A 94,829-nucleotide genomic window follows, 5' to 3' on the forward strand; every position below is an offset into this window, starting at 1 on the left:
TTGCGTTACCTGTTTGGTAAGCTACGAAACCTAAAATCACAATAATTAAACCACCGATTGTGAAGTTACGAGTCGTCGTTTTCTTCTCTTTATCAGAAAGTGGGTTTGGTGCTACAGAACCTGCTAAACCAAGGCTCTTTTGTGACATTAAGTAAACAACTAAACCGATGAACATACCTACCGCAGCAACACTGAATCCTGCGTGGAAGCCCCAGTTCTTTTGGAATAAACCAACTAATAACGGTGCCAGGAAGCCACCCATGTTGATACCCATATAGAAAATAGAGAATCCTGAATCACGACGTGCATCATTTTCCGCATACAAGTCACCAACTACCGATGAAACGTTTGGTTTTAATAAACCAGTACCAATAATGATAAAGAACATAGATAAGTATAATGCTGTTACACCAAGCGGCAAGGCCAATAATATATGACCGATCATAATTAATATTCCGCCGTAGAATATCGCTTTACGCATACCAGTAATTCGGTCAGCGATCCACCCGCCAATAATACCTGACATGTAGATTAATGAACCGTAAATCGACATGATGATGTTTGCTTGCGTACGATCTAATCCTAATCCACCATCTTTAACTGCGTAATACATGTAGAATAGTAGAATGGCACGCATACCATAATATGAAAAACGTTCCCAAAACTCTGTAAAGAATAGTGTAAACAACCCTTTAGGTTGACCGACAAAACCAGTTTGAGGAACGGACTTCACGATTTCTTCTTTTGAATACATTTGAAATCCTCCCGATTAATAAATATTCTGACAATAAACTCTGTCGTCTGTTGTCTGACATTTGAAATAATATACTTGAACACTTTAGCCTAATAGTTGATTAAAATCAACAAATAATCAAAATGTTATAATTTTATGTTTTTTCTATATTTTCAGATAAATAAAACAGATCTTCACATCAAGATTTTTGTATTATAAATCAATTAATTCAGTAATGAAATCATTTTGACTTTTCCTTAGAAAAATAAATTTTCATTAATATAGAAAAAGACTAAAGTACAATGTGACTGCAATGTACTTTAGTCTTTTGTTTATATTATTGCTTAACAACATAAATTTCATACTTTTGATAATCCGCTTCTTTAAGTTCAAGCGTCAATAATGTACCCTCTTCTTCATACTCCGTTTCCAGAACGGTTGCCTGCTCATTTAAATAGGAAACAATTCCGCCCTGATTATATGGAATAAGCATTTGACACGTTATATAATTAGCAAAAATTTGCTGACGAATTAACTGAAGTAACTCCTCAAGTCCTACATCTTCCTTCGCAGAAAGCCAAATATTATCTCCGCTAACTAACGGATATTCTACATCAGCCAAATCGGATTTATTGTATACATATACAGTAGGAATATTTTCAACATCAATTGCTTTTAATGTCTCATTCGTTACATCCATCATAAATCGGTATTCCTCATTAGAAACATCGACAACATGCAGCAACAGGTCGGATTCTCGTGCTTCTTCCAATGTCGATCGGAAGGCTTTTACTAAATGATGCGGTAATTTACTAACAAAACCAACCGTATCAGTCAGTAAAAAGGATTTGTTATCTTCCAGGTCAATATTGCGGACCGAAGTTTCAAGTGTTGCGAACAACATATCCTTTTCAAACACTTGCTTTGTATCATCTTGCCCTGCCTTTGCAAGTAACTGGTTCATAATAGTGGACTTCCCTGCATTTGTATAACCTACAATTGATACGACAGGCACCGCATTTTTACGGCGTTGTTTACGCTGTGTTTCACGCTGCTCTTTAACTACTTCTAACTCTTTCTTGATTTTCGAAATCTGATCTTCAATTTTACGGCGGTCAAGTTCAAGTTTCGTTTCCCCTGCACCACGGTTTTTAAAGCCGCCGCCTGTTCCTCCCCCTTGACGGGATAATGATGCATGGAGCCCAACTAGGCGCGGGAGCATATACTGTAATTGAGCGAGCTCTACTTGTAATTGCGCTTCACGCGTTTTTGCACGGCGACTGAAAATATCTAAAATCAGCATTGTGCGATCAATTACTTTACATTGTAAATCACGTTCTAAATTACGGATTTGCGATGGTGAGAGCTCATCATTAAAAATAACAATGTTGGCATCTGTTTCATCAAAGAACGCCTTAATTTCTTCAATCTTCCCTGTGCCTACATAATGTGAAGGTGTGACCCGTTCCAGATTTTGCGTCACCATACCGACAACTTCTACATCTAAGGCTTGTGCTAAATTCGCCAATTCTTCCATTGAATAATCGAAATGCTCATCCTTTTGTAAATTGACGCCAACTAATACACCGCGTTCAATCAATACTTCAACATCTTTCAAATTTTTGCCTCCTTGCTACCATCTATAGTTTTTTCCCATCGTAACATACAATTCAAAAGCCTGTACAATGACAGCATATAAGCGCATTATGATACTATAAGAACAGTTATTTTTCTTCATTCATCACTCACCTTTCGCTGGTGAGTGATGAATGAAGAAAAGCCCCGGCAGATGTCACAGATTTTTTTAAGGAAAATGAAGTCAGCCTAAATACGTCACATCATGTGACAACGGCTGACTGACCCACATCCTGTGGGCCTCAAAAAATCTGGACGCAAATACGCCGAGGCGTAATTGATGAAAAAGAAAAGGCGGTTTTTATGGAATTTGAAAAAATGAAAGTGCAGCTTCATGCACTCATTTCTAATAAAACACTACTTCAGGCAACAATTAGCCAACCACGTCAGAAGTCCAATGACCTAAAACGAGTCAAACTCAAGCCGGTAGAGATTCGCGGAGACTATATGATCCAGCTGGAATTTCAATATGAGCGCATTTTAAAACATGAAAATATTACAATTGAAGATTTATCTGTAAAGCTTGATGCTCTCTTTGAACAGTTTCGTCAAGTACATGCAGAGTTTCAGGAGCAGACAGTGCAAGTGCAACTCTCTAAGAAAAATAAAGTACTTTGGAAATCCGATCAAAATACAACAGTTAAACAGGTGAACTTATCCCATAATCGAAAAAAACAGTATTTATTGGATGATTCCCGTGTTCACCCGTTTTTAGTCCGCTTAGGGGTGCAGACAGAGGACGGAAAAATAAAGAAACAGAAATACGATAAGTTTAAACAAATCAATCGCTTTGTTGAGTTTATCGATGATTCATTAGCCCATTTGCCGAAAGACAGAACGATTCGCATCTTAGATTTCGGTTCAGGTAAATCTTATTTAACATTCGCTTTGTATCATTACTTAAAAATTGAAAAGGGTCTTGATATTCATGTCACAGGCCTGGACCTCAAAAAAGAAGTAATCGAAGAATGTAATCGGATTGCTGCTGATTTACAATATGAAGATTTACAGTTTTTAGTCGGGGATATTAATGACTTCAATGAAGAAACTGCTGTAGATATGGTCGTAACGCTTCATGCTTGTGATGTTGCGACAGATATGGCATTAGCCCGTGCAGTAAGGTGGGGCGCAAAAGTTATTTTAAGTGTTCCTTGTTGTCAGCATGAGCTGAACCGTCAGCTGCAGGTACCAGCACTATCAATTATGACACAGCATGGTTTAGTGAAGGAGCGCTTTGCAGCATTAGCTACCGATTCAATTCGCGCTGAACTTTTATCACTTGTCGGCTATGATACTCAATTACTGGAATTTATCGATATGGAAAATACACCAAAGAATATTTTAATACGTGCTTACCATACCGGAAAGAAGCCAACGAGTGAGCAGCGGTTAAAGTACGACGAATTTGTGCGCTTTTTAAATGCCAAGCCATTTCTAGAAAATGAGCTGCAAGATTTACTTCTATAGCAAAATAGTTTTCTCACTTTGTTTTATTTTTTCTATTTTGTGACTAAAATTGATTACTTATTCAACTTTTCCTTTTGTTACAGAATTGTAAAGATTGATAAGGTTAGAGTAAAATTTGTATAGATTTTTTTAAGTTTTTGTTATGATAATTGAGGTTAATTTTTAAAATTATTTTAATTATATATATTCAGGAGGCAATTCCATGTTTAGTTCAAAGAAGCAAGATCCGTTTTTCTCAGCCTTATTGAAAATTGCTGAAAATATGCGTGAAGGTATCCATTATGCAAATGATTTCCGCATTGAAACGGTTGCAGACTTAAAGGAAATCAGCATTCGTATGAAACAATACGAAACAGCGGGTGATAAATTAATTCATGAATTAATCGTCATGCTTAATAAATCATTTATGACACCAATAGAGCGTGAAGATATTTTATCATTAGCGATTCGTATGGATGATGTGTTGGATGGCGCAGAAGGTACGATTGCACATTTCGAAATGTTTTCATTAACAGAAATCGATGAATCAATGCGTGATTTCCTAGCATATATCGCCAAATCTACTGATGAAATCGTTAAAGCGATGGAACTTTTAAACAAAAAAGATCTTGTTGGAATGCGCCAGCACGCCATTTTAATTAAAGATTATGAGCGTGAATGTGATGAAGTATTACGTTCTTCTATTAAAAAACTATTTTTAAACGAAAAAGATCCTATTCGTCTAATTAAATTCAAAGATATTTATGAGCAGCTAGAAGAAATTGCCGACTACTGTCAAACAGTTGCTAATACAATCGAAACAATCATTATGCGTAATGCGTAATAAATGAGGAGTCCTTTTAATGAATACACTACTTATCATTACCGTCCTAGTAGTCTTTTTTGCACTTGCATTTGACTTCATTAATGGTTTTCATGATACTGCAAATGCGATTGCAACATCCGTTTCAACACGTGCGCTACCTCCTCGAGTAGCGGTAATCATGGCAGCATTTATGAATTTCTTGGGTGCCATTACATTCGTAGGTGTTGCAAAGGCGATTGCGTCAGATATTGTTGACCCGTTTGCATTATCTACACCTGATGCACCATTAATCGGTTCTGTTGTTATTTTGGCCGCTCTATTATCGGCGATTACCTGGAACTTAGTCACTTGGTATTTTGGAATTCCATCAAGTTCTTCTCATACATTGATCGGTTCGATTGCAGGTGCTGCCATTGCAGCATCTGGAGTCGGGGTTTTAAACTATAGCGGATTCACAAAAATTATTATTGCTTTATTAGCATCACCAATCATTGCGATTTGTGCCGGTTATTTAATGATGACAATAATGAAATTTATTTTTAAGAATATGAATCTTTATAAAACAAATAAAGGCTTCCGTATTATGCAAATTTTCACTGCAGCCATTCAATCATTTACCCACGGGACAAACGATGCTCAAAAGGCAATGGGTATTATTACGATGGCACTGATTGCAGCGAATTGGCAAACAACGGATGATGTACAAGGCTGGGTACGTTTTGCCTGTGCTTTAGCAATGGGTCTTGGTACATCGATCGGTGGCTATAAAATCATTAAAACAGTTGGCGGTAAAATCATGAAAATCCGTCCTGTAAACGGTGCCGCTGCGGACATTGCTTCTGCATCCATCATTTTCGGTGCGACATTAATTCACTTGCCTGTATCAACAACACATGTTATTTCATCTGCAATTATGGGTGTTGGTTCAGCACAAAATGTAAAAGGCGTAAACTGGGGTATGGCTCGTAAAATTGTCACAACTTGGATTATTACAATGCCTATTTCTGCTGTGATGGCAGCAATTATCTATACAGTATTAAATCTATTCTTTTAAAAAAGAGGGCAGGTATGTTTCGAAATTTTTTTCGGACAAACCTCCCTCTTTTCTTTTTTTCTATCAATCCATTACACTGTATTTATGGAAAAAGAAAGGCGGTAATTTATGAAACAGTTTGCAGCATTCATTACAAAATTCGCAAAACCGATTGTTCTACTATGGTCTGCACTTTTAATTGTTCTTGCAATTTTTGCGCTTCAACTCCCTTCTAAACTGCAAGGGGATGGTTTTTTCTACGATGGCGACCACTCGTATGTAACGAACGAGCTATCGGATACATTCAACTTACCTGCAAAAACGATTTTTGTACTGTTTGAAAATAAATCGGATGAGGAAATTTCATCAGCACTTGAAAGTTTAGAAACAATCGAAGAAATTCAATCCATTACATCTCCTGTAGGTGTTGAAGATTTAAACAAAGAAGGATATGCCTATGGAATGCTGGAGTTCGATAATACGGTGGATGATTACTTCCCTATTATTGATGAGTTGCGTGAAAAGCTTGGCGATATTAACGGTATTTCCATTACAGGAGAACCGGTTATTTCAAAGGATATTAATGTTGCGAGTCAAAATGATTTAATTAAAGCTGAAACGATTGGCCTTCCGATCGCCTTAATCGTTTTATTGTTAGCATTCGGTACAATCGTAGCTTCTTTACTGCCGATATTAGTCGGCGGTGCTACGGTTGTCATCACACTTGGTCTATTGACTCTATTAGGAGATAGTGTGAACTTATCGATTTTCGTGTTAAATATTGTCCCAATGCTCGGGTTAGCCTTAAGTATTGATTTTGCATTGCTGCTTATTAACCGATACCGTGAAGAACGCAATACACAATCGGTTGAGCAGTCTGTTCAAATTGCTATCCAAACAGCCGGACGCTCAATTATCTTTTCAGCGCTTTGTGTCATGATCGGTCTTGGCGCAATGATTGTCATAGATGTTGAAATATTCATGAACATCGCGCTTGGCGGGTCAATTGTTGTGTTGCTCGCTGTATTAACAGGTATTACACTTTTACCGGCAGCATTGACGATTTTAGGCGACCGTTTAAATAAAGGCCGTGTTTTCCGTATAAAACCAACTGCCTCTCGTTGGCAGAAGTTCGCCGCCTTTGTCATGAAACGCCCTGTCACAATTATCGTTGTGGCTATCATCTTGCTATGTGTTGCAATGGTGCCGATTAAGGATATCGAGTTAACTATTCCTTCTACGGAATCACTGCCGGAATCCTATGAGTCACGCCAAACGTTCGATACACTCGATGAACAATTCGGTCTCGGTGATAATACACCAGTATTCCTTCTGGCAGAAAATGATGAAGCCGGTGCTTGGGATACGACAGAAGGCCGCGAGAAAATGCTCGATATCCAGCAGCAGTTGTTGGATGATCCGCTTGTTGATCGTATAACGTCAATGTTTACTGTGGCCAATATCGATTCTGTTGAAATGTGGGAAATGGCGAACAGCAACCCGCAAGCACCAGGTGCACTGGATGAAGTGGCGAAAAACTTTATTCAGGAAGATAAAATGTATATGGTCGCTTATTTAAATACAGAAGGTTCTTCATTCGAAGCACAGGATTTTGTACGCGACTGGAGTGAAAAGGACTTAGGTGTCGATTTCGCCTTATCCGGTCAAGCAAAGTTCAATCAGGAAATCTTTGATGAGATTTCGAGCAAGGTACTCATTGCCATTGCGATCATCATTGTATCAACCTTCTTTATTTTAATGATTGCGTTCCGTTCGATTTTAATTCCGTTGAAGGCGATCTTAATGAACATCCTTGGCTTAGGAGCGACATTCGGAATTCTCGTCTACATTTTCCAGTATGGCCATTTCGGTTTGGAAGCGACGACGATTGTACTGATTATTCCGGTGTTGACCTTCTGCTTAGTGTTCGGCTTAAGTATGGACTATGAAGTATTTTTAATTTCCCGTATTCAGGAGGAATATTTAAAAGGGGCAACAAATACGAAGGCAACGGTCGATGGACTTGTCTCGACGAGTAAAATTATTACATCAGCAGCGCTCATTATGATTGTTATTACCGGTGCATTCGCATTTACGGATGTCATGCCCGTGAAGCAAATCGGTGTCGGTATTGCGATCGCGATTGCCATTGATGCAACAATCATCCGCCTGATGCTCGTCCCAAGTTTCATGAAGTTGTTTGGTGACTGGAACTGGTGGCTGCCGTTTAGAAAGAATACTAGATAACGTTGAATAAATAGTCGTCCGGCCTTTTGTAAAGGGATCGGGCGGCTTTTTTATTTCGATCAGGATTTTATTAGAACAATTGTCGGAGATATTTGAAGATGCAGTGAGGTTATTAGAACATCTGTAGTTTTTATTTGAAAACCGGGTGAAACGGGTGACTCTCCTTTCAATTAGAGGGGGTGCCGGGTGACCAATCTTGCGTTTATTAGAACTTCTCGTGCCGATATTGGAACAACTTGACGGGATATTAGCACTACCATCCCCTATATTAGAAAATCTCGAACACTTATTAGCACATTGAGGTTAGTATAAAAAATGGACACGTCTTAAGAGACACTTTAAGATTAAGATATCTAAAAAAGGACGTGGAACCGATGAAAGAAAAACAAACTCGTAAGCGATTAGACGCACAAACAAAAGAATACATTTTAAAGTCTGTTTTAGAAGATGGCGCAAAAGTTTCAGATCTGGCATTTAAGTTTGAAATTGGGTCTTCAACGATCCATAAATGGATTAAAGATTATCGTGAATCGAAAAATCAGGATGTCACACGATACTTTACTTCTAGCGAAGTAGATAAGTTGCAGGCAGCGTTTGATAAGAAGTTACGTGATTTGGAAGAAGAGAATGAAATTCTAAAAAAGGCTATGCACATCTTCGCGAAAAACCCCGAGTGATTTATGCATTCATTGAAAAGCATAAAAACGACTTTGGCATTGCGATGATGTGTAAAGTATTGATGGTTTCAAAAAGCGGTTATTATGATTGGCGTAAAAAACAGATACAGCCCTTATCGGAAAAAGAAGTACGTGATACAGAAATTGCCCATCAGATTCATCGATCGTATGCGAGGAGTTTTGGTACATACGGTAGCCCTCGAATTGCGCAAGACTTAGCGAGTTTAGGTTATGTCTGTTCGCAAAAGAAAATTGCGAATATGATGCGAAACCTTGGGTTAAGTGCCATAATCCCGAGAACTGTTCAACGAACAACGGATTCCAATCACCATCAATTTATTTATCCGAATCTAGTCAAACGTCAATTTCAAGTAAAAGAGAAAAATAAAGTATGGGTCGCAGATATAACTTATATCCGAACACTGGAGGGGTGGGTGTATCTTGCGTCAATCATGGATTTATATTCTCGTAAAATCGTCGGCTGGGCCATCGCAGATCATATGGAAGAAACATTAGTAGATCAAGCCTTGAAGCATGCTTTAGCAGTTCGAAAACCCGAGAAGGGATTAGTTCATCATTCAGATCGAGGCGCACAATATTGTGCCACAAGCTATACAAGCACTTTAAAAGAACATGGGATTAAAATTAGCATGAGTCGTAAAGGAGATCCCTATGACAATGCGTGTATTGAATCCTTCCACGCCACAATCAAAAAAGAATGGATCTATCGTCACCGTTTCGAATCCAAAAAAGAAGCACGAAAGAGCGTGGAGTCATATATCGTAAACTTTTACAATGAACGACGACGTCATTCAACAATCGGTTATTTATCACCAAACCAATTTGAGAGAAATCAACAGGAGTCAGTTTGTCAAAATGTCTCATAAAGTTCTCTTACAGGGTTTTCATCCCTCCATGCCCAGGTCTGGGCATGGAGGGATGAAAAGCAGAGCAACCGAAGGGCGGTAGCAAAAAAAGTCTCTTAACGTTTGTCCGAAATATTGACGGAAGACCAACATTGAGCTTGTATATTAGAAAATGAGACTTTTATTAGAACTTTTTAAAATATATTAGACAATTCCACCTGTTTATTAGAAAATCATCCACCCCACACTCCCCAAAATTAAAAAATCCCCTTCGTCACTATAACGATGAAGGGGATTTTAGAAATCAAAGCGACCAACCTAGCCTATATACAGTTGTTCCTCAAACGGCAGCACAACTGCATATGCTTCGCTCGACTCTTCGCTTTTGTTTAACTCGATCTGTTTCGGGTCTTTAGGTTCCCACAACATATAAAATGCTTGAATTACAATGACAATAACAACGGATGCTACTAAAATTGTACCGACGATAATCTTGACCATTTTATTTCCGGACATTTCTTTCGATGAATTCTGTTGTGCCATTCTTCAATTCCCTCACTTATCTATTTTGAAAGTCGGAAACCTTCCTCACGTAAATAAGCGATAGCATCTTCACGCGTACCGAAAGATTCCTCTAAATTTCCTTGATGATAAATATTCCAAGAACGATCATTAAACTCCAGCTCTAGTTTCGTTCCTTCACGCGATGTCCACGTCTCGACAATCGGTAAAATCTCTTCTTCTTCCTCAGATAAATAGTTGATTGAGTCGCGCACTATTTCACGTAACGCTTCCTCGCTGTAGTCACGAATATTGACTAGTCCGTTGTCGCCCGCTTCTTTTTCATATTTCAATAAGTCGCCGACGAAAACAAAGCCATTGCCGTTTGGATGCAACTTTTCTACAACAATCGATTTTTCGTAAAGGCTTCCTTCAAAATGATAATTCACACGTTTTAATGAAATTTCCTTTTTAGTCAACTGAGGAAATGATTCGATAATTTCTTGTTTTTGTTCAAATGTTAGCATTGTCTGCTCCTTTTAAATGTCTTTTCAATTATTAAGTATACCGTGTCCGGCGAGAATTAAAAAGCGAAGCATATGCTTATCACATATGCTCCGCAACTTAGCCATATAAACTAGGTTATACCGTCTTATTGGCAGTCTCCTTAATCTGTTTGCGTTCTTCATAAATATTTTGAACGATTACTTTAATGACGCAGTACGTAGGGATCGCAATCAGAATTCCGATAAACCCGGCAATATTACCTGCTGCCAATACGATTGAAATGACGGTCAACGGGTGTATATCCAAAGATCGTCCCATAACATTTGGTGTGATTAAGTTACTTTCTACTTGCTGTGCAACAAGCGTAATAACACCAACCCAAATAACGGAAATCGGATCATAAATCAATGCTACAATCACTGCCGGTACAAGTGAAATCCACGGACCGATAAATGGAATCATATTCATGAAAAATGCAAATAAAGCAAGTAATAATGAATATTCCAAACCAATGATTAAATAACCAATGTACATCATGATTGCGAGTAAAAAGCTTACCAATACTTGTCCTTGTACATAGCTTCTTAATACTTTATCAATGTCTTCTAATGTTTTTTTCACCCATGTACGGCGTTCCCCGGAAAATATACCATAAATTTGAGGAGCGAATTTTTCATGGTCTTTCAACATAAAAATAAAGAAAAATGGAGCTAATACTAATGTTAATGTGACGGTTACCGCCCCACTTAAGAAAGAAACAAGATATTTACTACTTGTGACAGCAATGTCTTGTATCGAATTGGTTACAGATGCTATAAACTCTTCTACTTGCGGAGGTAACATCGGAATATTTTCCTTATTATCTAAAATAAAATCAGCTGCTTCTTCAATATCCTTCGCGATCGTCGGTGCATTTTCAACAAGTCTGTTTACTTGGTTTGCAATTGGAGTACCAACCAAAATTAAAAAGCTTGCGAATAAACCCGCTATTATAAGAACAATCGTTATTAAACTACCCCATCTCGGCATACCCCGTTTTTCCAATATACGCTGCAATGGCTCTGAAATATAATAGAGCACCCCTCCGAGTAATAACGGTACAAGGATTGTTGTAAAAATAATGATAATCGGATTAAATATCGAATGAATTTCAATAAAGTATTTAATAATTAATAATGTTAATAAAATACCTACGCCAACTTGGAACCACAGTTTTCTTGTCATCGGCTCACTCTCTTTCCCAAACTTTCTTTTACTTTATATTTTTACTATAACTATGTACGTTTTAGCATGCCATAAAGGTTCATAAAATACAAAAAATAAAAAAGGTTTCTTCCGCAAAGGAGTCTTTGCGGAACAAACCTCTTAACTTTTATAGCTTTTTATCGTCAATTGAATTTAAATAGTCTTCGATTGTGCCTACAACCGACTCCACACAGCCTTCGTCAAATGGCGAGATTAAGCCCGCTTCTTCAACAAGTTTTGTGAAAGCAAATGACCCGCCTAGACTGCATAAATGCAGATAGTCTTTCCAAGCACCATCAAAGTCTTCGCGTGAACGTTTCCAAAACTGGAATGCACAAATTTGCGCTAACGTGTAGTCAATATAATAGAATGGGCTTGAATAAATATGACCTTGTCGTTGCCAAAAAGCTCCGGATTCCAAGTAGTCATGTCCATCATAATCGCGATGCGGTAAATATTTCGCCTCGATTTCTTTCCATGCAGCATTGCGCTCTGCTGGTGTCATTTGTGGATTTTCATACACGACATGCTGGAATTCATCTACTGCTACACCGTATGGTAAGAATAGTAACCCGCTGCTTAAATGCGAGAATTTATACTTATCTGTTTGGTGCTTGAAGAATAGCTCCATCCAAGGCCATGTAAAGAATTCCATACTCATAGAATGAATTTCTGCTGATTCATATGTCGGCCATAAGTATTCCGGAATTCCAATATTTCGGCTTGAATACACTTGGAATGCATGTCCTGCCTCATGTGTCAGTACATCAATATCTCCGGATGTGCCGTTAAAGTTCGAGAAGATGTACGGTGATTCGTAGTCTTCGATAAACGTACAGTATCCGCCGCTTTCCTTACCTTTTTTCGCAACTAAATCCATCAGGTCATGCTCGATCATATAGTTGAAGAACTCGCCTGTTTCCTTAGATAGTTCTTCGTACATTTTTTTACCGTTATCGATAATCCATTGCGGGTCACCTTGAGGTACGGCATTTCCTGTTAAGAATGTTAAGCCTTCATCATAGAATTTAAAGTCTTCCACACCGATGCGTTCTGCTTGGCGCTCATACAGTTTTGTTGCAAGCGGTACGATACTTTCACGCACTTGCTCGCGGAATTTGGCAACCATCTCTGCATTGTAGTCAACACGGTTCATATTGACATAGCCCAGTTCTACATAGTTTTTGAAGCCTAATTTTGTCGCAATTTCATGGCGAAGCTTCACTAAATCATCATAAATCTGATCGAACTTTTCTTTGTTTGAAGCATAGAAATCTGCACTCGCTTCACGTGCCGCTTTACGTACTTCACGTTCTGTCGATTCTGCATATGGTCCCAGCTGTGCCAGCGTCAATGTTTTGCCGTCAAACTCAATCTGAGCAGAAGCAACTAGCTTGCTGTATTCAGAAGTTAATCTGTTTTCCTTTTGCATAAGCTCGATTACTGCAGGCGAGAAACCTTTTAATAAGTTTTCAGCTAATGCAAATAGTTGCGTACCCCATTTTTCTTCCAGTTGTGCACGGAATGGCGACTTCACGAGTTCCGTATAGTAATTAAATACAAGCTCATCTGCCATTGGACTTACTTCATCAAAATAGTCACGCTCTTTTTGGTAATATTCATCATTCGTATCGATTGATGCACGTACATAGACGATATTGGCCATTGTAGAAAATGTGTTGCGAATCGCATTTAATTTTTCGATGACCTCGCTTTGTTCATCTACTGTAGTTGCAGCTTTAAACTCTTCTAATAATGCTGCTGTCTGTTCTTTCATTTGTTCTAGATCCGGACGTTTATAATCAAAGTCTTTAAATGTTACCAAACTCATTCACCCCATCTGTTCACTTCATTCGGAATTCGAAATTCCCTCTTTTATTATTTATGATTATGGCAAAAATTGCAATTATTTTCAGAATATTTATCCAGCTTTATTTTAGGTTAATAGACATAAAAATAAGCAGCCGAGAAAAGGTCTCTGCTGCTTATTCCGGTTTTTATATCTTGAACTTATTCATTTCCAATACGACTTGTTGTGAATGGCTATCCAATTCTTCAACCGCTTTTGTTAGATCATCGACTACGAGAGTTTGTTCATCTGAAGCAAGTGCCAAATGTTTAGCGTAGTCTGATGTATCGTTTACTAAGCGACTCATCTCCTCAGTTGAAGCTAGAATTTGCTCTGCACCAGCAGACATTTGCTCGACAACTGCTGAATCATCCTGAATTCGGTTGTTGACATTCAATACGGAATTCAAAATTTGGTTTAAACGCTGACCAATTTCACCTACTGCCATCGTTCCTTCTTTAACATCTGTAGTTGTCAGATCAATCTCAACTAGTAAACGATCCGTTATATGCGAGAAGTTTTGCAGATGATCTGAAATCTCCTCCGCTGATGATCTGGACATTTCCGCCAGTTTCTTTACTTCATCTGCTACAACGGCAAAACCTTTTCCGGCTTCCCCGGCACGCGCCGCTTCAATTGCAGCATTAAGCGCAAGTAAATTTGTCTGATCCGAAATATTCGTAATGACGGTCACCATTTCTTTAATGGAATGGAAGTTTTGCCCCATTTCCTTCACTAGCTTAGCCGTATTTTCTACCGATTTTTCTACCCCTTGAATCTGGTCAACTACCTTTCCGGAACTTTGTGCGCCATCTTCAACAAGGCTCGTCATATCGGAAGAAACTTCAGCAATCTCATTAAATGTATCGGCCAGTTTCTGAATGCCGATTGCCATTTCATTCATCGCAGCATTTACTTCATTATTGCTTACTTGCTGTAATGTCCCGCTGTGTGAAATCGTGGCGATATTTTCTACCATTTTTTCATTTGATGTGTTCACACGTTCTGTAGATGTTTCGATTAAATCGACTACTTCTCCCAGCCCATCTGTACGTTCCTTTAATACTTGGAATGTTGCAGATAACTCGACTAGTGAACTTTGGAAATTTTTAGCGAACGCTGTAACTTCATTATTCGTTTTAAAACTCAGCTTGTCCAACGTAGCCTGTGATTCAACAATATCACCTGAAGCTAGATTTTCTGCTGCCTTATTTAATGTTTGTAGTGGGGATAATGCCCGACGGATATAGGTATAAATCCCGATTAAAGCTACGATAAATATAATAATGAAAATAAGCGCTATAAGTGGGACAATCTCTTTTGCTACATTCTCTGTTAAAGAACTGATATACGAAGCATCGATATCAACACCTAAATAGGCAATCGTTTCTCCTGCATCATTTTTAATCGGAACAATGCCGGTAATATATTCACCGAAATCGCTGCTTAAAAGGTCTGATGCAAATTGGCCGTCTTCGATAACGCGCTCAATATGCTCGTATTTTGTAGAACCTGATGGGTCACCCAGTTTCCCGGCGTTTTCAGTATCATCTGCCGACATGCCATCAACTAAAAAGGAAATCTCCCCATTTTCTTCTGGTACAAAATAGGTGTAGGCATACATGACACCATTGTATTCACGTAATTCATTTAACTGTTCACGTAATTCCCAATATGTTGCATTTTCACTTGGTTTTTCAATAAGCTGCTCATACTTTTGTACATCTATGTATTTTACGATATTGCTAGCTACTTCAATCGTACGTTCTTTTACGGATGATTGAACTGAACGCGCTGAGTTATATTGAAGCATAATGACGGTTAATAGCAAAATAACGGCGAAAATACTGCCGATCATCAGTATTATTCTACTACCTAATTTGTCCATTCTTTTCATAGCCTATTCTATCTCCTAGTATAATATTTAATTGTTTAATTTATTTTGAATTAAAGATTATTTAAATGCAACTTCTTTTCGTGAATCCTTTATATTATTAATGAATAATAAGTAAATAGAACTACCCATTTCCCGTTAGTTTCCAAAAGTAAATGAAGACAGAAAAAAAGCCCAAAGAATCATCTTTGGACTTAGATTTTTATTCGCCTAAATCAGCATTGTGGTAAACGCGTTGCACGTCTTCCAAATCTTCCAATGCATCAATCATTTTTTCAAACTTCACTAAATCATCACCAGTTAAAGCCACATCCGTCATTGGCAGCATCGTTAACTCTGCTACAGTAAAGTCTTCGATGCCCGCTCCTTTAAATGCTTCTTGCGTTGCATGGAACTGTTCCGGCTCAACATATACGATAATTGTGCCTTCTTCATCCATAATGTCACGCATATCTAAATCAGCTTCCATTAAAATTTCAAGAATTTCATCTTCTGATTTACCTTCAATTCCGAATACAGCTGTATTTTGGAACATATGCGCCGCTGAACCAGATACGCCCATATTACCGCCATTTTTACCGAATGCTGCACGTACTTCAGAAGCTGTACGGTTTACGTTGTTTGTTAATGCATCAACGATTACCATTGTACCTGCTACCCCAAAACCTTCGTAGCGTAATTCATCAAATTGCTCATCTCCGCCACCTTTTGCTTTGTCGATTGCTTTTTCAATAATATGTTTTGGTACAGAATACGTTTTTGCACGTTCCAAAACCGTTTTCAGTGCACGGTTTGATTCCGGATTTGGTTCACCTGATTTTGCTGCTACATAAATTTCACGACCGAATTTAGCATAAATACGACTATTTGCTGCGTCTTTCCCAGCCTTTTTATCTTTAATGTTATTCCATTTACGACCCATTTTATTCACTCTCTTTCATACTCTATTAGTAACGTTATTTAAAAACGAAAAAATATATTTAACTTATTTATTATACATAAACTTGAAATAATTTTAAATTACTCTGCATAAAAAAATTAAAAACCTATAGCACCATTTGGCATGCTATAGGTTTCGTTTATAATTTTGATGCCTCTAAGCTAAATGTATCGCCGCCTTGAAGTGTCCCGGCATTATATCCTTTTTTGAACCAGCGCATCCGTTGCTCGCTTGTACCATGTGTAAAGCTTTCCGGTACGACATATCCTTGCGCTTCCATCTGTAGTGTATCATCGCCAATGGCATTTGCTGCCGTTAATGCCTCCTCAAAATCGCCTTCTTCCAAATAGCCCTTGTCTTGGACATGATGTGCCCATACACCCGAGTAATAGTCAGCCTGAAGTTCCAAACGTTTCACTGCTTCATTGTACTTGGCTTGTGATACTTTTCCGTTTAACGCATGTACCTGTTCGGATGTGCCCAATAATGTTTGGACATGGTGCCCGACTTCATGCGCGACTACATAAGCCATCGCAAAATCACCCGGTGCATCAAACCGGTTTTTTAATTCTTTATAAAAACTTAAATCAATATACAGCTTATAATCTGCCGGACAATAAAATGGCCCGACCGCAGCACTTTGCATTCCGCATCCGGAGCTTACACTATCCGTAAACAATACGAGCGTCGGATTTTTGTAAGTTAATCCATTGTCAGCAAACAATTGTTGCCATATATCCTCTGTATCCGCAAGTACTACCGAAACGAACTCCGCCAGTTCCTCTTCTTCAGCGGTCGGTTCATAGTTTTCAGAAGTTGCACCGTTTTGCGTAATGCTCTTTGATACTTCCGAAACAACATCCCCTGCATCTCCGCCATTGAGCAATGTGAAAATAATGGCAATAATTATCCCGACGCCGCCAAGACCTCCACCGATTTTCCCGGCACTCATCCCACGGCGGTCCTCCACATTACTGCTTTTCCGTCTTCCTTTTACATCCATAGTGTTCCCCTCCACCTAAAACAGGCATTCTTTGCCCTATAATTACCCTATTTACGATTTCATATAACTTCTAATTTTAATTTGTAAAACAAAAGAAATCGAAGTAGTTTTCAATTCCACTTCGATTTCTTTCTAAACTTCGCCTAATACAAAAATAACTACCTTATAAATCGGCTTCGATCTTTTTCAGCAATGCCTCGCAGCCTTCTACACATAGATCGTACGTTTCCTGGAAATCCCCTGTATACCATGGATCCGGAACATCTTTTTTATGTGTCGTCAAATCAAGGAAGCGGAACACTTTTGCATCAGCTTCAGCACGCAGCATTTCGATTGTATTTTTCACGTTGCTTTCATCCATACATACAATATAGTCAAAGCTGTCTAAATCGGAAGTGCATAACTGTCTTGCAAGCATACCGGTTGTCATAATTCCGTATTCCTGTAATTTTGCCGTCGTTCCTTTATGTGGCGGTTCTCCAATATGGTAATTGCTCGTGCCGGCTGAGTCGACTGTAATTTTATCCGTCAAACCACGTTTAGCGATTAAATCACGCATAACAGCTTCCGCCATCGGAGAACGGCAAATATTGCCCAAACATACGAATAGTACTTGCTTCATCTCTTTTCCACCCCTAATCAAAGAAGCCGCACGAAAGATTCCGCGCAGCTCCTGTTATTTTACTTCCGGGTGCATTTCCTTCAAATGTGCTGTCAATCGGTTCAGCTCATCTTCCAAAAATTGAACAGATTGTTCACGGCCTTCTTTTCCTGCCCCAACTGTAAATGGCTTCCCGTAAATTAAATAGCCTTTTTGGCGTTTGAATACACCTTTTGCATTTTTCGGACCGATATATGCAGCCGGCAAGATTTCAGTCTTCGCCAACTGGGCAATTGTCACTGCGCCGGCTTTTAGTTCCGAGTTTTCCGAACTTCTCGTTCCACTCGGGAAGATTCCGACTACTTTTCCTTCTTTAATAAGCTGTCGCGGGATTTTAATAACACTTGGTCCCGGATTATCGCGATCTACCGGGAATGCGTTCAATCTCGTAATGAGCCAACCTAATCCTTTGACATCAAATAATTGTTTCTTAGCCATAAAATGTACTTCTTTAGGCAGCATAGATATTCCTAGATTCAAAATATCGATATAGCCATTATGTGTACAGGCAACGACAAAGCCGCCTTCTTTCGGTATATTTTCTTTCCCGTATACCTTAGCCTTTGACCCGTTAACCCCTAAAATTCCATACACAACTCTTGCAATAAATTTATACACGTTTCATTCCTACCTTATCGTTAATCTCACTTTATTTTAATTGAAAGTAATACCATCATTCAATCACTACTGTTTTGCCGTCGTTCCCGCAATTTGCTCGATTAATGGAGACAGCCAATCCTCAAGCTGACTAAACGAAAATCCTAATTGCTCCGCCTTGTCATTTTTCATATACCATGTTGCAGGTATGGCATATGGTGAACGGATTTCCTCTGTCCCAAGTAATGCTATTTTAGCGCGCTCCCCTGTCTTTTCTTCAATAAGAGAAATAAGGTCTTTTAACGAAATAACCCCATTTGCTATCGCATTAATTGGACCTTCCACATCTTCATTACCTGCCCACTGTAAAAATCGAGCGGCTTCTGTTGCCTGAATGAAGGACATTTCCGCATCCATGTTTAAAAATCCAATCGGTTCCTTATTAATAATGCGCTCAATATGGAAATGCAAACGGCGCGTATAATCATCTTCTCCCATGACAATCGGGAAACGGACCGCGACTACAGGGAACTCCGCATATTTATAAAATACCGCCTCTGCCAGACGTTTGCCTTCACCATACGTAAATTCATGTGTGTCTCCCATGATGATGCCATATGAAGTCGGATCAAAATCTTCTTCCGAATGCGGCTTTCCATTTGCCTCATATACAGCTAATGTAGAGGTGAAGACGAGCTTGCCGATTTTACCATTGAACAGATCGCATAGCTGTTTTGCCTCATTTGGCGAATAGCAAATATTATCATATACAATATCAAATGTACGATTTTCCAATGCCTTCCCAAAAGCCTCCGTATCTTTACGATCCACTTTAATATGCTCCACTGCATCGCCAAAGGGATTTTCTGACATACCACGTGTGACAATTGTTACTTCATGCTTTTGCTCCAATAAAAGCTCCACTAATTTACGGCCAAAAAATCGTGTCCCGCCTAATACTAAGATTTTCTTCATATACGATCACTCCATTCCAATTAATAAATCTAAATCAATTGTAATTTCCTGTAATTGAATACTTTCTTTATCGTTAATATGCCAGCCCATCGGTGTCATTTCAAGCAGGTTTTGTACTAAATGTGCTTCAAGTGGTACTGTATAGGTAATTCTTTTTACTTCTGCATTTGCAAAACTTGCTTTAAAACGCTCAACTGTTTCGGCATTTGTATAGCTTTCCTTTTCCGAATTTGCAAACGCCTGTTTACGCAGTTCTTTTAAGTAATTTTCCTGTGGCACAACTTTAATTACTTTACCGCCCCGTTTTAATAGCCGTTTAAATTCATCGTAATTTGCAGGTGACAAAATATTTAAAATCGCATCAAAAGATTGCTCGTTGAATGGACTATTGGCTAAATCACCTACACACCATAGCTGTTCAGGATTATACTTTGCCGCTGCGATTACTCCTTCTTTAGAAATATCAATTCCTACACCAACAGGGCGATCAAGCTGTTCGCAAATACGATGTAAATGAGAACCTTCACCACAACCTGTATCTAAAATTACCGGCTGTTCCACTGTGATTTCCCGGGCAATGGCGGCTTGTAACCGATCATAGATTCCTGCTTGAATGACAGTATGGCGAGACTCGAATAATTCTTTTCCATACATTGATTGGATAGGTCGATTTAACATATAAACATAGCCTTGTTTTGCCACATCAAATGTATGATTCGATAGACAGCTCATTTTTCCTTCATTGCTTATCTCTATTCCCTGTTGGCAAATAGGACAGGCAAAAAGTTGGCTATTGAATTGAAATTGCTGAATACTTAACGCTCGTTTTGATAATAGACCCATTATGGATCCTCCTTCATATGTGTTCGCTAGTATCGTACCATAAACTCATTCAAATAAAAAAAGGAAATAGTGGTCACTACTCCCTTCAAATACTTTTCAATCTATAATAGTTGGCTCGTTGTCACAAATTCATAGCCTTCTTCTTTCAAATACAATATAACTTCCTCTAATGCATCTGCTGATTGCTGATGAATATCGTGCATTAAAATAATCCCATTGTCCTTTGCTTGTGATTTTAAATTTGCCAATGTCTTTTTCGGTGTTTTATGCTGCCAATCAAGTGTATCAATATTCCACAGAACCGGCTTTATATCATCGATCGATTCCCTTACTTTTTCATCTATTGCTCCAAACGGCGGTCGATACATCGTAGGCGTCTTTCCTGTTGCATCACAAATTGCCTCGTTTGCTCGGTCGATTTCTGCTCGCATTTGTTGTGCGTTTAGCTTCGTCAAGTTTTTGTGGCTCCACGTATGATTGGCAATTTCATGACCGAAAGCATCCGCTTTTTTCACGACATCAGGATATTTTACAACGTTTTGACCGAGCACAAAGAATGTTGCCTTCACTTCATACTTTTGCAGTGTCATTAAAATTTGATCGGTCACATTTTTATGTGGACCGTCATCGAACGTAAGTGCAATTTTTTTATGAACGGCCTGTTGTTCTGGAGGTTGTTGTTGTTCATTTTCTTGTACAACATCGGCCTGCGTATTATCCAATATATTTTCAACCTTTATGTATGTTGTACAATTTCTGACCGGTGCCCCTCCGTCATTCATATAAAACGGCATCATTTTATTTAAGCTGTCGGTTGGCTCGTTTATATAACCTTTGGAAGCGGATGGCTCATAATAAGCAGCATTCATCGAAACCGCTTTATTACTTGCGTAAGTTGACGGTGTATCGATCCATAGGCGATATCCGAAAACTATTAATATTCCACATAATATGCTGAGCACTGTTATTTTTTTGCCCATTCTACTACCCTCCTTTCCTCTTCTATTTATTAGACGTATGAAGAGAGCAAAAAGTTAATAAAATATTGGATTTTTTTATAAATTTTTCCCATAAAAATAGCAAAGTAGAAAAAACTACTTCGCTCTGTTTACTTTGTCGGTGTGGCGGTTTTTGAATGTAATGTCGTATTTTTCCCGTGCATAAAGGCTTCTAATGCTGTGTACACACTTTCAATCTCTGTTTCTGATAATCGTTTTCCTTCAAGTGTTTTTGCCCATTTTTTTAATTCCGCCATTTTTAGCACTTCTACATTTGAAGATTGAACTTCAATCTGCTGAAATGAGCAACCATTCGTAAAAACTACGAGCGTTTCAAATATTGTACCGTTTACTTCCGGCAGCTGGTCTTTTAATGCATGAGTTAAACGTTTTGTTTCATGGACCGGGTTGTTAAATACTTGTTTTTTATTTTTATGTAATAGCTCAATCCATTCAATACCCTGCTCCCGTCCATTAATCCAGCCTGATTTATCTTTCACATTTACTACATAGATCCCTGATTCATGAAGTAAAAGTGCATCAATCGTTTGGACTTCATTATGAACAGGAAGTTGGAGATTCACCATTACTTTTTTTATACCTTGAACATGCTCCAATTCCTTTACAAGCTGGTAGGATATCCGAACACTCTTATTCATAAGCACATCAAAATAGGAATAGCCGGTCAATTGATAAAATGTTGTATTGTCATGAGTATATAATTTAAAAATAAAGTAACCTATAATCGCAATTAGAACGACCAATAAAAATAAGGTCATTGCGTTCACTCCTTGTCTGCGTCATCGCAGTTCATTTTAGATAACACTAGTGCCATTACTAAATTTCTATAGGCTGTTGATAGTTGGCTTTATGACTATTTATAATCGGTAAAAGCTGATCCAGCTTTTGTATTTCATAAGTTGGCCGAATTGTTGATGGTACCGCATTAAACGGATTAAGCCAGCATGTATCGATTCCGGCATTTGCGCCACCGATAATATCAGCACTGTAGGAATCACCAATGATCATCGCCTTGTTTGGGTCGAAATTTGGAATTCGTTCAAAAACATAATCAAAAAATGGCTTCATCGGCTTTTGATAGCCTGTATTTTCCGAAACGAAAACTTGCTTAAAATAAGGTGCCAAGCCTGTCACTTGGAGGCGTTTCATTTGTGTCTCGGCCAACCCATTCGATGTGATATACAGTTCATATTCAGGTTCCAATGTATGAATCAGCTCCAATGCGCCTTCAACAAACACTTTACTTTCTGCTAAATAGCCTCGGTACTCAGCGTCCAATGCCTTGCCATCCACTTCAATGCCAAAATGCTCAAATGTCTTGCCAAATCGGGTTTCCATTAAAATGTCACGAGTGATCAGCCCTTCTTCAAGCGAGCGCCATAAGCCCGTATTAATTTTTCGGTAAACATCCTCGGTCTGGGGTGTCAATGGAAGCTGATATGCTTCAAATAACTTCGGCAGTGCCAACTTTTCGGCAGCTTTAAAATCCAATAATGTATCATCCAAGTCAAATAATAAAAATTGATATTCCTTCATATGTGTACTCCGTTTCCATTATACTAATATATTAGCTTATCATAATCGAATCACAATTTTAACTATTTACACTACTCCTAATTTTCGATAGCATGAGAGTATTGCTCTATGTAAAGAAAGAAGGGTTCTTTTATGGGATTTGAGTTAGACCCACAACTAGTTATTATTTTAATTTGTTTTGGTTTTTTAGCAGCATTTATCGATTCTGTTGTGGGAGGCGGTGGCCTTATTTCCCTGCCTGCATTAATGTTTGCCGGGCTAAGTCCCTCTGCAGCTGTTGCAACAAACAAACTGGCCGGGACGATGGGATCATTAACGAGTACTATTACTTTTTATCGGTCTGGAAAGCTTGATATTAAATCCGTAATGAAGTATTTCCCATGGGTTTTTATTAGTTCCATGATTGGGGCTTGGATTGTCCATTTACTTGATCCAAATTTATTGAAACCATTAATGCTGATCATGCTGGCAGCTGTAGCAGTCTATACAATATTCAAAAAAGATTGGGGCAGCATTTCGGCGGTTAAAACTCTTTCAAAAACAAAGTATGTTTTATTTTTCCTAGTGATTTCACTAATTGGTTTTTATGATGGATTTTTAGGTCCTGGTACGGGGTCATTCCTGATTTTTGCATTTCTAATGGTCGGCTATGATTTTTTAAAGGCAGCCGGTAATGCAAAACTTCTTAATTTCGGGAGTAATATCGGGGCACTTTTAATGTTTATCTATTTAGGGCAAATCAATTATACATATGGCTTGATTATGGGGGCCGCTCAAATTGTCGGAGCAATTGTCGGTTCACGGTTTGCGATTAAACGCGGAAGTGGCTATGTGCGTGTCCTTTTCATTATTGTTACGATTACGCTACTTGCGAAAAATGGATATGATTTCTTCATGAAATAGAATGTATCGGATGTCCAATTATTGGGCATCTTTTTTAATTTTAAAAAAAGCTCCGAAAATCGGAGCTGAGTTCTTATTGCATTTCTTTTGTCGGTCCCATTACTGGAGGTACCGGTAAACCTGCTTGGCGTAGTAATACTGTCATTTGGCCAATATGATGCGTTTGGTGTGTGATCACTTTGCTAAGTAGCTCACCGCGCTTCATCATACCACCAAATGCAGGTACCTCTTCTAAAAGCTGCTCCTCTGTTAATGTTGCCGCTTCTTTTTTATAAGCTTCGCGCACCATTTCATACTTCTCCACAATTTCCGTCATTGTCGCCGGCTGTTGCATATCAGGGCCTGGACCCGGAATCTGCAATCCTGCAAAATGGCCGAATGCGCCTGCTACACTTACTAAATGCCATGATAACCATCCTAATGAATTGTGATCATTTACGATGGCGATATGCATTTTGTCATCTGGAATGGCTTGCATTACTTTCAATGCTCCTTTTGATGAGATTGCCCAATCTTTTACAAAATCTTCTGCTACACGATACATTAACAATTCCCCTTTACAACGATTTATTTTTATCATACCGAATAAGAACGGATTGCGCTATAAATCAACATTTCAGATTTTTAATCAAGGTATATAATCCAGTAAGATGCTCCATATTTCAACTTTTTCATCAAAGGTTTTAATATTCTTCCCTGGAATCGGGCTTGTAGATGGCATTTTTTTATATGCCCGTCCATCCAATACTTGGAGCCCAATATGTCTTTTAAAAACATCAAAGCTTTTCCCGCCATTAAATAGGACAAGCTGTATTTGCGGGTATTTTTTAAACAGCTCCGAAAAGTTATTCGGTATTTCATTTTTTATTGTTGCATCAAGACTTCCTTCACGTTCACAGCTTTCGATGGAATCCCATAGCCCGATACAATGTTTACGAAGAAGTGCGATTCTTTCGTTATAGTCTTCCGGAATATCGATTGCTAGAAGCTTTCCTATAATTGGCCAAAAATGATTCCGTTGGTTGCCGTAGTATTGCTGTTTTTCCAGTGACTGCTTTCCTGGCATTGAGCCAAGAATAAGCACTTTTGTTTTCCCATCCACAATCGGAGGTAATATATTTTGGATTAGCTCCATCACAACTCCCACTATTCTTTACTGTTATTTTAATGATAAAAGAACCACATATAAGTATGCGGTTCTTTCACTCTATTATTCTTTTTTATATACAATTGATCCATTAACAACGGTCAATAATGCATTGGCCTGTAAAATTTCTTCAGCGCTGCAGTTCATTAAATCCGTATCGAGTATTGTAAAATCGGCATCATACCCTTGTCGGATATATCCGCGTTCGTCTTCTTTAGAAATTGCTTCGGCACTGCCAACGGTGTACATTTTCACTGCCTCAAAACGGGTAAGCTTTTGTTCAGCATTATAGCCTTCATGTGTATCTTTCGGTTTCTTTCTCTCCACTGCCGCATATATTGTTTCAAATGGACTCATCGCTTCAATCGGTGCATCAGTACCTGCCGCACATATTAAACCTTCTTCTATAAACGTTTTCCACGCATAATGATGACCAGGGCGATTTTCACCAAGCTTCTCTGTTACCCATGGATAATCCGATGTAACAAAGGCCGGCTGCAAATCCAATATAATCGACAGTTTCTTCATTCGGGCAAGATGTTCTTCCGACACGATGCAGCAATGAATCAGGCGATCGCGCTTCCCGTCAGCTACAGGATATTTCTCTAAATATTGAAGCACCTGTTCCATTGCGCCATCACCGATTATATGAATGGCTACGGCTTCATTATACTTCCGCGCTAATTTTATGAGTGCTTCCATTTGTTCATCCGTATGAATGAGCATCCCTTTATTATGTTCATCATTTGCATATGGCGTCAATAATGCAGCCGTAGAGCCACCTAATGAACCATCCGCAAAAATTTTCATCGCACCGGCCTCGATGAATGGCTCATCAAATTGTGCATTGTCTGTTACCATTTCCTCAAATACCGTATGATGACGCAATAAATTGACACGGAAATGCTTTCGTTCACCTATTACGCTATGATAGGCAGTCAGCGGATTCGTATAATGGCCGTAATAGCCCATCTCTTCTGTATGCCCACCGGTTAAACCATAGGATTGCATATGTTCAATGGCCAGCTGCAATACTTCCGCTAAACTTTCAATATAGCTTTCTCCCTCTTGTTTGAATAGTGATGACACTAGATTCGTTGCCTGTTCATACAACAGTCCGTTCAGCTCACCGTTTTCATGGCGTCCAATCTTTCCGCCTTCGGGATTTTCAGTATCTATTGTAATACCCGCTAAATGAAGTGTGGTTGAATTCACTAAAGCAACATGGTGGCACACACGATTAAGGAATAGAGGGTTTTTTGTTACTGCATCCAATTCCTCTTTCGTTGGAATACGGCCATCTGTAAATTGATTTTCATTCCATCCGTCCCCAATGAGCCACTGCCCATCCTGTAGTTGGCTTGCCGCATTTTTAACCAGTTGCACAAGCTCTTCCCCACTTGTTGCTACTGTCAAATCAAGACGCATCAACTTTTCACCGTGTCCTATCATATGGAGATGACTATCTACAAAGCCGGGGTACATAACTGCGCCCTGCAAGTCGATAACGTCATCTGCATATACTAGTAAATCGTCGAAAGCCCCTGTCTCCACGATCTTACCATCTTGTACAAGCACTGCCTGAACGGTCGCCCCTTCTTGCTCCATCGTATATATTTTGCCATTAGTCCATAGCTGCCTCATCTTCCGCTATCCCCCATCTACATATCAAAATCTTGTCGTGCATATGGTTCACCTATATTCATATGATCGAGAATCGGTTCATCTGATCCTTTATAAATAAACGTGATATCCTGCAATTCAGGTAAATTCTCAAAATAAGAGCGTGCTAACGTTTCAACAAACATATTGGCACCTGCAGAACCTTGAATCGTATATATATCGTCACCTAAATTAAGCACTAAGCTCTTATCCTTATTTTCCATTGTATAGTCAAGCAACACTACATCATGCTCATTTACTGTTGAAAAAATAAATGGCACCAGTTCTTCGTCATCGCTATTGAAATTTTCTTCAAATGGAACGGTATTCTCTGCATTCTCATCTGATTTATATAATGTAATCTTTTCCTCTTTCACTTTAGAGCTACCTTGTGTCACATTGTCTGTATTATTTCCCGGGACATTATTTACATCATCACTCATCTCTTTTGTCCCGCACGCTGCGAGCACGAGCGCAAATAACATGACCAATAACAATTTCTTCATCATTGCCTCACTCCTTTTGATGTATTACTTTCAAGATACAGAATAAATAAACAATTTTCAAACTTCCGATGACTTTCTCAGTACTTGTTACGCTCAAAATATAGCTAAGTTTATCTAAATATAAGTAAACCATTAAATTTCAATACTGAAAATAAAATGTTTTCAAAAAATATTGACAATGGTAATTACCTCCAATATTATTAAGGAACACTAAATAAATTAAAACAAGGAAAGGAGTTTAGGGATATGATGACACCAATTGTAAAGTTACCAATTTCAACAGCGACAATTTCATATTGCCCTAACCTGAACTTTTGTTTTAATTTCGCACGTACTTGTAAATAAAAAGCACAGGTGTGGACTCCCCCTGTGCCCTTTTCGTTTTGACACCTTTTCGAAAAATCGGAATAGGTGTCTTTTTTGTTTGCATTGGCCGTGTTTTTAAATATCCGCGGAAAATGTACGATGCATTTTAGTGTAACAACATTTTAGGAGGGCTTTATATGACTATCATTTGGCAGCGAAAACTATTAAAAATGGATCGATACGATGATGGGTAGCAACACGATCAACAATGAAGAAAGAAGGTATACGTAATGTTTAATGTATTTGTGAAATTAAAGTGGTTTTTAAAACTGTACCGTAAGCAATATACAATTGCGATTGTGCTCCTTATGCTGGCGAGCTTTATCGAAGTCTTGCCGCCATGGATTTTAGGGGAAGCCATTGATGACATGACAAATGGAGATATGGATCAGATGCAGCTGCTGAAGTATGTAGGCTTCGTTATTGGCGCTGCCATCGTGAGCTACGCTTTAAACTTCATCTGGCAATACCAGCTGTTTGGCGGTTCGATCGCACTGGACCGTATATTACGTAAAAAACTGATGCACCAGTTTTTAAAAATGACTCCTACATTTTATGAAAAAAACCGTACCGGTGACTTAATGGCAAAAGCTACAAACGACTTGAATGCCGTAACATTGACAGCTGGCTTTGGTATTATGACACTCATTGATTCCACGGTCTATATGGCATTGATTATTTTAGCAATGGGCTTTTTCATTTCTTGGAAGCTGACATTTTTCGCGATGCTCCCGATTCCTGTCATGGCTCTAATCATTCAATATTTAGGAAAAATTGTTCATGAACGTTATATGAAAGCACAGGATGCATTCGGAGAGATGAATGACAATGTGTTGGAATCTGTTGCGGGAACTCGCGTAATCCGCGCGTACGTTCAAGAAGGAAAAGATGAAGAACGCTTCGCTGAAATGAGCGAAAACATTTTTGCCAAAAACATGCGCGTCGCTTATATTAACGGACTCTTTATGCCAATCACAAAAATTGGAACTGGCATTTGTTATGTCATCGCATTGGGCTATGGTGCTGTTCTTGTCTCAAATTCTGAGCTAACGGTCGGTCAGCTCGTTTCATTCAACGTATATTTAGGTTTGGCAATTTGGCCAATGTTTGCTATTGGCGAGCTGATCAATGTCATGCAGCAAGGGAGTGCTTCACTTGACCGTGTACAGGACACATTGGAATATGAAGCGGATGTACAAAACCCTCCTTCACCAATGACGCACCAAGTACCAAATTCTATCGGGTTTTCTGAGTTTACATTCCAGTATCCTCTATCTCAGGTAAAAAACTTGCAGCAAATCTCACTGAATCTGAAAAAAGGGCAGACACTCGGTATTGTCGGTAAAACAGGTGCAGGGAAAACAACATTTATTCGCCAACTGTTACGTGAATATCCGTTAGGCAATGGGCAAATCGCCATTAATGATACGGACTTGGCACAAATGACAAAAGAACAAATATTGGACTGGATCGGCTATGTGCCACAGGACCATGTACTATTTTCCCGCACAATCCGCGAAAACATTTTATTCGGGAAAGAGGATGCTACGATTGGCGAAATCGAGGAAGCCATTCGTTTAGCAGACTTTGAAAAAGATTTATCAAATTTACCGCTTGGCATTGAAACACTTGTCGGTGAAAAAGGCGTATCTTTATCAGGTGGTCAAAAACAACGTGTATCAATCGCACGTGCCTTAATTAAAGATCCGGAAATTTTAATTTTGGACGATTCTTTATCAGCAGTCGATGCGAAAACAGAATCAAAAATCATTGAAAATATACAAACAGAGCGCGCTGGAAAAACGACGATCATTTCAACTCACCGCCTGTCAGGTATTCAGCATGCGGATGAAATAATCGTGCTGGATGATGGTTATATCGTTGAACGAGGTACACATGAAGAGCTTCTACGCTTAGGTGGTTGGTACAAAGAGCAGTTTGACCGCCAGCAGCTTGAGGAGGTGGAGCAATGAGTACATCAAAACGACTGTACCTGTATGCTTTGAAATTTAAAAAACCGATTTTAATCGGATTAGCCTTATTAACAATTGCCGTTGCAACAGATATTGCCGGACCGTTCATTGCCAAATATATTATCGATCATCATATGGAACCGGGTAATCTGGAAGTAGAACCGATTGCAATCTTATTATCGATTTTCTTCTTATTGTCTGTTCTGACAGCAGTGTTCCGATATTTAATGTTCATCTTTTTACAACGAGGTGCAAACTTCGTTATCCAGCAGTTACGGAAGGATGTTTTCGGTCATATTCAAAAGCTACCAATTGAATACTTCGATAACCTGCCGGCCGGTAAAGTTGTAGCCCGTGTCACAAATGATACAGAGGCAATCCGCAACCTGTATGTAACTGTACTTTCGCAATTTGCGAACAGCTTTATTACCATTGCAGGGGTATATATAGCATTATTTATACTAAATTGGAAAATGGCACTGTTTGCTCTATTGCTTGTTCCGATTGTTTATATTTGGATGATTTTATACCGGAAATTCGCTTCCCAGTACAACCATATTATTCGAACAAAAATTGCGGACATTAACGCAATGATCAACGAATCGATTAATGGGATGACGATTATTCAGGCATTCCGCCGTGAAGAACAGATGAAGCAAGAGTTCGACGAGATGAATGATGAACATTACAAATACAACCGTAAGCTTTTATTGCTGGACTCTGCGACATCACATAACCTCGTAAATATTTTACGTCTTGGAATGTTTGCAGTTTTCGTTTATTACTTCGGCACCCAATCAATGACAATGCCTGAAGCAGTATCAGCCGGTACGCTATATGCGTTTGTTGATTATATTACACGCCTGTTCAATCCGATTACGAACTTAGTCAACCAGTTCTCTCAGCTGGAACGATCTTTAGTTGCAGGATCTCGGGTATTTGAACTGCTTGATCAGCAAGGGGAAGCTGTAAGTACAGAACGAATCGAACGCTATAAAGGAAATGTTGTGTTTGATCATGTATCATTCGCCTATAAAAATGATGAATATGTATTGAAAAATATTCACTTTGAAGCAAAAGAAGGCGAAACGATCGCACTTGTCGGTCATACAGGTTCAGGGAAAAGCTCAATTATGAATTTACTGTTCCGCTTCTACGACCCGCAAAAAGGCCGAATTATCATTGACGGGAAAGATATTACGAAACTTCCTCGCCAAGCGATTCGCGAACATATGGGAATCGTATTGCAGGATCCGTATTTGTTCACCGGAACGATTGCCTCGAACATTAGCCTAAATGATAAGCGGATTTCAAGAGAAACTGTTGAAAAAGCGCTAGAAGCAGTCGGTGGCGAACGTGTTTTATCGAAATTTGAAAAAGGAATTGATGAGCCTGTTATTGAAAAAGGAAGTACCCTTTCTTCCGGACAGCGCCAGTTAATTTCGTTTGCGCGTGCGCTTGCATTTGATCCGGCTATTCTTATTCTGGATGAGGCGACATCGAATATCGACTCAGAAACAGAGGAAATTATTCAGCACGCAATGGATGTATTGAAAAAGGGACGTACGACATTTATTATCGCCCACCGACTTTCCACTATTAAAAATGCAGATAAAATTTTAGTATTGGACCGTGGTGAAATTGTTGAACAAGGCAGCCATGATGAACTTGTCGCACTTGGCGGTAAGTATGAACTTATGTATCGCCTGCAATCCGGTTCATTAACTTCTTCATAAAAAAGAAGCGTATAGCCCCCTTCATTAGGGAGCTGTACGCTTTTTGCTATTCTTTAAGCTTTTTATTCGGCCAGTATGACCACTTACCAAATACCGTAATAAGGGCTGGTACGAGCAATGGACGTACGACAAACGTATCAAGCAGTACCCCAACCGCTGTAACAATACCGAATTGTACTAATAGCTGAATTGGTAATGATGCCAATACTAAGAATGTACCCGCTAAAATCAGACCCGCTGACGTAATAACTGCACCTGTTGAAGCAATACCATTTGAAATAGCCTGCTTATGCGCAGCGCCGCGTTTACGGTTTTTCCATATATCAGAAATCATGAAAATATTATAGTCGTTACCTAATGCGATAATAAATACGAAACTATATAGCGGAATCGAACTTGCCATTGCTTCGTGTCCTAAACCGTAATGGATGATCAGCCAACCTGCACCTAAAGCAGAGAAGAAGGATATCACTACTGTTACCATTAATTGAATTGATGTAATTAGAGCTCGTAAGTAAGCTAATAATACGATGAAAATAATAATAATCATAACAGGCTGAATAATGTTTTCATCGCCCGACTGAACAACTTTTGTATCTAGTTGAGAGCTTGTTTCGCCCCCTATCCAGAATTGGCCGTCTTTCAGATTGCTATCCGCAAGAATTCCCTTAACATCGTCTTTCATTTGCTCAACATCATCCATTGCTTCATTCGAATATGGATTTTTATCCAAATCGATTTCATAAAGTTGGATATTGTTATTTGTCTCACCTGTACGCATTTCTTTTACTACACCGACATATGGAAGCCTTAACAGTTGCTCTGTAATGTCCAGATCAGTACCTTCACTGTCTATTAATAACTGAACCGGTGCCAATTCACCTGGTGTAAAGTTTTCTTCAATAATTTTAAATCCTTCACGTGAAGGCATATCTTCAGGGAATGAAGATATTAAATCGTAATTGTATTTAATATTTGTGGAAGCGAATGCTAAACCGATTAAAACCGCTCCCGCTACAATAATGACAAGCCATGGTTTTGATGTAACAAATTCACCAATCGCACGCATATAACGGTGATTTGGTTTACGTGGTTTATACGGTTTGTTTTTCTTTTCTGCATTCGCTTTTTCAGCTTCCTCCGTACGAGGAACAAACGGCCAAAATGCTGCACGGCCTAAAATGCCAAGAACGGCAGGGAGCAATGTAACTACGGCAAATCCTGTAATTAATACACCAAAGCTAAATGGAACGGCAAAACGCTGGAATGCGCCGTAATCTGCCAATGCCAATGTCGCTAAACCGATTACAACTGTTAAACCACTCATTACAATTGCGCCTGTTGATTCACGAACAGCCGATGCCAATGCCGTAAATTTATTATCTTCAGTCAACAATATGTCTCGATAACGTGTAATTAAAAATAAACAATAGTCCGTACCTGCACCAAACAGTAAAACAATCATAATCGCTACCGCTTGCGCATCTTTATCGATCCATCCATTTTCAGCCATAGCACCCAGTAAAGGACTTACAACTAAATATGCAATCCCTACTACTACTAACGGGATAATCGCTAAAATTGGCGAACGATAAATTACTAATAAGATGACTAAAATTATAATTACAGTGGCAATCATAAGTTGTACGTCAGCTGCTTTGAAAAGATCTGTCGCATCAATTGAGATACCAACTGGTCCAGAAAATCGGGCATGAAGTCCTTTATCTTCCAAGTTTGTATCATACGGATTTTCACCGAATTGGCTTTCTGTACGTTCTTGAATAATCGCTAAATTTTCTTTTAAAACATCTGAGTTTTTCTCAGTTGAGAAGAAAACAGGTGTGACAAGTGCTGCACCGTTCTCAGAAAGTGAACCCATTAATGCTGTAACGGGAAGTTCATGGAATGGCGGAATTGTTTCCTGCCCATCTAACGGCTCATCTGCCAGTTGTTTGTATAACCCTTGAATATTTGTCAGATCTTCTTCTGTAAGACCTGATTCATTGTACCAAGTAATTAATAGTGGTATACCACTATCTGACGAGAATTCTTCTTCCATAATGTTTCCTGCTTGAATCGAAGTATAAGTATCAGGGATTTCATCACCCGAATAGTTTTCAACACTATTAACTTGCGGGAAGATAAGTGCAAACACAACCGCAAACATAATCCATAATGCAACAACTATCCAACGTGTTTTTTTACCGCCCATTACACTTCCCCATTTTTCCAATGGATGTTTAGCCATAACATAGCCCCCCTCTTCTTCTTTTTAGCTCTCCAAATATTACAAGGTACTCATGACATTTTATGGTACCCTTAACTAAAGTTATACAAACATTGTACAATATACGAAAAACATTTGACAAGTACTTTCTTTTTCGGTTGAATAGAGTTTAATAAAGGATCACTTTAGGAGGTGGTAAAATATGACTAAAAAGACTTATTCGATACAACAAGTATCCAGCTTAACAAATCTTTCTAAACAACTGATCCGAAAATGGGAAGATCGCTACCAAATCATTCAACCCGATAGATTAGACAATGGCTATCGAGTGTATACGGAAGATGAAGTTCAGACGTTAATGCAGCTGAAACAATATATAAATAGCGGTATGACAATCAAACAGGCGGTAGATCACTACATTAAAAATAAGGATATACCAGAAGCAGACCCTGTATCATTCTTCCACAAAGCACTGATCCAGGCTGGTACAGAAGCAAATGAGCATGAAATTTTGCATTTGCTAGAACAAGCCCACCATAAATTCGGAGTAGAGAAGCTGATTCAGGACATTGTTGTTCCCTTCCTTCATGAAGTCGGACAGCTATGGTGTGAAAAAGCATGGGGAGAATATCAAGAAGCTATTAGCAGTCAAACAGTGCGTGACTTTTTAAGCCACATTCGTCGACACTTTTTTGTTCCGGACGATGCGCCACTCGCGTTAGGGAGCTGTCTACCTGGAGAGAGACATGAAATCCCAATGCAAATTTTGCTTATTCAATGTATGTTGCGAGGTTACCGTACATTAATGCTCGGTCCTTCACCTGCTCCAACAGCAATACAATCTGCCATCGCCCTGAAGAAGCCGGCTATTGTTTTGCTAACCGGATCAACTGAGATTGCATACAACGAATTTGCCCAATCCGTTCACACACTTGAAAAATTAGCACAAGTTCACGAACATATTTCATTTTTTATAGGGGGTGCAGGTACAGAACGATTTTATGAACAGTTCCAATTAAAAGCATTAAAATTAGCACGAACAATTGAGGATATCCTTCCTCCCGCTAACCTTTAGGAATATTGTATACTGAGCTCACTGTATTTTCCATTTACAGCGAGCTTTTTTCTGCTTGTTTCCAGGAATCAAAAATTGACCACTTTGCTTATTCGCAAAATGGTCAATCTTTAGACTGTATATACTGTTTTTTGATTTTTAACTTTACGCATCTTTCGTTTCATCCGGCTGGTTTTTACGTTCACTGCCTGATGTCGTTTTCGTGTTTGCATTATGTTTCTCATCTTTTACTTGATCATTTAATTCTTCCACCGGGATTGGATCCACAAATTTCATTTCCTCATCTATATCGAAAATGCTTTCCTTTTCGGTATTTAATAAATCCGGATTATCAAGCTTTTTATGCTTTATTTTTTCGTCTCTCATTGATAAAAGCCTCCTTTTCGAATAGTCTCCTATCCTTTACCCGAAAAAAGAGATCGTTACACTTTTACTTTCAAATACATGTCTTCTTAACTTTTAAAATCTAAGCCTTTCTCTGCCAACGCATGTTTTAATGTGGGCAATGTCGCAGGTCCAATACCATGCAATTTTAAAATTTCTTTTTCCGTATAATCAGCAAGCTGCGCCAACTCGGTAATCCCTGCGTTTATCAGCGCATTACATGCAGGTGAGGATAAGCGAGATAAAAATCCTTCTGACGGTTTATTCTCCTGCTCACATTTAGGGCATGTTCCACAATCAGTACTTTTATAATACCGATGACCCACCGGACAAATGCGCAATGTCCTTTCCCTTTTCACCATTCCCATCAACTCCTCTTTCAATTAAAGTTTTATCTACTCTTCATTATTCTACCGTTCAAAAAAATCCGTTGCACGATTTTACGTACAACGGATTTCAATTTATGCTTTTACAAAATCACGTGAATCAACATTTCGAATCATATAGTCAAATGCCCCTAAAGCTGCTGTTGCGCCAGAACCCATTGAAATGACAATTTGCTTATACACCGTATCCGTGCAATCACCTGCAGCAAAGACTCCCGGAATATTTGTAGCCCCGTGGTTATCTACAATAATTTCACCATGCGCATTCATGTTTACCGTCCCTTTAAGGAACTCTGTATTTGGCAATAAACCAATTTGAATGAATACACCTTGTAATTCAATATGCTTTTCTTCACCAGTAGCAACGTCTTTATACATTAAACCATTCACTTTATCCGTTCCTGTAATTTCAGTAGTTAAAGCATTCGTAATGACTGTAACGTTTTTTAAACTGTAAACGCGCTCTTGTAACACTTTATCCGCCTTCAACTCACTGTTACGCTGTATTAGCGTAACATGATTTACAATACCCGCTAGGTCGATAGCCGCTTCTACACCAGAGTTACCGCCACCGATTACCGCTACATCTTTCCCTTTAAAAATCGGACCGTCACAATGCGGACAATACGCAACACCCTTATTTTTAAATTCTTCCTCACCAGGCACCTCTAGTTGACGATAACGAGCACCCGTAGAAAGGATAACTGTTTTCCCTTTTAATACCGCGCCATTTTCTAACGTTACTTCAATAAAATCTTTTTTCTCGATCTTTGCAGCACGTTGGGATTTCATCACATCGATATCATAGTCTAATACATGCGCTTCTAAGCTTGATACAAATGCCGGACCTTCTGTTGCCTTTGTTCCAATAATGTTTTCGATCGATAACGTATCGTTAACCTGACCACCGAAGCGATCGGCTACAATACCTGTACGAATCCCTTTACGCGCCGAATAAATAGCGGCTGCAGAACCGGCAGGACCGCCACCTACTACTAATACATCAAAAGCTTCTTTATCTGCAAATTCCGAGCCGTCTGATACTTCACCTAACTTTGTTAAAATATCTTCCAGCTCCATACGACCACCACCGAAGTTTTCGCCGTTTAAATATACAGTAGGCACCGCCATAATATCTCGCTCTTTAATTTCAGATTGGAATGCTCCACCTTCGACCATCGTGTTCGAGATATTCGGATTTAAAACCGCCATAATGTTTAACGCCTGCACTACATCCGGGCAGTTGTGACAAGTTAAACTTACATACGTTTCAAACTTCAACGGCTGTTTGATCGCCTGAATACGCTTTACAACTGCTGCATCAATTTTTGGTGCACGTCCTGAAACTTGTAAAAGCGCTAAAACTAATGATGTAAATTCATGACCAAGTGGTAACCCGGCAAATGTAATACCAGATTCTCCTTCGCCTACTTTATTAATACTGAAACTTGGTGTACGTTCTAATAAAGCATGTTGCACCGTAATACGAGGAGACATCTTTTCCAACTCTTCAACTAAATTGAGCATTTCTTGCGATGTCTTGTCGTCATTAACACTCACTTTAATTAATAAATCACCTTCCAGCATTGATAAATACTGTTGTAATTGCGCTTTAATTTGATTATCTAACACTGCACAAGCTGCTGTATGAACACCACTTACCGTTCTCTCCCGAAAAATAAGCGGCCATTCTCTCTCTAATACAGCAAACCCTTCACCTCTTTCATATTAAATTAGAAGATAGAGAGCTTACCTTTCTTTTCCCTATTTAAAAACAGAGCGACAAAAATCAAGCCGTAACGGTTGTTTTTTGTCGCTTACTTGTTGTTATTTAATTACGCAAAGGCGTAATTGATTTCTTAGATTTTACCTACTAAATCTAAGCTTGGTGTTAAAGTTTCGCCGCCTTCTTCCCATTTAGCTGGGCAAACTTCACCTGGATTGTTACGTACATATTGAGCTGCTTTAATTTTGTTCACTAAAATCGAAGCGTCACGGCCGATGCCGCCAGCATTAATTTCTAATGCTTGTACAATACCGTCTGGATCGATGATGAATGTACCGCGCTCTGCTAAACCATCTTCTTCGTTTAATACGTCAAATGCCTTAGAAATTGTATGAGATGGGTCGCCAATCATGATGTACTCAATTTTGCCAATTGTTTCAGAAGTATCGTGCCATGCTTTGTGAGTGAAGTGTGTATCAGTCGATACTGAGTAAACTTCCACTCCTAAAGATTTTAAAGTAGCATATTCGTTTTGTAAGTCTTCCAACTCTGTTGGGCAAACGAATGTGAAGTCTGCTGGGTAGAAGCATACTACTGACCATTGTCCTTTGAAGTTTTCTGAAGTTACGTCGATGAATTCACCTTTTTGGAATGCTTTCGCTGCGAATGGTGCGATTTCTTTACCGATTAATGCCATTTTAAAATTCCTCCTATACATATATCAATGAAATAATTATTATAAAATAATTATTATTACCATCTAGAATTATCTTATATTAGTAATATTTCGTCAACCTTCAGCGACCTAAATTCATGGAATTCTTCTTTAAAACCTACAAATTAATGTCACACAGTAAAGCATCAATATTGTTAATACAAGAAAATCGTCCTTTAAAATAAAATTTTGTCTATAATACATTATTTTTGTATATTCCATTTTAATGGAGATAATTATCCTATAACTAATATTCTTCCCTCACACTTTAACTGACAGCTAGTACTCTTTCTAATAGTTGCCATTCTCGATTAACATATGATCCTTCTTATAAACGAGAAAAATAGACATTTCTTCTCTCGATATTACCTTACAAATAAAAAGGCCTATGCAGAAAGCTTTCACTTCCTACATAGACCTTTCTTTAATTAATTTGTAAATGACAGCACAGCATTTTTGTATTTCGCTAAAAATGCAGCAGCCTCGCTTTTCGTTGTGTACTCGAACATACGAATGTCATTTGGATTATTGAACACTGTTACTACCCACATATTGTTTCCGCTCCTTTTAAAGTCTTTATTTTGTATATGATAAGATTGCATTTGTATATTTTTCTAACTTGGACGTCGCTTCATTTTTTGTCGTATATTCGAATATACGGATATCGTTTATATTGTTAAATACCGTTACTACCCACATGTTTCATTCTCCTTTTTTATAAAACTGTATTATAAATAGTCGATTGTTCCGTGACAGTTGCAAATTGTTATATAACACTCTTTCTGTTTTCTATTTTACTCTAATTTATTTAAAATGAAACCTTAAAATCCCTCTTTTCACAATGTGTTCATAATTTATCTGATTTCTTTGAACACTTTGTGAAGGTCCTGGATTCAAGGTTTTAAACAAAAAACAGAAGAATAAACAGTAAGCCAGCAAGTTCTGTTCTAGTACAGAATAATAACGCTTACATATAAAATTGCGTTCATATTCAATTGGCCATTTTTTCATTTTCAATACTGAATGAAAATAAAAAAGGAATGTATAAAATTATACATCCCTTTCCCATTATGCTTTCCGCTGAATAATACCCATTGCAGTATTGGTCCAACGTTCTACTTCGGCTTGTCTGTTTGGATCATTGTTCGCTTTCTTCATAACCTTCGCAGTCGCATCGTGTGAGACATCACTCACTTGGTTTAATACATCACCTGTATGTTTGATAGATTGAATGACAGACTGGACAGATTCTTTTTTAAATTCGATATCTGCTTTCATACGATCGACTGTTGTTGTTAATTTTGTTGTTTCCGTTTGAATTGGGTTCAGCTGATTTTTCATTCCTTCAGCATGTGCCAATAACAGAGTTACAACTTTTTTTATCGGTCCAATTACTGCAACAATACAGACGATTAACAGAACTACAGCAATTCCTAATATAACGAGAGCTGCTAAAAACCATGGATTCATATAATATGCCTCCTTATTAAAATTCCTTTATTCCTTACTTATACCCAACTTACTCCTAACAATACACTAAATACTTTGTCATGTAAGTTAAAAAGAAACGGAAAATTTCATTTAAATATGCCTGCTTTTATAGATAACGTCTTGCACCTGAATAGTTCTTTTTGTAAACACCGTTGTTCATCGATTCGATTTTTACTTTTGATGCGTAATGTGGTGCATGTAACATTTTACCGTCACCGATATAAAGTCCAACATGGTACACTTTCCCTTTGCCGCCATTATACGCAAAGAATACAAGGTCCCCCGCCTTTAAATTCTTCTTTGCAATGGCTTTCCCACCAGTTGCCTGATAGAATGAATCCCTCGGAATCATGATGCCGTGTGTACGGAATACTGCATATAAAATACCCGAGCAGTCATAGCCCCACGAAGAGGTTCCTGCCCATAGATACGGTAAATCCAAATAACGCTTCGCTTCATTAATAATTGTAGTAGCTGTCGGTTTTGGAACTTCGCTATAGGATGTATGCGATTTGGCTGCACTTTTCTTTAATAGTTTAACCCCGTCACCTGGTGTCTCTACATAATAATATTTCGCAGTCTCATCAATGACCGGCAAAATTGTTGCATAGCTAATTTGTAAATATTTTGTTTTCGCATCTTTTTCTAATAGATTCGTTTTATCTACAGTAACAATCGCAATGGCGCAGTCATCATAGTTTTTATTCGTTGCCACAACATGAGACTGTGGAACCCATCCAGGATAACCTGCTTTTAAATACGGTACATATTGATCTTTTGCCGCAATACGTTGCCATTTTCCTTTTGTTTCAAGCAACGTTACTTCATCGCCATATAATGCCTGGGTATCCGTACGTCCAACGAGCCATTTCTTTTGCGACAGGCTTAATGATGAAATCCATTTTTGCATTTCTACCGGATTTTTTGTCGAAGGGTAATCAACAGCACGTGCCTGGTTAGGTTTATTCCATAAATTCGTTACTGCGACATCGACTACATAACGTTTTTTCGCCTCTTCTTTTACACAACTTTGGAACACAGGCTGTTCAGGTTCGGTAGGTCTTAGTGATGGCTCAACTATTCTTGCAAGATACGAAATAAAATTCCCGCGCGTCATCATATCACTTGGATTGAACTTTTCGTTTTTTGCCGGGAATACAATTTTGTTTGCTACTAAAGCTTCAATCGCAGTTGCTGCACTATGATTTTTTGTAATATCCGAATATGGAATGGTTGTCTGTCCAGATAACTGAAACGCAGGTGCCAATATTTTCACCGCCTGTGCACGCGTTAATTTTGCATCCGGATTAAACTTCCCTTCATACCCTGTCATCATCCCAAGCTCAGTAATTGTTGCAATGACAGGCATTCGAGGATCTTCTGCCGGAATGTCTAAATATGTAGGAATTGCACTCATTTCTAAATCGATTTGCAGTGTGCGTACGATAAACTCCGCCACTTCATACCGCGTAATTGGATCATCGGCACGAAAAGTACCATTTGGCGATTGTATTACTCCACCTAAATTATTTAACACTGTAAGCTCTTCATTAAGTTTAGAGTCACTTTTCACATCCGTAAATATTTGGGCATAGCCTGTATTTGCGGCAGCCGCAACCAACAGACAAATTACCCCAAATTGAATTAAAACTTTCCTGATTATATTCATATTCCTACGCTCCATTTCCACTTAGCCCCCTATAGTATTAAATTTTACCTAGAATTGTATGATTTTACCTTTCTTTCTAAATATAATAGTATTTATTGTAATTTTTTTCTATGTTATTTCGTCACTATTTTTAGATTTTTACAAATTTTTATTATTAAGCCTTATATAATTGGTTCATTTTTAGTTGGAATTTTTTCACGTGAAACATAATGTGACAACTTTCGCTAAGTTAGCACATTATTTTTTTGTACTACAGGCTCCTTTTAGTTAACAGCGAATTCATTATATTAATATTTTTCAAACGTTTTTATTGCATGTTACGTTACGTCAGCTTTTATACTACATATAAGGAGTGAGGAATATGTATTCAATCGGGGAATTTTCTAAAAAGACCGGCATTACAATTCGGACTTTACGTTATTACGGAGAAAAGGGGTTACTAAAACCTGCCCGTATTTCTGAAGGCGGTCAGCGCTATTATAATGACGCTAATATCATAACTGTCCAAAAAATTGTGACTTTCAAATATCTTGATTATTCTCTAGAGGAAATTAAAGAGCTGCTCAAAAAAGATGATTCTTTGCTCCAATCTTTGGAACATCAAAAATTGCAGTTACTAAAGAAGAAAAAGCAGCTGGAACAAATGCTTGCAACGATTGATACAGCTATTCATATCCATCAGGGAAATATCGCCGTTGATTCTACTACATTACTGCTCATTATTCACAGTTTACTGACAGAGGATGCGCAAAAGGATTATTTGAGGCAATATATTTCAGAGCCGCTTATTGAACGTATATACAATTTTCTAGATATAAATTTTATCGAAATAAATCGACGTTATATTGAAAGTCTCCATGAAATTAAGCAGGCTTATCAGGCTCCACCGGAAGACACGATGCTAAAAGAACTGATCGAACGGCTATTTTCTATTATTCCGCAAGAATTAACCAAAAGTATTGCACAGGAATTTGAAAAGCATGCAACCGTAGATTTTGATAATTGGCTTTTTGCGATTCCGCTTACTAGTGAAGAAGAAAATTGGCTATTGGAGCAAGCTGCAAGATTGAACATATTAGAGGAGGTTATTACATGAACGTTAAACTAAAGCAATTATGGGAGCTCATTAAAAAAAGTAAATTCCCCAAAAAACTCGTCATCATTGTTTTTGTATTAAGTATTATCGAAACACTTGCTTCGCTTGCTGTACCATTATTTACAATGAATATGATCAACGATTTTTCGACGACAGGTTTTGCATGGACAGCAGTCACTGCCGTTGCACTTATTTTAGTCGTGCAGGCGGTTCTTAGTGGTTTTACCTATTTTCTAATGCGTATGCTCGGTGAACGGATTGTTGCGAATTTACGAAACACACTTTGGCAGCATATTTTATATTTAAAAACACCTTACTTTGATGCACACGAATCCGGTGAAACGATGAGCCGTATTACGCAAGATACGAGTGTCGTAAAAGAACTCGTGACCGACCATCTCGTAAGCTTTGTATCGGGCATTTTTTCTATTATCGGCGCGATTGCCATTTTACTGTGGATTGACTGGAAAATGACTCTGCTTATGTTAATCGCCGTACCTCTTGCAATTTTTGTGACATTGCCACTTGGACAAAAAATGCATAAGATTGCCAAGGCTAATCAGGATGAGCTTGCTTCATTCAGTGGACACCTGGGACGTGTGTTATCTAATATCCGACTTGTAAAATCTTCGCAAACCGAAACTTTGGAAAAAGAACGTGGTGAAACTCGCATTGAGCAGCTTTACCGATTTGGTTTAAAAGAAGCGAAAATCCTGGCTATTTTATCCCCGATCATGACACTCATTATGATGATTGTCCTAATACTTTTATTCGGATATGGGGGCACACAAGTATCTTCAGGAGCGATTTCTTCAGGGGAGCTTGTTGCGATAATGATTTACCTTGTGCAAATCATCATTCCCTTTACACAAATGGCAACATTTTTTACAGCATTACAGAAAGCACTTGGTGCAACAGAACGTATTCAAGCAATCATTGCGCAGGCAACCGAAAAGATATCCGGCCTTTCAATTCCTGCGTCTGCACAAAATATTATTTTTCAAAATGTAAAGTTTCAATATGCTGACCAGCCCATTTTAAAAGGAATGAACTTTACGATTCCCTCTGGCAAAACAACGGCATTTGTTAGCAGTAGTGGCGGCGGGAAAACGACGATGTTTTCATTAATCGAGCGTTTTTATGAAGCAACAGAGGGCAAAATTTTATATGGGCAGACAACTATTGAACAGTATGATTTATACGAATGGCGGAAACTGTTTGGCTATGTGACGCAAGACGCCCCCCTTATGAATGGCTCGATTCGTGAAAATGTTTTGTATGGTCAACACGATGCAACAGACGACCAAGTTGTGGAAGCATTGCGGGCAGCATATGCCTACGATTTTGTAATTGCACTTGAACAAGGACTCGAAACCGAAGTTGGTGAAGGTGGCATTAAACTATCAGGCGGCCAAAAGCAACGGATTGCAATTGCCCGTGCGATTCTACGCGACCCTCAAATATTATTGCTTGATGAGGCGACATCGAATTTGGACAATGAATCTGAACGTGAAGTCCAGCTTGCTTTACAGGCATTGATGAAAAACCGAACGACTGTCATTATCGCACATCGTCTTTCTACAATTACAAATGCCGACCAGATTTTACTATTTGAAGACGGGCAGCTGTCAGGCGCAGGTACACACGAGGAGCTTATTAACTCACATTCATACTACAAGCAGCTATGGTCTAAAATGCAAGTGATTTAGCATGAAAAGTGCTCGAAGGAAACTTCGCAGCACTTTTCCCCCTATAGAAAAACACGCCAAAAGTTAATTTACTTTTGACGTGCTGTATTTCATTTCTAAGCTTTCAATTGAGCAAACTGTATATGCTTACAATGTTTTTTCAAGATATCCAATACTTCATTTAAAAAACTAATTTCATCTTTTTCAACCATCCAGGCGTTTTCATCATGCTGAGCAACATACGTACTGCTTACATATGGGGCATTTTCTGCTGTAATGAGACGCACATAGCCGAATGTCATACCGGCTTCCTTGTAATCGACTCTCAATATGTCATTGTATGAAATTGTTTTCATCCTAGGCTTTGATTTATTTATAAATAGAAACTTTTCGCCAGCATAGTCAATTGTTATATCCGTTTTATCAAGCGACACCTTATAGCCACCAAATAATTTAAAGCTAAATGTTTTCATCGTTAACGACTCCATTTCAACTATCATTAGTTTTATTATACGGATTGTACCGATGAATTTCTAACTTTTACATAGATTACTGTGCTAAAAGATCCTCCACCGTAATTTTCCCATTGCTCGTTTTTAATTGAATTGTGTGTTCTTTAGTGCCATGGGAATAATGCGATGTTTTTTCATTATAAATGGATACGGATCCCCATGCTGTCCAACTATCAATTTCAATATTTTGAAGTTTTCCTTCTGTACTTAATATGATTTGCCCATTATCAGATACAAAATTCAATGGTGATTGAACAGATTTTAGCTGGGCAACAATTCGGCCATTTCGTGACTGCGCATGAATTTTGCCTACCACATTTTTAATCTCAACACGTCCGTTATCTGATTCTAACTGAAGCTCTTGACCCATTACATCCTCTGCAATAATCCTTCCATTATTGGAACTAGCTTTTACATGTTCAATATTCGTTTCTGTAAGCACCACTCGCCCATTAGCCGAATGAGCATCAAGAACTTTCCCTTGAATATGGTCTGTTAAAATACGGCCGTTATCTGATTTTAGATAAAATTGCTGTGCGATAGTTTCAGACACCTTAATCCGTCCATTGTCATTATGAATCACAAGCTTTTCATACTGTTTTTTAGGCAGATAAACCACTGTATCAATTGTGTTGATTGTCCCTACTATTGTAATGAACCAAAAACGACGGACCTGCTCCTGACGCTTTATAGAGATGAAAAGTGTGTCATCTTTTATTAGCATGGATGCTTCAGTCAACTGGTCCTTATCCTTTGTTTCAATAAGTGCCTCGTCAGCATCAGTTGGAACAATTACAACATTCACACCATTAGCCTCAATATCTACATTTCGATACGGAATTGGCTTATCATTTTTCATAACCGCCACATGTTCCATAAAGTCTTCTTCATCATATGAAGCAAGGAGCTCTTCAGCCAGCTCTTCAATATTTCCGAATGATTTTATAATTTCTTCAGTTGTCTTTCCTTCTGCACGGCCATTTTCGAAGTATTCTTCAAAGTCTCTGCGTATGTCATCTCTTTCTTGCTGTTGTAATTTTACTAAATGGTTATCAAGTAAATCTAAAAACTGTTGTTCATTCATTTTTATTTGCTCCCTTGAATTAAAGTATTTACACCCGAAATAAAACTTTCCCATTCATTACGTAAGCTCTGTAGTTGTTCAATCCCTAGTTCGGTAATCTGATAATATTTACGCGGCGGGCCTTCTGTTGATTCCATTAAATATGTTGTAAAAAGACCGTCTTTTGTTAACCTGCGTAACAGCGGGTATACCGCTCCTTCTGATATTTCAATTTGTGTAGAAATTGCTTGCACAAGCTCATATCCATACATATCTTTCTTTTCTAATAAGGCGAGGACACATAAATTCAACACGCCTTTTTTAAATTGAGGATTCATTATTTCACCTCACTACTATTTAATATAGAATAGTGTAGCAAACACTACTGTTCATTGCAAGGTAGTGTACAAAAAATAATTGTGCTAAGATTTATCCTCAGCACAATTTTCGTTCGTTAAAACCTTCTATATGGTCTGTCGTTCGAATAATGGATTGCCGTCCACATTAACGTCGCGATTAATACTAACTCAAAGGCATTTGTAATCGCGTCACTACCAATATCAATCGGAACTGCACTACCGATTGTCATAACAATTGTACCGACAAGCATCCACCACCATTTTCTTTTCCGGGCAAGCATGATCGCAGCGATTAATAAGGCCACAAGAACAATCAAAATCATTGGGGGCGGTCCAGAAGCTGCTTCTGTTGTACTGTAGCTTAGTACACCATACGATTCCTCCGGCGCTAGTTCCAGCCCACTCAGTTCCGCAAAATATTCAACAATCATTGCAACAACCCATAAAGCGCCAAATGTAAACGAAACCCATTCCTTATAGGCAAAATGAAGGTTTGCCTCTTTCATTATAAACAGGGAAAAAAGTATTAAAGTAGGTGTGAATATTGCATGGAGCCAAAATCTTCCATAACTTAGGTTTTCAAGCAGCTCTCCCTCTCCGATAACATGGCCTAAAGCTAATATTGCATTATCATAAATTAGGGCAGCAATAACTAAAAATAAAATGGCGGATGCAGTTTTTTTATGTTTTGCCATTCCCCAGACGAAGATGGCAATATAGGCAATCGTGAAAAGTCCGAATATATAAGGATCCATCATACCCCTCCTTTTAATTACTATTCTTTCCCCTTTACCCCAAAATTAAGTTATTAAATATTTCAAGATTAGAAAGGGGCACGAGCGGGAACTATTCTTTAGATGAATAAAGGGGGAACTATTTATGGAATTACACAATGGTTTATTATTTTGGCCGACTACACTTGTAAAAGAACCGCACACGAACCCACCAATTAAACCTCATTATGACGCGATTATCGTAGGTGCGGGAATGAGCGGGATATTGACGGCGAAAGCACTAATTGATGAAGGATTATCAGTAGCCGTTATAGAACGAAATGAACTCGGCTCAGGCAGTACTTCGGCCAATACAGGACTACTTCAATATTCAAATGATATTCAATTACACGAACTTTGCGATTTAATTGGAGAAGAGGATGCTGTACGTTTTTATAAACTATGCTTGGAGGCAGTTGACCAGCTTGAAAAAACTGCCCAGCCGTTAAAAGATCAGGCAGATTTCATTCGACGTCCGAGCATCTGTTTTGCCAGTGAAAAAAAAGACGTATCAAAACTTGAGCAGGAATGCGAGATTTTAGTAAAGCACGGATTCTCTGCTGAGTTTTGGAATGAACTTGTCGTAGAAAAGCGCTTACCATTTAAAGCACCTGCTGCTCTGTACACAAATAATGATGCGGAAATGAACCCTTACAAATTCGTTGTTTCGTTAACTGAACAGCTTATTACTAAAGGACTAGATTTATTTGAAAATACGTACGCCAATATTATAGAGGACGAAGGAAATGACATTATTTTGCACACAATGAACGGCATTTTTAAAACATCCCGTATTATATACACGACCGGATATGATCGTCTTCCTTATGGAAAAATGAAGGGGGCTGACATTAACCGTTCCTATGCGATTGTGACAGAGCAAAAACCAACCTTTGAGAGCTGGTATGAAAATGCACTCATTTGGGAAACTGCCCGCCCATATTTGTATATGCGAAAAACGGTAGATCACCGCATTATAATCGGAGGATTAGACGAAAAAAAAGCCAATCCTGCCAAGCATGAATCAAAAGTGGAAGCAATGGCAAATATGCTGCTTGATAAACTTCATGAATTAATACCTGGCGAAACCTTTCATGCACCGTATAAATATTGTGCTTCCTTCGGTGAGTCATTAGACCATCTACCATTCATCGGACAGCACCCAGAACAGCCAAATCACTATTACCTGCTTGGATTTGGAGGGAACGGCACGGTTTATAGCATGCTTGGTTCCCAAATAATTGCTGATTTAATTATGAATCGACCGAACGACGATGCACGTCTTGTGACATTGGACCGGAAATATGGAATTAAATAACCATAAAGTCCCCTATTGCTGGAATTCTATTTTTAATTCCGCTTCTTTGTTATAAGCTATTAAGTAAAAGGGGTGCTTTTTTGTGGCTTTTAAATCAAAAGTGGATATTTGGATGGCGTTCATATTTATTCTTGTGCCATCCTCAATGATATACGGGGTCATTACCGAGCCAAGTGCTGTTTTACTGCTTGTTACGGCATTCATTATTGTTTTATTATGCATACTGTTTTTCGGTACCAAATACGTAATTGAAGCGGATGAACTCATCGTTTACGGTGGTATTTATAAAAAGCGAATTCCGATTAAGCAAATACGAAGCTTGCGTCCATCGAAAAATCCTCTATCGGCTCCGGCAATGTCGATCGACCGTATTGAAATTACATTTGATCCGCATATTCAGGTCATTCTTATATCCCCAAAAGAAAAGGAGCTGTTTGTAAAAAAGCTTCTTGAAATCAATCCAAGTATTACACTCAAGTCGTAAGAAGTCCACGCAAATTGTATCAGCAATCTGCGTGGATTTTTTACACGAGTATCCCTTTTTCACTTAAACGTTTTGAAAAATCATCAATTGTTAAAGGACGACTATAATAGTAACCCTGTACAAATTCACAATCAAATTCCCGTAAAAGGTGTAAATCTGCATGTTCCTCAACACCTTCCGCCACTACTTTTAAATTAAGTGCCCGTGCCAAAGAAATCATCGCGGAAACCATGGCAATGTCTGCGTTGTTCTTATACATTTCGTGAATGAACGTACGGTCGATTTTTAATAAATCTACCGGAAATTTCTTTAAATAGCTTAATGAGGAATAGCCAGTCCCAAAATCATCAATAGCTAACGTAATATCCATTTCACTTAATTGCTTGATCGTATGGAGCAAATCTGAATTTTGATCTAAGAAACTCATTTCTGTTATCTCGATTTCCAGTGCGCTTGGAGAAATTTCATGCTGCTGTAAAATTCGATTTAAGCGCACAATAAAGTTTTCTGCTTTCAAATGGTTCGGTGAAATATTAACAGCCACACGGAGGTTTAAATTATATCGTTCATTCCATTCTGTTACTTGGCGACCTGCTTTAGCAATAACCCACTCACTAATATCACTGATCAAACCAAACTCTTCCGCAAATGGTATGAACTGATCCGGTGGTACGAAACCAAGCTCATCATCAAACCAGCGAATCAGGGCTTCCATGCCTTCAATTTTATTTGTTTGCAAATTCACTTTCGGTTGATAATACAGTTCAAATGCCTCTTTTTTAATGGCATCATGTAACTTTGTTTCCAATGTTAGTAGTTGATTATACGAAAAACGCTGTTGCTTTTTATAAATGACAAAACCTTTGTTATTGCTTTTTTTCGCCTCATACATCGCAATATCAGCATATTTTAAAATGTCTTGTGCCGAATAGCCATGTTCCGGGTAATTTACCGCCCCGATACTGATCGAAGCATAAAAAGTATGGTTATTTAAATTAAATTGGCTTTTAAATAGTGCTTGTATATCCTCTGCAGCACTTTCCAGTAGATCTGAATTTCTTAAAATACAGATGAATTCATCTCCGCTCAAACGATAAAAAGTTATAAACGGACTAGTCAATGTTTTTGTTCGCTCCGCAATTTCTGCTAAAAACATATCCCCGACATGGTGCCCTAAACCATCATTTATATTTTTAAACCGATTGACATCAAATAACATGAGTGAAAATGGCTGTTGTTCAACTTCGATTAGCGTTTTTAAATCATTAAGCAACATCCGGCGATTTGGCAGTCCTGTCAGATCATCATGGTGTGCAATATGTATCATTTCCCCAATCTTCTTTTGTGCGGTAATATCTGTACGAATCGAAATATACTGATAGGGCTTTCCTTTCGCATTCAAAAACGGTACAATCGTCGTCTGTACCCAATAGATTGAACCATCCTTTGCGCGGTTACACACTTCTCCGTTCCATGTCTTTCCTGAACCTATCGTACGCCACATTTCCTTAAAAAAAGTTTTGGGATGATAGCCTGAATTTAAAAGACGGTGATCTTTACCAATGAGTTCACAACGTTCGTATTTGGAAATTTTACAAAATCGGTCATTTACAATTGTGATAATGCCTTTTTGATCTGTAACTGCCAAAATGGACGATTCGTCTAATGCAACTTTAATATTTTGTAATTCTTCTACAGTCAATTGCATTGAACCTAGTACATTTGTATCTTCTATTTTTACCATCTACCCACCAACTTCTATTTAGTGATTCTTTTCTAGTGCGTTTTCGGAAAATTTGCATTCTTTAATTCATAATTATAGTTCTTATTTAATGATTTTGGTAGTTCTTTTAGATTATATCGCCTTTTTTTCATAATTTTTTATTTTTCCATTTCATTTTATAAATAAAAATATTAGTTTTCTTTTTTCCAACTGTAAATTTCTAGAAATATTTAATAGAGATTCTCTATTAAATGTTCAAAAACCTCTTCTTTCGGTGGAATATTCTGATAAAATGATAGTAATTTCCAGTGAAAGGATTGATGAAAATGAAAATATTTATGAAGGTGATTGAAAAGTAATCTTTCGACTCTTTTCAATCAGATGAACATCAAATTATTTTGAAAAGAGGAAAACAATGTACACAGATCAGGAATTAACTATCCGACCAATAACAGAACAAGATATGGAACGCTTATGGGAACTGATATATAAAGATGAACAGCCCGAGTGGAAAAAGTGGGATGCGCCGTACTATCCGCATAGAGCGATTCCTTATGAACAATTTATCCAGACAAATCAGGATTGGATCGGGGATGAAAGCTTTTGGGTCATTGAAGTATCGGGAGTCGTTCGCGGAATTATCTCCTACTACTGGGAACACGAACCTTCAAAGTGGCTGGAGATGGGCATTATCCTGCATGAAGGGCATTTATGGGGAAAAGGCATCGGAACTCGAGCATTAAAATTATGGATTGCCCATTTATTTCATACAATGCCATTAGCGCGTGTTGGTTTTTCGACATGGTCAGGCAACGAACGCATGATTCGTGTTGGCGAAAAGCTCGGAATGCAGCTAGAAGCAAGAATTCGTAAAGTCCGCTATTACGAAGGGCATTATTATGACTCGATTCGCATGGGGTTACTTAGAGAAGAATGGGAAGCTTTGAATAACGACTAATTTTTCAGGGGTGGAGAAGATGAGCGTAAAAGAGAAACTGCAAGCAAACTATGAGAACATGGTTGAAATTCGAAGACATCTGCATATGTATCCGGAGCTTTCATTCAAAGAAGTTAATACACCAAAACTAATTGCTGAAAAGCTTCGTTCTTTTGGTATTGAGGTAAAAGAAAATGTTGGCGGAAATGGCGTCGTTGGCCGCTTAGAAGGCGCTTACGACGGACCGACAATTGCGTTCCGCGCCGATTTTGATGCACTTCCGATTCAAGATGAAAAAGAAGTACCTTACAAATCGAAAGTCGATGGAGTAAGCCATGCTTGTGGTCATGATATCCATACAGCCGCACTGCTCGGTTTAGCAAAATCACTTGCTGACAACCATGATGCGCTTCACGGCAATATTGTATTCATCCATCAATTTGCGGAAGAAGTCGTACCAGGCGGTGCAAAAGCTATGGTAGAAGCAGGTTGCCTGGAAGGCGTCGACTATGTGTACGGTTCACATGTATCTTCATGGAGCGAATTAGGTACTGTACTGTTTTGTGAAGGCTACGCAATGGCGGCTGCGGACTTCTTTGAGCTTACTATTCAAGGTAAAGGCGGACATGGCGCATCACCTCATGAAACAATAGACCCGATTGTTGCAGCGGCACAGTTTGTATTTGGAGTGCAGCCGATCGTCAGCCGAAATACAGATCCAATTGAATCTGCTGTTATTACAATCGGAAAAATTGAAAGTGGCACAGTCGGCAATGTCATTCCCGATAAGGCCCATTTAACGGGGACTGTTCGTACATTCAATCCAGCAATCCGCGATATGGTGGAGCAAAAGTTAAACAACTTATGCAAAGCGATTGAAATTCAGTACGGGGCCAAACTGGAATTTAACTATACACGTGGTTATGACGCTGTATATAATCACCCGGCCGAAACAGCTATGCTTCGAGAAGCTGTTTCAATCAACCTGCCAGATTTGCAAGTACTAAATGCCCCACCTCGCATGGGAGCAGAAGACTTCACCTATTATTTACAGGAAAAGCCGGGGACGTTTTTCTTCACAGGTGGCGGCAATAAGGAAATTGAAGCTGTCTATCCACATCACCATCCAAAATTCGATGTGGATGAACAGTCCATGCTGAATATTGCCAATGTGTTTGTGGAGGCATTGAAGCTTCATGGGGTTGTAAAATAAAATTAATTTTAATTTGAGCTATCATGTTCTAAAAGGAGGTTATAGAGATGAAAAAAGAAAAAAATGAGCTGCTGGAATGGATCAAAGTTATCGCCATAACCGCCTTGTTTGTTGTAGCAATCCGGACGTTTATTTTCACTCCGATCGATGTGAAAGGTGCTTCCATGATGCCGACATATGAAGACGGAGACCGGATTATCGTCAATAAAATCGGAAAGACGCTTCATGATTTTGAGCGATTTGATGTCATTGTATTCGATGGTTTAGAAAGTGAGTATTTTATTAAACGAATTATCGGCCTTCCAGGTGATCAAATCGAATATAAAGACGATGTACTTTATATAAATGGTCAGAAAGTCGATGAGCCCTATTTGGATGAATATAAATCTTCTCTTAACGATCCAGGTGATTTGACTCATGACTTCACGCTGGAAAATCTGGCAGGTGTATCAGAAATTCCGAATGACTATTATTTTGTAATGGGCGACAATCGCCGCAAAAGTAGTGACAGCCGAGATCCACGCATTGGTCTTGTCTCAAAGGAACATATTCTTGGCTCTACATCTATCCGATTTTACCCGCTCGACTCATTAGGTTTGGTGAAATAATCCGAAAAACACACTTGCCGTGATTGCTTTCATTAGCAATTGCGGCTTTTTTGTATTTAATTAAGCATAAAATAAATTACATAATGACATATATAAATTGCATTTAGAATTATATATTGTATAATAAGCTTAACAATAAATTTGGGGAGGGAATATGATGGGATTTTGGAACAAAAAAGTGGTCGATGAGCGCGTGTACAACATGCAAAATAAAATTTACCGGGAAATATATTTACTCACGATGATGATTGTTCTCGTGTCGATTGGGGTTAAATTTTATCGCTTCGGAGTAAGTATGGAGTCAGTTACTACAGAGATAGTCATTTTAATAGGTGTCAGTTTATACTACGGCTTCCGTTCCTCACAACTTGGAGTATTTTCGGATGAAGTTGAACTTCATGATGCCAACAGCAAATTTTCATACAGCACAAAACAGCTAATCATCGGTATTGGCATGGGGCTGGTTATCGCACTTTTCATGGGGATTAATAGTGCGTACCAGTATGCAGACAGTTCATCTCAGGCTATTGAATATTTCTTTTTAGTATTTTTCGTTTCAATCATTATTTACGTTCCATTTTATTTACTGCTTTTATTTGCTGCCTATAAAAGTGCCTTGAAAAAAAGCCAAAAGGTAAACAGCAAAATGCTTGAAGAAGATGATGATGTGGGGCGATACCAATGAAAAATATCCGCTTAAAGATGGCCCGGATTGAACATGATCTATCACAGGATGAGCTCGCAAAAAAGGTTGGGGTCACACGCCAAACAATCGGACTCATTGAGCTTGGCAAATACAATCCGACATTAAGTGTATGTATCGCAATATGTAGAACATTGAATAGAACTTTGGATGAACTATTTTGGGATGAACAATCCGAATAAAAGCAATCATTATAAAAAGGAGCATAAAAGTTTTTTCACTTTTACGCTCCTTTTAATTTCCTATAATTCTAGCTTATACAATTGATCATCCTTTTCTTCTGGTGTACCTCGCCCGTCCGTATTATTCGTAATCCAGTACAATATATTCTCTTCAATCCATACATCGCGGATTCTGCCTACATTATTGACGATTTCTTTTACTTCTTTTGACTTTAAATCGAATTCGAGCAATGCTGTCCCCCGGAGTGCCGCAACATATAGTTTGTTGTCATAGAATGCTATACCTGAAGGGGCCCATGTACTTTCACTCCCCGAGGTGAACAAAGGGGATATGAATCCCTCTTGCTCTTCCTCTCCTTCAATTATAGGCCAGCCGTAATTTTGTCCAGCTTCAATTTTATTAATTTCATCATTTGCGCTTTGCCCATGCTCACTTGCATACATTGTTCCATCAGTTGACCAGGTGATGCCTTGCTGGTTTCGGTGTCCGTAGCTGTACACGTATAAATGCGGAAAAGGATTATCGTCTGGAATGCTTCCGTCCAAATTCATGCGCAATATTTTCCCGCTAAGTGTAGTCAGGTCCTGTGCAGTTTGCGGATTCGATGCATCACCTGCTGTCACATAAAGCTTTTGATCCGGGCCGATCTTTACGCGTCCGCCGTGATGATATTTACCACTAGGTATTTGATCAAGAAGTAACCGCTTCTCCCGCCAGCTATCATTCTCCTGTTGAAGCACTACAATTCGATTATACTGCTCACTCGCTGTTTCATACGTATAATAAGCGTAGGCTTCATTTGACTGTACAAAATCCGGCGCCAGTACAAAGCCAAGCAGCCCTGCCTCAGATGCAGTGGAAAGTGTTTTTTCAAGTTTTACAGCCTGCCTTGTCATTTCCCCTTGCTCTACTTTTACAATATGCCCTGTTCGCTCCGTTATATAAAAAGTGTCTCCAAGTTTATTAATAGCCCATGGTGCTTCAAGATTGGTAGCGATTGTTTTGTATTGTTCTATACTTTGAGAGTTATTTGCGACGGTAGAGGGTTGTATTTCATTTGTGGAACAACCTGTTAAACATAACAACGTAATCCCTACTCCAACAAATGATTTCTTCAAAGAAAAACCTCCCTTTGCGATACATATTGTTTCGTCATTTCCTACACTAAAAGTCTATAAAAAATGGGTGCTTCGTTGCATCCAAGCAATATTCTATTCTTTGTCGAAAGTTTCCGGCTGTCACCATTTCAAGGGCCTCTTCAATTGGAAAATACCCAACTTCCAAACTTTCTGGAGAAGTTGTCGGTGTCCCCCCGATTGGTTTCGCTAAGAACAGCGTATTGCAAATACATTTCTCTACATTTTGAAAAATACCGCAGAATTTGAGTATTTCCACATCGATTCCCGATTCTTCTTTTGTTTCCCTAATCGCTGCAGCCGTCAAAGACTCGCCTTCTTCTACTTGACCACCCGGCATCTCCCAACCTCTTTTTGGTCCTTTAATAAGCAGAATCTCATTTTTACTGTTCAGTACAATCGTTGCTGCAGACAAAATATGTTTCGGGGTTGTATTTATTACTTGCTGAATTTGTTCCAATCTCATCAGTCCTTTTAAAAGTATCTATATCGCATATTTTAAAAGGTTCTATAGAGGAAATTTAAAACCCTGCCATTACGAGAATCTTTCTTTAATCCTGCATTTTCTAATTAACAAACAACGATACAAACGCAACGCCAAATATAATTACTGATACAACCCAAAAGAGAATTCCTGACTGTTTATTTTGAGTCCGTCTGTATTCTCTAAATCCTATTATCCCAAACATCGCACTCATAAAGATAAACATAAGCGGCTGCAGGTGGAAGCGATCTGTAACCAAACTATAAATACAAATCAACGTTGCCATAAATGCAAAAGTTAGTTGAAAGGCAACAAGTATATCAACTTTCATATCCTTCATTTGTAACTCCCACCTCAATTCATGATATGAAACTAAATAAGTTTCCCCTTAAAATATTCTTCAGCTAAAATAGCTAAATAATCCATATCTTCATAAACATTCTCTTTTAAAAATTCCTGTCTGTGGCGGCCTTCCCATACCATTCCGGACTTCTCCATCACTTTTCTTGAAGCGATATTTCTAACCATGCAGCGGCTGTAAATTCTATTTAACTGATGTTCCTGAAATCCGTAATCAATTATTTTTTTGCAAGCTTCTGTTGCATAGCCATTGCCCCACTCCGACACATCGATAAAATAGCCCACTTCTGCATTGCGGTGGTTTTTTGAAACCGTAACGAGCCCGCAATTCCCGATATAGCGGCCGCTCTCTTTTAAAAACACTGCAAATTCATAGGCCGTTCCTTGCTCAAAGCTTTTTTGCAAATAGGAAATCCACTGATCTACAACTTCACGTGGATACGGATGCGGAATCATGACCATTGTATCCGCAATCTCCCTATGCTTTACTACTTCAAAAATTGCATCTGCAACTTCAACTTCATATGGCTTTAATATGAGTCTGTCCGTTTCTAAAATCATTTCCTCATCCCCCTAAGTTATTGAATGAAATATTCCATGTAAATATCATTTTCCTTAAAACCGACTTTTTTGTATAACGGTTTTCCCATCGGCGAAGAAATTAAAAATATGTGTTGTACACTTCTTCCTTTTGCTTCTGCCAACAGTCGCTCAACCAATTGTTTGGCAAGCCCCCGACCTCTGCTTTCCGGTGTTGTGTACATATTTAAAATATACCCGCGAATGCCTGTAGGATTGAAATAACTAGGGGGAAAGGAAATAAACTGAATGCCCCCTGTAGCGATTGCACTTTTCTCTTCCTCAATGATCCATTGAACAAATTGGTCAGCGTTCAATTGCTTCTCAAAAAAATTTCTTAATTGTTCATCGATATTGGGAGATACCGTTTGCCCTTCCTCCACTAATAATTGCTTACGTAAATCTATTAATAATTCCATATCATCTGTAGTAGCCAATCGATATTCCATTCAAATCCACCTTCCTAATTTTATTGCAAGCTCTTCTATTTCCTATCTATAATGACGAGCTTTTTGGTCTTGAACTTTTCTGAAACAGCATAAATAAGTGTAATTATAAGCGCTGTAATACACGGATAACCTACCATCACAACAATGTTTGTATGTTCGACTAAACTGAATTCTCCCCACTCAAGCCATAGACGCCAGCCCATTCCGAGAGCACTGAATATTAACGAAATGAAAAAAACCAATTCCGTTTTATGAACAAAAATTCCCACAAAAACATTCGCAACAACGATATAAATAAGGAAAACTAAGAATGAAAAACCCAGGTCAAATCCCTTCAAATTTGGAATAACAAAAGTAAAAGATATTCCGGTAAAAAAAAGAATTGTCATGAGATTAAAAAATAAGAAATGTTTTTTATTATTTCCTATTTTTTTATAATCATCTGTACCGAACATTCAATTCACCTCTTTTACTTATTGTAACAATTAATGGAATATATAGGAGTAGCAAATCATTATTTGCACTCGGAAACTTTCCGAATTTTCTAACGTCTGTTTTTCATATATCTGAATGGAGGGGGATTAATATGCAGAAATTAAATTCAATCTTTTTAAGAACGTTTATTATTTCAACTGGTGTACTTGTGTCATCATTATGTGTATTTATTTTACCGGGTGTGGCTCAGGAAACTGCGCATTTAAATCCGGAAGTCGCCTACCTGCAATATCCGATTTTGTTAGGTATGTATGCGACCGCAATTCCATTTTTCTATGCGCTTTATGAAACATTGAAGATGATTGCTATTATTGAGCGGGAATCTGTTTTTTCCAGTCGTCTTGAACAAGGATTAAACTATATAAAATATTGCGCCTATGTCATTCTCGTTTTGTACATTTCGGGCTTCTTCCTGCTCGAGTATTCAAATGCACTGCCGCCATTAGTGGCAGTGATCGGTATTGTTATTATTATAATTACCACGCTTGTTGCTACAGGCGCGGCATTTTTAAAACATGTACTTATAAAAAGCCGGTTGAATGTGAATTAAAAACAACCACTCCGATCATCTTTCGGAGTGGTTGTTCTATCTCTATTATTTTATTTCACTAATATCCAATAGCTTTTCTGCGGTGCTGTTAACATTTCCGTAGGCATCGTTCAGTTCATGCATACTTGTGGCAAACTGTTCTGTAAATGCTGCGATTTGACTTGTCGATCCATTAACTTCCTCGATGGAAGTACGGATTTTAGTAAGCTGCGCAGCAATTTTTTCTGCGCTATCTTTGCTATTCTGCGCCATTTTTTGAATTTCCTTCGCTACGACGGCAAATCCTCTTCCATGCTCGCCAGAACGAGCCGCTTCAATCGATGCATTTAATCCTAAAATTTGTGATTTTGATGCAATTCCTTTTACAAGTTCGACCATTTGGTTTATTTCCCCAATATCGGCCGTCATCATTTCTGTTGATGTGACAAGGCCATCCAAGCGGTTTGATACATCCATGCTCGCCGCCGTTAACTCTTCGTTCGTTGCAGTCATTTCCTCTACCGCACTCGATAATTCTGTCGCTAATTGACGCATGGAATCCATTTTTTTGTTTGAGATAGTGGCACTTACTACACCTATTATGTCTGTTCCATCAAAAATTGGTTGTGCTGATGAAATATAAGCAAACCCAAATCTTTCCGGACCCTTTTCTTCTCTTATAAAACGCTTTGTCGTCAATGCACGCTCTGTAACGGTGCCGCGGAAATCTACCATTTTCAACCCTACATTAATTTTTAAATCAATAAACTTGCCTGGTAAGTATCCCATTACCTCTTCATTGCTTGCTACAATGATACAAGCATCTTCCGGAAAAGTTGCCTGATATAGCTCCATCGTATCTACTACGGCTTGTAATTTTGTATGCATGCCCATCTCCCCTTTGAATGTATTATATAATAGATAATAATACCTTAATATCGTAATCTTTCGAAATGTTCATGAATAAACTCTGCTATATGTTCTCATAAAAAAATCCCCTTCTCTATAAAAGAAGGGGAAATTACTATTGTTCTTCCATTGCTGCAGCTGCAGTCAGCATATTATCATAGTCTTCTTCATCATAGACTAGATTATAGATTTTCCACAGGCCGTCTTCTGTTTTCTTTAAGTAAGCTGTTCCGGATAAATCTAATGTCATTTCCAAATTGAAGTTGATTTCAGGGTCATTCATCTTAATATGAACTTTCAAATCATCAATTTTTACTGCGGCAAAACGTTTATTCAATGAAATCAACTTACTTGAATACTCGCCTATTTTTTGAGATGAACTAGAACCGGTTGAGAAATCTGCGTCTTCCAATAGCAATTGGCTATCAAGTGAATAAGCTAAATAGTAGCCTGTTGTTGTTTCACGATAGAGCGCATCCATATCCTCTACGTTTTCCGAATCTGATGAAAACTCAAACTCTTCATCAATATAACGATTCACTGTTGCAATGATTGAAGCTTCGTCTTCTGCTTCTCCACTTTCTAAATGTAAAGCACGGTCAATCATCAGTACTGCATGAGAACGCTTTGCAAAATCATTCGGTTTGAACGTTTCTCCATAGCCATTAACAATACCGGCACCTGCTGTTTTCACAATTGCTTCATAAGAATAGCTATTCGGATTAACATCGTTAAATATTTTTCCTGTTTTTGAAAAATCAACAGTCTCATTAAATGCACGATAAATCATCGCTGCCATTTGAGCACGTGTAATTTTATCGTTCGGTTTAAATGTACCGTCTTCTTTACCGGTAATAATGCCTTTACTGCTGGCAATCTGAACAAAGTCATAATACCATGCAGAAGATTTAACATCGGAGAATTCTTTTTTAATATCGCCACTCGTTAAATTCATTGCATTCACTAAAATTTTTGTAAACTGTGCACGTGTAATACTGTTTTCCGGCTTTAAAAGAATAGACGTAAATTCGTATACTTCGCCATCTTCTTCATATACTGTTGGCTCTTCATATCCGTCGATAATATTTGCATATAAGAAACGTTCCAACTGCTCGTATGCGCCATGTTCATAACTTACATCATCCATGTAATACTGATCGATCGTTTTTTCTGCTGCCGACGCTGGCGTTACAGTAATAAAACAAACTGTAAAAACTAATAAAATTGCTAATTGAAGTACCTTCAATCTAGTTAACCCCACTTCTCCAAATTCTATAATACATTAACATATTACTTAAACAGAACTTATATGAATACATGTATATTTTGGCAATATTTTTAAAAGAAAAATTAGTAGCCTAAATAGTAGTAAAAGATGAATGCAACTGCGAAGTTAGGAATTGCCATATTAAGAGAACACAATGCAATCGTATTTCTTTGAATCCAGCTTTCTTTCGTTTCCATTGCCGTGTTTGCCTGCATTCGGTCACCATTGACGAATGCCCCGGAAAAAATGCATGCCACAATAAAAAAGATAAAACCAATCCCGCTCGTTATAGTGGAAATCATATGAACATCCCAAATAATAATAGAAAGCAAAATTCCTATTAAAGACAACCCTGTACCGATTAGAAGAAATTTCATATTATTCCCCCTTTCCCTATATACCGCATTCTTTTGGAAATGGTTTCAAAATAAATCGATATAATGAGAATTTTGTCAGGCATCGTCTGGAACTAAGTAATAATGTACAATACTTAAAAATCCTTTCGCCGAGTTTTTCATTGCCTGTTCATCGATATTAAATTTTGGATGGTGATGAGGAAATTGTGTAGTGGGGGCATCTGTAGCTGAACCAGTATAAAAATATACTCCGGGAACTTGTTGCAAATAATATGCAAAATCTTCACTTGCCATAATGGGGGGCATCTCAACGACATTTAAATGGTTAATATTATCAAGCAAATCTCTTACAACTTTTGTTTCTTTCTCGGTATTGACTAATTGCGGATATCCTCTTGTATATTCCATCTCATAAGTAGCACCATAAGTTACTGTGACATTATTAAGAATATGTGTTAAAAGTGTTTGGACATTTTCCTGTTGTTCCTGGTTAAATGTACGAACTGTCCCCTCAATTGTAGCTTCTTCGGGAATCACATTTATTGTACCCCCGGAGTTGAACACAGTAATTGCTGCCACTACCGGTTGTACCGGATCAAGTTTTTGACTCATTAACAAATGGATTTGAGTTATAATTTGTGTGCCAATCACAATTGGATTGACTGAAGTGTGAGGAGCGGAAGAATGTCCGCCTTTACCGATTATTCTAATTTTTACATAGTCACTGGAAGCGGTAGCACTCCCTTTTGGTACCGTAAAGTTTCCTAATGGGACGGAAGATAGGACATGATTTCCAAAGATTGCATCTACCCCTTCGAGCACACCCTCTTCTAACATTTGAATCGCTCCCCCCGGAAATTGCTCTTCCGCTGGTTGAAATATAAATTTAACCTTCCCATGGAGTTGATCTTCATATTTACTTAGTATTTTTGCTACCCCAAGCAATGTTGCTGTATGTGCGTCGTGACCGCATGCATGCATAACATTCGGGACCTGGGATTTATAGGGTACGTCATTTTTCTGTTGAATGGGTAACGCATCCATGTCAGCTCTTAATGCAATCGTCGGCCCTGTTTTTCCCCCTTTTAAAATTCCGACAACGCCATGCCCGCCAATATTCCGTTGCACTTTAATTCCATAACCTGCTAAAATATCCCCTACCATTCTGGCCGTTTGTACCTCTTGAAATGGCAGTTCAGGGTTCTCATGCAAATGCCTTCTCCAAGCAACCATTTGATCGTACACTTCCTCCACTTCTGCATGCCACTCGTTAAGCACTTGAACACATCCTTTTCTCACTCGTTCTTATGCATCAAATTAGTATATACATTTGTTACATGAGATGTTCGGTAGAGGGATTTGTCCAAAAAAAAGAGTTTCGGTATGAATCCGAAACTCCTTTTTATTATTAATTTTCTTCATAATAGCCGCATACGACATGTCCGACCGCTTTAGCCGCGACCAGAAGCGCATCTTCGTCAATATCGAATTTTGGATGATGATTGTAATAAGGTTTTTCTACTCCTTTTGGTGAACAACCAATATAGAAGAAGCAAGACGGGAACTTCTCTGCATAATAGGCAAAGTCTTCAGATGGTGACATTGGCGGCACTTCCTTCACCTCTGTAATAATCGGATCATTCGCCCCTACTAAATATCCTGCTACTTTCGCTGTTAATTCAGGGTCATTGTATAATGGCGGATAGTCGTTTTCATACGTCAACTCACAAGTGACACCGAATTCTTCTTCCAAACCTCTTACTAATCTTTTTACTTCCACTTCAATTTTTTCCTTCGTTTCTATCGTCATATAGCGAATATCGCCTTCAAGTTCTACACTATCTTTAATCACATTAAATGTCCCTTTACCGTCGAAGGAACCAATTGTAATAACACCGATATCAAAGGGGCTTAAACGGCGGCTAATAATTGTTTGCACAGCAGTGACAAAGTGTGCACCGGCAACAATCGCATCGTTTGCCAAATGTGGTGAGGAGCCATGTCCGCCGCGTCCTTGAATTTTCAGTTTTAAGTAGGCACGCCCATTGAAGGCAAAACCAGAATTATAACCGACAAATCCTGCGGGGCCCATTGGCAGCAAGTGAATCCCGAAAACATTATCTAAATCATCGAGCAGCCCTGACTCTACGATACTTTTCGCACCGCCTGGCGGAACTTCTTCTGCATGCTGATGAATAATTTTAATTGTCCCTGGTATCTCATCTTTCAATTCGATCAAACAATCGGCCAATACAAGTAAATATGCGGTATGTCCGTCATGGCCGCATGCGTGCATTACTCCTTCATTAACAGATTTGAATGGAACATCGGCTTCTTCGGTAATCGGCAATGCATCGAAGTCTGCGCGAAGCCCGATATTTTTGCCTGGCTTCCCGCCTTTAATCGTTACAATAATTCCGTAGCCATTTCCGACATTTGAATGAACTTCTACATCTTTTCCTTTATAAAAGTCGAGAATGTACTGTGCAGTTTTTTCTTCTTGAAACGATATTTCAGGATGCTGGTGTAAATGTCTCCGGATTTGAATCATTTCATCTTTACGAAGTTCCAGCATCTCCATTAGTTTTTGTTTCATGGTTACCACTCCTGAACTTAAATTTTGAAGAAAATGATGTAAACGCCTTTGACAAGGCGTTTACATCATTTAAATTAATCGACTGATTTCCCCGCGTTTTTTGGAACTAGGAATAAAACTGATAGGATGGAAAGGACACCGAATATGACGTTAATGATGATCCCTGTTGTTGCGGCGATTTCCAGGTTGCCGTTTGCAGATGCCGCGCCGTATGCTGTCATGGAAATGGCTACACCGAACGCACTACCTAAAGAACTTGCCATTTTATATACACCTGCCGCTTCCCCAACTTTGTCAGAAGGTGCATTGGATACAGATGTATCTGTTGACGGTGTTGCATAAATACCTAAGCCAAGACCGAATAAAGCAAATCCTACGAATACCGCGATTGTATACGCTACATCCGGCAAGAATGTTAATCCCATTAATGCAACACCGACCGTAGTAATTATTCCACCCCAAATCATCGGTTTTTTAGCACCAACACGTTGAAGTATTTTCTCCCCTACACGGATCATTGCCAGTACCGTCACTAAATAGCCAAGGGAAAGTAAGCCTGATTGGAAAGCATTAAATCCACGTCCTACCTGCACATACGTATTGGCTACTACTAATGTACCCGCTATTGCATTAAGTAAAAAGTTCGATACCGTTGCACCTGTATAGGCTTTGTTTTTAAATACTGCAAAGTCGATTAGTACAACTTCTTTTTTCATCTCTACTCGAATGAATGTAATTAATCCAATTACTGTTACTGCCATTAAAATTAAGGAAATGCCGCTTGTCCAACCAAAGTCTGCACCATACGTAATTAAAATATTTAATGCAACCATTGTGACAATAAAAATGCCTAGACCGACGTAGTCAAAACGGAATTTTCCTGAAGACTCCTGTTTACTTTCAGGTGTGTCTTTTAATAAAAACAGACCAACTAGAGCGAATACAATCGAGAAGATGAAAATCCATCTCCACCCTAATGAAGTCGCAATGGCACCACCTGCAAATGATGCAACACCGGAACCTCCCCATGAACCAATTGACCAGTAGCTTAATGCTCTTTGACGGTCCGCGCCTTCAAAGTAAGCTTTGATTAAAGCAATTGTAGATGGCATAATAAATGCAGCTGAAAGACCGATAATAATTCGGCCGATTATTAATAAAACAGCACCTTGCGCCAATACTAAACAGAGTGAACCAAGAATACTTAGCCAATAACCGATGACCGCTATTTTTTTACGACCTATTTTGTCAGCAAGACCACCTGCCGCTACGATAAACATTCCTGAGAATAATGCCGATAAACTAATCGCTATATTAATCGTACCAAGCGAAATGCCTAAATCCTCTTGAACAGCTGGTACAACGTTTACCATTGCTTGAGCAAATAACCAGAATGTAATAACACCGAATACAATTCCGATGATCATTTTATTCGTACCTTTGTATGTGTTCATAATAATCCTCCTATAAAATTTCCCGCGTAATTATAATGTCTTCAAATCTCTTTTAATCATACTCCTTAGTATTAAAAGAAATATTTCAACAACGCTTTAACAATTAACAATAATGATTTATTTTCTCGAGAATATTCTTTAGCCGTTAAAGCCTGATCAATACTTCATGTCTTTAGTTTATACAGAAATCTATATGTCAAAAAGTTATTATTTGCGTATAACATGTATACGAGTCTGTATATTTTTTACGGAAACAATTGGAGTAGCAAAAATATACCGTCAATTTTTTACTTAAATAAAAAAAGACTGCTGCGTATCGTTCGCAACAATCTTTTTATAAAACAGCTTTTCTTATATCAAAAAAATGAATGGCATTCACCGTTAAGTATGAATAAAAAGACCAATCACTTATAATTTTTTCATCAAAAATTTCAAGTTGAGGATAGCTTGACCTGTTAATATAATCAATGACTTCCATATCCAATCCATAGCGGCTATTCAAATCAATCCAATTTGTATAAAGTGCGCCATGCTCACGGTCAAACGTGTATTTTCGCACTTGATATTCGCCAGGCTCCATTCCTTTAATTTTCACAAATAAGTCCTTATTGAACATTTGCAAAAACGTTTCCTCAATTAAATAATAAGGATTCACGGTTTTACTGTTCATGAGCACTAACTGATACCCACGTTCATTTTTTGTCATCATGTAATCAGGTCCTTGGGCAACAATCTTACCGTTTAGCCTTTTTGCAAACATTAACGCAAAATATGCCGGTCTTTTTCCATCAAAATAATGGAAAAGTTCTAGCCCTTCAATCCGGATACGTTGGCCGTCACTCTCACTTTCATGTACAACCGTATTAATCCAAAAACCTACTGATTCCACCTCATCTGATATGTCCAGCATATTTTCCAATACTAATGCTGCGCGGAAAAAGCGGCCGTTTGTCAGGCGTGTATTTCCGGAAAGAGTATTCCATGAAATGACATGAAGCGGCTTTTTAATTCCATTCTTCTTTAAATACGCTTTTATTTTTTCTGTTTTTTCTTTTAAATAATCTTTTGTCAGGAAAAAGCGGTCATCGTTCAACTCTTTAAAATCTACAACATCATTTTGATTCGAATGATACCCTATAAAATCTACAAATTCCGCCTCTTTTAACAGCCATATATGCGCTTCGCTTGTCTTCTCCTTTTCAAAGGAAAAAGGTAAAAACATACCGACATGAATATCCGGTACAATGCCTTTTATCAAATGGTATAACCTAAAATAAACCCGTTTTAGCTCATCTGCTGCCACGATAGTATTGTATGGTTCATAAAAGAGAAAATGCCAGGCGCTTAAATAGGAACCACCATATAATTGCAGACAATGCTTCAAAAAATGCTCCAGCTTTCTGAGATAATTTTCTTCATCCATCGATAATTCCTGATAATCAATTCTTACGAAAAGTGCCAAGTTTTGCTGCTTTAAAAATTCCAGGGCAATATCGGTTTTAAAATATTGTGAACTTGTCGGGATAATTTCATCTGTTTCAATCTCAGCTGAAATCGCTTCTCCCTTTAGTAAATTACTGATTCCTACAAAATCTACCCCGATTTCTCTTTTCGCCATTAAAATTTGTGCACGGATATTTTCCTTTTGTAATTCCTTCAACTCATGCGCAATAACCATATGTTTGGGCCTTGAAATAGGAATATTGCCAGGTGCTGTTATATCCAATGACAATTCTTCAAATTTCGATTGCGTATTTTTATACGATTGATCAAGTGTATTTAAAATAACCCCTAACTTGCCTAAAATTTCAGGTGAATGTACTGGCTGTTCCGCATCTTCCAGCGGGTACTCTTTAAATGAATCCTTCTTCTCTACAGGATGTTTCTCCCGATAGACATGCGGTGTCATCCCATAGTTTTCTTTAAAAAGGGTCGTAAATGATTTCGTGTTGGGAAATCCATTATTCATCGAGATTTGTGATACCGTATCATTCGTATAGAGTAAATCTTTTACACTATGCTTTAGACGGATTGTCATTAAATAACGACTGAACCCCATATTCATCTTTTGTTTAAAATAACGGGATAAATAAGCTGTCGACAAATAGGATTTTCGGGCCATTTCCTCCAACGTAATCGGCTGATCATAATTTCTTTCCAAGTAATCGATAATTTGCATAAGCCGCTGATCATTTGTATCCAATTTTTCTGAGGAGCTCCCTTTTTTCTTAAAGCCGCGTATGAGCGTAAGCAAGATATCACATAAATATTTTTGAAACTCAATTTGGTGGCTTTCATCTTGACGGTAATAGGAAATAATTAACTTAATAAGCCACTTACGAAGATTATTAAGCATTTTTTCGCGCCCCATATGCACTTCCTTTGAGTAGCATTCAAAGCGATTATCACGGTAATTTTTATAAAATCGGTCGATAAATGTATCCGAAATTGTTAGACTGAGCACATAATTATCAGGATTTCCCTTTATCTGAAAGAGTTCGTTCCGATTAATAACCAATAAATCAAGTTCATTTAATTCATAAAAATGGCTATCTGTCTCAACAGTAATCTGCCCTTCAACAACAAATATTAACTCAAGCCCCTGATTTACTTTTGGTGATAAATAATGAATCTCCTTTAAGGAAATTTGAAATTCAGATAGCTGGTTACTCATCTGTTCACCTCACTATTTTTCTTTAAGTTAGTTTTCCTAATGTGGGAAGTTTTGTTCCTTTTATACGATTTGTCTATTATGTTGAATTGTTTCAATAAACTTTTCAATCGTTGCCGTCAAATAGGAATCCGCTCTCCTAATAAAGACCGTCTTTACTTTACTATACTCACTTGGCAATGAGTGACAATAAATAGTCCCGCTCTGCTCCAGATGTGCAACAGCTGACTTTGGGACAAATGAAACCCCTAGTCCCATTGAAACACTGCGTATAATCGTTTCCAGTGTACCAAACTCCATCACTTTTTGAGGACTGATATTTTGATCCTGGTACCATGTTTCCAGACGTGCCCGGTATCCGCAGCCTTTTCTGAAACATAGGAACGGGATGCCTTCTAATTCTCCCAACTTCAGATGAGGTGAGTTTGAAATTAATACAAGCTCTTCATCAAATACTTCATATGACTCAAGATCCGGATGAATATTCGATGCGGTTATAAACGCTCCATCCAATTTATAATCCAGTACTTTTTGCTCCAATTTCTCTGTTACCCCTGTTATTAATGACAAATCGACACTTTGATAACTTTTCATATAGGAAGTTAATATATTCGGTAAATGGTAGACCGTTTCGACCGTACCTATTTCAAGCTTTCCGATTGGTTCATTTTTATTAAGAACGGCTCTTTTCATTTCCTCCGTTAATAGCAATATTTTCTTACTATAAGATAACAAATTTTTTCCTTCAGGTGTCAAAGTCATCCCTCGTCTATGTCGGTTAAATAATGGCGTGTTCAATTCTACTTCAAGTTTTTGTATTCTTGATGTAATATTCGATTGGACATAATTTAATTCTTTCGCTACTTCCGTAACTGTTCCCTTCTCGGCAACAAGTTGGAAAATTTCCAAGTCTTTAAATTCCACGATGCATCCAGTCTCCTTTTCCTGTTCCTATTACTTTAACATGGTATCTCAAATACTGATATTAATGATAACTTTTATTCATTTTACGAGATAGTTATACAATTGTAAGATAGTAATCGTGACTATTTAGTGAAATGAGGTTAATAAAGGTTGAAAAATAATGTTCTAATCGGTTCTATTCTATGTTTTATAGCTGCAGTATCATGGGGGGCAATGTTTCCGGTAGCCCATGGTGCATTTAAACATATAGATCCATTCTACTTCACCATTTTTAGATATGGCGCAGTGACGATTATTTTAATTGCACTGCTGTTATGGAAGGAAGGAAAGAGAGCTTTCCGTATGGAAGGAAAAGGCCTGCAGCTTTGGTTTTTCGGTACGATGGCCTTTACAGTTTATAATTTGCTTATTTTCTGGGGCGAGGATTTACTCGGACAATCCGGTGTTATGACGGCCTCTATTATGGAATCACTTATGCCGATGATTTCGATTGTCATCTCATGGATGATTTTTAAACACCGTCCATCGCTGTTTACATTACTATGTGTATTATTATCATTTATCGGTGCGGTATTAGTTATAACAAAAGGCGATCTTCAGGCATTTTTAGGCACGACAGGTCAGTTTATCCCTTCCCTTTTCATCTTTATCGCTGTCGTCGGATGGGTGATTTATACAATGGGCGCCAATGAGTTCAGTCATTGGTCTGCTTTGCGCTATTCTACATTGAGCTGTTTACTTGGAACCGTAACCGCATTATTCGTTACTTTAGGTGCGACAATGTTCGGCACTTTATCTGTGCCAGCTGTAAACGATGTAGTTGCAGTAGGTCCACACTTACTGTTTATGATTATTTTCCCGGGTGTCATTGCATTATTGGGCTGGAACATTGGCGTCAACTACTTGTCACCTTTAAATGCATTACTGTTCATCAATTTCGTTCCTGTCACAACACTATTCATTTCTATTATTCAGGGGAATGCGGTAACGGTGTTTGATATTGTCGGAACAGTGTTGATTATCATTGCGCTTTTATCAAATAATATATATGTAAGAATGCTGGACAAGAAAAAGGCCAATCATACGATGCAGTCTACATGGAGTGAAGGGATTTCTTAACTATAATCTTTAGGCTTAACGCTTTTGTGACCAACATCCTGTTGGCCTCACGCCCGCGGAAAGCGTCCGACCTGGAATAGAAATCAATTTTTAACGCACAGCAAAAAATGCCCTTTTTCTCTCAGAGAAAAAAGGCATTTTTGGGTTATGTCCCACCCTCTATTAAAATCCCGCTACTTTTATAGTTCGTTGTAATAATTTCCTTATAATGTTATCTTTTAGGTTGAAATACTATAAATTTATTTAAAGGAGTTGAAAAAATGAGAAAAACGATTGCCTCCATTAGTATTGCACTAGGCTTGATGTTTGCGATCGGAACGAACGTCAATGCTGCGACTGTTCATTACAAAGACGTCAAAGAATCGGACAACTTTTATCCCTCTGTTCAGTATTTATTAGACCAAAAAGCAATTAGCCGGACATTGCCTCAATTTAGACCATATGAAAATATTACGCGTGGCCAAGTGGCAAGTATACTTGCAAAAGTATTGGATGACCGCTTAAAAGAGATTGAGTATACGGAATGGTATAGTGGTGCGAACTTTATTGATGTGCCAAAGACAGATCAATTTTATCCTTACATTAATAAGCTGGACTGGAACGGGATTATGCGCGGGTATTATGTGAATGATACTTCTTCCTCTGCGAGGGCATTCGGTATTAACCAACCTTTAACGCGTGGACAATTTGCCGGTGTAATTATAAAAGCATATGAAATTCCATTAATTCAATTGCAAAGCTACAAAGAAAGTGGCGCTTCCCCATCTGACATATTCGATGGAAAAAACTTTACGTATCCTTGGGGACAGGAAATCGCGACACTTCAAACAACCGGAATTTTAAGTGGTTACGACGACGGAAATTTCAAACCAAGTACACCGATTAAACGTTCTCAATTTGCAAATATGCTTGTGAAAGCTGCAAATGGCGAACTGTATTTCTTTAACCAGAACAACCTGCTCAATGACTTTGAGCAACTAGGTATTTCTAAAGAAACTTCAATGGAAAAAATCAAAACACTAACAAATAATACCACTGTTAAATATTTGGCTTCCTACAGAGATGTACGGTATTTAAATGCTGTGACTATTGCAATAATGATCTATAAAGAAGGAGTCATTTTGTTCGAAGATATTAACGTAAAAATGGCTGTTTCAAAAGACGCGAACGGAAAGTGGCAGTTGAACGTTGAGAAAATCAATTAACAGGGGATTAATTATAACCGGTATCAGCTGGACGGCTAATCTATTTGATTAGCCTTTTTTAATAACTTGAAGTTTATGTTTTTCTGATAGGCCGCTCTCTTGGTGTAATATTAATAATATAGTAACTAATAATTAAAATCAGGATTACCCCTGCAAAAATGAGTGTATCCATTGCCGAATCATGTTCGACAATAATGAGACGGAGCATGGCCGTAATTCCGATATACATAAAATAACGAAGCGGGAAATGATAGTCTTCTTTAAAGTATTTCACAATCATCGTGATAAACTCGAAATACAGGAAGAATACTAGAATTTTTGCCAGTAAGTATTTGTATTCATGCTTTTGCCCGTTAAATATAAACTTTAAAAGCTCGACCATTTCGATGATGAGCATGACACAAAGAGTTAACGCCAATACTGTTAAACCAATATTCAAGATCACTTGAAGCACTTTCGGAATAATTTCTTTAAATGGCTTAGGTTTGGATAAAAACTTCATTTATACACACCCCCAGACGTTATATTTTCAGATTATTCCATCATTAGGGGTATGTCAATTTTGTAAGCGATTACTATTTCAAAAAATTTTTTTACTTGTTTTTATTCTTAAAAAGAACCTTTTAAATTTCTAAATTGCCCAGATTCATTTTCAAATATTGAATAAACGGATGCTTCACCTTATCCACTTTTCTTGTACAGCAAAACAAGCTCTGGCTGATTTCCACTTGATTGACAAAGACGCGTGCAATGCTGCCTTGCAATAGTTTTTCCTTAACACTGCATGCTGGTGCGATTGCCATTCCATAACCGGCTTCCACAACTTTAATCGATTCCAGTACACCTTCTATTTGTAAGCCAAATCTCGGTAACGGGCAATTATGCGTATAAAAAATAGCCTCCATTAAATCCAGTGTTGAACTGCCTCGCTCCCTATAAATAAAATCATGCTCACTTAGCTCAAAAATCGATACTTTTTTATTTGCTAATGGATGTGCTGGATGGACAACAAACCAAAACGAAATATCCAGTATTTTTTCAAAGGATAAATCTTCATGGCCAATATTACTTTGCACGACAAAACCAAAATCAACTTTATAATCAAGAACATGACGCTCCACAGACTGTACATTTCCAAGCGATACATACATATCGATATTTGGATTTTTTGATTTATATCCCGCAATGATTGGCGGCAAAATATAATTGGTTGAAATATAAGACGAAGCGATTTTTATATTCTCTTTCTTTTCCAAAAAGGATTTAAATTTATCATCAATCTGTTCTTCCAAATGAAATAACCGCAAGCCCTGCTCATAAAGAAATTCACCTTCATAAGTAAGCTGAATACCCCTTCCCTTTCCTTCTATAAGTTTCACTCCGATTTCTCGTTCAAGTTTGCGTATTTGTATAGTTACAGCCGGCTGACTGATATGCAGGAGTTTCGCTGCTTCAGTAATACTGCCCAGTTTTGCAACATTTGTGAAAATTCGTAGCGTATGTAAATTCATTTCCTCACCCACTCATAACTTAAATTTATGAATATACAAAATATATATATTTGTTTTATGAGTAGTATAGCAGTATTTTGTGAGTAGGGGGGATTTGTTTGGAGAACTTATTTATAGAGTGGCTATCCATAGATGGGCTCATTTTATTCGCAATCGGCATACTTGCTTCCATTGTAGGGGTCATGTTTGGGGCTGCAGGATTCGTATTGCTTCCTTCCTTATTGTTAGTCGGCATTCCGATTCATGCGACTGTCGCAATTAATAAATTTGCAACAGGCATATCTTCATTTTCGACGGTTATTGTTCTGACGTTGAAAAAAAGAGTACAACTGAAAAAAATGATTCCATTTATGCTGATTGCAGCAATTGGCGGTATAAGCGGGGCATTTTTAGCAACAAGATTGGCGGAACATACGATGAATATTGTTGCATGTATTGTTTTAATCGTAATGTTCTTTTTTCTTATTAAAAGTAAAAAGAAAGAAGTTATTAATGAGCAGTCCGACATCGAAAAGAAAACTAATTTAATTGCACCTTTTTTTATTAGTATTTATGATGGTGGGCTTGGAACAGGTTCTGCACTGCTAAACATTACATATTTTCTGAAGAAACAAGTCAGCTATGTAATGGCTGCAGAAATGACTCGTTTTTTAATGTTTGCAAGCTGCACAACTGCTTTTTTATTTTACCTGTTCTATGGCATCGTTAATTGGGGTGTTGCTGTTCCTGTAGCTGTCGGATCGATTGTTGGCTCCCATATCGGTCTAAAAATCATTCCTTATCTAAAAGGGAAATGGGTTGAGATTTTGCTTCCTATTATATTTTTCCTGTTAATTATCCAAGTAATATCGGATTTACTTTTCTAATATTGTGGCGGCTGGGACAAACTTAAAATGCATCTGTCCCAGCCAGTTTTATTTACTGGCCCTTTTCTTATGCACTACACCATTCAAAAATAAAATAACCATTAAAAGTATCGACAGATTAAATGTTGCCTTGGATATTTCGGTATTTAATACAAAGACCATTACATTATTTAATAAAATAACCGCGCAAATTATAAACGATAAATTAGCAATAGAATGATTGCTCAAGTTATGTGACACCCCTTAACTTACATTCCAATCGGTAAATAATACGATAAATTGTTTGTGATCATCCCGCCAACACGCAACCCTATTGCTGCCGGCTTTCCGCTTATTAAAAAACTGCCGACCAGCAATTCACCTGTTTGTCTTCCCTTTTCGCTTCGGAAAGTTGTTTTCGGCTGCTCGATGAATTGCTGGTACACTTTTGGATAGTGATGATACGATTTATGGATATCTTCTTTTATAAGCTGTCCGTCTTCATCAAATATTTCTACCGTATCTCCCTCCCGGCCAAATACGGGTTTCTTTACATAGCGGATTCCTTTTTCGATAAACAGGCTATCTTCCAAATAGGTCGGCAAAAAATATTCGGCAATCCATTCATGCTCTTCCGTCGTAAAAAATGCATTTCGTTCTTCGTGCAAGCCCCAGATGATGGCTTGTACTGCTTTGTTTTGCAATAAAAATGCCGAGGGTGGGTTAAGGATTGTCAGCAAATCCTGCTCTACCAGTTCCATTAGCCACAATCCTATTCGATTCTGCGCATCATCTTCGTCCTGAATTAAATTTTCTATCGGAAATGTTGGACGATACAGCAAGTCGATCCGCTTTCCATCCTCATCGAACAACCCGACACCCTTCTGTATTTGCAATTGGTGTAAAGGAGTAAACTTTGCTCCGGGCACAAATTGCATTATGTAAAGAGTAGTATAATAATCTTCTATATTATCATCGTGTGCGGTAAAAACGATATGTGCATCAGGGGAAAATATACTTTGGGCAACACTTTTCCTCACCATGCTTTTTAACATCTCTTCCATTTCATTATTCGGATTTTCCATGCCGAATGCTTTACAGATTTGACCGTTTACAACAAATAACTCCTTGATGAACGTAGGTGTATCAGCATTCATTTCAATACATTTATAGCCGCCATTATGAGCAATAAAATCAAAACGCGCAATAACACTTTCCGCTTCCAGTGTTTTCAGGCGCAGAATAGGAATCGTTTCTTCTGGATAGCCCATTTCAATCAGTGCTTCATCCGGAAGATTGCGTAATAAATGGGCTGTTTTAAAAAAGATTTTCCCTGCACATTCAGTAGCTATGCGAATTTTTTCTACTTCTTCTTCTGTTACTTCATAAACGTCATAGAGAGCATATTCCTCGTTATATAAATCGGCCCAAAACCGGTCAATACTTGCATAAAATTTCCTGCGCTCGCTGTTCGTCATGGATTGCTCAGCTCACTTTCATCTCGGTAACATAAATCACGTAGACACCACGATCTTCATCAATCTCTGTTGAAGTAACAAGCATTTGTCCAATCGATGGTATATCTACTACGTTTTTCAGTAAATAGCGGATCACTTCAAAATGCGTATCACAAGGAATACGTGACAACAGACGATAATTTTCACGTTCGTTTGGGCTTCTAAACTCGATATGTATACCCCGCTCACGAAAGTTTTTCTCATCCTCACCGGATAAATTGCGGCCCATCTCCTTTAGCACAAGGACTTCCACATCTTCTTCCATCTCATTCGATACAAGCTCATACTGTGTACCGCGCATAATAAAATACGTGCAAAGCTGCCTTGCGTAAAATTCATCGATCCCTACATTTGTTTCCGTATATTCATAAAACGGCTCATAATGACCATTTCCTTTTTCAACATAGTAAATTAACCGCTTCATCGTTTCCGCTCCTTAAATTAATAAGATATGCATTTCGCAACTATCAACCCGACTGCAATTGATAACGATAATAACATTGTTCCGACTGCACGGTTATCTTCCTCAATCGCCTTTTGAATGCTGAAGCGGATTGTTATAATTTCAGCCAGGAAAAACACTATTACCTGCGCTACAATTCCAATCACACCCCAAATAGCCATATCCATTAATGATATTGAATACTCTGCCGCTGCACCTAATACGATTGCCAGACCCACTACTTTACCGCCCATTAACATTGCGGCTGCGACATTCCTTTGTGCAATTAACTGAAACTCTTTAATTTTCGGTGTACTGAGCGCAAACAGCACCATACCGATAATTAATAAACCTAATGACACGCCCAGATATGATAAAAAATTCAAATACCCATTCATTCTATTTTGTCTCTCCTATCCCCCGAAGCTTTTAGTGCCACTGCCAAAACCTGAACTGGTCTTTGCGGCCTTAAAGCTATCGCTGTTTTTATAATTTATGTAGCTGCTGTCACTATTTAGTGCAGATCTATTATTGAAATATCTACCCCCATAATAGTAGGCGCCGTAATGTCCTGAACGGCTCTCGTCACATCGCCATACGCCTTCTTCTTCCGACCAGTCCCAATCCCGGCAGCTTTGGTCTGTAGGCTTTGGGGGTAAACTGCTTGAAGTACCGCAGCCAGCCAAACTTAATGTAAGCGCAGTTGCTGATACGCCGGCCATCAATTTTTTCGTCTTCTCCATCTTTCTTAGCCTCCATTTCCTTTCCTCTTTAATCGTACGTAACAACAGGAAAAAAAGATTCTATAAATTTAAAAAAATCCCGTACAGTAACAGGATTTGAAATAACCAGCACTTTTAATTTATTTATTTAAAAACAATAGAAGGTAGCTCCCCGCACATATATACAATGTGATTTGCGTAATCATGTAGATTACACGTTCAGTTGATGTTAACTTTTTTTCTTTCTTCATTTTCCTGAAATGCCAATAAAAATATATTCCACATAATAGGAGAATGGCTCCAGAAATTCGAGAAATATTTTCCAGTATACTAACCAAAAAATTCCTCCTACTCTTTCTTCAGCTTTTGCATTCAACTCATTTTACACAATGAAATATAAACGACTTTGCCTGATTTGTAGCTGTTTGAAACGTAAAGTCTTCATAAGCGTTCACAGTTGTAAAGCCTGCCTTTTTAAGTGCGGATGAAATTTCCTCTAGGCTTCGAAAAATTAACTGGACCTTTGCTTCGTGCGTAATACCTGTATTAACATTTTTAATCTTTTCATAAAACGTAAAAACATTTCGATCTAACCCTTCATATTCATCCCAATACAGCAACAGGTCTAGGGTATAGATATCTTGAAGCTGGTCTACTGTCTCATCTTTTTGCCACTCTTCCCATGCTCTTGCTTGGGGGTTCCGTGCATCAAAAATAAATTGTCCGCCAGGCTTTAAAGCTGTAAATACATCCTGTAAAACATTACTCCAGCTCTCTTCTGTAATAAAAACCTGTGCCACATTCGCTGTCATGGTAACTGCATCATATGAATTAATTGTTAAGCTCTTACTATCACCAATGATCCATGAAACCAATTCAGCATTTTCCTTACTTTGAGCTCTATGAACGGCTTCTTCATTAGGGTCGATTCCAGTCACTTCATAGCCGGTCTTTGCCAGTTCAATCGTTACCCGCCCAGTACCGCAGCCTAGATCGGCAATTTTTTTAGCTTTTGATAATTGTAGAAGCTCCATAAAGTATTCATCTTCTTTTCCCCATGTATGAAGCTGGTCGTAATAATAGGCAATCATTTAACTTCCCCTGCTTTCCTTTTGAGCATCCGTTCAGTTATTATTCCTACTGCTGCACCTACAAAGATTGGCAGTAAAGCAATCTCCGTATATGAGAGGGAAATTTTAAAAATCAGAAAATCTAAGTTAGCTACATAACCGATAAAATATAAAACAGCTATTGTTGCAAAAGAGGCAAGTAATGGAATCCAAAATTCTTTTCCCATCTTTTCATCTCCGTTCTATTCTTTTTACTGTCCATTAGCTTTCACGTTGTAAATCGACCGAATTTAATTCTCTTCTATACCAGGTCGGTACAGGATTGTTCATGCCATCAAACCATTGCAAAACGTTTTTTGCCTGATTTTTCATTATATTTAAATCATGTTCACTGTAATTTGCAGCCCAAGGAATGGATGATAGCATATTACTGCTAATATAAAAAGCAAGAAGCGAGAAAAATTCCATCGGCGGTGTTCCGTTAAAATATCCGTTAAGCTGCCCTGTAGCAAAAGATGGACTGGCAGTTGCACTCCATACAATCCGGTTAAATTCTTCCCACGGGTCTCCAAAATCACTGCGGTTAAAGTCAATTACATACAGCTCTTTCTGAGGAGAAATAACCATATTTCCAACATGGTAATCGCCATGATGGAAATTTTGCTCTCTGCCTTCAAGGAGGTGTCTGTTCTCTTCGATATATCGAATGATTTTATCGTCCCCCTCTATTTTCACATCACAATCCTGGTAAAGTCTGATTTTACTGTCTGCTTTACGGTTAAAGTGTGATCCCCAATCTTCCTGCTCTGCTGGTGCAGGAATACTGTGAATCTCTTTCAGTATTTGCCCTGATTTCACCCCTAGTGAATACTGTTCCACTTCTGTCAGGTTAGGTAATACTTTCTCCGCATCTTCACCGTCACACCATACGAAAATTGAGTAAACACTTTTACCGTTGTCACAAACTCCAAAATCGACAGGTCGTGAAACGGGCAAGCCCCGATCAGCTAAACGCTTTATGATTTCATATTCACTTTTCTTTTTATCATACTCCGCCATGTCACATATGCGCAGCAGCAATTTCCCATTTGTAACTGTTTCAATATAGAACTTTTTATCATCCGACCAACCTTTATTGATTGCTTCAATTTTCTTGAAGGTATCGTAGTTTTTTATATCGAACATGGATAATCCCCCCTTTTGCTAGTAATTGCTTCTAGTATTTTAACATATAATTGTACATAATTTTCCAAATAAAGTGAAGGCAATGTTCCAATATTAAAACTTTAAAGTAAGTGAAGATAATATCCGATTACTCCAAAACCTATAAGTGTACAGCATAAAATTTTGAATACGGATGAGTTATTGAGTGCCGGATATAAGATTTCCGATACGGTAACTATAAAGATCATCCCCATAGCAAAACTCATGAAGGCGGTGTTTAATAGCGGATGAACAATACTAAGAAAACTACCGATAAATACACCTAAAGCTACTGGCACCGATACGAGAAAGGAAATTAATAAAACTGTAAATATATTTAACCCTGCTAATATTAAAGGGATAAACAAAATTATTCCCTCGGGAATACTATGAAATAAAAGTGTTTGTAGTAAAGCCTTTGTAAGAACAGGTTCTTGGTTGGCCCCTAATGTTATTCCAATCGGAAAATTGTGAACCGCGAAACTAAGCATTAATAATAGGCCAGTACGAATATAGTATTTCTCTTTACTATAACTTTCCTTACCTTGTTTAAAGTGCGAACTACCATGCAGTACTGTGAATACCATCATCCCTATAACAAATCCAATAATCGTACTTAACCAACCGCCTGATTCAATCGCTTCAGGAAGAATTTCAAAACTGATCAAGCCCAGAATAACTCCTGTACAAAGCGCATAAATAATATTTGCCCTTTGCTTGATTCCTTTAAAAAGCCATGCGATCATGCCACCAATGAATATGCCTGAAGAAGTCCATAAAAAGCCTAGTAACCACATCGTTATCACCTTTCACTGAGTATAGTTAGTCGTATGGTTAATCTTCAGCATTTATGAAAATAAAAAAAACCGTATTTAAAGTATGAGTTTACTTTAAATACGGTTAAATATAATTTGATTATCCTTCCAGAGTTAACAGTCCATCTTCCATACGATACACTTTATCGCAAAACTCTAGCATACGTTCGTCATGGGTTACCATGACAGCAGCTTTGTTGCGTTCTTTAACTTCTTTTCGGATTTGCTTTACGACTTCGAATGCACGCTTAGAATCTAAGCTTGCTGTCGGTTCATCAGCTAAAATGATATTTGAATTATTCACAAATGCACGAGCGATCGCAACACGCTGACGTTCCCCACCAGATAACTCATTCGGGAATTTGTTGAACTTGTCACCTAATCCTAATTCCGTTAGTAATGTTTTCGCAAATTTCGTATCTTCTGCTGATACTTTGCCTTTCATTTTACGTACTAGTAATAACTGATCTAACACCGTTAAATACGGAATTAAGTTTGATGTTTGTAAAATGAATCCAACATCTGTTAAACGAAAAGCCGATAAATCTTTTTCCTTCATCTTGCCGATATTTGTACCATTAACAAGTACTTCACCTGTTGAAGGCTGAAGTAATGCCCCAGCAATCGATAAAAGCGTACTTTTCCCTGAACCTGATGGACCGATAATAGCGATGAACTCACCCGGGTTTACTGTAAGGGATACATTTTTAAGTGCATCCACTGTAGAGTCCCCTTCTTTAAATGATTTCGTTACATTTTTTAGTACTAAACCTGTCATTTATTCCACTCTCCCAATCGCTGTTAAAGGATCAATTTTTGTTACTTGGCGAGCTGAAATAACAGAACCTAAAACAGATACAATTAATAACACAAGCGCGTATAAAAGAACCATTTTAAAATCTAAGTTAAACGGCATTCCCTCTGGAAAAACAAGAGCAGTTAAATACGTTAATACAATGCCGGCAATAATGCTGATTAGTGATAACACGAATACTTGTGAAATAATCGATTTTTTAATAAAGCTATTTGATGCACCAATTGCTTTCATGACACCGAATTGCTGTGTTTTTTGCAAAATGAATACATAGAAGAATACCGCAATAATAACAGCTGAAATGATGAATAAGAAGGCAAGCATCATATAGATTGTTCCGCTTTCTTCTTTATAACCCGGCATTCCCATTACGGCTTCTGATTTTGTAAAAGTTTCAATCTCATCATAGTTGTTTTCGATTTTATCAGCATCAATGTTTGCACCTTGTAAAGCAATCATTGCTACTGGACTCTCTAAACCATTATCTGATCCTGGTGCTGCAAATGCATAGCTTTGCCAAACGTCTACGTTAACAAATACACTTGGTAAATGGTTAAACGTTTCACCTTTAGTAATGCCGACTACTGTTAATTCAATACTAGAGCTTGTTACTTCAATTGTATCGCCAATCTCGTAGCCTTTTTCTTGCAATGTTTCATCAATGATGACGCCCATCTTATCTTCTGCAGCCATTTGTTTACCTGCTACAACTTTTGGCTCGATAAATTTACCTGGTTCGATTCCAAGAAACGCTACGTCTACTTTTTCTTTCGCATCAGGCGATTTCACGATAACAGTTGATTGTCCGAACTTCGCTGCCTCTTTGACACCAAATTGACCCTCAACATCATCGGCAATCGTACCTGTTACCTTCGTTTTCATCATTGTTGCAGCAGAGCCTTCTTCATAAATAAAAAGATCTCCGTCAATATTTTTCATCGTCGCTGCAGCTAATGACGATAAGCCATTACCTAATCCTGATAAAATAAAAACAAGCCATGCGATAAGCATAATAATTGCGCCAATCATCATGAAACGTTTTTTCGCGTGTTTCATTTCTTTGATTGCTAAAAACATTGTAAATCCTCCTTAGTAATATATATCAACCGATCTTTTCAACTCTTCTAATTACTAGAAAATTGATCACCTCGAAATAAATTATCCGCCTTTAAATAACTATATTCAAATATCAAATTCTCCATTTGAACATAAATTATAACTATTAAAAAATGGATAAATATAATTTTTTTCCATGTTGCTTTTATAGTATAGGCGCCGAATATGAACTTTATATAAACTTTTTAAAATTTTATTTGAAAAATTATGTAAGTAGGTTCGTTATATTAATATATAAAAAACCGTTCGCTTATTTAATAGATAAGCGAACGGTTTTTAAAATCTTTATTATTCAACTGTAACTGATTTTGCCAGGTTACGAGGTTTATCAACGTCACAACGACGGTGAAGTGCAGCATAATAGCTGATTAATTGTAATGGTACAACAGATACTAGTGGTGTTAATAGTTCATGTACTGAAGGGATGACTAAACGGTCGCCTTCTTCTTCCATGCCTTCCATTGCAATAATACATGCGTTGGCACCGCGAGCCACTACTTCTTTCACGTTACCGCGAATGTTAAGCGCCACACCTTTTTGTGTTGCTAAAGCAAAGACTGGTGTACCTTCTTCGATTAATGCAATCGTACCGTGTTTTAACTCACCACCGGCAAAACCTTCTGCCTGAATGTATGAGATTTCTTTAAGTTTTAACGCACCTTCCAATGATACACAGAAGTCCATATTACGACCGATGAAGAACGCATTGCGTGCGATTTTTAAATAGTCTTCGGCAATCTGCTCCATTTCATCCTTAGAGTCGATAATTGTCTGGATGCCGTTTGCAACGATCGCCAGCTCCTGTTTTAAATCAAAGTCAAGCTCCATTCCTAATTGCTTAGCAACGGCATAGGCAGCTACTGCTAAAACAGCTACTTGAGCGACATATGCTTTTGTAGAAGCTACAGCAATTTCAGGTCCGGCATGTAATAGTAATGTATAATCCGCTTCACGTGAAAGTGTTGACCCTTGTACGTTCGTTACAGTTAACGCTTTGTAGCCAAGCTCTTTAATTTTTACTAATACTTGACGGCTATCCGCTGTTTCCCCTGATTGTGAAATGAAGATAAATAAAGGTTTCTTCGATAGTAACGGCATATTATAGCCAAACTCACTTGAAATGTGTACTTCTACTGGAATGCCTGCGATTTTTTCGAAGTACTGTTTCCCGATTAAGCCGGCATGGTAACTTGTACCTGCCGCAATAATATATAGACGGTCTGCTTCCGCTAATGCTTTTAGAATATCTGCATCAACCGTAACATCTTCACCTTGTTCATATGCTTGAATAATTTTACGGATCACAGTTGGCTGCTCATCCATTTCTTTTAACATGTAGTGAGGGTATGTTCCCTTTTCGATATCAGAAGCATCCAATTGTGCTGTATATGGTGCACGCTCAACAACGCGGCCATTTAATGTTGTAATTTCAACTTTATCTTTACGGACGATTACCACTTCTTTATCGTGCAATTCGATAAACTGGTCTGTTACTTGCAGCATCGCCATTGCATCTGAAGCGATTACGTTGAAGTCTTCACCTACACCTACTAATAACGGTGACTTGTTTTTCGCTACGTAAATCGTTTCCACATCTTCATTATCCAAAAGCGCTAATGCATAAGATCCGTGCACTAATGATAATGTCTTACGGAATGCTTCTAACGTAGATAAGCCCTCTTTAGCAAATAAATCGATTAACTGTACGATAACTTCTGTATCTGTATCAGAGCTCATCTGAATTCCTTTAAGATAAGCTTTTTGTAATAAATGATAGTTTTCGATAACGCCATTGTGTACAAGCGTATAGCGGCCTGAAGCACTTGTATGAGGGTGGGCATTTAAGCGGTTCGGTACACCGTGAGTTGCCCAACGTGTATGACCAATCCCTACAGCCGCTTCAACATCGCCATCAACTGCTTTTCGTAAATCCGCAATACGTCCCTTTTCTTTGAAAACTGTTACGCCTTCTTCATTGTGTACAGCAATCCCTGCAGAATCATAGCCTCGGTACTCTAGTTTCTCTAAACCTTTTAATAAAATCTCTTTAGCGTCCAATACGCCGTTATATCCTACAATTCCACACATAATCCGTTTCCTCCAATGTTATTGCTACATCGAAGCACATTTTGACAACACAAAAGCAGACTACGAAATCTACCATTTTTTGCCTAGTGCCTTTAGGGAAGTTAATTCGAAGGTGATGTTTGCTCTCGTTTAGCAAAGCCTGCACGCATCATTAACAATCCTGCTCTATTTAAAAAGGTGATGTAGCTAAATATTATTTTTAATTGTATGCCGTTTCGTTTTTCTGTCCAGAAAATCGCTTCTCTGTTTTAAAACGAAAGTTACAACCGGGCATGTGCGATCGGGAGGCATCCGCCGAAATTTCGATAAACCTCCACCTCGTCAACTAAGGATTATGTCCGCTCGATTTCCTTAGTTCTGGCGCTATAATTGTTTTCCGATTTTGTATGCGCGATTTCCTCTCCTTTTGCGCAACTCAGCCATATCCTTTTGCTGAGCATTTACATCATACACATAAACAATTTCACCGTCAATCCTACGCTTTCATTGTAAGCGCTTCATAGAAAAATTTTCTTTCCAAAGCTAGTGCGGCTGTTGCCTTACGTATGTGAATTCTTTCCCATAAGAAAATATCCCGTTTTGATTTAGGAGGTGAATTTTGTAACAGCAGAATCATTGTCATCCCACTGATTACAAGACTCACTCCTTACATGACATCAAAACGGGATATGCACTATTTTCTATCGTATGCAAAGAGCTCGATTAAAGCTCCTTCTCTTTTAATAAATTAACAATTTCTCGGTTAAAGGCAGGTAAATCATCCGGTGTACGGCTTGTAACAAGCTGTTTTTGACAAACAAATACTTCTTCATCATGGAAATTTACCCCTGCATATTCCATATCGACTTTAATCGATTTATAACCTGTCGCATCTCGTCCCTCTAATGACTTCGCCGTAATTAACAGCTGTGGTCCATGGCAAATTGCAAAGACAGGTTTCTTTTCATCCATAAAATGTTTTGCAAATGCTACAACGCGATCATCATCACGCAGTAAATCCGGTGAAAAACCACCCGGGATAAATAACGCATCAAAGTCCTGCGGGTTTGCCTCTGCTACCCCTTTATCAATCTGAACTGTTGCTTCACCATTTTTCCCTGTAATCGATTTATTGCCTTCTTTATCGATCGTTACAATTGTATGACCTGCAGCTTCAAGTGCTTCTTTCGGACTTGTGAACTCCACATCTTCAAACTTATCTGTAATTAATGTTGCAATTTTAGCCAATGTAAAACACTCCTTCGTCTTATTAGGTTACTTTATTTTGTTTCCCCGAATTCTTGAAAATGAAACATGTTATAGTGCATTTATTAGAACAAGTGTAGGTATTTTTAGAACGTTTTAGCCGGATGCTTGAACAGTTTAAGTATTCATTTGAATGGTTAAATTTATAACTGGGTTTAAGAGGTAAAAAACCGTTTTTGTATTGTTTAGATTTGATCTTGAATCGTTATATTAGAACAATTGGATGAGATTTTAGAAGAGTGACAGTCGTTATGAGAACATTCGACATGGGTATTTGAAAACTTAAACTACATATTAGAACATCGGGCACTTTTATTAGAAGAACAGCATTTTATTAGAACTCTTTCAGTTATATTAGATCTTCTAAGCAGGATATTAGAAAATCCGCATGCTGCCATTAAAAACGTGCCCACAAAAAAACACCGGAAGCAATGTTTCCATTACTCCCGGTGCCGTTATAAAATTTATTCAGCTAAACCCATTTCTGTACGTACTACATCTGCAATGCGTGCAACATAATTTTCACAAGCCTCTTCAGAAGCTGCTTCTACCATAACACGCACTAAAGGCTCTGTACCTGAAGGGCGTACTAATACACGACCATTGCCGGCCATTTCCGCTTCTACTTCAGCGATGACAGCTGCCACCTTTTCATTTTGAGTTACTGCATGTTTATCTGTTACACGTACGTTTACTAATTTTTGCGGGTAAATTGTCATTTCCCCTGCAAGTTCAGAAAGCTTTTTGCCTGTTGCTTTCATAATATTCACTAACTGAATACCTGTAAGCAGACCGTCGCCTGTTGTATTGTAATCTAAAAACACGATGTGACCTGATTGCTCGCCACCTAAGTTATAATCATTTGCACGCATTTCTTCCACAACATAGCGGTCACCAACCGCTGTCTTTACACTTGTCATTTCGTTTTCTTCAAGCGCTTTGTAGAAGCCCATATTACTCATAACCGTCGAAACTATCGTGCCTTTGTTTAAACGACCTTTCGCTTGTAAATATTTCCCGATGATGAACATAATTTGGTCACCGTCAACAATCGTACCGTTTTCATCTACAGCGATTAAACGGTCTCCATCTCCATCAAATGCTAAACCAACATCCGCCCCGCGCTCCGTGACAAATGCCGCTAACTTTTCAGGATGTGTTGAACCGACACCTTCATTAATGTTCAGTCCATCCGGTGAAGCACCCATCGTTGAAATGTCTGCCTCTAAATCTGCGAATAAATGTGTTGCTAGAGAAGAAGTCGCACCATGCGCACAGTCTAACGCCACATGTAATCCTTCAAAATCTTCTTCTACTGTTTGTTTTAAGTATGAAATATATTTTTGTCCACCTTCAAAGTAGTCTGTTACTGCACCAATAGCAGCACCTACTGGACGTGGTAATGTATCTTCTTCTGCATCAAGAATACGTTCAATCTCTTCTTCTTGTGCATCTGTTAATTTAAAGCCGTCTGGACCGAAAAATTTAATGCCGTTATCTGCAACAGGATTGTGAGATGCCGAGATCATAACACCCGCTTCAGCATTCATGACACGTGTAAGATACGCAACACCCGGTGTACTAATTACACCTAAACGCATAACTTCTGCTCCAATTGAAAGAAGACCTGCAACAAGTGCACCTTCCAACATTTCCCCAGATATACGTGTATCGCGTCCAATTAACACTTTCGGGCGATCTTTAGCATCCTTCGTCAGCACATAGCCGCCAATACGGCCTAGTTTAAATGCCAACTCTGGTGTTAGTTCACTATTAGCGACACCTCGAACGCCATCTGTTCCGAAATATTTACCCATTTACTTTTTCTCTCCTTCAACGCTTGAAATACCATACGTTTTTAAATTTACCACATAAAGTGGATTGCTTGTTTTATTGATAGCTAGTTTCCATCTGTATCTTCAACATTTGTATCTGCATCTTTATCTGTTTCACTTTTATTATCCTGTTCACGAACTGGCTCTCCACTCACACTAGCACGTACCGTTAGTTTATCTTGAGATAACTTGGTAGCACCTGTTGGAAGCTCAATCTTTAAATCGTACGGACCGGATTTTTTTATTTTTGAAAGGTCGACATTAACAACCACTTCTTTTAATGTATCCACTACAGATTTAGAACCATATACCGTTATGTTAGATTTTTCTGGGGATAAACTGTCAATTTTAAGCCCCTCTACTGGTTCCCCAATTTCGTTGATCTTAATCGGGACTTCTCTACTATATTCATTAATTTCTACTTTTACATTGACCTTATCCGGATTAATGCTGACATCGAGCTTATTCAGATCACGGTCGAGTACCTTTACAGCCGCTTCCTGCTCAAATGACTTATTTACATCTTTCTCGCCTGAAACCGTCGCCTTTACATAACTTATGTTATCAATGACACTCTTCGCTCCTGTTACCGCTACTTTTGACGGTTCTGCTGTCATCTCGTTCAGTACAAAGTTCTCCGCTAAAAGGCGGCTATTCATTTCCGGCTCTACACGAAACTGTTCAGTAACCTTTTCCTCTATTGTTACATTAATTATTCTTGGCTCAATTGATACATCAAGTTTTTCGGAAAAGTTTTCTTGATGTATTGTAACGCTATGTTCACCAATTAACAATGAGTTTAAATCGACAAAGAGTTTGAAATCCTTTTCCAGCTTTGTTTTCATTACAATTTGTTTCGGTCCTGAAATTTTCACATCGACCGTTTCAGGGAGCCCTGTCACAAATAAATTATCAGAATCATAGTAAACTTCCAATGGCACATTTGTGATGACATCTGTTTCATTGGATGAGCTCGATTCCGTTTCACGTTTTTCTTCTGTTTGAATATACAGGAAAAGTGCAACCGCTAAAAACAAAGCGGTTAAACGGAGCATCCATGAGCTATCAAATACCTTATCCATTCTTTTTCCCTCCCCAAGTCCACTTAGATGCTAAGTTAGAATCTTGCTCAGGACCAAACCACAGTTTACGCAGTAATTCTTCAAATTCTTTAATAGTGAGATTACGGTGTAAATTACCGTTAGCTGTTATACTAATCGCACCTGTTTCTTCGGATACAACAATTGTAATTGCATCTGTTACTTCACTTAACCCAAGTGCAGCTCGGTGACGTGTACCAAGTTCTTTGGAAATAAATGCACTTTCCGACAATGGTAAATAACATGCCGAAGCGGCAATTTGGTTTTTCTGTATAATTACGGCCCCGTCATGAAGCGGTGTATTTGGGATGAAAATATTAATCATTAATTCAGAAGAAATTGCAGCATCCATCTTAATGCCTGTTTCTACATATTCATTTAAGCCTGTATCTTTTTCGATTGATATAAGTGCTCCAATTCGGCGCTTTGCCATATAACTTACGGATTTTTTCATCGCTTCGACTAAGCGTGTCTGTTCATCTTCCTGCTGGTTATTGGTGCGTTGGAAAATCTTCCCTCGCCCGATCTGCTCAAGGGCCCGGCGAATTTCCGGCTGGAATATTATAATAATGGCTAAGAAACCCCAATCAATTACTTCTTGCAGTAACCAATCAAGGGTGTCTAAACCGAAAACGTAGGTAGCAAATTTCGCTAACACAACAATTAATAACCCTTTTAATAATTGAACGGCTTTCGTTCCTTTAATGAGGGTCAATGCTTTATAAACTACGTACCATACAAGCAGTACGTCCAGTACTTTAAAAATCATATCTACAGCAGCAATGTCTGTAAATTGTTCAATTATTTGCATGTGGCATCCCCCACCTTTACTTGCTAATCCATATTGTTTTTAGTATAGCACAATTCTGTCAGGGATTAACTTTCCTAACAGAAAAAAGTCTACCCGAACGAGTAGACTTTTCTTTCTATACTAGAACGGCTTTTTTTTGAGAAAAGTTCCGATTTATTAAGAAAATATTATTTCTTATTATAATTGTCTTAGTGACAATTGTCCGATGTTACTTATCAAAGACAGCGATTGCTTTATTGAAGCCGTCTTTAATTTTGTACCAAAGCCATTCGAACATTTCATCGATTTCCTCTACTTGCCCTGTAACGACTGCCGTAGATGCCATGTAGTTGCCATTGATAACTGTAATATTGCCGTCCACTTCCCCTTCGACAATAATATCGCCATTTTTCACAACGATGTCACCTTTTACAACTTGACCGTCAGGCACTGTTACCGTTTGCCCCTCAACAACTAAATTAGGCTGTTTTGTCACAGAGAATTGATCATCATTAGGGAAGCTGCCTAACAATGTGGCACTCATACATAAAAAGAATACTGCTGCAGCTACAAGTACAGGATGCTGACGGAACCAACGTTTGATGCCGGCAGAACTTTTGCGTTTCGGTAAACGACTTATCACTTGATCCTCAAAGCGCGGAGGGGCAGTAATATGTGCTGCACTCTTGATAAACGCAACCGTGTCACTTAATTCATGCATATGTTGTTGGCAATCAGGGCATGTTTGTAAATGCTGCTTCAATAATTGTTCATGCTCACGACTAATATCACCATCTAAATATTCGTGCATATAATCCACGAATTCTGATGCACACGTTTTCATGCGTATCTTCCTCCTACAAATTGTTTAACTGCTTTCTTAATGCTTCACGGCCACGGTGAATCCGCGTTTTAACTGTTCCTAAAGGCATATCCAAAATTTCGCTAATTTCCTGAAGGGACAGTTCTTCTATATATTTTAAAACAATGACCGATCGATACTTGTCTGGGAGGCGGCTAATTTCATATTGTATGCGGTCCTGAAGCTCCATCTGCTCAACGGCCTCTTCCGGCAACTGCTCATCTGCAGCAATTTGGGAATACATATCCAGCCCTTCTGTCCCGGCTACCTCCGCATCTAAATAATAATCGGGCTTCTTTTTACGAATTCGGTCAATGCAAAGATTTGTTCCGATTCGGTAAAGCCATGTTGAAAATTTTCGATTTTGATCATACGAATGTAAATTAATATAGGCCCGTATGAATGCCTCCTGCGCGATATCTTCTGCTTCCTGTTTATTGCCAAGCATTCGATAGCACACTTGATACAGCTTGTGCTGGTAGAGGTTAACGATGTCGGCATATGCGTTTTGGTCACCTTTAAGCACTTGCTTTATTCTTTTATTAACTAACGCATCCATTTGTCTTTCCTCTCCACCTTTTCAGCTGTTCTATATATACGGATTGCTTATTAAAAGGTTTCACTTTCTATAAAAATATTTTCCCACCCATAAATATGTGCCCTTATTATAACAAACTTCATAACGACCAATCGAATTTTTTCGTAAATTATCATACTAAAGTTTCGCCAAATAAAGAGCCAATTAATGCAACCGCTACATCTGCTGTTTTATTTCTCTCATCTAATATAGGGTTCACTTCTACAAACTCTGCTGATGTCATTAATCCGGATTCCTGTATCATTTCCATCGCTAAATGACTTTCTCTGTAAGTGATCCCACCTGCTACCGGTGTCCCCACTCCAGGAGTATATAAAGGATCTAATGCATCTAAATCAAGTGATAAATGAAGGCCGTCTATTTGCAATTGCTTAAAGTATTTTAGTGTTTCTTCCATTACATACGTCATTCCAAGCCGATCAATTTCGTGCATTGTGTATATTTTAATGCCTCGTGTCTTAATAAGTTCCCGTTCACCCTCATCGATAGAACGCCCCCCAATTATAACAATGTTTTCGGCTTTAATTTTTGGTTCTGCATGTAAAATTGACGTTAGCCTTTGATGTCCTAGCCCAATACTTGTTGCTAGCGGCATTCCATGAATATTTCCCGATGGTGTCGTTTCCGGTGTATTTAAATCTGCATGAGCATCAAACCAGATCACGCCCTGATTCTTATATTTCATCGATAGGCCAGCCAATGTACCAATTGCAATACTATGGTCGCCTCCTAAAACAAGCGGTATGTAATCCTTTTTTACGACGTTAAATACTTTTTCGGCAAGCGCTGTATTGACCTTAATTACTTCTTCCAGATTAAGCAGCTTTTCATCTTTCTGTGCAGCTGCATCCCCTTCAATTACTTGAATATTCCCTTCATCCTCAACTTCATATCCAAGATTAGTCAAACGTTGCTGCAACCCCGCATACCTAATTGCACTCGGTCCCATATCCACCCCACGGCGCTGTTGCCCATAATCACATGGTACCCCTACGATTGAAATTTTCTTATTCATCATTTCTGCATCCCCTAACATGTCATGTAGTTTTTCTATTCTATTCTATTCTCCGCTCATCCTCCTATAGAAGTTTCGAGCAACTAAACGATTTTCCCTTTTTATACGCAAAAAATCCTTTACTTATAAATAAGTAAAGGATTGTTATTTGATATTTAAGTACACTTCTAAGTTTATAAAATAAAAGTGAGCCATGAAGGACTCGAACCTTCGACCCTCTGATTAAAAGTCAGATGCTCTACCAACTGAGCTAATGGCTCATAAAAAATAAAAAAAATGGCTGGGGTACCTGGATTCGAACCAGGGCATGACGGAATCAAAATCCGTTGCCTTACCGCTTGGCTATACCCCAAACATTTTATAGATGGTGGAGGGGGACGGATTCGAACCGCCGAACCCTAAGGAGCGGATTTACAGTCCGCCGCGTTTAGCCACTTCGCTACCCCTCCGACAAATGATGCAACACTGTTAAAATTGAATGGTGGAGGATGACGGGCTCGAACCGCCGACCCCCTGCTTGTAAGGCAGGTGCTCTCCCAGCTGAGCTAATCCTCCATACATAACAAGTGTTACTGCTTTATTTTTTTATGAAGCCTTAAATGGTGACCCGTACGGGATTCGAACCCGTGTTACCGCCGTGAAAGGGCGGTGTCTTAACCACTTGACCAACGGGCCGTTATAAGTTGTTCTCTTGAAGACAAGATTTATAATATCATCATTTTTTATATAGTGCAAGCCTTTTTTAAAAACTTTTTCGAAAAAGTTTTATTGCTTATTTTATAATAGTAAAAAGGCAAAAAAAATGGCTCCGAAGGCAGGACTCGAACCTGCGACCTGCCGGTTAACAGCCGGATGCTCTACCAACTGAGCTACTTCGGAACGCTACTATTATACAATGATGTACAAGCCATCTTTCGTACATTTATTATTATAGCAACGTTTAAAATTTATACAAGTAGTTTTTTGAAATAATTTGAACATTTTATTTTTTAGGCTTTTCTTCTATTATAAATACCTCATTATAATGAATTATTGTTTTCTAATACCGCTTTATAAACTCGACAATTTCATTGATTAAGCCATTTGCGAGTGGTAAATCGGGATTGGAATAGCTCGCAATATTTTGTTCTCGATCTCCTTCTATTTCTTTTAACACATGATTCATCTTACTGAAATAATGTATTATCGCTTGATCATTTGCTGCATATAAGTTTTCTGCATCTGTTTCGGTTACTTGAATATCTTTTCTTCCTTGAAGAATGATAACCGGAACATTAACATTGCTTATTTCTTGTTGTGGATCGTATTTAAGCCATGAAATCATATATGGTTGAACAGATGGCCTAAATAGTGATTGGAGCTGTTCAGATACTGTCTCTACCTTTTTACCAGCTTTTAATTGCTGCAATGCTTTTTCGGATTCCATTAATAAATTCGGAGGTAAGCTTCCTGACAATTGTTCCATTAAAACTTCATCAGCCGGTCTGCCAATCCCTGCAATCGAAATAAGTGATGCTATATCATTTTGTTGAGCGGCAACCGTCATTATTAAAGCACCTTCGCTATGACCTAGTAAATGAATTTCATTAAAGCGGTCATCGTTTTTAGCATAGTCTACAATTGCCAGAACATCTTCAACATACAGATCAAATGTTAAATCATCTTCCTTTTTAATAAGTGCCGTATTATCACCAATTCCACGTTTATCGAAACGAATAGAAGCAATCCCTTTCTCCGCTAAGCTCTCTGCAATCATTTTTAAACTATTATTCGCACCAGCCCCTATTGTGTTACCGTCTTTATTTGTAGGACCTGACCCTGCATGGATTATGACTAGCTCTCCCGTAGGTTTATCAGGCATCTGTAACGCTGCTTTAAGCTCTCCGCCGGCAACAGGAATCAGTAGCTCTTTATACGTAACAGGCCTTTCTGTATATGGCTTTAACGTAATAGGATAGGACTGTCCGTTTTGCGTAAACGTTCCTTCTATAGTTTCGTTTTTCAGAGTTCCTGCAATCTTTATTAAAGATCCAGCTATGTTAATAGTGATAACCGCATCCGAGCCATTATATTCAATTGATTCAAATGCGAATTCAGTGATTCCTTGAACTGGTACAGAAATATTTCCACTTGCCTCCTCCAAATTTAAAATTATTTCAAGAGGTGACTGAGGAATTTCAATCATCCCCTGCCAATTTCCTATTAATGCTTCATCCACCTGCACAACCTCCTGCTTCGTCTGTTCTTCCACTGTTGAGTTATCACCCGTACTTTCACTATTACAAGCTGACAACAGTAATACAATAGCTAAACTATAAGCAATGTTTCGCATGTCTTTCTCCTCCCCATTCTATCTTAATTTCCTTTACGGTTAGAATAGGAAAAAGTTTCAAAATAAAAAAGCCATCAATGAAGATGACTTTTATTTTTATATTAAATTACGGGCAACAAATTCCTGAAGTTTATCATAATCACTTACCCTTTGATTACATAGTTGTGAGTCGTTGCAAATGTAATTACTATAAGATGTATAATTGTCACCGTTCCCCTTTACCGTAGCTGTAAACAGATGAACTACACTATGCTGGTTACAAATCGAACAGACACCTTTAATTGGGTTATGAGCATCTACAACTCCACGCAATGCCGTATATTCGCCTTCCTTTTCCAGTACAATGTATTGGCGGTTTGTTCCTTTATCCAACCATGATAGATAGCTGATTGCTTGCCAATCAATTGTCTCAAGTTTAGGTAGCTTCAGCTTTTTATCTTTTTTAAACAATTTTTGTAGACCTTGCTCTGAAATTGACTTAAATGGAATGGTATATGATTTTAAGCTTTGAAAAAATAGCTCTGCACCTATAGTATCTTCAATCGTTTCCACTTCTTTAATAATGTCTTCATCTACATGTGTCAATCTTTCTCTTAGCTCTGTAATTGCCAGTTCACGTACAGCCGCAACTATTTTCTGATCATTCGACGTTAGCTTTGCCTTCAATATTTTATTTAATTGTTGCTCGATTAAACGTAAGTCTACCACTGTTAAAAATGGTGCAGTCATGTTATTTCCTCCAATATTTTGCCTTGTAAGAACCTTTACATTTATTAATCGTATTTCTTTCTGCTTTATTGGTCAACTACTTCACCAATTCTCGTATTAGACAAGCGAAACTTAAATAAAAGAAAAACCAAAGAAGGGGGTCTGTTTTTAGGACGCCTACTTTGGTTTAACTTATTATAAACTTCTATTGTATTTTATAGTAGCCATACACTTAATTTTCAACATAAAAAAGCCACTACTGACTAAATCAGCAGCGACTTTTTGAGCGAAGCGACGTCCTACTCTCACAGGGGGAAGCCCCCAACTACCATCGGCGCTAAAGAGCTTAACTTCCGTGTTCGGTATGGGAACGGGTGTGACCTCTTTGCCATCATCACTTCACTATAATGGCTTTTAATAAGCCTATGTAAAAGAATTTTCATTCTTTCAAAACTGGATAAACGTTTCATTGAATTGAGCAATAAAATGTGGTTAAGTCCTCGACCGATTAGTATTCGTCAGCTACATGCGTCACCGCACTTCCACCTCGAACCTATCTACCTGATCGTCTTTCAGGGGTCTTACTTACTTGCGTAATGGGAAATCTCATCTTGAGGGGGGCTTCATGCTTAGATGCTTTCAGCACTTATCCCGTCCATACATAGCTACCCAGCGATGCCTTTGGCAAGACAACTGGTACACCAGCGGTATGTCCATCCCGGTCCTCTCGTACTAAGGACAGCTCCTCTCAAATTTCCTACGCCCACGACGGATAGGGACCGAACTGTCTCACGACGTTCTGAACCCAGCTCGCGTACCGCTTTAATGGGCGAACAGCCCAACCCTTGGGACCGACTACAGCCCCAGGATGCGATGAGCCGACATCGAGGTGCCAAACCTCCCCGTCGATGTGGACTCTTGGGGGAGATAAGCCTGTTATCCCCGGGGTAGCTTTTATCCGTTGAGCGATGGCCCTTCCATGCGGAACCACCGGATCACTAAGCCCGTCTTTCGACCCTGCTCGACTTGTAGGTCTCGCAGTCAAGCTCCCTTATGCCTTTACACTCTACGAATGATTTCCAACCATTCTGAGGGAACCTTTGGGCGCCTCCGTTACTCTTTAGGAGGCGACCGCCCCAGTCAAACTGTCCGCCTGACACTGTCTCCTACCCCGCTAAGGGGCATGGGTTAGAAGTTCAATACAACCAGGGTAGTATCCCACCGACGCCTCCTTCGAAGCTGGCGCTCCGAGATCTCTGGCTCCTACCTATCCTGTACAAGTTGTACCAAAATTCAATATCAGGCTACAGTAAAGCTCCACGGGGTCTTTCCGTCCTGTCGCGGGTAACCTGCATCTTCACAGGTACTATAATTTCACCGAGTCTCTCGTTGAGACAGTGCCCAGATCGTTACGCCTTTCGTGCGGGTCGGAACTTACCCGACAAGGAATTTCGCTACCTTAGGACCGTTATAGTTACGGCCGCCGTTTACTGGGGCTTCAATTCACAGCTTCGCTTGCGCTAACCGCTCCTCTTAACCTTCCAGCACCGGGCAGGCGTCAGCCCCTATACGTCACCTTACGGTTTTGCAGAGACCTGTGTTTTTGCTAAACAGTCGCCTGGGCCTATTCACTGCGGCTTCTCTAGGCTATGCACCCAAAGAAGCACCCCTTCTCCCGAAGTTACGGGGTCATTTTGCCGAGTTCCTTAACGAGAGTTCTCTCGCACACCTTAGGATTCTCTCCTCGACTACCTGTGTCGGTTTGCGGTACGGGCACCTCTCACCTCGATAGAGGCTTTTCTTGGCAGTGTGAAATCAGGAACTTCGCTCATACGAGCTCGTCATCACAGCTCAACGTTAAAGTATGCGGATTTGCCTACATACACGCCTTACTGCTTGAACACGCGCAACCAACGGCGTGCTTACCCTATCCTACTGCGTCCCCCCATTTCTCAAACGGTGAGGAGGTGGTACAGGAATATCAACCTGTTGTCCATCGCCTACGCCTA

93 protein-coding genes, 6 tRNA genes and 2 rRNA genes (2 of these 101 only partly in view) are annotated in these 94,829 nt (G+C 38.5%); 23 read left to right on the forward strand and 78 right to left on the reverse strand.

Features of this window, described 5'->3' with window-relative positions; all coding sequences use genetic code 11:
• Nucleotides 1-754, reverse strand: the 5' portion of a protein-coding gene (locus MKY07_RS18425) for a peptide MFS transporter (RefSeq protein ID WP_008405846.1). It extends 731 nt beyond the left edge of the window; 754 of the gene's 1,485 nt are visible here — the first part of the coding sequence; its start codon is at nt 752-754; its stop codon lies off the left edge, out of view.
• 316 nt (nt 755-1,070) lie between these two features.
• Entirely contained in the window at nt 1,071-2,351 is a 1,281-nt protein-coding gene (gene hflX / locus MKY07_RS18430; RefSeq protein ID WP_008405847.1) for a GTPase HflX, read from the reverse strand.
• 320 nt (nt 2,352-2,671) lie between these two features.
• Between hflX and MKY07_RS18435 the strand changes: the two genes are divergently transcribed.
• The 6 genes from MKY07_RS18435 (at nt 2,672) to MKY07_RS18460 (ending at nt 9,484) form a co-directional block, all read left to right on the forward strand.
• Nucleotides 2,672-3,835, forward strand: a complete 1,164-nt coding sequence (locus tag MKY07_RS18435; RefSeq protein ID WP_339263326.1) for an SAM-dependent methyltransferase — start codon at nt 2,672-2,674, stop codon at nt 3,833-3,835.
• A gap of 202 nt (nt 3,836-4,037) precedes the next feature.
• The gene (locus MKY07_RS18440; RefSeq protein WP_008405849.1) at nt 4,038-4,658 is read left to right on the forward strand and encodes a DUF47 domain-containing protein; all 621 of its coding nucleotides are present in this window, start codon (nt 4,038-4,040) and stop codon (nt 4,656-4,658) included.
• Between the two features lie 19 nt (nt 4,659-4,677).
• Nucleotides 4,678-5,694 carry an inorganic phosphate transporter gene (locus tag MKY07_RS18445; protein ID WP_008405850.1) on the forward strand — a complete coding sequence of 339 codons (1,017 nt, stop codon included), beginning with the start codon at nt 4,678-4,680 and terminating at the stop codon, nt 5,692-5,694.
• 108 nt (nt 5,695-5,802) lie between these two features.
• Nucleotides 5,803-7,920 carry an MMPL family transporter gene (locus MKY07_RS18450; RefSeq protein ID WP_339263327.1) on the forward strand — a complete coding sequence of 706 codons (2,118 nt, stop codon included), beginning with the start codon at nt 5,803-5,805 and terminating at the stop codon, nt 7,918-7,920.
• 374 nt (nt 7,921-8,294) lie between these two features.
• The gene (locus MKY07_RS18455) at nt 8,295-8,597 is read left to right on the forward strand and encodes a transposase (RefSeq protein ID WP_014822792.1); all 303 of its coding nucleotides are present in this window, start codon (nt 8,295-8,297) and stop codon (nt 8,595-8,597) included.
• Entirely contained in the window at nt 8,594-9,484 is an 891-nt protein-coding gene (locus MKY07_RS18460; RefSeq protein WP_339263328.1) for an IS3 family transposase, read from the forward strand. Before MKY07_RS18455 ends, MKY07_RS18460 begins: the two co-directional genes overlap by 4 nt.
• A 297-nt stretch (nt 9,485-9,781) precedes the next feature.
• Here the strand turns inward: MKY07_RS18460 and MKY07_RS18465 are convergent, their stop codons facing one another.
• The 14 genes from MKY07_RS18465 to MKY07_RS18530 all read right to left on the reverse strand — a co-directional run bounded on the left by MKY07_RS18465 (nt 9,782) and on the right by MKY07_RS18530 (nt 23,033).
• A complete protein-coding gene (locus MKY07_RS18465; RefSeq protein WP_008405853.1) occupies nt 9,782-10,006 on the reverse strand; it encodes a hypothetical protein in 225 nt (74 codons plus the stop codon).
• A gap of 20 nt (nt 10,007-10,026) precedes the next feature.
• Entirely contained in the window at nt 10,027-10,491 is a 465-nt protein-coding gene (locus tag MKY07_RS18470; RefSeq protein ID WP_008405855.1) for a hypothetical protein, read from the reverse strand.
• A 115-nt stretch (nt 10,492-10,606) separates the two neighbouring features.
• On the reverse strand, nt 10,607-11,695 hold the full coding sequence (locus tag MKY07_RS18475; protein ID WP_008405857.1) for an AI-2E family transporter: 1,089 nt from the start codon (nt 11,693-11,695) through the stop codon (nt 10,607-10,609).
• A 148-nt stretch (nt 11,696-11,843) separates the two neighbouring features.
• A complete protein-coding gene (locus MKY07_RS18480) occupies nt 11,844-13,541 on the reverse strand; it encodes a M3 family oligoendopeptidase (protein WP_155889486.1) in 1,698 nt (565 codons plus the stop codon).
• 172 nt (nt 13,542-13,713) lie between these two features.
• Nucleotides 13,714-15,462, reverse strand: a complete 1,749-nt coding sequence (locus MKY07_RS18485; protein WP_339263329.1) for a methyl-accepting chemotaxis protein — start codon at nt 15,460-15,462, stop codon at nt 13,714-13,716.
• A gap of 199 nt (nt 15,463-15,661) precedes the next feature.
• Nucleotides 15,662-16,381, reverse strand: a complete 720-nt coding sequence (locus MKY07_RS18490) for a YebC/PmpR family DNA-binding transcriptional regulator (RefSeq protein ID WP_008405861.1) — start codon at nt 16,379-16,381, stop codon at nt 15,662-15,664.
• A gap of 157 nt (nt 16,382-16,538) precedes the next feature.
• Nucleotides 16,539-17,402, reverse strand: a complete 864-nt coding sequence (locus MKY07_RS18495; protein ID WP_008405863.1) for a neutral zinc metallopeptidase — start codon at nt 17,400-17,402, stop codon at nt 16,539-16,541.
• A 163-nt stretch (nt 17,403-17,565) separates the two neighbouring features.
• A complete protein-coding gene (locus tag MKY07_RS18500; protein WP_008405865.1) occupies nt 17,566-18,024 on the reverse strand; it encodes a low molecular weight protein-tyrosine-phosphatase in 459 nt (152 codons plus the stop codon).
• Between the two features lie 54 nt (nt 18,025-18,078).
• Entirely contained in the window at nt 18,079-18,681 is a 603-nt protein-coding gene (locus tag MKY07_RS18505; RefSeq protein ID WP_008405867.1) for a lysophospholipid acyltransferase family protein, read from the reverse strand.
• A 66-nt stretch (nt 18,682-18,747) separates the two neighbouring features.
• Nucleotides 18,748-19,635 carry an NAD-dependent epimerase/dehydratase family protein gene (locus tag MKY07_RS18510; RefSeq protein ID WP_339263330.1) on the reverse strand — a complete coding sequence of 296 codons (888 nt, stop codon included), beginning with the start codon at nt 19,633-19,635 and terminating at the stop codon, nt 18,748-18,750.
• A gap of 6 nt (nt 19,636-19,641) precedes the next feature.
• Entirely contained in the window at nt 19,642-20,478 is an 837-nt protein-coding gene (locus MKY07_RS18515; RefSeq protein ID WP_339263331.1) for a putative RNA methyltransferase, read from the reverse strand.
• Between the two features lie 101 nt (nt 20,479-20,579).
• Nucleotides 20,580-21,458, reverse strand: coding sequence for a polysaccharide deacetylase family protein (locus MKY07_RS18520; protein ID WP_339263332.1), 879 nt, complete (start codon nt 21,456-21,458; stop codon nt 20,580-20,582).
• Between the two features lie 128 nt (nt 21,459-21,586).
• Nucleotides 21,587-22,255, reverse strand: coding sequence for a nuclease-related domain-containing protein (locus tag MKY07_RS18525; RefSeq protein ID WP_339263333.1), 669 nt, complete (start codon nt 22,253-22,255; stop codon nt 21,587-21,589).
• 58 nt (nt 22,256-22,313) lie between these two features.
• Complete coding sequence (locus MKY07_RS18530) at nt 22,314-23,033, reverse strand: YjjG family noncanonical pyrimidine nucleotidase (protein WP_339263334.1); 720 nt, start codon at nt 23,031-23,033, stop codon at nt 22,314-22,316.
• A gap of 132 nt (nt 23,034-23,165) precedes the next feature.
• On the opposite strand from MKY07_RS18530, the gene MKY07_RS18535 reads away from it, so the two are divergent.
• Nucleotides 23,166-23,936 (forward strand): TSUP family transporter, encoded by a 771-nt coding sequence (locus tag MKY07_RS18535; protein ID WP_339263335.1) that lies wholly within the window; start codon nt 23,166-23,168, stop codon nt 23,934-23,936.
• A gap of 73 nt (nt 23,937-24,009) precedes the next feature.
• Here the strand turns inward: MKY07_RS18535 and MKY07_RS18540 are convergent, their stop codons facing one another.
• The 4 genes from MKY07_RS18540 to MKY07_RS18555 all read right to left on the reverse strand — a co-directional run bounded on the left by MKY07_RS18540 (nt 24,010) and on the right by MKY07_RS18555 (nt 27,254).
• Entirely contained in the window at nt 24,010-24,480 is a 471-nt protein-coding gene (locus MKY07_RS18540) for a DinB family protein (RefSeq protein WP_065216118.1), read from the reverse strand.
• 84 nt (nt 24,481-24,564) lie between these two features.
• Nucleotides 24,565-25,071, reverse strand: a complete 507-nt coding sequence (locus tag MKY07_RS18545; protein WP_008405879.1) for a DNA-deoxyinosine glycosylase — start codon at nt 25,069-25,071, stop codon at nt 24,565-24,567.
• 75 nt (nt 25,072-25,146) lie between these two features.
• Nucleotides 25,147-26,727: an amidohydrolase gene (locus MKY07_RS18550; protein WP_008405880.1), complete on the reverse strand. Its 1,581-nt coding sequence runs from the start codon at nt 26,725-26,727 to the stop codon at nt 25,147-25,149.
• Between the two features lie 17 nt (nt 26,728-26,744).
• Nucleotides 26,745-27,254 carry a fructose 2,6-bisphosphatase gene (locus MKY07_RS18555; RefSeq protein WP_014822488.1) on the reverse strand — a complete coding sequence of 170 codons (510 nt, stop codon included), beginning with the start codon at nt 27,252-27,254 and terminating at the stop codon, nt 26,745-26,747.
• Between the two features lie 593 nt (nt 27,255-27,847).
• Here MKY07_RS18555 and MKY07_RS18560 point away from each other — a divergent pair.
• Complete coding sequence (locus MKY07_RS18560) at nt 27,848-29,590, forward strand: ABC transporter ATP-binding protein (RefSeq protein WP_008405882.1); 1,743 nt, start codon at nt 27,848-27,850, stop codon at nt 29,588-29,590.
• Nucleotides 29,587-31,326 carry an ABC transporter ATP-binding protein gene (locus MKY07_RS18565; RefSeq protein ID WP_008405883.1) on the forward strand — a complete coding sequence of 580 codons (1,740 nt, stop codon included), beginning with the start codon at nt 29,587-29,589 and terminating at the stop codon, nt 31,324-31,326. The genes MKY07_RS18560 and MKY07_RS18565 overlap by 4 nt, the downstream gene beginning before the upstream one ends.
• A 46-nt stretch (nt 31,327-31,372) precedes the next feature.
• On the opposite strand, the gene MKY07_RS18570 is transcribed toward MKY07_RS18565, so the two are convergent.
• Nucleotides 31,373-33,574, reverse strand: a complete 2,202-nt coding sequence (locus tag MKY07_RS18570) for an MMPL family transporter (RefSeq protein WP_008405884.1) — start codon at nt 33,572-33,574, stop codon at nt 31,373-31,375.
• 181 nt (nt 33,575-33,755) lie between these two features.
• Here MKY07_RS18570 and MKY07_RS18575 point away from each other — a divergent pair, with 181 nt between their 5' ends.
• A complete protein-coding gene (locus MKY07_RS18575; RefSeq protein ID WP_008405885.1) occupies nt 33,756-34,628 on the forward strand; it encodes a MerR family transcriptional regulator in 873 nt (290 codons plus the stop codon).
• A 144-nt stretch (nt 34,629-34,772) separates the two neighbouring features.
• On the opposite strand, the gene MKY07_RS18580 is transcribed toward MKY07_RS18575, so the two are convergent.
• The 8 genes from MKY07_RS18580 to MKY07_RS18615 form a co-directional block, all read right to left on the reverse strand.
• The gene (locus MKY07_RS18580; protein ID WP_008405887.1) at nt 34,773-34,994 is read right to left on the reverse strand and encodes a hypothetical protein; all 222 of its coding nucleotides are present in this window, start codon (nt 34,992-34,994) and stop codon (nt 34,773-34,775) included.
• Between the two features lie 86 nt (nt 34,995-35,080).
• Nucleotides 35,081-35,374 carry an RNA polymerase alpha subunit C-terminal domain-containing protein gene (locus tag MKY07_RS18585; protein ID WP_008405889.1) on the reverse strand — a complete coding sequence of 98 codons (294 nt, stop codon included), beginning with the start codon at nt 35,372-35,374 and terminating at the stop codon, nt 35,081-35,083.
• A gap of 99 nt (nt 35,375-35,473) precedes the next feature.
• A complete protein-coding gene (gene ahpF / locus MKY07_RS18590) occupies nt 35,474-37,030 on the reverse strand; it encodes an alkyl hydroperoxide reductase subunit F (RefSeq protein ID WP_008405890.1) in 1,557 nt (518 codons plus the stop codon).
• A 227-nt stretch (nt 37,031-37,257) separates the two neighbouring features.
• Entirely contained in the window at nt 37,258-37,821 is a 564-nt protein-coding gene (gene ahpC, locus MKY07_RS18595) for an alkyl hydroperoxide reductase subunit C (RefSeq protein ID WP_008405891.1), read from the reverse strand.
• A 446-nt stretch (nt 37,822-38,267) separates the two neighbouring features.
• The gene (locus MKY07_RS18600) at nt 38,268-38,390 is read right to left on the reverse strand and encodes a hypothetical protein (protein WP_008405892.1); all 123 of its coding nucleotides are present in this window, start codon (nt 38,388-38,390) and stop codon (nt 38,268-38,270) included.
• A 25-nt stretch (nt 38,391-38,415) separates the two neighbouring features.
• On the reverse strand, nt 38,416-38,538 hold the full coding sequence (locus MKY07_RS18605) for a hypothetical protein (protein ID WP_008405893.1): 123 nt from the start codon (nt 38,536-38,538) through the stop codon (nt 38,416-38,418).
• 369 nt (nt 38,539-38,907) lie between these two features.
• The gene (locus MKY07_RS18610) at nt 38,908-39,309 is read right to left on the reverse strand and encodes a DUF948 domain-containing protein (protein WP_008405894.1); all 402 of its coding nucleotides are present in this window, start codon (nt 39,307-39,309) and stop codon (nt 38,908-38,910) included.
• 127 nt (nt 39,310-39,436) lie between these two features.
• The gene (locus MKY07_RS18615) at nt 39,437-41,014 is read right to left on the reverse strand and encodes an NlpC/P60 family protein (protein ID WP_339263336.1); all 1,578 of its coding nucleotides are present in this window, start codon (nt 41,012-41,014) and stop codon (nt 39,437-39,439) included.
• Between the two features lie 346 nt (nt 41,015-41,360).
• Between MKY07_RS18615 and MKY07_RS18620 the strand changes: the two genes are divergently transcribed.
• Complete coding sequence (locus tag MKY07_RS18620; protein WP_339263337.1) at nt 41,361-42,095, forward strand: MerR family transcriptional regulator; 735 nt, start codon at nt 41,361-41,363, stop codon at nt 42,093-42,095.
• Nucleotides 42,092-43,804: an ABC transporter ATP-binding protein gene (locus MKY07_RS18625; protein ID WP_008405897.1), complete on the forward strand. Its 1,713-nt coding sequence runs from the start codon at nt 42,092-42,094 to the stop codon at nt 43,802-43,804. The genes MKY07_RS18620 and MKY07_RS18625 overlap by 4 nt, the downstream gene beginning before the upstream one ends.
• A gap of 95 nt (nt 43,805-43,899) precedes the next feature.
• On the opposite strand, the gene MKY07_RS18630 is transcribed toward MKY07_RS18625, so the two are convergent.
• The 4 genes from MKY07_RS18630 to MKY07_RS18645 form a co-directional block, all read right to left on the reverse strand.
• On the reverse strand, nt 43,900-44,256 hold the full coding sequence (locus MKY07_RS18630) for a hypothetical protein (protein ID WP_008405898.1): 357 nt from the start codon (nt 44,254-44,256) through the stop codon (nt 43,900-43,902).
• A 76-nt stretch (nt 44,257-44,332) separates the two neighbouring features.
• On the reverse strand, nt 44,333-45,379 hold the full coding sequence (locus MKY07_RS18635; protein ID WP_339263338.1) for a DUF4097 family beta strand repeat-containing protein: 1,047 nt from the start codon (nt 45,377-45,379) through the stop codon (nt 44,333-44,335).
• A gap of 2 nt (nt 45,380-45,381) precedes the next feature.
• Nucleotides 45,382-45,696 carry a PadR family transcriptional regulator gene (locus tag MKY07_RS18640; RefSeq protein ID WP_008405902.1) on the reverse strand — a complete coding sequence of 105 codons (315 nt, stop codon included), beginning with the start codon at nt 45,694-45,696 and terminating at the stop codon, nt 45,382-45,384.
• A gap of 116 nt (nt 45,697-45,812) precedes the next feature.
• On the reverse strand, nt 45,813-46,472 hold the full coding sequence (locus MKY07_RS18645) for a hypothetical protein (RefSeq protein WP_008405904.1): 660 nt from the start codon (nt 46,470-46,472) through the stop codon (nt 45,813-45,815).
• A 124-nt stretch (nt 46,473-46,596) separates the two neighbouring features.
• Between MKY07_RS18645 and MKY07_RS18650 the strand changes: the two genes are divergently transcribed.
• Nucleotides 46,597-47,808 (forward strand): FAD-dependent oxidoreductase, encoded by a 1,212-nt coding sequence (locus MKY07_RS18650; protein WP_008405905.1) that lies wholly within the window; start codon nt 46,597-46,599, stop codon nt 47,806-47,808.
• An 82-nt stretch (nt 47,809-47,890) separates the two neighbouring features.
• Entirely contained in the window at nt 47,891-48,292 is a 402-nt protein-coding gene (locus MKY07_RS18655; RefSeq protein ID WP_339263339.1) for a PH domain-containing protein, read from the forward strand.
• A gap of 40 nt (nt 48,293-48,332) precedes the next feature.
• Here MKY07_RS18655 and MKY07_RS18660 read toward each other — a convergent pair whose 3' ends face one another.
• Complete coding sequence (locus tag MKY07_RS18660) at nt 48,333-50,036, reverse strand: GGDEF and EAL domain-containing protein (protein ID WP_008405907.1); 1,704 nt, start codon at nt 50,034-50,036, stop codon at nt 48,333-48,335.
• Nucleotides 50,037-50,430: 394 nt separating this feature from the next.
• On the opposite strand from MKY07_RS18660, the gene MKY07_RS18665 reads away from it, so the two are divergent.
• The 5 genes from MKY07_RS18665 (at nt 50,431) to MKY07_RS18685 (ending at nt 53,658) form a co-directional block, all read left to right on the forward strand.
• The gene (locus MKY07_RS18665) at nt 50,431-50,973 is read left to right on the forward strand and encodes a GNAT family protein (protein ID WP_339263341.1); all 543 of its coding nucleotides are present in this window, start codon (nt 50,431-50,433) and stop codon (nt 50,971-50,973) included.
• Between the two features lie 19 nt (nt 50,974-50,992).
• Nucleotides 50,993-52,165: an amidohydrolase gene (locus MKY07_RS18670; RefSeq protein WP_008405909.1), complete on the forward strand. Its 1,173-nt coding sequence runs from the start codon at nt 50,993-50,995 to the stop codon at nt 52,163-52,165.
• Nucleotides 52,166-52,212: 47 nt separating this feature from the next.
• Nucleotides 52,213-52,773: a signal peptidase I gene (lepB, locus tag MKY07_RS18675; RefSeq protein ID WP_339263342.1), complete on the forward strand. Its 561-nt coding sequence runs from the start codon at nt 52,213-52,215 to the stop codon at nt 52,771-52,773.
• Between the two features lie 157 nt (nt 52,774-52,930).
• Nucleotides 52,931-53,458, forward strand: coding sequence for a DUF6773 family protein (locus MKY07_RS18680; RefSeq protein WP_008405911.1), 528 nt, complete (start codon nt 52,931-52,933; stop codon nt 53,456-53,458).
• Nucleotides 53,455-53,658, forward strand: a complete 204-nt coding sequence (locus tag MKY07_RS18685; protein WP_008405912.1) for a helix-turn-helix transcriptional regulator — start codon at nt 53,455-53,457, stop codon at nt 53,656-53,658. The genes MKY07_RS18680 and MKY07_RS18685 overlap by 4 nt, the downstream gene beginning before the upstream one ends.
• Before the next feature lie 60 nt (nt 53,659-53,718).
• On the opposite strand, the gene MKY07_RS18690 is transcribed toward MKY07_RS18685, so the two are convergent.
• From MKY07_RS18690 to MKY07_RS18715, 6 genes are all read right to left on the reverse strand, one after another.
• Nucleotides 53,719-54,777 (reverse strand): sorbosone dehydrogenase family protein, encoded by a 1,059-nt coding sequence (locus tag MKY07_RS18690; protein ID WP_339263344.1) that lies wholly within the window; start codon nt 54,775-54,777, stop codon nt 53,719-53,721.
• A gap of 46 nt (nt 54,778-54,823) precedes the next feature.
• Complete coding sequence (locus tag MKY07_RS18695) at nt 54,824-55,255, reverse strand: NUDIX hydrolase (protein WP_065216103.1); 432 nt, start codon at nt 55,253-55,255, stop codon at nt 54,824-54,826.
• Nucleotides 55,256-55,361: 106 nt separating this feature from the next.
• Entirely contained in the window at nt 55,362-55,619 is a 258-nt protein-coding gene (locus MKY07_RS18700; protein ID WP_014822469.1) for a YczI family protein, read from the reverse strand.
• 32 nt (nt 55,620-55,651) lie between these two features.
• Nucleotides 55,652-56,200, reverse strand: a complete 549-nt coding sequence (locus MKY07_RS18705) for a GNAT family N-acetyltransferase (protein ID WP_339263346.1) — start codon at nt 56,198-56,200, stop codon at nt 55,652-55,654.
• Between the two features lie 17 nt (nt 56,201-56,217).
• Nucleotides 56,218-56,667 (reverse strand): GNAT family N-acetyltransferase, encoded by a 450-nt coding sequence (locus MKY07_RS18710; RefSeq protein ID WP_339263348.1) that lies wholly within the window; start codon nt 56,665-56,667, stop codon nt 56,218-56,220.
• A gap of 35 nt (nt 56,668-56,702) precedes the next feature.
• Nucleotides 56,703-57,122 (reverse strand): ABC transporter permease, encoded by a 420-nt coding sequence (locus tag MKY07_RS18715; protein ID WP_339263349.1) that lies wholly within the window; start codon nt 57,120-57,122, stop codon nt 56,703-56,705.
• 131 nt (nt 57,123-57,253) lie between these two features.
• Between MKY07_RS18715 and MKY07_RS18720 the strand changes: the two genes are divergently transcribed.
• Entirely contained in the window at nt 57,254-57,712 is a 459-nt protein-coding gene (locus tag MKY07_RS18720; RefSeq protein WP_339263350.1) for a DUF2975 domain-containing protein, read from the forward strand.
• Nucleotides 57,713-57,757: 45 nt separating this feature from the next.
• Here the strand turns inward: MKY07_RS18720 and MKY07_RS18725 are convergent, their stop codons facing one another.
• The 8 genes from MKY07_RS18725 to MKY07_RS18760 all read right to left on the reverse strand — a co-directional run bounded on the left by MKY07_RS18725 (nt 57,758) and on the right by MKY07_RS18760 (nt 67,868).
• A complete protein-coding gene (locus MKY07_RS18725; protein WP_339263351.1) occupies nt 57,758-58,579 on the reverse strand; it encodes a methyl-accepting chemotaxis protein in 822 nt (273 codons plus the stop codon).
• A gap of 136 nt (nt 58,580-58,715) precedes the next feature.
• Nucleotides 58,716-59,846 carry an S-layer homology domain-containing protein gene (locus tag MKY07_RS18730; RefSeq protein WP_008405928.1) on the reverse strand — a complete coding sequence of 377 codons (1,131 nt, stop codon included), beginning with the start codon at nt 59,844-59,846 and terminating at the stop codon, nt 58,716-58,718.
• A gap of 104 nt (nt 59,847-59,950) precedes the next feature.
• Nucleotides 59,951-60,244 (reverse strand): DUF5316 domain-containing protein, encoded by a 294-nt coding sequence (locus tag MKY07_RS18735; RefSeq protein ID WP_008405929.1) that lies wholly within the window; start codon nt 60,242-60,244, stop codon nt 59,951-59,953.
• A gap of 75 nt (nt 60,245-60,319) precedes the next feature.
• On the reverse strand, nt 60,320-61,501 hold the full coding sequence (locus MKY07_RS18740) for an amidohydrolase (protein WP_008405931.1): 1,182 nt from the start codon (nt 61,499-61,501) through the stop codon (nt 60,320-60,322).
• Nucleotides 61,502-61,631: 130 nt separating this feature from the next.
• Nucleotides 61,632-62,819, reverse strand: coding sequence for an amidohydrolase (locus MKY07_RS18745; RefSeq protein WP_008405933.1), 1,188 nt, complete (start codon nt 62,817-62,819; stop codon nt 61,632-61,634).
• A 74-nt stretch (nt 62,820-62,893) separates the two neighbouring features.
• Nucleotides 62,894-64,273, reverse strand: coding sequence for an MFS transporter (locus MKY07_RS18750; protein WP_008405934.1), 1,380 nt, complete (start codon nt 64,271-64,273; stop codon nt 62,894-62,896).
• Nucleotides 64,274-64,607: 334 nt separating this feature from the next.
• The gene (locus MKY07_RS18755) at nt 64,608-66,947 is read right to left on the reverse strand and encodes a helix-turn-helix domain-containing protein (RefSeq protein WP_008405935.1); all 2,340 of its coding nucleotides are present in this window, start codon (nt 66,945-66,947) and stop codon (nt 64,608-64,610) included.
• Between the two features lie 60 nt (nt 66,948-67,007).
• Nucleotides 67,008-67,868: a LysR family transcriptional regulator gene (locus tag MKY07_RS18760; RefSeq protein ID WP_008405936.1), complete on the reverse strand. Its 861-nt coding sequence runs from the start codon at nt 67,866-67,868 to the stop codon at nt 67,008-67,010.
• 150 nt (nt 67,869-68,018) lie between these two features.
• Between MKY07_RS18760 and MKY07_RS18765 the strand changes: the two genes are divergently transcribed.
• A complete protein-coding gene (locus MKY07_RS18765; RefSeq protein WP_008405937.1) occupies nt 68,019-68,987 on the forward strand; it encodes a DMT family transporter in 969 nt (322 codons plus the stop codon).
• 260 nt (nt 68,988-69,247) lie between these two features.
• A complete protein-coding gene (locus MKY07_RS18770) occupies nt 69,248-70,192 on the forward strand; it encodes an S-layer homology domain-containing protein (RefSeq protein ID WP_008405938.1) in 945 nt (314 codons plus the stop codon).
• Between the two features lie 73 nt (nt 70,193-70,265).
• On the opposite strand, the gene psiE is transcribed toward MKY07_RS18770, so the two are convergent.
• Both psiE and MKY07_RS18780 read right to left on the reverse strand, forming a co-directional pair.
• Nucleotides 70,266-70,694, reverse strand: coding sequence for a phosphate-starvation-inducible protein PsiE (gene psiE, locus MKY07_RS18775; RefSeq protein WP_008405939.1), 429 nt, complete (start codon nt 70,692-70,694; stop codon nt 70,266-70,268).
• Nucleotides 70,695-70,815: 121 nt separating this feature from the next.
• A complete protein-coding gene (locus tag MKY07_RS18780; protein ID WP_339263352.1) occupies nt 70,816-71,703 on the reverse strand; it encodes a LysR family transcriptional regulator in 888 nt (295 codons plus the stop codon).
• Nucleotides 71,704-71,801: 98 nt separating this feature from the next.
• On the opposite strand from MKY07_RS18780, the gene MKY07_RS18785 reads away from it, so the two are divergent.
• The gene (locus MKY07_RS18785) at nt 71,802-72,569 is read left to right on the forward strand and encodes a sulfite exporter TauE/SafE family protein (protein ID WP_008405941.1); all 768 of its coding nucleotides are present in this window, start codon (nt 71,802-71,804) and stop codon (nt 72,567-72,569) included.
• 248 nt (nt 72,570-72,817) lie between these two features.
• On the opposite strand, the gene MKY07_RS18790 is transcribed toward MKY07_RS18785, so the two are convergent.
• The 28 genes from MKY07_RS18790 to MKY07_RS18925 all read right to left on the reverse strand — a co-directional run.
• Nucleotides 72,818-74,026 carry a glutathionylspermidine synthase family protein gene (locus MKY07_RS18790; protein WP_008405942.1) on the reverse strand — a complete coding sequence of 403 codons (1,209 nt, stop codon included), beginning with the start codon at nt 74,024-74,026 and terminating at the stop codon, nt 72,818-72,820.
• 7 nt (nt 74,027-74,033) lie between these two features.
• Nucleotides 74,034-74,489, reverse strand: coding sequence for a hypothetical protein (locus MKY07_RS18795; RefSeq protein WP_008405943.1), 456 nt, complete (start codon nt 74,487-74,489; stop codon nt 74,034-74,036).
• 17 nt (nt 74,490-74,506) lie between these two features.
• Entirely contained in the window at nt 74,507-74,905 is a 399-nt protein-coding gene (locus MKY07_RS18800) for a DUF350 domain-containing protein (RefSeq protein ID WP_008405945.1), read from the reverse strand.
• A gap of 15 nt (nt 74,906-74,920) precedes the next feature.
• Complete coding sequence (locus MKY07_RS18805; RefSeq protein WP_008405947.1) at nt 74,921-75,250, reverse strand: hypothetical protein; 330 nt, start codon at nt 75,248-75,250, stop codon at nt 74,921-74,923.
• A gap of 356 nt (nt 75,251-75,606) precedes the next feature.
• Entirely contained in the window at nt 75,607-76,320 is a 714-nt protein-coding gene (locus MKY07_RS18810) for a class I SAM-dependent methyltransferase (protein WP_008405949.1), read from the reverse strand.
• Entirely contained in the window at nt 76,317-76,526 is a 210-nt protein-coding gene (locus tag MKY07_RS18815; RefSeq protein WP_008405950.1) for a hypothetical protein, read from the reverse strand. Before MKY07_RS18815 ends, MKY07_RS18810 begins: the two co-directional genes overlap by 4 nt.
• A gap of 34 nt (nt 76,527-76,560) precedes the next feature.
• Nucleotides 76,561-77,484 carry a phosphotransferase family protein gene (locus tag MKY07_RS18820; protein WP_008405951.1) on the reverse strand — a complete coding sequence of 308 codons (924 nt, stop codon included), beginning with the start codon at nt 77,482-77,484 and terminating at the stop codon, nt 76,561-76,563.
• 101 nt (nt 77,485-77,585) lie between these two features.
• Complete coding sequence (locus MKY07_RS18825) at nt 77,586-78,299, reverse strand: ZIP family metal transporter (protein ID WP_339263353.1); 714 nt, start codon at nt 78,297-78,299, stop codon at nt 77,586-77,588.
• A gap of 118 nt (nt 78,300-78,417) precedes the next feature.
• Nucleotides 78,418-79,095: an ABC transporter ATP-binding protein gene (locus MKY07_RS18830; RefSeq protein WP_008405954.1), complete on the reverse strand. Its 678-nt coding sequence runs from the start codon at nt 79,093-79,095 to the stop codon at nt 78,418-78,420.
• Entirely contained in the window at nt 79,096-80,208 is a 1,113-nt protein-coding gene (locus MKY07_RS18835; RefSeq protein ID WP_065216085.1) for an ABC transporter permease, read from the reverse strand.
• A 327-nt stretch (nt 80,209-80,535) separates the two neighbouring features.
• Nucleotides 80,536-82,335 carry a glutamine--fructose-6-phosphate transaminase (isomerizing) gene (gene glmS / locus MKY07_RS18840; protein ID WP_008405965.1) on the reverse strand — a complete coding sequence of 600 codons (1,800 nt, stop codon included), beginning with the start codon at nt 82,333-82,335 and terminating at the stop codon, nt 80,536-80,538.
• Between the two features lie 702 nt (nt 82,336-83,037).
• Nucleotides 83,038-83,562 carry a type 1 glutamine amidotransferase domain-containing protein gene (locus MKY07_RS18845; protein ID WP_008405967.1) on the reverse strand — a complete coding sequence of 175 codons (525 nt, stop codon included), beginning with the start codon at nt 83,560-83,562 and terminating at the stop codon, nt 83,038-83,040.
• A 482-nt stretch (nt 83,563-84,044) separates the two neighbouring features.
• Nucleotides 84,045-85,397: a phosphoglucosamine mutase gene (gene glmM, locus MKY07_RS18850; RefSeq protein ID WP_008405968.1), complete on the reverse strand. Its 1,353-nt coding sequence runs from the start codon at nt 85,395-85,397 to the stop codon at nt 84,045-84,047.
• 83 nt (nt 85,398-85,480) lie between these two features.
• A complete protein-coding gene (locus tag MKY07_RS18855) occupies nt 85,481-86,497 on the reverse strand; it encodes a CdaR family protein (protein ID WP_008405969.1) in 1,017 nt (338 codons plus the stop codon).
• A complete protein-coding gene (gene cdaA / locus MKY07_RS18860; RefSeq protein WP_008405970.1) occupies nt 86,490-87,326 on the reverse strand; it encodes a diadenylate cyclase CdaA in 837 nt (278 codons plus the stop codon). Before cdaA ends, MKY07_RS18855 begins: the two co-directional genes overlap by 8 nt.
• Nucleotides 87,327-87,534: 208 nt before the next feature.
• Nucleotides 87,535-88,149, reverse strand: a complete 615-nt coding sequence (locus MKY07_RS18865; RefSeq protein WP_014822431.1) for a zf-HC2 domain-containing protein — start codon at nt 88,147-88,149, stop codon at nt 87,535-87,537.
• Between the two features lie 13 nt (nt 88,150-88,162).
• The gene (gene sigW, locus MKY07_RS18870) at nt 88,163-88,726 is read right to left on the reverse strand and encodes an RNA polymerase sigma factor SigW (protein WP_008405972.1); all 564 of its coding nucleotides are present in this window, start codon (nt 88,724-88,726) and stop codon (nt 88,163-88,165) included.
• A gap of 151 nt (nt 88,727-88,877) precedes the next feature.
• Nucleotides 88,878-89,780, reverse strand: a complete 903-nt coding sequence (rocF, locus tag MKY07_RS18875; protein ID WP_173364523.1) for an arginase — start codon at nt 89,778-89,780, stop codon at nt 88,878-88,880.
• Between the two features lie 187 nt (nt 89,781-89,967).
• A tRNA-Lys gene (locus MKY07_RS18880) sits at nt 89,968-90,040 on the reverse strand.
• Between the two features lie 17 nt (nt 90,041-90,057).
• Nucleotides 90,058-90,132, reverse strand: a tRNA-Gln gene (locus tag MKY07_RS18885).
• Nucleotides 90,133-90,145: 13 nt separating this feature from the next.
• Nucleotides 90,146-90,229: transfer RNA gene (locus tag MKY07_RS18890), tRNA-Tyr, on the reverse strand.
• A 30-nt stretch (nt 90,230-90,259) separates the two neighbouring features.
• Nucleotides 90,260-90,335, reverse strand: a tRNA-Val gene (locus tag MKY07_RS18895).
• A 45-nt stretch (nt 90,336-90,380) separates the two neighbouring features.
• Nucleotides 90,381-90,455, reverse strand: a tRNA-Glu gene (locus tag MKY07_RS18900).
• A gap of 128 nt (nt 90,456-90,583) precedes the next feature.
• Nucleotides 90,584-90,659, reverse strand: a tRNA-Asn gene (locus MKY07_RS18905).
• Nucleotides 90,660-90,819: 160 nt separating this feature from the next.
• On the reverse strand, nt 90,820-92,112 hold the full coding sequence (locus tag MKY07_RS18910) for an alpha/beta fold hydrolase (RefSeq protein WP_339263355.1): 1,293 nt from the start codon (nt 92,110-92,112) through the stop codon (nt 90,820-90,822).
• A 96-nt stretch (nt 92,113-92,208) separates the two neighbouring features.
• Nucleotides 92,209-92,841 (reverse strand): elongation factor G-binding protein, encoded by a 633-nt coding sequence (locus MKY07_RS18915; RefSeq protein WP_014822429.1) that lies wholly within the window; start codon nt 92,839-92,841, stop codon nt 92,209-92,211.
• Nucleotides 92,842-93,106: 265 nt separating this feature from the next.
• Nucleotides 93,107-93,222: ribosomal RNA gene (gene rrf, locus MKY07_RS18920) — 5S ribosomal RNA — on the reverse strand.
• Between the two features lie 86 nt (nt 93,223-93,308).
• Nucleotides 93,309-94,829: ribosomal RNA gene (locus tag MKY07_RS18925) — 23S ribosomal RNA — on the reverse strand (it continues 1,408 nt past the right edge of the window).

It is taken from the genome of Solibacillus sp. FSL W7-1472, assembly GCF_037969775.1.
Lineage (GTDB): Bacteria > Bacillota > Bacilli > Bacillales_A > Planococcaceae > Solibacillus > Solibacillus silvestris.

What these genes read in the sequence shown, in the direction of transcription:
- MKY07_RS18435 (WP_339263326.1), top strand. Translation starts at nt 2,672, where the DNA reads ATGGAATTTGAAAAAATGAAAGTGCAGCTTCATGCACTCATTTCTAAT.
- MKY07_RS18440 (WP_008405849.1), top strand. Translation starts at nt 4,038, where the DNA reads ATGTTTAGTTCAAAGAAGCAAGATCCGTTTTTCTCAGCCTTATTGAAA.
- MKY07_RS18445 (WP_008405850.1), top strand. Translation starts at nt 4,678, where the DNA reads ATGAATACACTACTTATCATTACCGTCCTAGTAGTCTTTTTTGCACTT.
- MKY07_RS18450 (WP_339263327.1), top strand. Translation starts at nt 5,803, where the DNA reads ATGAAACAGTTTGCAGCATTCATTACAAAATTCGCAAAACCGATTGTT.
- MKY07_RS18455 (WP_014822792.1), top strand. Translation starts at nt 8,295, where the DNA reads ATGAAAGAAAAACAAACTCGTAAGCGATTAGACGCACAAACAAAAGAA.
- MKY07_RS18465 (WP_008405853.1), bottom strand. Translation starts at nt 10,006, where the DNA reads ATGGCACAACAGAATTCATCGAAAGAAATGTCCGGAAATAAAATGGTC.
- MKY07_RS18470 (WP_008405855.1), bottom strand. Translation starts at nt 10,491, where the DNA reads ATGCTAACATTTGAACAAAAACAAGAAATTATCGAATCATTTCCTCAG.
- MKY07_RS18475 (WP_008405857.1), bottom strand. Translation starts at nt 11,695, where the DNA reads ATGACAAGAAAACTGTGGTTCCAAGTTGGCGTAGGTATTTTATTAACA.
- MKY07_RS18485 (WP_339263329.1), bottom strand. Translation starts at nt 15,462, where the DNA reads ATGAAAAGAATGGACAAATTAGGTAGTAGAATAATACTGATGATCGGC.
- MKY07_RS18490 (WP_008405861.1), bottom strand. Translation starts at nt 16,381, where the DNA reads ATGGGTCGTAAATGGAATAACATTAAAGATAAAAAGGCTGGGAAAGAC.
- MKY07_RS18495 (WP_008405863.1), bottom strand. Translation starts at nt 17,402, where the DNA reads ATGGATGTAAAAGGAAGACGGAAAAGCAGTAATGTGGAGGACCGCCGT.
- MKY07_RS18500 (WP_008405865.1), bottom strand. Translation starts at nt 18,024, where the DNA reads ATGAAGCAAGTACTATTCGTATGTTTGGGCAATATTTGCCGTTCTCCG.
- MKY07_RS18510 (WP_339263330.1), bottom strand. Translation starts at nt 19,635, where the DNA reads ATGAAGAAAATCTTAGTATTAGGCGGGACACGATTTTTTGGCCGTAAA.
- MKY07_RS18515 (WP_339263331.1), bottom strand. Translation starts at nt 20,478, where the DNA reads ATGGGTCTATTATCAAAACGAGCGTTAAGTATTCAGCAATTTCAATTC.
- MKY07_RS18520 (WP_339263332.1), bottom strand. Translation starts at nt 21,458, where the DNA reads ATGGGCAAAAAAATAACAGTGCTCAGCATATTATGTGGAATATTAATA.
- MKY07_RS18525 (WP_339263333.1), bottom strand. Translation starts at nt 22,255, where the DNA reads ATGACCTTATTTTTATTGGTCGTTCTAATTGCGATTATAGGTTACTTT.
- MKY07_RS18530 (WP_339263334.1), bottom strand. Translation starts at nt 23,033, where the DNA reads ATGAAGGAATATCAATTTTTATTATTTGACTTGGATGATACATTATTG.
- MKY07_RS18535 (WP_339263335.1), top strand. Translation starts at nt 23,166, where the DNA reads ATGGGATTTGAGTTAGACCCACAACTAGTTATTATTTTAATTTGTTTT.
- MKY07_RS18540 (WP_065216118.1), bottom strand. Translation starts at nt 24,480, where the DNA reads ATGTATCGTGTAGCAGAAGATTTTGTAAAAGATTGGGCAATCTCATCA.
- MKY07_RS18545 (WP_008405879.1), bottom strand. Translation starts at nt 25,071, where the DNA reads ATGGAGCTAATCCAAAATATATTACCTCCGATTGTGGATGGGAAAACA.
- MKY07_RS18550 (WP_008405880.1), bottom strand. Translation starts at nt 26,727, where the DNA reads ATGAGGCAGCTATGGACTAATGGCAAAATATATACGATGGAGCAAGAA.
- MKY07_RS18555 (WP_014822488.1), bottom strand. Translation starts at nt 27,254, where the DNA reads ATGATGAAGAAATTGTTATTGGTCATGTTATTTGCGCTCGTGCTCGCA.
- MKY07_RS18560 (WP_008405882.1), top strand. Translation starts at nt 27,848, where the DNA reads ATGTTTAATGTATTTGTGAAATTAAAGTGGTTTTTAAAACTGTACCGT.
- MKY07_RS18565 (WP_008405883.1), top strand. Translation starts at nt 29,587, where the DNA reads ATGAGTACATCAAAACGACTGTACCTGTATGCTTTGAAATTTAAAAAA.
- MKY07_RS18570 (WP_008405884.1), bottom strand. Translation starts at nt 33,574, where the DNA reads ATGGCTAAACATCCATTGGAAAAATGGGGAAGTGTAATGGGCGGTAAA.
- MKY07_RS18575 (WP_008405885.1), top strand. Translation starts at nt 33,756, where the DNA reads ATGACTAAAAAGACTTATTCGATACAACAAGTATCCAGCTTAACAAAT.
- MKY07_RS18580 (WP_008405887.1), bottom strand. Translation starts at nt 34,994, where the DNA reads ATGAGAGACGAAAAAATAAAGCATAAAAAGCTTGATAATCCGGATTTA.
- MKY07_RS18585 (WP_008405889.1), bottom strand. Translation starts at nt 35,374, where the DNA reads ATGGTGAAAAGGGAAAGGACATTGCGCATTTGTCCGGTGGGTCATCGG.
- ahpC (WP_008405891.1), bottom strand. Translation starts at nt 37,821, where the DNA reads ATGGCATTAATCGGTAAAGAAATCGCACCATTCGCAGCGAAAGCATTC.
- MKY07_RS18600 (WP_008405892.1), bottom strand. Translation starts at nt 38,390, where the DNA reads ATGTGGGTAGTAACAGTGTTCAATAATCCAAATGACATTCGTATGTTC.
- MKY07_RS18605 (WP_008405893.1), bottom strand. Translation starts at nt 38,538, where the DNA reads ATGTGGGTAGTAACGGTATTTAACAATATAAACGATATCCGTATATTC.
- MKY07_RS18610 (WP_008405894.1), bottom strand. Translation starts at nt 39,309, where the DNA reads ATGAATCCATGGTTTTTAGCAGCTCTCGTTATATTAGGAATTGCTGTA.
- MKY07_RS18615 (WP_339263336.1), bottom strand. Translation starts at nt 41,014, where the DNA reads ATGGAGCGTAGGAATATGAATATAATCAGGAAAGTTTTAATTCAATTT.
- MKY07_RS18620 (WP_339263337.1), top strand. Translation starts at nt 41,361, where the DNA reads ATGTATTCAATCGGGGAATTTTCTAAAAAGACCGGCATTACAATTCGG.
- MKY07_RS18625 (WP_008405897.1), top strand. Translation starts at nt 42,092, where the DNA reads ATGAACGTTAAACTAAAGCAATTATGGGAGCTCATTAAAAAAAGTAAA.
- MKY07_RS18630 (WP_008405898.1), bottom strand. Translation starts at nt 44,256, where the DNA reads ATGAAAACATTTAGCTTTAAATTATTTGGTGGCTATAAGGTGTCGCTT.
- MKY07_RS18635 (WP_339263338.1), bottom strand. Translation starts at nt 45,379, where the DNA reads ATGAATGAACAACAGTTTTTAGATTTACTTGATAACCATTTAGTAAAA.
- MKY07_RS18640 (WP_008405902.1), bottom strand. Translation starts at nt 45,696, where the DNA reads ATGAATCCTCAATTTAAAAAAGGCGTGTTGAATTTATGTGTCCTCGCC.
- MKY07_RS18645 (WP_008405904.1), bottom strand. Translation starts at nt 46,472, where the DNA reads ATGGATCCTTATATATTCGGACTTTTCACGATTGCCTATATTGCCATC.
- MKY07_RS18650 (WP_008405905.1), top strand. Translation starts at nt 46,597, where the DNA reads ATGGAATTACACAATGGTTTATTATTTTGGCCGACTACACTTGTAAAA.
- MKY07_RS18660 (WP_008405907.1), bottom strand. Translation starts at nt 50,036, where the DNA reads ATGGTAAAAATAGAAGATACAAATGTACTAGGTTCAATGCAATTGACT.
- MKY07_RS18665 (WP_339263341.1), top strand. Translation starts at nt 50,431, where the DNA reads ATGTACACAGATCAGGAATTAACTATCCGACCAATAACAGAACAAGAT.
- MKY07_RS18670 (WP_008405909.1), top strand. Translation starts at nt 50,993, where the DNA reads ATGAGCGTAAAAGAGAAACTGCAAGCAAACTATGAGAACATGGTTGAA.
- lepB (WP_339263342.1), top strand. Translation starts at nt 52,213, where the DNA reads ATGAAAAAAGAAAAAAATGAGCTGCTGGAATGGATCAAAGTTATCGCC.
- MKY07_RS18680 (WP_008405911.1), top strand. Translation starts at nt 52,931, where the DNA reads ATGGGATTTTGGAACAAAAAAGTGGTCGATGAGCGCGTGTACAACATG.
- MKY07_RS18685 (WP_008405912.1), top strand. Translation starts at nt 53,455, where the DNA reads ATGAAAAATATCCGCTTAAAGATGGCCCGGATTGAACATGATCTATCA.
- MKY07_RS18700 (WP_014822469.1), bottom strand. Translation starts at nt 55,619, where the DNA reads ATGAAGGATATGAAAGTTGATATACTTGTTGCCTTTCAACTAACTTTT.
- MKY07_RS18705 (WP_339263346.1), bottom strand. Translation starts at nt 56,200, where the DNA reads ATGATTTTAGAAACGGACAGACTCATATTAAAGCCATATGAAGTTGAA.
- MKY07_RS18710 (WP_339263348.1), bottom strand. Translation starts at nt 56,667, where the DNA reads ATGGAATATCGATTGGCTACTACAGATGATATGGAATTATTAATAGAT.
- MKY07_RS18715 (WP_339263349.1), bottom strand. Translation starts at nt 57,122, where the DNA reads ATGTTCGGTACAGATGATTATAAAAAAATAGGAAATAATAAAAAACAT.
- MKY07_RS18720 (WP_339263350.1), top strand. Translation starts at nt 57,254, where the DNA reads ATGCAGAAATTAAATTCAATCTTTTTAAGAACGTTTATTATTTCAACT.
- MKY07_RS18725 (WP_339263351.1), bottom strand. Translation starts at nt 58,579, where the DNA reads ATGCATACAAAATTACAAGCCGTAGTAGATACGATGGAGCTATATCAG.
- MKY07_RS18735 (WP_008405929.1), bottom strand. Translation starts at nt 60,244, where the DNA reads ATGAAATTTCTTCTAATCGGTACAGGGTTGTCTTTAATAGGAATTTTG.
- MKY07_RS18745 (WP_008405933.1), bottom strand. Translation starts at nt 62,819, where the DNA reads ATGAAACAAAAACTAATGGAGATGCTGGAACTTCGTAAAGATGAAATG.
- MKY07_RS18750 (WP_008405934.1), bottom strand. Translation starts at nt 64,273, where the DNA reads ATGAACACATACAAAGGTACGAATAAAATGATCATCGGAATTGTATTC.
- MKY07_RS18755 (WP_008405935.1), bottom strand. Translation starts at nt 66,947, where the DNA reads ATGAGTAACCAGCTATCTGAATTTCAAATTTCCTTAAAGGAGATTCAT.
- MKY07_RS18770 (WP_008405938.1), top strand. Translation starts at nt 69,248, where the DNA reads ATGAGAAAAACGATTGCCTCCATTAGTATTGCACTAGGCTTGATGTTT.
- psiE (WP_008405939.1), bottom strand. Translation starts at nt 70,694, where the DNA reads ATGAAGTTTTTATCCAAACCTAAGCCATTTAAAGAAATTATTCCGAAA.
- MKY07_RS18780 (WP_339263352.1), bottom strand. Translation starts at nt 71,703, where the DNA reads ATGAATTTACATACGCTACGAATTTTCACAAATGTTGCAAAACTGGGC.
- MKY07_RS18790 (WP_008405942.1), bottom strand. Translation starts at nt 74,026, where the DNA reads ATGACGAACAGCGAGCGCAGGAAATTTTATGCAAGTATTGACCGGTTT.
- MKY07_RS18795 (WP_008405943.1), bottom strand. Translation starts at nt 74,489, where the DNA reads ATGAAGCGGTTAATTTACTATGTTGAAAAAGGAAATGGTCATTATGAG.
- MKY07_RS18800 (WP_008405945.1), bottom strand. Translation starts at nt 74,905, where the DNA reads ATGAATGGGTATTTGAATTTTTTATCATATCTGGGCGTGTCATTAGGT.
- MKY07_RS18805 (WP_008405947.1), bottom strand. Translation starts at nt 75,250, where the DNA reads ATGGAGAAGACGAAAAAATTGATGGCCGGCGTATCAGCAACTGCGCTT.
- MKY07_RS18810 (WP_008405949.1), bottom strand. Translation starts at nt 76,320, where the DNA reads ATGATTGCCTATTATTACGACCAGCTTCATACATGGGGAAAAGAAGAT.
- MKY07_RS18815 (WP_008405950.1), bottom strand. Translation starts at nt 76,526, where the DNA reads ATGGGAAAAGAATTTTGGATTCCATTACTTGCCTCTTTTGCAACAATA.
- MKY07_RS18820 (WP_008405951.1), bottom strand. Translation starts at nt 77,484, where the DNA reads ATGTTCGATATAAAAAACTACGATACCTTCAAGAAAATTGAAGCAATC.
- MKY07_RS18825 (WP_339263353.1), bottom strand. Translation starts at nt 78,299, where the DNA reads ATGTGGTTACTAGGCTTTTTATGGACTTCTTCAGGCATATTCATTGGT.
- MKY07_RS18830 (WP_008405954.1), bottom strand. Translation starts at nt 79,095, where the DNA reads ATGACAGGTTTAGTACTAAAAAATGTAACGAAATCATTTAAAGAAGGG.
- MKY07_RS18835 (WP_065216085.1), bottom strand. Translation starts at nt 80,208, where the DNA reads ATGTTTTTAGCAATCAAAGAAATGAAACACGCGAAAAAACGTTTCATG.
- glmS (WP_008405965.1), bottom strand. Translation starts at nt 82,335, where the DNA reads ATGTGTGGAATTGTAGGATATAACGGCGTATTGGACGCTAAAGAGATT.
- glmM (WP_008405968.1), bottom strand. Translation starts at nt 85,397, where the DNA reads ATGGGTAAATATTTCGGAACAGATGGCGTTCGAGGTGTCGCTAATAGT.
- MKY07_RS18855 (WP_008405969.1), bottom strand. Translation starts at nt 86,497, where the DNA reads ATGGATAAGGTATTTGATAGCTCATGGATGCTCCGTTTAACCGCTTTG.
- cdaA (WP_008405970.1), bottom strand. Translation starts at nt 87,326, where the DNA reads ATGCAAATAATTGAACAATTTACAGACATTGCTGCTGTAGATATGATT.
- MKY07_RS18865 (WP_014822431.1), bottom strand. Translation starts at nt 88,149, where the DNA reads ATGAAAACGTGTGCATCAGAATTCGTGGATTATATGCACGAATATTTA.
- sigW (WP_008405972.1), bottom strand. Translation starts at nt 88,726, where the DNA reads ATGGATGCGTTAGTTAATAAAAGAATAAAGCAAGTGCTTAAAGGTGAC.
- rocF (WP_173364523.1), bottom strand. Translation starts at nt 89,780, where the DNA reads ATGAATAAGAAAATTTCAATCGTAGGGGTACCATGTGATTATGGGCAA.
- MKY07_RS18910 (WP_339263355.1), bottom strand. Translation starts at nt 92,112, where the DNA reads ATGCGAAACATTGCTTATAGTTTAGCTATTGTATTACTGTTGTCAGCT.
- MKY07_RS18915 (WP_014822429.1), bottom strand. Translation starts at nt 92,841, where the DNA reads ATGACTGCACCATTTTTAACAGTGGTAGACTTACGTTTAATCGAGCAA.